The organism is Halobacterium sp. R2-5 (assembly GCF_011734195.1).
Taxonomy (GTDB): Archaea; Halobacteriota; Halobacteria; order Halobacteriales; family Halobacteriaceae; genus Halobacterium.
This window is the reverse complement of the sequence record NZ_JAANTH010000003.1, coordinates 173,014-269,981: the sequence shown is the minus strand read 5'-3', so window position 1 is coordinate 269,981 and position 96,968 is coordinate 173,014. Positions and strand designations below refer to the sequence as shown.

Sequence of the window (96,968 nt, the reverse complement as noted above, 5' to 3'; positions counted from 1 at the left end):
AGGGCGTCAGCGAACTCTCCGACGGCGACACTATCGACGCCGAAATCGAGGACGTCGGCCGCATGCTCGTCGACGTCACCGAACGCGACCTCCGCTTCGACGACGTCCACGTCACCAAGGGCGGCCAAGAATAGTCGTCTCACGAGCGAAACCGCCAGCTGACTGACTGATTCGTGCGCGCCCAATTCGCTTCCACGAACAGGGATGCTGAGAAGCAGCCGTTCGCGGAAGCGTAGTTCGACGGCCTATACTGGGGGGAGGTCGGGGAGCACACAAACCGGACAGCCTGGAAAAGTACTTCTGAACCGCTATGCGGAGCGCCTCTCGATTGGCCATGTCAGATGTACCACGACATCTTGTCGAGATAGGTTGCTGAAAGCGGTCGACAGCGACCGTACCCGCGACAGATACCCGGTCTTCGACGTTTCCCTGACTCAGATTAAGCCGATAGCGGCCGCACCGTGCGTTAAGACCGCGGCGATCGGTACGAGCAGAGCAGTTCGCATCACCAGCAGAACGAACAGGTCCCGGAACCGCATGGGGATGTCGTCGAACATGTCGACCATCATCGGTGCCGGAGCAGAGAAGAAGATAGCTTGCGCGCCAGTGACGATGACAACGAACACCTGCGTAGTGAGGCTTGCTTCGACGACGAACGTGGCTCCAATGAAGAACTCCGCGCCACCGAGGATGATCCCGACTGTCGCAGTTTGCGGATCAGGGATCCCGAGAAAGTCCATGATAGGGATGAATGGTGTGGCGATGTACTCGAAGACCGGCGTGTAATGTTCGACGAGGAGGACGATCATTGACATCGTGAGCACGGAACCGACGACCATCCCAGCTAGTTTGAGTCCGTCGACGAGCCCGACGATCGACGTGCGGAGGATCGAATCGCCTTCTCTCGCGGTCTTCACCCCTTCGCTGAAAGCGAAGTGGAGATATTCGCTGACAGTCCCGGTGAACTCTGGTTCCGGGTCCGGTTCCGCGATGTATTCCTCGGGAACTCTCGAAAGCGGTGGGACACGAACGAGGATTGCCGCGACGATGAGTGTTGCGACGAGGTACAGCGCGATGATGACGGGGAAGATGTGGAGAATATCGAGAAGTGCGGCGACAGCGCCGACGGTGCCGACGTTGGCTGTTGCAAAGCACGTACAGATGACGAAGACATCGCGCTTGTTGTACCCGCCACGGTCGAAGACGTTGCGAGTGAGATAGTAGCCGATACTGAACGATCCGAGCCACGATGCGGCGCTGTCGAGTGCCGAGCGGCCGGGCAGGTCGAATACGGGACGCATGATCGGTTGGGCGAGTGTCCCGATGAACTGGAGGCCCCCGAGCTCCGCAAGGAGATTGACGAAGATAGAGCCGATCGGAATGACGAGTGCAACTGTGATCACGAGTGCGCCCCATGCCGTATTGACGATGGGGTCGACGAGCATCCACGCTGGGCCCGCGTTGAGAAGGATCGATACGGCGAAGCCGATCGCGATGACTCTGAATGCCCAGAAGACTACGGAAGTCCGCCAGTAGTCGAGTTGGAGCAACTCCTCCGTTTGCTCGCTGACGGTGATGATGTTGCGGTAGTGTAGTTCGGAGATCGTAGTGAGAATCCCGCCAGCGGCAATCAGTCCAAGTGAAAACACGTCCACTGCCGTCATCGATGCGTTCTGGATGAGCGTCATGATGACGTCGAGTGGGATTGTCGTCTGTCCTTGCCATTGGATGGGGATGAGAAAGACGAATGCGCCGGTGGCGAACGCGATGACGAATTTGAGTGTTGAACGAACCGACGTGTCGGTGAGATTCACGTCTTCGATCGATTTTTCGTCAGGCTGTACTCCCTCGCCGGAGATATGGCTGTCATTCTGCCAGCGTTGGCTACCCGCCATAGTACGACACCTGCTGCCATACCTCATAAAGATACCGAACATATGTGGCTAGCACTACTAATACCCCATCTCGACCCCTGTAGGAGAGTACCAGCAGCAGTAGAACACAATCCCCCACGCACGGCACACTACGGGGCTGTGAAATGGGTTATCCAAGAAATGGCGACGAACCCGTGTGCGCCAAGAAACCCGGGCAGTACGCTACCCTAGCTAATTACTCGAGTGAGCTGAGCAATACCGTTCGCTCGGACTCGAGGATCACGTCCTGAGTGACACTCCCGAAAAGCACCTTACCCGCCGGAGAGCGCTTGCGACCAGCGAGACTAATCACGTCGGCTTCGATGTCCTCGGCCTTCTCAAGGATGTGCCGTGACGCGTCCCCATTTGATTGCTGAACGTCCACGCTGTATCCCGCCTCTTCGAGGTTTTCCGCGGCATAGGTGACCGATTTGAGCTTCTCGGCGTCAGCCTGCTCGTCTTTCCCTCGGAACACGTGGTACACGACGACGCGAATCTGGTCTTGCTCGAACGGCAGGTCAGTTACCGATTCGACTTGTCTGCGCGCCCGTTCCACATCCGTGTCGATACAGAACAGTATCGTTTTCATGGTTGTCGTCCCCCGAAGCAGCCACGAGTTGGCCAGTCGAGGTACCGTACTAACACCCGTGCCAGCCCAGCATTATATCATTTTGGCTGCTGTCGACGTACGCAGCGGCGAAATACACACGACGAACGGTCTACGCGTAGATCAGCGTTCTCTGGACCAGTAAACTAGAACGGAGGAACGCCCAACAGGGGCCTGATGGGAAGCGGTTAGATGCCGACGTACACGTCTCCGCCAGCCACTTCGACGTCGAATGTCCCGATGTGCTTTCCGGATGCCTCGTGTTCGCCGGTCTCGAGGTCCCACTCCCAGAGATGCCATGGGCAGCTTACGGTACAGGCGTCTTCGTTAACGCCGCCGCGCGTGTCCGTCCACGTGTCGTCGGCGTTAATTTTCTGTTCGCCGGCCTTGTCGAGCGGGGCACACTGATGGGCGCACACGTTACTAATCGCGTAGAACTCACCGCTGACGTTGAACACGGCGACTTCGATTCCGTTAACGTCGACGGCGATGCCGTCGCCTTGATCGATTTCGTCGGTTTCTGCGACTTTGGTGAAGCGGTCGTCGAGTGATGATTCCGTACTCATTGTTACGAGAACCGGAGGATCTCTTCAGCGTTCTTGTGGAGGATCGACTCCCGGGTGTTATCGTCGAATGCACGCGACGTGTAGAACCATGTCGGCGGGTCGAGCGTCTGATGAGGCCAATCACTGGAATAGATGAACATGTCTTCCGCAAGGCTGAGATTCAACATATCCTCCGCGTCACCCGCATTCCGCGGCAACGCGAACGGCTGTGTGCAGAGATAGAAGTTGTCCCGGAGATACTCACTGGGCGTTCTGTCGAGATACTGTTCGCCAGAGGTGTGCTTTCGGGGTGTGATTTTGATGTCCTCTGGGTGCATTTCGTAGAATTCGTCCATGCGATAGCGGACGAACGGCACCCACCAGTGCCCGGCTTCCTGGAGGACGACGTTTAGATCAGGGAATCGGTCGAAGACACCGCGCATAATCATGTTAACCACGTTGACCATCCCGTGTATCGGCCAGTCGAAACCCAGGACTTCGGTCCAGGTCAGCATTTCGTCCCCGACATAGGACTGCTGTGGCCAGTACGCGAGTGACCCGTGAAGCAATAGCGGAAGGTCGTTTTCGACCAATGCTTCGAAGACGGGATCGAACTGCTCGCTCCCCCACGGGACCTTCGGGTCGAACCAGGAGTACGCTGCGACGATATTGTCCTCGCTGCCGACCCGTTCGATCTCCTCGACAGTGTATTCGGGGTCCCACTTCGGGATCATCATTGACGTCGCCACTCCTTCGTCGGCGAAATGGTCCAGCATGTAATCGTTCGCCGCCTGCACGACGCCGTTTTTCAAGACGGGATTGTGCTGGAGGTTCAGGTTGTTAATCCCGGCGTTGACGACGGGCTCGTCGATTGCAAATTTCTCGCAGGCTTCACGGACGTCGTCGGCGTATTTGGCTCGGCCTTGCGTGAACAGTCCTTCCGTCCCTTCTTTGATCGCGAAGGCGGCGTCCCACTTGCCTTTGACCGGGGTGGCACCGTACTCGGTCGAGAGCTTGTCTCGAACGACGCCGTCGTCGACGTACGACAACAACTCTTCTTCCATCGGGTTAACGTGGAAGTCGAGGTCGATGATGTGGTCCTCGAATGCTTGCTCGGGGACCTCACGGTCCGGGTCTAACTGGTCGGTAGACGTTCCCATACACCAGCGATTGTGGAAGACGATTCATATAGTTTACTGTCGTTCGGTATCGAACCTCGCTGAACGCAGTCCGGAAGGTCGCGAAGACGCCGTCGAATAGAGACTTGCACCTCTCCCAAGGCTTATCGCGATAAGAAGAGAATCTCTAGCTGCGCTATGACAGACAACTTCCGGGTCGGGATGATCGTCCCGAGTTCGAACGTGACGATGGAAACAGAGATTCCAGCGATGTTAGAGACTCGCCCTGATCTCTACGAGGAACGCTTTACCTTCCATTCTAGCCGGATGCGGATGCAGAGTGTTACTGCAGAGGAGTTAGAGCGAATGGACGAACAATCGGAGGAATGTGCAACGCTCCTCTCGGACGCTCGTTGCGACGTGATCGCGTACGCGTGTCTGATTGGGATTATGGCACAGGGGCCAGGGTACCACGAAGAGAGCGAGGCGAAACTCCACCAGCGAACCGTCGAAAATGGCGGGGGCGCACCGGTTGTAACCAGCGCCGGTGCGCTTGTGCGGTCGCTTGACCGGTTGGCGGCCGAGAAGGTAGTGCTGATCGCCCCGTACATGGAGGAGCTCGTGAAGACGATGATCGAGTACTTCGAGGATACCGGTGTCGACGTCATCGATTATGAGGCACTGGAATGCCCGGACAACCTCGAGGTAGCGCAACTCGACCAGCGAAATCTGCTCTCGATTGCGGAAGACCTGGACACCGAGGACGCCGATGCACTCGTTCTCTCTTCCTGTGTCCAGATGCCATCACTAGCGTCGATTCAGGCCGCGGAGGACAAATTCGGTCTACCTGTGTTCTCTGCGGCCACTGCAACGACGTACGAGATACTGGATCACCTCGACCTTAGTACACAGGTTCCCGGCGCAGGCCGGGTTCTTGGTGGAAACAGCTTCGAGTGAGTTTCCGCTCGTACTAACTGCTATCTGTTGAAATCAGCGTAGAAACGGTCGGTTGGTAGCCGTAGCCACCCCTTGTGACGGTTCGATATTTCCAAACACTCCGGTCAATATAACTCAGGGGCCGCTATACAGACGTGAGAGCGAGTATTTCCGCTGACAGTGCACTTCGGCATTGTCGAAACGAACAGTCCGAGTTGATTTCGTAGTCCACATTACAGTTGTATTATCGTAATCCCCACTGGCTACAAGGCGCCAAATTTTATACTGCGACTGAGAGAGTGACTAACATGGAAAACACAGAAAAACAGAGTCGGCGGATCAAAACCGCGGAGCGAGTCTTTGGGCTCGTCGAGCTAATTCAAGACCTCGATGGAGCCACATTCACCGAGCTCTCGGATCACGTTGAGGTGTCAGACAGCACGCTGTACAATTATCTCGAAACGCTCTCGCACATCGGGTATCTATCGCAAGACGAAGGCGAGTACGAGCTGTCGCTCCAGTTTCTAGATCGTGGCGTGCACGCCCAGAATCGGTTTCCAGTATTATCGAAGTCGAGACCGAACCTCAAACAGCTAGCCGACGAAACGGACTCGGCAGTGTGGCTGCTCGTCGAAGAACACGGCAAAGCAGTGTACTTAGCACAAGAACTGGGAGAACGGTCGATCGAAACGCACGAGCGTCTCGGGAAGCACGAATATATGCACTGTCTGGCGTCCGGAAAAGCCATGCTGGCGTTCTCCCCAGAGGAGCACGTTCAATGGGTTGTAGACGAGCACGGGCTCCCGCAGAAGACCTCCGAGTCGATTTCGACAATAGAGGAGCTCGAAACGGAACTGGAAACGATTCGAGAACAGGGGTACGCGATCAATGAGCACGAGACCGCTCACGGCGTTTCTGCTATCGCTGCGCCGATTGTCGTCGACGGCGAAGCCCGTGGCGCCATTGCAATCGCGGAACCGACAGCACGAATCGAACAGAACTCGTACCGTCAGGAGCTCATCGACCTAGTCACGACAGCAACGAACGAAATCGAGCTCAAACTCGCCTACGAATAGAAATCCAGTTTTGGAGGGACTAGGAGATCCCGTTACCAGGGTTACTAGTTTGGACCTCGTTCAGACGCTACGATTTAGTTCATCGGGGTAACTGACCTCTGAATCGATCCGCGTAGGTGACCGCTCGTCTCTTCACGCTTCCCAGACCGCCTCATAGTACAGTCCAATCATTTGATTGGTCGACGAGTAAGGGCACCTCCGAGCGATCGTGTTTCTCGTAGGGTCCAGCTAAAACGAGACCGCCGATTAGTGCCGCACCAATCAGACAACGAGCTATAAAGCGTTGATTCATCTCGGGATGTTGTAGTTCACAGACAAAACCCACTTGGGACCGATTTTGCAACAGTTTTGTCAGCCGTGACCTGGTTCGGCTTCATATCGGTTAGACGTGCCTGTTGCCGACGGTTTAATGTAATCCGTTCCCAGTCAAATCAGTCACCGAATGCCCCACAAACCATTGTTGTGTATATTATAAATCCATTTCCGGCGTGGGTCTGAGCCGCCCTACGGATAGCTCATATTCTCGTCCTCAGACGGCCCCTCCGGGGACATACGAGCACGGTTCACGCAGTGAATAGTCGGCTGGGATTACACCGATATATTTGTAATGCCGCAGTGAGTAGCTGCGGGCATGAGTGAGTCTTCGTCACGGCCGAACAGCAAGGTCGCACGCGTCATCGAGAAGTACGAACTCGGCGGCATGGGCGAACAACTCGAAGTCGCCTGGACCGGCGAACACGGCGAGCGAACGAGCCTGCGAAACCTCGCCGACGAGTTCAACCGCGCGGTACTGGACGCGGCCATCCGGCGCTCTGACGGCTCCATCTCCGAAACCGACCTCCAGAACGTTTACCAGGTCCTCACCGACGACGACGTCTCTAGCGCCGACCGAATGCGCAAGCAACGCGAACTCGAATCGATGGGTGTCGACGTCGACGGCGTCCAGTCCGACTTCGTCACCCACCAGGCAGTCCACACGTACCTCACGGAGTACCGCGAGGCGGAGCTCCCCGACCAGTCTGGTGATCCCGACAAGAAAGCCGAGACGATCGAGCGCCTTCAGGGCCGAACCTCGGCCGTCACCGATTCGACCATCGAGGGCCTGGTGTCCAGTGGCGAGCTCAGCAAGCACGACTACGACGTTATCGTCGACGTGCGTGTGATTTGTGGCGACTGCGGCACCGACTACGCCGCCGGCGAACTGCTCCGACAGGGCGGCTGCAACTGTGACGAGGCGTGAGGCGGCTGATACGACAGGTGTGATAACTCTTAAGACGTTCCCCTTCTTGGACACAGGTAATGGCATCTCAGCAGTCTACCGAACGAGACGTACGCGTCCACGCCCGCAACATCGGTGGCATCGACGAAGCCGAGGTGACGCTACCGCCAGGCGTGACCGTGTTGACCGGTCGGAACGCAACCAACCGGACATCGTTCCTGCAGGCGATTATGGCCGGTCTTGGTAGCAAGCGCGCTTCGCTGAAAGGCGACGCTGACGAAGGCGAAGTCGAGCTACAGGTCGGCGACGAAACGTACACGCGAACACTCACGAAAAGCGGTGACACCGTCGTCTACGGTGGCGACCCCTACCTCGACGACTCAACTGTCGCCGACCAGTTCGCGTTCCTCCTCGAGAATACGGAAGTCCGCCGCGCCGTCGCCCGCGGCGACGACCTCCGTGAGATCATCATGGACCCCGTCGACACCGAGGAAATCGAATCCCAGATTCGAAACCTCGAGAACGAAAAGCGTGACCTAGACGACCAGATTCAAGAACTCGAACGAATCGAGGGGGAACTCCCCGAACTCGAAGCCGAAAAACAGGGGATCGAAGACGAGCTCGAAGAAGCGCGCGGGGAACTCGCGGATGTCGAAGCCGAAATCGAGGAAAAAGATGTGAGCCTCGAACAGAGCCGTTCCCAGAAGGAGGCCATCGAGGAGGCCTTCGAAGCGCTGCGGGACGCCCAGTCTGACCTCGAGGACCTCGAGTTCGACCTCGAAACCGAACAGCAGACTCTCGACGACCTCCGCGGCGAACGCGACCAGCTCGAAGCTGAACTCGAAGAGGCAGAGGGTCACGACGAGAACCCCGAGCACCTCGCCGGTCGCATCGACGAGCTCCGCGAGCGCAAGCGCGCACTCGACGACACGATTAGCCAACTCGGCAGCGTCATCAGCTTCAACGAGGAGATGCTCGACGGCGAAGGCCTCGACCTCGACGAGTTCGGCGAGGACACCGACGCCGACCCGACCCAGCAGCTCCTCGACGAGGCCGATGACGTCGTCTGCTGGACGTGTGGGTCGGAGGTCGAGCGCGACCGCATCGAGGGGACGGTCGACCAACTCCGTGACCTCCGCGCGGAGAAACTCGACGAACGTAGCGACCTGGAGGCACAGATCGACGAACTCTCGTCGACTCGCTCGGAGATTCAGCGACAGCAGCGCGAGCGCGAGCGCACCGAGCGCCGCCTCTCGGAGGTCGAGACCGAAATCGAGGCCACCGAGCAGCGCATCGACTCCCTGGAGGACTCTCTCGAAGAGCAGCGCGAGGAGGTCGAGCGCCTCGAGGCCGAGACCGAAGACGTTGGCACGGGCGGCGACTACGACGAAGTGCTGGAGCTCCACCGCAAGTCCAACGAAATCGAGATTCGCATCGAACGTCTGGAGAGCGACCTCGCGGACGTCGAAGCCGACATCGCGGACCACGAGGAGACGCTGGGCGAGCGCGACGAACTGGCGGCCCGCCGCGAGGAGGTCAACGAGGAGCTCACGGATCTCCGGACGAAAGTCGACCGTATCGAGGAAGAAGCCGTCGAAGAGTTCAACGACCACATGGAGTCAGTCCTCGCTGTGCTCGAGTACGACAACATCGAGCGCATTTGGGTGGAGCGTCGCGAGCAGGAGGTCCGCGAGGGGCGCCGTAAGGTCGAGAAGACCACCTTCGACCTCCACATCATCCGTGCGACCGATGACGGCACGTCCTATCGAGACACGATTGACCACCTTTCGGAGAGCGAGCGCGAGGTAACCGGACTCGTGTTCGCGCTCGCGGGCTACCTCGTCCACGAGGTGTACGAGGACGTTCCGTTCATGGTGTTGGACTCGCTGGAAGCCATCGACTCCGACCGCATCGCGCGCGTCGTGGAGTACTTTAGTGACTACGCCGACCACCTCACCGTCGCGTTGCTCCCGGAGGACGCCCAAGCCCTCGACGAGGAGTACACGTACGTCGAGAAAATCGACTAAGGAGAACCGTCACTCCCCGACCCGATCCGGTCTACTGTAGTTGATTATCGCGTACCACGCACTACGACAACCAGCAGAGTGTGGTGAGCAAGCCACCGGCATTACACCTGTACCCCTGTAATCCCAGCTAGGAGAACGATAAGTTCAGCTCGAATTCCTTGACGGTCCCTTTCAGATATTCCGGGAGGCCTTGCTCGAACCACTCGCCTTGCATCCGGTGTGTCGGACCAGCAACGAGGATACCGCCTGCAACTTGGTCTGACCGGTCGTGAACTGGGACACCGACTGCCCAAAGCCCCTCTGTATGGTCACCGCGTGCATACGCGTATCCGCGCTCGCGGATGGTTGCTAACTCCTCCTGGAAAACGTCTCTATCTGTGACTGTTTCGGATGTTTTGGCTGGGAGCCCGTGCTCGTCGATGATTTCTTCGACACGTTGTTCCGGGAGTGATCCAAGGATTGCTTTGCCGGCCGCGGATTGGTGGAGGTGGACGTGTCGGCCGATTCGGACATCGTTTTGCACGCCCTTGTTCCCCATCTCAGTATGCAGGTAGACCCCGAGCCCGTCCTCCTCGACGAGAAATCCGACGAACTCTCCCGTCTCTTCTGCAATATTTTTGAGGGTGGGTTTGATGTCCCCAAACACGGTGTGCTGCTCCCTGGCGTAGCCACCTAAGTCGAGAAACCGAAGGCCGAGATCGTAGGTCCCGTTCTGCTTCGTGACTAACCGGTGGTCGTGGAGTGTCGTGAGGTGTCTGTAGGCTGTACTTTTCGATACACCAACGATGTCTGCTATCTCGGAAGCTGTTGCACCGCCGTTGTCCTGAATTGCTTCCAGAATCGAAACGAGGGTGTCGTCGGCCTGCACTCGTTTGGTCTGATCGTCGTTCATACTCCCACGATGTGTGGTGGGTTCCATAGTGGTTTCCCCTCTCAGCTCGCGATTTCGACAAAAATCTCGTTATACGGGAAAATTTCCCGTCCTTTATGAGGAGGTTCCGACTGCTTCTGAGTGAGTTCCCGCTATGAGGAACCCAACTGTAACCCAGTCTTAGCTTGATAGTCGTTCTCATAATCGGGCCTAACACGAACAGGTTCGAAGTAATTCACCGAGACGCGGTTCGTTTGGGCGAACATATTCTGCATAAAACGTATCCATGGGGTAAGTCCCCATTCCTCATCAATATTCATCCACCCCCTCATGCACGGCTCTAATCGAAAGGCACAGACCAAATTAACTCAGACAGGACACCGATGATTTATGGGAGACGTCTGCTATTGTGGTATTGAAGCCCATGAGTGACGATCTCTCACCCGCATCCCTAGAGGGCTACGTCCCCTTCCCACAGGAACGAATCGACCGCTACCGCGACGCAGGTTACTGGCGCGACCTGACATTCCACGAGGTCCTCGACCAGCGCGCACGCGAAACACCAGATAAGGTCGCAGTCACCGGCCCCAACCGGGAGTTAACCTACGCAGAGCTCGCAAAACGCTCCCGAAATCTAGCAACCGCGCTCGACGAAAACGGCATCACCGCCGGCGAACGAATCGTCTTCCAATTGCCGAACTCAGTCGAGTTCCTCGAAGCGTTCTTCGGCTGCTCCCGAGTCGGTGCAATTCCCGTACAGGCGCTCCCTCGCCATCGAGAAGCCGAAGTCCGGCATCTCCTAGACCACTTCGACGCAACAGTCTACCTGACCGCTGGCGATCGATACGACATGGGATTCGACTTCGTATCGCTCGTCGACGATCTCCAGTCAGAGTACCCCCACCTCGAGACAGTTATCGGTGTGGCTGATGACAGAGACTCACTCCCGGACGGGTGGGAAGACTTTGACTCGTTGTGTGAAACCACACCGGACGACGAGCGACTCGACTCCCTGGAGGTCCCACCGACCGAACCCGGAGTGATGCTGCTTTCCGGTGGGACCACTGGAATGCCGAAGGGAATCCCGCGAACGCACAATGATTATCTCTATCAGTGGGAGCACATGGCTGACGTTGCCGGTGTTGACAGCGACTGGATCGCTTTCCCGAGTGTTCCAATCGGTCACAACGCCTCACTGAACTGTATCGTCGGCGCCGCTATTTGGGAGGGTGCGACTGTCGCAGTCGAGCCAACACTCAAACCCGAATCCCTGATGGAGCTCATCGAACGGGAAGGCGGGATGTACTCGCTGTTCATCCCCACCCAACTTATCGACATCCTCGAACACCCCGATCTAGACGAATACGACCTCTCCAGCCTCGAGGTCATCATCAGCGGCGGCCAGAAAGTCCCACCCCACGTTGTTCGCGATAGCGTAGACGCATGGGACGTCGGATTCTGCAACATCTTCGGCATGGCGGAAGGCCCACTCATCTGTACCCGCCCTCAAGACGACGTAGACGTCCAAGCTGAGACAGTCGGCCGTCCGATCTCCGGTGGCGCAGATGTCCATATCGTCGATTTCGACCGCGACGAGGCCGTCCCACAGGGGGAGACGGGCGAACTCTCCGTTCGGGGCCCGGGCTACTTCACCGGGTACTTCCGGAACGCCGAGGAGAACACTGAGAACTTCGACGACGACGGCTGGTTCTACACCGAAGACGTGCTCTCCCATCGAGAAGACGGAAACTACACCGTTTTCGGGCGAATCAAGAATACGATTATCCGTGGCGGGGAGAACATCTACGCACCAGGCGTGGAGGACGTCGTAGCTGAGCACCCTGACGTCGCGAACGTGGCAATTGTAGCGATGCCGGACGAACGCCTCGGCGAACGACCCTGTGCATTCGTCGAACTCACCGAATCCGCAACAAACCTCACCCTAGACGAGCTCTCCGAGTTCCTCGCGGAAAAGGGGGTTGCCGTCTTCAAACGCCCGGAACGCCTGGAAGTGATGACGGAGCTCCCGCGTACTGAAGTCGGGAAGATAGACATGAAACAACTGGAGGATTTGGCCGCAGAGAACGCGAACTAACGCGACTTATTCCGTTTCCAGGGCCGGGCCGTAGTACGTACAGAGGTCCGCTCGTCCAGTTGCAACAAGTGTGTCCACCTCGTCGCGAGTCGTGGCGTGAATCGTCGCGATCGTTGGTACGTCGAGTTCGTTCCGCAGGTGGTCACTGTAGTTTGCCAGGCCCTCGATCTGGTCCGGGTTCTCGTCGGCAACGACCCCACCTGCAACGGGCGCGAGGACATCAACACCGGCGTCAACTAGTTCTTCACCGACGTCGATCGCGTCGCTCAGCGTGAGACCGTCGTCTGTCCAATCATCTGCCTGAATTGCGACACCGAGTGTTCGATCTACCGGCCAGACCTCACGGACTGCTTCGACGACACGCAACGGGAACCGCAAGCGGTCCGTAAGCGTTCCTCCGAACTGGTCCTCCCGGGCGTTCGTCACCGAGGACAGATACGACCCGAGCAGGTAGCCGTTCCCGAGGTGAAGCTGGAGGTGATCAAATCCTGCAGTCGCCGCCCGCTCAGTCGCAGCTACGAAATCGTCGCGAACCCGCTCACGACGTTCCGCGTCCATCGACTCCGGAGCGAACGCCGCCGGCCGCGTCGGATACTGATCGGTCAACCGTGGTGCCCAGGCTTCGTTTCGTGACGTCGGCCGGTCCAAGGCGAACGCGCGTGGCTGTCCAGCGCCACGACTGCCCGCGTGCACGAGTTGGACCCCGACGGGCGTATCACTCTCCGAGACGATCTGTTCCCAAGTAGTACGGTGTTCCTCCGTGTAGAGGCCCGGGCTTCCCGCGGTTGGCCGGCCATCTTGAGAGACTGCGAGTGGCTCAGTGAGCGTGAGCCCATCGTGGGAGGAAGTGAGTTCACGGTACGCTGCCGTCTCGTGACTCGGAAGCTGGCCATCCGACGCAGACACAGTTGGTTCGTTCGCGCGAACCGTCCGCTGGTCGAGCTCAAGCCCGTCGAGGCTCAGTGGCTGCATACTCGGAGACGAGTGGTCTGCTTGTCCTGCTGTTTCAGCCTGGAACCACTCTTCGAACTCCGCGACTAGTTCCGGGTCGCGGCGCCGCATACTGTCGTAGGAGAGTCGCCCGGAGCGCGTCAGGTGATGGAGCGCGAACTGGACGCCCTCGAACCCATAGAATCGGCGGATGTGTTCGAAGTGCAGCCGGCTCCGTTCCGCGGCTCGCTGCAGCGATTCCGAGCTCGGCCGGCGGTTCGACTCGTACGTAGCGAGTGTTTCCTCGAGGTCCCCATCGTAGTTTTCGAAGGCGTTCGCGAGACTGATGGCGTCTTCGAGCGCCATCGTCGTCCCTGACCCGACGGAGTAGTGGGCAGTGTGGGCAGCGTCTCCGAGGAGGACGAGGTTGTCGTGGTGCCAGCGGTCGTTTTTGACCGTTGTGAACGTTCGCCACTTGTCCGTCTGTGAAAGCAATTCGTGGCCGTCGAGGTGCTCGGCGAACACGTCCTCCAGGTAGGCGAGGTATTCGGATTCGGACCGCTCGTCTAAACGCGCGTTCGCCCACGTTTCTGCGTCGCAGTCGACGATGAAGGTGCTGGTCGGCCCGGGGTACGTGTGCGCGCACCAGATTCCGTCTTCGTTCTCGACGAAGATGTGGCTGAGTGCGTCGAAGTCAGCGTTTGTACCGAACCAAGAGAACCGCGTCGACCCTGTAATGGTTTCCGCGCCTAGTTCGTCTGCGTACTCGCGCCGAGTGTTACTATGGATTCCGTCGGCGGCGATGACGAAGTCCGCCTCGTCTGCCACCTCGCGTGGGTTCTCGATCGGGTGATCGAACACGAGGTCGACGCCCAGTTCTTCACACCGCTCCTGAAGGAGGTCCAGAAGGTCAGTTCGCTGGAGACTCATGAATCCATGACCCTCCGATCGGTAGCGCTCGCCTTGATAGTAGAGGTCGAATGGGTCCCAGCGGGTCGCAGTCTCCTGAATCGTCTCATGGGAGGGGCCGTCGGTTTCCTCGAGTTTGGAGAGCGTCCGGTTCGGAAGGACAATCCCCCACCCGTAGGTGACTCCGCGCGGGTTCCGCTCGTAAACTGTGATGTTCCAGTCGGGGTTCGCTTCTTTCAGGAGGAGGCTGGCGTAGAGACCGCCAGGACCGCCGCCGATTGTCGTGACGTCCGTCATTCAGCCACCTCGTGGCGTGAGGGTGTGTTGTACTGGTAGCTACAGGCTGCTAGCACGATCTCTGCCATCACACCCCAAACTTATCCGCACTCCTAATAACGGTTACCCTCACTGCGACGCCATACGAACACTCACTGCTGCAGTCGTAGGGCACAGGGCTCGGGTATACCTGTCAACCCGAATGTGTACGGAACATTTATGATGGGAGACGCTAATCTGGCAGGTGGACATGTTCCGTGGTAGCATATGGTACCCGAACTCACTCCGGGGTATCACGTTCCTCGGGGTAATCGTACTCATGATCGTACTGCATCAAAGCCAATTCCTTGGCCTGATGGACTCCGCAACACTTGTCTTCGGCTGGCTCCCGGCGCAAATCGCGTACGATGCATTATTCAACGTCGTCGGGATCGCGATCCTCTACGTGCTGTACCGCGCGGCCCCAGAACCACCTGAAAGCTACGACGCCAACAAGGAGGGATAACGTATGGTATCAACGGCGAACCTCATCATCCTCGGAATCACGGGACTTTACCTCCTGATCGTCCTCGGTATCGGACAGTTCGCGTCACGAGTGACCGGGTCGGACCGGGAGGACTTCCTCATGGCGGATCGGTCGTTCAACACCATTGTTCTGCTCGCTGCTCTCTTCGCGACAAACATGACGGCAGTCGTCATGATCGGAGCGCCAGGACTCGCATACGGCGCCGGTGCTGGAGCGTACGGGTTCTTCGTGTCCCTGTTCGCGTTCCTCTTCCCGGTGTTTATCATGACGATCGGTTACCGGATCTGGCTCGTCGGGAAACGGTTCGAGCATATCACTCCCGCCCAAATTCTAAATCACCGCTGGAACGCGAAATACCTCGGGCTCGTCGTTCTGGCGCTATTCACTGTCTGGACGATCCCGTACGTCCTCGTCGGCGTTCAGGGGGCAGGCATCACGCTTGAAGCGATCACCAACGGCCTCGTCCCCTACTGGGCAGGCGCGCTAGTCACATTAGCCGTCGTCGCATTCTACGTGTACCAGGGGGGAATGCGTGGAACAGGCTGGACGAACACCTTCCAGGGTGCCGTCTTCATCCTGTTCTTACTCGCAATCTTCATTTGGATTCCCCTCAGACTCGGCGGGTTCGATGAAGCAACACAGGCCGTCGCTGAGATCAACAATAGCGTATTCCTGAGCCGGTCGGGAATCCCGCCCTTCGGGCCGAAAACGTGGTTCTCACAGGGACTCATCGTCGCCTTCGGTGCGTTCGTGTACCCCCACCTCTTCATCCGGTACATGACCGCAAACTCCGTCAAAACCCTGAAGAACACGTCAGTACTCTACCCGGTCGCCGTCCTTCTCGTCTGGACTCCAGCCGTTCTCATCGGCTTCTGGGGCATCGCACAGTTCCCCGACCTGGCTAACCCTGACTTCATCCTTCCCACAATGGTCGGCGAGCTGCTCCCGGTGTGGGCAATTGGCTTCGCGCTGGCCGGCATCCTCGCTGCACTGATGTCCAGTCTCGACGGTCAAGTACTCACACTCAGCACAATGTTCTCTGAAGACGTCGTGCGCGAGTTCTTCGATACGTCCGAACAGAGAGAAGTCTGGTTCACACGACTCTTCCTCATCCTCATCTTCGTCGCAGCGTACGTCGGCGCACTCCTGACGAAAGACTCCATCATCGACACGGCGACGTTCGCCTTCTCCGGGTACGCGTTGATGTTCTTCCCGATCGTCACCGCGTTCTACTGGCAGCGGTCCACCAAGTACACCGCATACGCGGGACTGATTTGGGGGTTCGTCGGTATCTGGGCGTTCGAACTGGGATACCTCCCTGGTAGCCTCACATTCGGCTTCCTCGCGTTCATCCCAGTGCTTGTCAGCCAGCTCGCCGTGATGGTCCTGGCTACGTACGCATCCTCTGTACCGGACGATGCCCCCGTCGAAGAGTACGAAGACTTATTCTCAGAGGTCTGGTAACTAATAATCTACTCGGCCCGTACTGTCTAGTTATACACCTTTTCAACCGGTGTCTTTCCATCGAGGGCTTGGTGCGGTCTGTGTCGGCTACAGTAATGCATAAATGGTGCAATTCTCACGTGTGCACTCACCCGACTTTCCACCCACGAGGTATGGAGAGTCCGATACGCATTTGAGGGCGTAAAACTACCTTTAGTGAGGTTTCAGTCGGTGTCGATGGCCCAACCACTCAAGCCTGAGCGAGTAAGAGCAGTCAGATAGAATAACTTCTAAACTAGAAACTCATACCCCGAGAGACTGTGTTTTTCAGACCTCTTCTACGGAAACACAGCTACCAGTTCGTCGTCATTCACTCAGAACAACTCAACATCGAGAATTAGCTTCGTGCCGGTGTCTATTGCAGTTTATAAACAATATCACCCGCTGTCAATCTTGACAGCAGTCTCGTCTACGGCGACCCTTGACGGCGGCTCCGTCGGCGGCATCTACATCGGCGCTGAACCAAGTCAGTTCTTCGATAGCTTCGGGACCAAGATTACCACCGCGGTCGCCGGCCGAACCAGTTTCCCGACGCCGACGAGGAGTTCGTCGAGGGAATGAAGCAGCCATGGAACTCAGAGGGGGAAACCGTCTCGCTGAGTCGGAACGCTATCGCGACGAACACAAACCACACGGTGGAGATCGATCCCTCGGACATCACCGCCGAGACGCTCCTGCTGTGGGGTGCCGACGACGGGTTCCAGCCAATCGAGTACGCCGAACGCCTGCGGGAAGACATCGACGACGCGACACTGGTCGGCCTCGACTTCGCCTCCGCGACCCGCTCGGTGTTGAACGCCTGGAGGTCCGAATTACTCCCACCGCCGCGGCCGACGATGATTCAGGAGAGTACGGTTACGCCTCCAGAGAGTCACAGCAGTCGTTGTGGTCAATCGAGAATCCTGGTTCCGAGCATTGTCACGGGCCAGACGTCTCAAATCGCCGTCGGAATTCACGCTCTATCTGTCCGAGGAGAAGGGGCAGGAGACTCATCCCGAACACGAGCAGCCACCCCTCGAACCCAATCGGGGTTGTGCTCAGCGCCAGGGAGATGCCGGGCAAGTAGACTGCGCCGAAGAGGATCACTGATGATAGGCCCAGTGCCCCCCACACGTACAGGTTCTCCGAGACTTCATTTCGGACGAGATCGGACGTGATATCCCGGACGTTAAACACGTGCCAGAGCTGGGCGAAGGCCAGCGTGAGAAACGAGATTGTGACGGCCTCATCGGTGGCCATACCGCCGGCGTACATCCCACCGCCGATTACGAATGCACCGATGACCGCGGCTGAAATCAGCACCCCGAACAGCCCCAGTTCGGTCCAGTTGGTTCGCGTCATAATCGGTTCCTCGGGGTCCCGAGGTGGGCGGTCCATGATGTCACTGCTGCCACCGCAGGCACCGAGCGCGAATGCCGGAAAGATGTCGGTCACGACGTTGAGGAAGAGAATCTGCAGGGGGAGCAACGGGAGTGGGAGGCCGAGGAGCGCGGCGATCAGAATGACGAGCAGTTCGCTGACGTTACACGACATGAGATACAGAACGAACTTCCGGATGTTACTGAAAATGATCCGTCCCTCTCTGACGGCGTGATAAATGCTCTCGAAGTTGTCGTCCTGCAGAACCATGTCCGACGCTTCCTGGGCAACTTGCGTCCCTCGCTGACCCATCGCTACGCCGATGTCGGCCCGCTTGAGCGCCGGCGCGTCGTTGACGCCGTCGCCAGTCATCGCAACGATAGAGCCCGCTGCCTGATGAACGTCGATCAAATCGAGCTTATTCGCGGGATTGACTCGCGCGAAGATGGATGCGTTCACGAACCGGTCCCGCTCTTCCTGGGTGAGGTTTTCGACGTCGTCGAGTTCACTGCCCTCGACGACCTCGGTGTCGTCCGCGTCCACCAGTCCGACGCTCCGGGCGATATTTTCGGCTGTTCCCGCGTGATCGCCGGTCACCATGACGACACGCATCCCCGCGTCCTGGCACCACTGGATAGTCGATTTGACTTCTTCGCGCGGCGGATCGATCAACCCTACGAGCCCGATCAGCGACAGCTCCTCGTACGGCGAGCCCTCTGTACGGTCCACGTTTTTCCGGGCGAGTCCGAGAACGCGCAGCCCGTCCTCGGCCATTCGTTCGCTCTTTTCGAGCCACTCGTCCTTCTCGGTCGTCGATAACTCCCGGGATTCCTCCCCCGTCACTACCCGGGAGGACGCGTCGATGACCTCCTCCGGAGCCCCCTTGACGGCTACCGTGTACCGTCCGTCGAAGTCGTGGTACGTTGCCATCATCTTGACCGCCGGGTCGAACGACACCTCCCGGGCTTCCGGCAGCGATTCGAGGAGGTCATCTCGGTCGAGCCCTCCCTTCGCCCCGGCGATCAGGAGGGCAACTTCCATCGGATCACCCGTCACGTTCACCTCGCCGTCCCCCTCGGTTACGGAGGCGTTGTTACAGAGGACGCCCACTTCGAGTGCCGCCTGCATCGCGGGGTCCTGTGGCTCGTCTCGCTCCTGGCCGCCGTGCTGAAACGTCCCGTCGGTGTCGAGTCCAGTGCCCGTGACCTCTACCGAGCCATTCGCCAGTTCGTAGGCGGCCACGGTCATCTCGTTCTCCGTCAACGTCCCCGTTTTGTCAGTACAGATGACGGTTGTGGAGCCGAGCGTCTCGACGGAGGCGAGGTTTCTGATGAGTGCGTTGCGGTCGGCCATCCGCCACATCCCCCTCGCTAACACGAGCGTGGCGACAATGGGGAGCCCTTCCGGCACTGTCGCAACCGCCAGCGCGATGGCCGTTTCGACCATCAGGAAGAGATCCTGCCCTCTGAGCCATCCAGACACGAGGACGATAGCCGCCACCACGAGAAGTAATGGAACGAGCTTCTGTCCCAGCTCGTCGAGCTTCTCCTGGAGTGGCGTCTTCTTCTCACCTGTCTCTTGGAGCGATGCCGATATCTGCCCCAGTTCCGTGTCTGGTCCCGTGGCGACAACGACTGCTTCTGCGGTCCCGCGAGTCAGGTACGTCCCCTTGTAGAGCATGTTCTCTCGCTCGGCGAGGGGCACGTCCTCATCGAGGGGGCCGCTCGTCTTGCCGACGGGGACCGATTCGCCAGTGAGAGCCGACTCGTCAACTTGGAGTCTGGACGGATCTATTACCCGCAGATCGGCCGGGACGATATCCCCAGCATCGAGGATGACGATATCTCCCGGAACCAGGTCTTCCGCCGGAATTTCTCGATCATCACCGGCTCGACGGACCCTGGTTTCGATCTCCGTCATCTCCTGCAGGCCTTCCATCGAGCGGATGGCTCGCATCTCGGTGACGAAGCCGATAGCGCCGTTGATGACCAGAACAGCGAGAACCGCGACTCCTTCGATAACGTCTCCCATCACGAACGCCGCCACGGCCGCGACTGCGAGCAGAAGGACGATGACACTCGTAAATTGGCTTATCAGAACCGCTAGCCAACGTCGCTGTTCGACTTCGTGCAGCTCGTTGGGACCGAACCGTTCTCGTCTGCGCTCGACTTCCGGTTCTGTCAGGCCCTCGTCTGTGGATACCCCGCGTTGCTCAAGAACGTCGCTCACCGACCGTGACCACGGCGACTGGCTCCCGCTTCTATCTTGTACCATTACTCAGTGAGCTCCCCCGATTTCACGTCACGGAACTACTTCGGGCTTGAATCATTGTGTAACTTGCGTGCAGGTGGGGGTTCGTGCCGCCGATTAGAACGCGATACAGGAGTTTGTCTCCCCACAGGACCGGCACTCGCCGTCGGCGCATCGGGGTAGCCACCAGTGCTCGTCGCGACGCTCACTATCACCGCCCTCGCACTTGTCATCGCCGCTGGTCCATCCTCGGTGTCGACCGTTCGGCTCGGTAACGTATTTGTCGGCGGGCGTACGACAACTCCCTGTATGGCGGCGTCGAACGCGACCGGTCCAATCGGTCGGATATCGAAGAAAATCGGACGGTACGTCAACCACGACGACGTCCTCGTCCGGTTCGTCTCGCTGTGGGTCGTCGTCGCGACGGTGTTCACGGCCGCGTGGATCCTGAGCTACTTTCTCCTCCCCCAGGGACTGTTGCGGGGCGGAAATCCCGCCGCACCGACGACGTACGCAGGGAGTACTCCGCGAGAATTCTTGATGCTGTTCGCGTGGAACGTCGGTATCTCGTTGATCGCCGTGGCCGCGAACACGCTCCGGTCGGTGAACACGCCGATGGGGTATGTCATCGAGGTCGTCCAGGCGCCCTATTACGGGGCAGTCTGGGGGACCGGGTCGCTCGCTATCGGGACGAGCGAGCGCATCGCGCCGTCGCTGGCAGTGCTCGTCGAACGGAGCGGCCCGATGGAGATCACGGCGATCGTCGCGATCGTGGTCGCGACGCGGGGTGTGATGCTCTGGCACCAGAAATCCAGGCCCCGGTGGAACGAAGAGTTCGAATGGGTACGATCCCCGAAGGACTGGTCGCTGACGCGTCGCGAGTGGGTACTTTTGATTGGTGGATACCTGCTGCTGGCAGTCGCATGCTACCGGGAAGCCGTCGCGATAGCACAGGTCGTCGGGTGATGTCAGCATGAGCGAGGGATTTCGGGTAAGGATGGCTTCGGTTAGCTGGCTGAGTTGAAAACCGTATCAAACGACAACGGGGGAGTGGTGAATAGAGAAAATCTCCGTCCCGCCTGGTGCGCTTTATTCTCAAGTACCAGTCGGACCTATCGCGGGTGTTGCTCTTTCAGCGCCCGGTATGACAGAAGACGTCTTTCCGACGCTCGCGGCGTGATAGGGCTGGTCGGGATCCGCAGGGTGATCCCCCGTCTGACCGAACGCCACATTCCAGTGAATATCCCGGCTTCCGGAGTGAACGAGTAGATGGACGTTGTGGATATCAGACCGGTCCACGACTGTTTCACGCACTCGCCCCTCGATGGTTGATCGGGCTCCCTCGTGTTTCATATGATGTGGTAACGTTTGTCGATATCTACCAAAACGATGCCGTTCGTTCTCACCGGTGAGGAATCCCAGAGAATTGCCAAGCCACGAAGGTGAAACCAGTTGCTTGCGAATTGGCCGAGCAACTCGTGATTTCACCGTTTGGGGTGGTCAGAATCGTGGCTGCCCTTATTGGCATTGCGGCGTGCGTACTCTTCAATTGTTGGTTAAGAGGTCCTGTGTCTGACGGCTGTACGAGCGCGGTTGAATCGAAGGTTGTCGTTACCAACGGTCGGCACGCTTTACTGACGCCATCTACAAGCTGAGGTAATGAGCAAAATCCGCCCGAGTGACCTGGATATCCAGCCCGAGGGCGAGCAGCCCTTCGTCCTCGATATTCGCCCACGCGAAGCCTACCAGGCCCAGCACATCGACGGGAGTCACAACCTCCCGGTGTACCACGACCTGCGTTCTGGCGACGAGAACGCGCTCCGACAGCGTCTCGACGAAGTCCCCAGAGACCAGGAGATCGTGACCGTCTGCAAGATGGGCATTGTCGCGAAGCGAGCGACCCGCATTCTCGCCGACGAGGGGTACGACGCGACTACTCTCGCCGGTGGCATGAGCGGCTGGCGCGGCTACCAGAGTGGGACGCTGGGTTACAAGATCCGATCGCTGATCTGGCGGCTGCACTGAACCGACAGTCCATAGATCCCAGACCGCTCGACTAAAGCGCGTTACTACTTGATGTCGACCCGGTTCCCGCCCAGCATGGGGCCGACGACACGATCGTCGACTTGTTTTTAAACGTGATCGGCGCGATCCCCGTCGCAATGTGGGCACGGTGTATCTCACTACAGTTTCAAAACGTCTCGCTGGCCGGTTTGAATAGCAGTGAAAAGCCGGCTGAGCCTAGTACCGTCCGGAACAGCGTGATTTCCGCCCCTTGCAGATGCTCAGTCCCTCGACAGACGTGTCCCGCGGGAGACGAATGGGAAAGATGGTCAACCGGCTTCGTTCTCGTCGAGACGAGACCAGTTCTCCGAACTAACACGGAGAGTGGCTTTGAGTGCGCCGAGAACGACGGGGCCAAAGAATAGTCCCATGACCCCGAATGCGTACCCCCCGCCGAGGATTCCGAGAAGGATAACGGCAGGGTTGAGTTTCGCGTACCTATTGACAGCGAACGGACGGAGATAGTCATCGGTAAGCCCAACGATGATCACGCTGTAAACGAACAATCCCACAGCGAAAGCCGGTTTGCCCGTGAGATATAGATAGCCAACCGCTCCTCCCCAGATCGGAATCGTTCCGACGAGGGGAACCATAGCGAGGACAATCATGACGGCCGTCCAAAATACCGCATTCGGAACACCAGCCACTGCGAACCCGATCCCGGCGACGACGCCTTGGACGAGGGCGACGAAGACGTGCCCGAAGAGGCCGCCCCACATCACGCCGTTGATTTCGGAGTGTAGGTCACGCTGAATGTCCGCGGGAAGCGGGACCATCTGGGTAATCCAGTCCAACAGGTCGTCGCCGTCTTTGAGAAGGTAGTAGAGGAGAAACAGGCCCAGCGCGGCTCCGATGAGGTGGAACGTGATCGTCTCGAAGGCGTCGATCGACATGTCGAACACGACCGTTCCGAGCTCCCGCCCGGAGCCGACGAGTTCTCCGAGGATATCGATCTCCTGCCCGGTGAGTTCCTCGACTCGGGATTCGATCCCTCCGAGCTGTATCCCGTTCGTCTCGAATTTCCGGAGAGTTCGCTCGGCACTGTCGGCGACCGCACCGATGACGACGACCAACGGTGCGACGAATCCGACGACTGCCAGTACGACGAGAGAGAACGCCGTCACCATCGAGGATGCGTGCTCTTCGAAACGGAGTTGGAGCGGGTAGAGCAGATAAGCGAGAAGTACGGCACCGAGAACGTATTGGAGAAACGGCTGGATCAGCACGCCGGACAAGGCGAAAAGGACGGCCACCAGCGTGAGAAGAAAGCCTTTCCGAGGATTCACGGACGCAAATCCGTCAACCAGCGATAAAAAGATTCGCGATCTTCTGACGGGTTGACTAAGGTTCTTTGTAAAACGCTCCTAGATGTCGGTATCTACCCGGTGTAGACGACGAAGTGCGTCAAGTCGTACATTCACTATCTGCTCTCGGTTACAGCGAAAACGTTGGGCAGGTACCTCACGTTTTCGGGTTTATTCGCTTGGTTGACAATCAGTTCGACACGTTCGCGAACGAGGCTCTGGTCGAACTCGAGGAGCGGTACGGAGTGACCACGCCGATCGAGGACCGCGTCCAAGAGCTGACGGACAGGTACTACCGGGGGCTCGAAGTCCTACGCCATCGCCGACCATTCCCACGAGTTTACCCTGGTCCTGGGGCTCCTGGACTTTCTTGTCCTTATCTTTGGGGAGGACCTCCGCGAACACGGTGTCGATACCCAGTTCGTCGGCGACGGCGTTAGCGACGTTCTGAGAGTCCCCGGTGAGCATCGCTACCTCGACGCCGAGGTCGTGCAGGGCGTCGACGACGCGGTAGCTCTCCTCGCGGATCACGTCTACCATCGCGAACGCGGCAATCAACTCCCCCTCGCGAACGAGGTACACCACGGTCTGGGCGTTCTGGCCGGCTTCGTCTGCGAAGCGCTGGAGATGATCGGGAACGTCCCTATCGAGTTGGGTAAGTAGATTCGGGTCGCCGACGTACACCTCGTCGCCGTCGACGTTCGCTCGGACGCCCCTGCCCTTGATCGCCTCGAAGCCGGTCGCGTCAGGCGCAGAGAGGTCGCGCTCTCCGGCGGCCTCGCGGATGGCTCGCGCAATCATGTGCTCGGAGTCGCTCTCGACGGCCGCCGCTAGCGCGAGCGCGTCGTCCTCGTCGACGCCGTCGACGGTCGCCATGTCGACGACGCCGTGTTCGCCTTCAGTGAGCGTCCCCGTCTTGTCGAAGATAATGGCGTCCAAGTTCCGCGCCTCCTCCATCGCGATACGGTCCCGGACCAGCATCCCGTTCCGAGCCGCCAACGACGTGTTGATTGCGACCACGAGGGGGATGGCGAGTCCGAGCGCGTGCGGGCAGGCGATGACGAGCACCGTGACCACACGCTCGATGACGGTCGCGTTGAACGAGACTGCGAGTGTCCACGCGATGGCTGTCAGGACTGCCGCTCCGAGAGCGACGTAGAACAGCCAGCCGGCCGCGCGGTCGGCTAATACTTGCGTCTGGGACTTGCTCTGCTGGGCTTCCTCGACGAGGCGCATAATCCCCTTGCTTTCGGGGTTGTTCAACGAGTAGACTACCGCTTGAGGAGCTCTGGTCCCCCATCGAACGCTGGGCCCTTTCGAGCGAAAGCACCCCAATAGCATTGACGATAGACAGTTCACTCATCATCTCACAGTGTGATGTACTGGTGTCGTGATAGTGCTGACCCGCTCCAGCGAGAGCGTGACAAAGTGCCATATTGGAGTTCTGATTGCATGGTGAGTTCATTCACGAGCTGTATTAGATTCAGTCGCCTCTGTTCGGTGAGGATGCTCGTGGTGGGTCACGGTACCGTCGACTGCTGTCGCACCCTGTGCATGGAAGATATCCTCCACTTCACCAACGCGATTATCGGGGACCATGACAGCGATTCTGGATTGATCTCGTTCAGAAACCTGTCGAGACGTGCCAATCACACCTCCAAGAAATCCACCGATTACGGCACCAAGCCCGAACCCAAGGAACACAAGCATGTACTGGCCAGCGGTCATAATTGGACTGACACGAGGAATCCAGAATATGTTCTGGTCCATCATGAATAGCAGTGCAGCGCCGATTATGCCGCCGAGCAGTCCACCCCAGAGGAGTCCCCGCCGTTCTGGCATCGTTGTCGCTGGGTCGAAGAACGGATTGTCGATCTCCGGTTCGTCGGGTTCTAAGCCCGCATCACGAAGCGCTTGCTTGGCCGCTGTTGTTTCTTCAGCGTCGTCGAATGTGGCGACGATTCGCCTCATTGGTCACCCTTTGGTTCCTGGAGCATTGCGTGGAGCTGGGCTTGGACTCGCTGACTAATCTGGTCCGTATCGCCGACGATCCAGCCATGGTTGTACTTCCGGTCGTAGGGTGCAGAGTCGTGTGGCCGGGTGAGATTCGTGAGATAGTTCTTGACGGCGTCCGGAACTGTATCCTGCTCGACGTGGAGCATCGGACCGTGTTTCCCGCGATGACTTTCGACAGACGCCGGAAGCGCCGTCTGCCAGTTGTCCGGGTTCGCGAAGATGAAGTTGTGACCGCTTTCAGCGATGCCCCAACCGATGTTACGGGGCCACTCGCCGAAGATCCACCCTTGATTCCGGCCGATATCCTTGTACCCAGCGAACCCGACGCTTAGTTCGTATGGGTCAGATCCTCTCGGTATCCGCTGTACGTGGCCGAACCGTGCGAGATTACGGGCTGCCTGTTCGCTAATCTTGCTTTCGTCGCCGAGGAGATACATGTACGCCTCGTTGAAGCGAGCTTCGAGTTGTTGCTGGGTCGCCTCTGGGATGCGGTCACCATCAATGTAGAGGAAGCCATCGCCACCGTGAGCATTCCAGGACTGCGCCGGGATGGCAGTCTGAAGGTCGTCAAGGTCGGCGATGAATGTGGTGTCCCGGTGATTTGCGTGAATCGTACTGAGGTACTGATCGGCGTTAGCCGCGACTTCAATCGGGGTCTCTCCCGCGATACGTCTGGTCTTCAGCCCCATCGCTTCGACAGTCTGCTGAACATCATTGCTGATGTATCGCTCACCACCGATAATGTACACCTGCATGTCTCCGTCGACGTGAACACCTTCCGGATGGAGGCGCTCGATCTCCTCACGCGTCACCGCGGGCAAGGAACCCTGTTCGGTCAGGAGAACCGCGCCGTCGATTGGGTGATGGATAAAAGCCACGCCGGGGAGTGCTGCAGCGAGATCGCTGTCGTTGATGAGAATCGCTGCACCCGGCCGAGTGTGATCGTTAATGGCGGTATAGACGTTCTGCGTGAACGCCGCCGCCGTCTCGTAGTCGTTACTCCCGGCGAGACGGGTTGTCATGCTCGTGACGGTCCCCTCGTCGAAGTCAGCCGACGAGGGCCCGCCCTGGGTTTGCTGACTGGATGACCGGACTTCTCGATACGTGAGTGCGGCGCCCCCGAGGGTCGCTCCCACTGGTAGCGCAGCGAGATCACGCAGGAACGTCCGTCGACTGCGGTCACTCATAGCGCACCACCCGGTTTGAGGTTTTTCCGAACGAGCAGTCCATTCACTGGCCAGGCGATGAGGAACCCGATCAGCGTCGCGAACACCATCACGCCAAACCAGAGGATGTTGTCGTCTCCTGGCATCATCGGTAGCTTGAGCATCATGATCACCCACATTCCACCCATCATCCCGACAGAAACGCTCGTCATGCTCACGGCGACGATCTTCGCACCTTTCTTCGCCGCCGGTCCGGTGTCAAGGCCTTGTGAGTCTTTCAACATTGGAATGTGGAAGACGAGCCACGACACGAGGAACGCGATGACGTACACGAGCACGATGAGAACCGTCATCGCATTCCCGAGCCAGAACAGTGGCCCGTCGAAGACGATCATCGGAATGCCCAGGTAGTTGAGGAGGAATCCCGTCGCGATCATCGTGCTTCCTGCGAATCCAACACCCATCGCAGTCGCTGTGGCTGCTCGAAGCCAATACGGACGAAGGACGCGTGGTCCCTGGTCAGTTGTAACGATCTGTCTTCCCCTGTAGGAAAGCCAGTAGAGGGCCAGCCCGAATGGGCCCAGAACAAGGGTGAGTAGTGGCCAGACCATCGTCGTCCAGTCGTTCATCTCAGGTAGTCGGTGACGTGCATGGGCGAACACGAACGACGCTCCGAGGATGCTGAACCCGGCCCAGACCGCAGCGAGCGATTCCAGCGGGCTGAGGCCAGCACCCTGATGGCGGTACTGGGTGATCTCAACTGCGTAGTCGAGGCGGCCCTGGGAAACCCAGGAGACCTGGTCCGTCGACCCCATTGCGAAGAGGTGGTTAAACGGCCCTTCTGCGGGGGTCGAGAACCAGGCCGGTTGAGACTGCCACGCGTAGTTTTCGGTCACAGCTGGTAGGCTCCCGTCATCGTTGACGAGTAGGATCGGACCGGCTTTCCCCCGCTGTAGATTCGCCGATGAGACCGCGTGTTCGGGCTCACTGGGGTTGACGAGCATGAAGTTGTAGTAACCGACTTTATCGCGTTCATGAATTCCCCAGCCGAAGTCCCGCGACTCGTCACGGAACTCTGCCACCTCGATGGCGTGGTCCTGTGGGGTGTCTCCTGCGACCCGTGTCCACTCGACGTCGAGGTCAGAGAGCGCTTCGCCACTCACGAGGCCGCCCGGTGCGAGGACATAGGCGTGTGAGGCGTTCAGTTCCGCAATTGCCTCTAGCGTGGCGTCCGGGACTCCATCTTCGTTCGCGTACAGAATCGGGTCACCAGAGTAGGCGCTCCAGGCGACAGCGGGCAGTGCCCACTGGGGCTCGTCAGAGTTCACAATGATGACGTTGTTCGGACTGATGTCGTCAGGTCCGTTCCCACGAGTGGCGATAGAAGCGGCTGCCTCGGCAGGATTCCCACCAGCGATGTTTACGGTAGAGACGTTGGACGTGTCGGTTCCATTGGCGCTATCGGGCGGCGTGGCGTCGCCATAGAAGAGCAGAGCATCTTCGCTTGCCCGTAGGCGAGATGCCGCCATAGCTGCCTGCCAGTCGTTCTCGGGAACGCGAACCACGGTTGAGTAGTCGAGCCCAGAGTTAGGTGGCGCCGCGGCCCGAGCAGTGAGTTCACTCTGACGCTGTGGGTCATCAACCGGAAATCTGCTCACGTCTTTGGTCTGCATTGTGGTGTACGATTCGCTCGGCGTCTCCCCGTAGTCGAACAATGTCAGCCCGGCGACGAAGACCGGTTGTGTAGCCACGAGAATCGCGACGATGGCAGCGACCACAACCGCTACTGATTTCCAGCTATCCATTGTACTAGCTCACCCCGCGCTGTTTTCGAACACCGTCAGTGTGGGCGAATAGTGTCTGAATGGTGTCTTGACTGTCAGTCGTGGCTAGGGATTCAGTATCATTGGTTGGCACATGAGTAACCGTCTGTTCTCCAGACGGAGCTACGTACACGTTGTATCCTGCAAACGCTGTCACAAACACGCCGACGACCACGTCATTCCAAAGAAGGCCTCCAGCCACTCCGGTGATAAACGGAGCAAGCAGAAGCCACCCGCCGAACAGCACAAGTATTCCAGAGATGCCCTTGCCGGGTCCACCCTGTATTCGCTCACGGGAGTAGTTATACCCCGCTAAGGTAGCGATAGTTCCACCGACGACGACGTCGTTCCACGTGTCAAGGGATGGTGGTTTCACTATGAACGGGAACGTCGTGAGCCAGACTCCCAGGGTCCCCGTGAGGACGGTAATCGATTTCGTTGGCGTATCCATGGGAACTGGTCTAGCAAAAAGTGAAGTTACGGAACTCTGCGTTTACGAAGCCGTCTCTCAGTAGGTCTCCACACAGTCGTGGAGCGCCTGAGATCGGTGCCATCTCGACAGAGACGGGCACACTCTTCCACGTCTTCGTCACCGAGACACTCATCAGTGCACCACTCGCATGCTCGGGCCGCTGCGAGACAGTTATAGACATTCGGCCATTTGTTGGTTCTCGCCTACGTGGTCGAGCTGGGTCAGAGCCATTACACTACCCATCTAACGCGACCACACTTTGTTATCAACACCCAAGCCCTGACTAGGACTAGTGAGAGGAGCACGGGCTGTGTAACCCGGATTTCCACAGTAAGTGAGACGGAGAGTAACATCGGGTTTCCCCCACCCTGTGGACAGCGATATAGAGAGGAACGGACGCTACATATCCGGTCTGCCTATTAATACTGTATTATAGATCTCTATCTGACATTCCAAAGGGGAAGTGACCGGCAATCTCGGGATTCTGGAACTGGACTAAAGGTCGTGGGGCCGTAGCACGACTATGGCCGACTCCACGGTTCATACACTCAGTGTGATTTTCGCAAATAATACCCACTACGAATCTACACTATCGAAAACGAGGTCAGTCCGAACAGTATGGCGTCGAAGCGGGCAGGCGCGTAGAGGCCGCTTTTCGACTGGGCGTCCCGAATACTCAGGGAGTCGGGGCATACAGGGCGTAGAGGACAGACAGCACCCCAGCTGCCGTAACAACTGCTGCGACGAATCCTGTTTCGGAGATCGACACCAGCGTCTCAACGAGGGCGTATAGCGCTGACGACAGTTTAGAATCGAAAGTAAACGCCGTTGATTACCCCCAATATCTAAGTAGAAACTCACCTAACGGAGTAGCCCCTATAGTATGACGATGAAGACACGCACCGCACATCTCGACATCACAGGGATGACATGTGCCAACTGCTCGGGGACAGTTGGCGACGCCCTGGAGTCACTCGACGGCGTCGTCGAGGCGAACGCCAATTTCGCCACAGACGAGGGCTCCGTCGAGTACGACCCTGACGAGGTATCGCTTGCAGAAATCTACGAAGCGATCGAGGAGGCCGGGTACGGTGCGGTGTCTGACACGGTGACCATCGGCATCTCCGATATGACCTGTGCCAACTGTGTGCAGACGAACGAGACCGCACTCGAGAACACGCCGGGTGTCATCGCGGCCGAGGCGAACTTCGCCACCGACGAAGCGCAGGTCAGGTACAACCCCGCGGACACGTCCCTCGACGCGCTCTACGACGCTATCGAGGACGCTGGGTACTCACCGGTCCGTGAAGACAGCGACAGCGGTGAATCGGGCGAAGACGCTCGGGACGCTGCACGACAGGGTGAGATTCGAAAACAGCTCCGTCTGACACTGTTCGGAGCCGCACTCTCAGCCCCGATGCTGTTTTTCCTCGCAGAGAAGTTTCTGCTCGGCGGAGGAATTCTCCCGGAGACGGTCTTCGGCGTCGAATTCGGGTGGGTCGAGTTCCTGCTGGCGACACCCGTTCAGGCCGTGCTCGGCTGGCCGTTCTACAAGAACTCCTACAACGCGCTGGTCAACAACAGGCGCGCCAACATGGACGTGCTCATCGCATTGGGTTCGTCCACTGCGTATTTCTACTCAGTCGCGGTACTTGCCGGACTGATCGCGGGGAGCTTGTACTTCGACACTGCCGCGTTGATCCTCGTGTTCATCACGCTTGGCAACTACCTCGAAGCCCGCTCGAAAGGGCAGGCGGGCGACGCCCTCCGGAAGCTCCTCGAAATGGAGGCCGAGACGGCCACCCTCGTCGACGAGGACGGTTCCGAAGAGGAAGTGCCACTCGAAGATGTCACCGTCGGCGACCGCATGAAGGTCCGGCCTGGTGAACAGATCCCGACCGACGGCGTCGTCGTCGACGGACAGAGTGCTGTCGACGAGTCGATGGTCACCGGCGAGTCGGTCCCCGTCGAGAAAGGCGAGGGCGACGAAGTCGTCGGCTCGACGATCAACGAGAACGGCGTCCTCGTCGTCGAGGCGACGAAGGTCGGTGCAGACACGGCGCTCCAGCAGATCGTTCAGACGGTCAAGGAAGCCCAGTCCCGCCAGCCAGACATCCAGAACCTCGCCGACCGCATCTCGGCATACTTCGTCCCGGCGGTCATCGCGAACGCGTTACTGTGGGGCACCGTGTGGTTCCTCTTCCCCCAAGCACTCGCCGGATTCGTCGAGTGGCTCCCGCTCTGGGGAGCGGTCGCTGGCGGACCAGCCGTGGCTGGTGGCACCGTCTCAGTCTTCGAGTTCGCGCTCGTCGTCTTCGCGTCGTCCGTGTTGATTGCCTGTCCCTGTGCGCTTGGGTTAGCGACGCCTGCTGCAACGATGGTCGGGACGACGATCGGTGCCCAGAACGGCGTCCTGTTCAAGGGCGGTGACATCCTCGAACGCGCAAAAGACGTCGACACGGTCGTCTTCGACAAGACCGGGACGCTCACCAAAGGTGAAATGGAGCTGACTGACGTCGTCGTCTTCGACGGTGACGGCCGACCCGCCGCAGACGGTGGAGAACCGACAGCCGACGGCGGAGCGCTAACTGCACGCGATCGTCTCAGCGAGGACGACGTGTTGCGGCTCGCTGCCACGGCCGAAAGTGGAAGCGAGCACCCGCTCGCCCGTGCCATCGTCGACGGAGCTAGAGAGCGCGGCATCGACGTGAGCGACCCCGACGACTTCGAGAACGTCCCCGGCCACGGTATCCGCGCAACTGTTGACGACAGCGAGGTGCTGGTCGGAAACCGAAAGCTCCTCCGTGACAACGGAATCGACCCCTCGCCCGCTCAGGAGACAATGGAGCGCCTCGAGAACGAGGGGAAGACGGCGATGCTCGTCGCCCGCGTGCCCGCTGGCACGGACGAGGGCGAACTCGTCGGTGTGGTCGCTGACGCCGACACGATCAAAGAAAGTGCGACGGAGGCCGTGAACCAACTGCAAGAGCGCGGCGTCGACGTGATGATGATCACCGGCGACAACGAGCGGACTGCTCGTGCCGTCGCCGAGCAGGTCGGCATCGACCCCGAGAACGTCCACGCGGAGGTGCTCCCCGAGGACAAATCCAATGCCGTCGAGGCCATCCAGGACGAAGGTCGCAAGGCGATGATGGTGGGCGACGGCGTCAACGACGCGCCCGCGCTCGCGGTCGCCCACGTTGGGACCGCCATCGGGAGCGGGACGGACGTCGCCATCGAAGCGGCGGACGTGACGCTAATGCGCGACGACCCGCTCGACGTGGTGAAGGCCATCCGCATCTCGGACGCGACACTCCAGAAGATCAAACAGAACCTCGTGTGGGCGCTCGGTTACAACACGGCGATGATCCCGCTGGCCTCGTTGGGCCTCCTCCAGCCCGTGCTGGCTGCCGGGGCGATGGCGTTCTCGTCGGTGTCAGTGCTGTCGAACAGCCTTCTGTTCCGCCGGTACACCCCCGATCACGACTACAAACTACTCGGGAGGCTCCGATAATCCACGCCACATCGATACTATAATCCTAAAGGGTATTTCCACGAACTGGTAGAAGAGAAGGCGCCACGTCACCGATACCGAGACTAAAACGCAGCGGCAACAGACCACAGCAGACCCCCAGGGATTGAGATGTCGCGCAATACGACACGCGCAGACGGTCTCTATGCTCGACTCACGTCCCGCGATATCTTCGTCGGTGGTTGGATGCTCGTCACCATCGTCGCCTACTACCACAACTTCCTCTTTGTCCAGTCGACAGCCCTCTCGTACGTGTACGCGTTCGCTTCCTACGGAATCGGCGCCGTCTACGCTCGCTATGACACGACGGTGAAGCATCTCCTCGCTATCGGAACGATAGGTGGGTTCCTCGAGTTGCTCGGAGACTACTTTCTTGTTGCTGTCGCCGGGACGCTCGTCTACCCTTCGGGGTACCCGTTCCTGCTTCGCTCCCCAGCGTACATGCCATTCGCGTGGGCGATCCTCATCGCGTTCATGGGATACGTAGGGCTGCGCTTATCCGACGAGTATGGAACGTCGGCGGCGTATCTCGGACCGGCGATATTCGCGTTCGTCGCGGAGAGTGGCTACGAGTCACTCGCAAGCCAGGGCGGTGGTTGGACGTATCTGACAGCCCCACTGGGCTGGATCGGGCACGCACCCCTGTTCATCGTCGTCGCAGAGGCGGTTATGTTCGCCTCGAGTTATTACTGGGTACGGAAGAACGCGCTCGTCGGCGGCATCGGCATCGGCTGTACGATCAACGCCAGCTACGTCGGGGTCTACTACCTCTTCGTGATCATCGGTTCGCTGCTGTAACGCTGACTCGACAAAGACCAGTGGCGTAGGTGGTTACGCCAGGGTAGCCGCCGCGTTGGCGATCAGCACGGGGCTCGTCATCCCCATCGCCGGGGCACCCAACTACACTTCTACCGCAACATCATCGCGTTCGCCCTCTCTGGCTTCCTCCTCTACGTGTATCGCCGTGGCCTCGGCTCCCCCAGCCAGTACCGCGGCCAGACAGCACCGGATATTGCGTTTGTCAACCACAACCGGTACAGTGATGTCTCACAAACGCTCATGCATGAGCAAGTACCTCGGCGAATCCAGGTGGGATAGATGAATCGACGGCAAGCCGATACAGTAGTCGGTGGCTTGGTCGCTGCCGTCCTCATCGTCGGCGGGGTGCTCAGCTGGCAAGCGTACCAGCAACAGCAGGCCTTCAACCAGATGGGATCGATGATGGGCACGTCGATGGGAACGGTTCATGGAACGAATCCGCTCTGGTATGTCCTCGGCACCCTCCTCGTCTCGGCCGTCATCGGTGGGGGGTATCTCGTGGTGCGGGACGAACTCAGTAGCACAGACGTACCCGATCGCTCACAGATGGAGATGGCGAATCCGACCGATTCTGAGAGTGCCGAATCACCGGATGGGGACACCCAACTAGCGGGGGATATCAATCCAGAGGCTCAGCCACAGGCTCGCGTATTAGACCTCTTGCCGGAGGATGAACGCCGTATCCTCGAACCAGTTCTCTCCTCGCCCGGCGTCACACAGATCGAACTCAGGGACCGCTCGGACTTCTCGAAGAGCAAGGTCAGTCAGACGGTGAGCGCTCTCGAGAAGCGTGGCCTGCTGTACCGGGAGCGCCAAGGGCGGACGTATCGCATCTATCCGAGCGACGACCTACAACGAGAACAGGCGAACTAGCGGACCGCTCCCACGAGTCCAGCCCCGTCCAAACCGTTGTTCCACTATCACAATCTGCACAATCTCGATACGGGGATAGCGCTTGTCGTAGAATACGTCGAATGACCTGGTTTCGGGTCGGTCACGCTGCCGTTCGTGTGGTCGTGGTTTTGTCCCGGGGGAGGATTGCGTGCCAATCCGGCGAATTCGGCCCGGACGAACGGTCCTATCTCTGAAAAACGGTTAGAACGTCCTATACATGTTCTCGAACGTTCTCCTGCGTGGGTTCACACCCACATCGATAACTCCCGAGCAGTCCTACGAATAACCGAGGGGAAAAACAATGACCAACGTCACACTCGGCCGCTGGCTGCTCGTGGCCCTCGCGATCGTCGGACTCGCGTTCGCCGCGCCCGTGGTCAGCGCCCACGGCAACGACACGACCGCTGACGACGCGCCCACGGACAATGCCACCGCAGATGACTGGGCCACGTGGATGGAGGCACAGATGACCGAACACATGGGTCCAGGTGCTGTCGAGTGGATGGAGTCGCACATGGGTGTGACCGTCGACGAGATGGCCCAGGACATGGCTGACGAGGAATACCACGACGGGGCTAACGACGAACACCCCGGTGGGACGAACGGGCAGGGCCACTGCTGACGGCCCCGCGCCCGTTTCGATCGGTCCAATCGAACACCACACCTCACCAACGCAAGATGATGACGGAACTCACCACTCACATCGGACGCACTGCTCGGCGACTCGCGATCCTCGCCGTCCCGCTACTGGTCGCGGCGACTGGAACGGCTGCTGCCCACGGGAGCGGGAGCTACGACGGCGGCATGATGGGGGGCGGCTGGGGCCTCTTCGGCGGAGCGATGGGGCTCTGGGGACTCCTCTGGATGGGGCTCCTCATCGCCGTTCCGACCTATCTCGTCTACGCGCTCCTCAACCGAGAATCCGGTGAGAACGATGAGCAGTCGCTGTCGGTTCTCCGCGAGCGCTACGCCCGCGGGGAGCTCTCGGACGATGAATTTGATCGACGGCGAAAACAGCTCGAACGCACCAGATGACCGGAACAGCTGCTGTTCTAACCGGTGCACCACACCCCCAACGCCCGCCGTTGCGGCACCCAACAGTTAACCCCGTGGACGGGGTATGATATTCCATGGAATACACAATACAGACTTCAGTCACCGGTGAGTTCGACGACGTCGTCGACGCGACAATCGCGGCGCTCGAAGACGAAGGATTCGGCGTCCTCTGTGACATCGACATCCAGGCGACGCTCGAGGAGAAACTCGGCGAAGAATTCCGCCAGTATCGCATTCTCGGTGCATGCAATCCCCCGCTGGCGTACGAGGGGCTGACCGAAGAAATCGAACTCGGCGCACTCCTCCCGTGTAACGTCATCGTCTACGAAACCGACGACGGCGAGATCGTCGTGAGTGCCGTCGACCCGAAGCAATTGGTCGGTATCGCGGACAACGATGCGCTCGACTCGATCGCGAACGAGGTCGACGAGCGTTTCGAGCGTGTTCTCTCGGCCGTTACCGACGAACAAAAGTCCGCGTCGGAGGCCTGATCTTCGATGGCTTCGTCGAACCAGCTCGACACCACGACCATCGTTCTCCTGGTACTCGGAGCGATCATCTTGCTCCCGTTGCTCACGATGGGGATGGGATTCGGCGGGATGATGGGTTATGGCGGGATGATGGGGCAGTATGGCGGTACTGGTGGGTGGTGGCCGCTCGTCGGGATGCTCGTCCCGCTCATCTTCCTCCTCATCCTCCTCGGCGGTGGCTACCTCGTCTTCCGACGCGCGAACGAAAGCCAGACATCTCAAGACCCCGCGATGGAGGAACTCCGCACGGCGTACGCTCGCGGCGACCTCACTGACGAAGAGTTCGAATCCCGCCGCGAGCGACTCGAACGGTCGGAGTGAGCCAACGAGTATTCACCACGATGCGGATACTCCAAGCCTGTGTACTCGATTTCGTTCGTCAGGCTATTCCCAATCACCACTGTGTGAGCGTGCCTTCGAATCGAATAGATGTGGGCTCTCTCAGCTTACGATTCTGAATAGTAATACCGCGGTGGCTGTGGATAGTTATTGAGTTTCATCTCGGTGAGCACGAACGAACGCCCGTCGCAGGATAGTCAAAAGCACGTACGTCTCATATTTTTGTGTCCGACAGTGCTCGCAGGGTTGCATGTCCGCGACGATCTCCTCGATCGTGTCGTCGTACTCGTCGGTGAGCGTGGCGAGCGCGTCCGTTATCTGGGGCTGGACGGCGTCGATCATCTCTTCGACGGCGGCGTCGGTCGAGTCCGGCAAGGAGTACGAGAGGACGATCGTGTTCGCGTGATAGTACTTCGTGGTCCCACCGCGTCCCTCCTCGAAGCGGACGACGTCGACGAGGTCCGCGTCTCGGAGCTCGTTGATGTGGTGGCGGACCGTGTTCTCCGTCCGGTCGACGCCGCGATTTTCGAGGCGTTCGTGGACCTCGGTCGCAGTCAGGGCCTCCTCGGACAGAATGTCGAGGATCATCGCCCGCATCGGTTCATCAATGGCGTCCGAAATCCGGGTATCACGAACCGCGATGTCGTCGAGACGGTGGTCGGTACCGAAACTACTCATACAGGAACTGAGAGTAAGCAGGAGGGAAAAGGTAGCGGGATGCGGGCGAAGAGGCGTCCACCGAAGAACGAGTCTCGGACGGAACCACGAGGGCGAAAGCCCTAGACGACCCGTTTGACTGTTCCAATGACCCGCCCCAGTATCCAAACATATCATCTAAAAAATACTTATTGGGGTGCGGGCACTACCTCAAGCTGTAATGAGCGACACAACCCAGTTCCGCGTCCTCGACTTCGACTGCCCGACCTGTGCGAGCACCGTCGAGCGTGCCCTCTCGAACGTCGACGGCGTCCAGCACGTCGAAGTCCACTACGCGACCGGTCGCGTCGAGATCGAGTACGACGACAGCGTCGCTGACCCCGACGGCTTCGCAGAGACCATCGAAAACCAGGGGTACACGCCCCAGCCCGCCTAGCACCATGAACAAACAGTCGATCACGCAGTACTACCGGAAACACCGGAAAGCCATCGTCACGGCGACGAGCGGACTCCTCTATGGCGGTGGCTGGAGTCTGGGCTACGTCACGAGTTTCGATATGGCAAGCGCCGCCATCCTCGTCCTCGCGACGATCGTGGGTGGCTACGACATCGCCAAGACCGCCTACCACGAGGTTACTAACCGGACGCTCGGCATCAAGACGCTGGTGACGCTGGCCGCTATCGGTGCCATCGTCATCGGCGAGTACTGGGAGGCCGCGGCCGTCGTCTTCCTGTTCAGCCTCGGCAGTTACCTCGAGGGACGGACGATGCGGAAGACCCGGACAGCCCTCCAGGAGCTGCTGGAGATGACGCCCGACACGGCGACCGTCCGTCGCGACGGGGAACTCCAGGAGGTCCCCGCCCGCGAGGTCGAAGAAGGCGAAGCCGTCGTCGTAAAGCCGGGCGGGAAGATTCCAGTCGACGGTACCGTCGTCGACGGCGAGAGCGCCGTCAACCAAGCACCAGTCACCGGCGAGAGCGCGCCCGTCCACAAGGCCGACGGCGACGAGGTTTACGCCGGGACGGTCAATCAAGAAGGGGCACTGGAGATCCGGACGACAGGTGCGGGCTCGGATACGACGCTCGAACGGATCATCCGTCGCGTCGAGGAGGCCCAGGAGGCTCAGTCGCCCACGGAGAGTCTCATCGACCGGTTCGCGAAGTACTACACGCCGGCCGTCATCGTGCTCGCTATCGGTGCGTACGCCGTCACGCAGAACGCGATCCTGTCGCTGACCCTGTTGGTCATCGGCTGTCCCGGGGCGCTCGTCATCGGGCCGCCGGTCAGCATCGTCTCGGCCATTGGCAACGCCGCTCGGTCTGGCGTGCTGATGAAGGGCGGTGAACACCTCGAACGCGCCGGCAAGATCGACCTTGTCGCCTTCGACAAGACGGGAACGCTCACGAAGGGCGAGACCACCGTCGCCGACGTCGAGGGGTTCGGCGTTGCTGATGAGGAGGTCCTCTCACTCGCGGCGACCGCCGAGAAGAAGAGCGAACACCACCTCGCTGACGCCATCGTCGACGCGGCCCGCGAGGGCCCGACCGCCGCGACGGACGGCGGAACGACGGTCGCCCAGGCGGACGATACGGACGCGGGGCGCCAGTCGGTCCCCGATCCGGATGACTTCGACGTAGTCGCTGGCAAGGGCGTCATCGCCCACGCCGATGGCCAGGAAGTTGTTGTCGGCAACCGCGCACTGCTGGCCGACCGCGACATTGACGTCCCCAGCCGGGTCGCCGACTACGTCCGCGAGCGTGAGGGGTGCGGCGAGACAGTCGTCCACGTCGTTCGGGACGGGGACATCATCGGCGCGATTGCGATGCGGGACGAGCTCCGGGAGGCCGCTCCTGGGGTCGTCGCGGCGCTCCAAGACGCTGGCATCGAGACGGTGATGCTCACCGGCGACAACGAGCGGACGGCCGCTGCCGTTGCCGAGGAGGTCGGTATCGACGAGTACCGTGCCGAACTCCTCCCCGAGGACAAGCAGTCCGTCATCGAGGGCTACCAGGCCGACGGCCACGTCGTCGCGATGGTCGGCGACGGCATCAACGACGCGCCGTCGCTGGCCACTGCCGACGTCGGCATCGCGATGGGTGCTGCGGGAACGGACACCGCCATCGAGACGGCAGATATGGCGTTGATGGCCGACGACCTCGAACGGATCCCGTACGCGGTCAAACTCAGCAAGGCGACGCGCTGGAACGTCCTCGAGAACGTCGGGCTCGCGGTGCTGACCGTGACCGTCCTCCTCGCGGGCGTGCTCACCAGCTACGTCACGCTCGCCGCCGGGATGCTCGTTCACGAGGCCAGCGTCCTCCTCGTCATCCTCAACGGGATGCGACTGCTCCGCTACTGACCACGAGACACGAATACAACCACCACCAACACTACTCATGACATCGAATTCCACTACGGCTGACGCGACCCAGACGAGAACCAACTGGCAGGTCGACTACGACGTCGATCCGATCGAGATCCGCGACCCCGTCGCGGAGGCCCTCGGTGTCCTCGAACCGGGCGAGCCGTTCGTCATCACCTATAGAGACGCGGTGAAAGAGGCGGGACACTCCTGTCCGACTGCCTCGGGCGCCTACCGGATCGTCCAGTTCGGACTCGACGCCCTGTATCCCGACGACTATCCAGTCCGGAGCGATATCGAGGTCCAGGCGGCCGGCCCGCGGGACGATGCTGCGTACGGCGTGATGAGCCGTATCATCTCGTACGTGACTGGCGCGACCGGCGATGACGGATTCAGCGGGCTCGCCGGCGGCTATGGCGGCCGCCGCGACCTCCTGCACTTCGACGCGTTCGACCCGGACACGGCGGACCCGACGTTCCGGTTCCGGCGAACCGACACGGACGAGACCGTCGAAGTAGCCTACCACGTCAGCGACGTTCCTGGCGGTGGACCCGCGATCGGGAACCTCCAGGGGATTCTCAACGGATCGGCAAGCGACCAGCAACGGGAGGCCTTTGCTGACGCCTGGCACCGCCGGGTACAGGTCGTCCTCAGCGACGACTCGCTGTTCACCGTCGACGCGGTGTGAACGCGACGGTCTACCCCTCACACTCGAAATATGTTACTACGGTATACTATCGATCTCCTCGAGCGCCTCAGTAGCGACATCACCGAGTTCTCCGGCCTCGATATGTGAATACCGCTCTCTCACCATCTCCTCTGAATTGTCGAGATACCGGGCGGCAACCGTGTATCCGAATGCTCGAACGAGAACTTCACCCATTCCACGCCGGCCGCCGTGTGGAGCAAGGTAATCGTGTTTCGGATGGTCGATGTCTATCTCTGCGGCCTCTGAGAGTCGCTGGAGAATCGAGCGTGCGCCGTCCGTCGTAATCGAGGGCGGCCGAATATCCTCATCGAGCGCCAGGAGGAGGTCGCGAGCGTACTCCTCACGGCGTTCGGCGATTGCCTCCGTATGTTCCCCTCGGTCGGCGAGCCCATCCTGGACGAGCCCTGCGAGCGTCCGCTGGTCGAACGTGGGAAACACCGGCCAGCGCTCCGTCGGTGGGTCCATCAACTGGCGGTAGCTCCGTAGCGGCGAGATCACCGGGTCAGGGAGACTCGCGGCATCCCACTGCTGTTTCTTCCGGTAGACGTCCATACTCCCCTCGTCGAGCGAGAGGTCCTCCCAGCGGACGCCACGTCGACGCGGATCGTTCGGATCCCGGAGAAGTTCCCCGACGCGGACAGCGGTGTACGCGAGAATGAACACCAGCGCCCGGTCACGAGCCGCCTTCAGCGCCGCGTAGCGTGCTCGCTGCTTGTCGAGGGGCTTGGTATCCTCCGGGAGTGTCGTGTACGCTTCGACGGCGTCGCGGGCCCGTTCGTCGACGTAGCGGGTGAGAGCGTGGCGCTGTTCGGACGTCCAGGCCTGCTGGTCACCGGGCTTTCGGCCGTCGTCCTCCGGCAACGGCGCCATCGCACTCGCCCGCTGCGCATAATGCGCGTCGAGATAGCCCTCGTTGACACACCAGCCACACCACGCAGAGATATAGCGATAATAGGTTTGTACCGTGTTCTGCTTGAGTCCCCGATCTCCACCGAGATGCCGAGCGTACTCCCGGAAGACGCGTTCGTCGAGATCGTCGAAGGTCGGTTTCCGGTCGACGTCGTCGGGGACGATCCCGGTCCAGTCATCGTCGCCGCGGTCGCCCGCGGCCCACTCGGCGAACCGCTCGAGCTCGCGTGCAGCGTTACGTCGGTAGTTCCCCCCATCGCCCCCACGGCCTTTCCCCTTGTCTTGGAGGTAGCGCTCGAAGCTGTCGTTGAGAGAGCTTTTGGAACGGGAAGAAGACCGATCGTCGCTCATCGGGCCTCACCTCGGCGCTGCGTTATCGAAATTTGTCGGCTGTGATCGTCTCGAGATACTCGACACTGACGTACCGGAATTCGATCCGGTCGCTGAAGCCGTGTTGCGGCAGGAGCGTCTCGGCCGCCCGTCCCGCCGGTTTGTCGGTCGTGAGGAGAACAACGTGGTCTACCTCTCCAGTATCGAGTACCTGAGCAGCAAGCCCCACGAGTGCCGTGTCCGCTTTCTCGGTGATATCTTCGTCGCGGTCGGTCTCGTTGGCGATGAACCTTCGTGCTTCGTCCATCACCGTCGAGACGAGCGGATTGGCGTAGTCGAGGTCGTCGGCGACGATGATCCACCCCTCCTCGAAGCCATCTGGATAGGGAATGTTCCCGGAGGGATACTCTTCCGCTGCCGGATCGCCCCCGAGCTCTTCGTAGACGCGCTGGGGGACATACAACGAGACACCTGCCTGTCGGAGTGCCCGACGGAGCCGTTGAAATTTGTCCTTGTCCGGGCCACCACACCGGACGAAGACGCCGGTATCGGCGATATAGACCGTCGTCATGCAACCGCGTCGGCGTACTCGGTGGCAACCGGTTCCAGTGCCTGGAGAATGATCTCGGCTTCAAGCGGTGAGAGGTCGAGTTCCCGGGCCGCAATCCGATGGTTGACCGTGCCATCGACGTACTCGTAGGCGTACTCAAGCGCGACGGCGAGGCCGTCAAGACCGTGACGCTCGATGTAGATGTCGATGTCCTCGTCCTCGTCGCGGCGGGCAACGGCAGCGATGAGTGCTGGCGTGATCGTTTGGGTTTCGCCGTCCGTCGAGAGGGTGAGTGCAATCGACTCGGCGTCGTATTTGTACGGGCGTTGATCACGGGTCTTCCCCACTAAGCCAGCCGTTTCGAGGTTCTGCACATAGTCGTAGGCGGTCCCCTGGGGGATGTCGAGCTCGTCGACAAGTTCGGACACGGTGACCGGACCGTGTTGTAAGATATGGGCGTATAGCCGAGCGAGTGCCGGCGTGTCGAGAAGGTCGGCCACCGTCTGGAGCTGCTGAATTGGTGGTCGGCCTGACCGGGGAGGTGATTGCGCCATCTCGATTACGAATTATCGATAATTCGTGATAAGGCTTCCGGCGACAGAGCGGAACTCGCAACCGACCCGACACTCGCGGTGGATCAGCCGCTCGCAGTGGCTCTACCCTGGGGGAAGCGTCTTTCTGAGCCGATTGCAGCATTTGTGCTTCACCGACGGCGGCGGGGTACTTCAATCTGGTCGTGATTACTATCCGGCAGTCACTGACGTTTGTATCAGGCGTTTGGCGGCTGGTCAGAACGGATGCCACGTACGGGATGCAGCGGGGAACCCTTTGACGCGGAGTTGCCGTTCGCCGTCGTCAGTTTCGCGGAGTTCGATTACCCCCCTCGAACTCGCTCGTGATGGTGCTGAGCGTCTGCGGGTCGTGCGCCGCATTGTCGACAGTGAAGATACCGATCCCACCGGTGTCAGCAATACGCGCGGTGTAGATGTGGAGGAACTTGAACACCGTATCCGGGTCGAGATACTGGATGAGGGTCGACACCGAGACGAGGCCGTGGCGAACGGCGGAGACGTCCTTGGTGGAAAACTGTTGCAGGAGTTTTGCGGTCCCGATACTGATCCCGGTCAGATCCCCGGCCTCGGGTACTCGATCTGCGACGACCGGGGCTACCTCGTCGACGTGCTACAGCCGATTATCGACGCTCGCGACGAGATCAAGGCGGCCATCCGTCGCGAGAAGGAACGGGACGACCCCGACGAGGACCGCCTGGCTGAACTCGAGGGGCGGTCGGGAGCGCTGAAGTGGATTCTCGTCACCTGCTTCGGGTATCAGGGGTTCAGCAACGCGAAGTTCGGCCGCATCGAGTGCCACGAGGCGATTAACGCGTTCGTTCGCGAGATTCTGTTGACGGTGAAACAGCGGCTGGAAGCCGGCGGCTGGCGGGTCGTCCACGGCATCGTTGACTCTATCTGGGTGACCCCGGACCCCGACGTCGACGACGAGATCCGCGAGGATCTCGAGACGCTCACGACGGAGATCACCGACTGCGTCGAGATTCGGCTTGAACACGGGGCCCACTACGACTGGGTGGCGTTCGTCCCGCAGCGCGAGAGCGACGCCGGCGCGCTGACGAAGTACTTCGGGAAGGTCGCCGGCGACGACGACTTCAAGATCAGAGGCATCGAAGCCCGGCAGCGCTCGACCCCGCCGTTCATCGAGGACGTCCAGCGGGACTGTCTCGACCGGCTCGATCCCACGCGGTCACCGGACGCGGTGCTCGGGCGTCTCGAACGAGCAATCGACGAACTGTAGGCGGGCAACATAGCAGTAGAGCGGCTCGTCGAGCGGAACCGTGTCTCCAAGCCGCTGGAAGGCTACTCACAGAATACCCAGAACGTGGCCGCCTTGAAGCGAGCCCGCGAGCAGGAACTGGCAGTCCATCCGGGTCAGGATATCGAGTACGTGGTCGTCGACGATGAGAAATCCTCGCGAGACCGGGTCGCCCTCGCCCACGAGGGGATCGAACCTACGACGCCTCGTACTACGAGACGCAGCTGGTTAGAGCGGTCGAGAGCGTGCTTTCACCGCTCGGGTGGGACCAGTCCAACATTCGCCGAGAGCTCTTCGGTGAGAGGGACGCCGTTTTGAGCTCGTACGGGGCTACCAACGAACTGTCGTAGTGGACCCCACCCCTGGTTTCCGTCGTTTCGATCCAACCCCACGTTTCCGACGTAATTTTCGGCCCCCTCGTTTCCGTCGTTTCCTCACGCCCCACCCCGGATTTCCGTCGTCCGCACCCACTCAGTAGTAGGAGGTCACTACTCGCGAGTCCAGTCCTGCATCCGGCTGTCCTCGAGGATCGTTTCGCGGACGACCTGGGGATCTTCGATGAGTCGGTTCTGGAGGTGGATGCCGCCCGCACTCCCCTTGTTGATCTTCTCGATTTCGACAACCCCGAGGAAGGCTTGCTCTTTCAGGATGTCGCGGAATCGACGGACGGAGAGGATATCCATATCGAGATGGTTGCAGATGCGTTCGTACTGGTCGTACACCTGACTCGTGAGGAACGCATCGTCATTGCTGTTGACACTCAGATCCGTGAGCGCCAGCAACGCCGCCTTCGCCTGCGTGGGTGCGCCGTTCACGAGTTCTCTGAACCGGTCCTTTTCGGCGTGCTGCTGTGCCTGGCGGACGTGTTCCTCCGTCACCTGCTCTGCCTCGGCCTCGTAGGCGACCTCGCCGGCGTGGCGAAGAATGTCGATCGCCTTCCGAGCATCGCCGTGTTCTTGCGCGGCGAAGGCCGCCGAGAGCGGAATCACGTCCTCGGAAAGGACGCCGTCCTGGAAGGCGTCCTCACGGTTGAACATGATCTCCCGGAGCTGGTTGGCGTCGTATGGCTTGAAGAACAGCTCCTTGTGCTGGAAGCTGCTTTTCACGCGCTCGTTCACGTTGTCGACGTACTGGATCTTGTTGCTGATCGCGATGACGCCGACGTTACAGTCGATTTTCCCCGCCTCCTCAGCGCGCGAGAGCTTCATCAGCACGCTGTCGTCGTTCATCAGATCGATCTCGTCGAGGATGATGATCACAGAATCGAATTGAGCGTCGAGCGTCTTCCAGAGGAGTTTGTAGTATTTCGACGTACTGAGGCCGGTATGAGGGACGGAGATTCCAGTCGAAGATTCATCGTTCAGCTTCGCGGCAAGTGAGGAGATTGCTTGGGTCTCGGTATTGTCTTCAGCACAGTCGATATATGCTGTTCCAATCTCGACGCCATCCTGAGCGGCATTTTGAGCTCGTTGACAGACGTGTTTTGAAACGAGAGATTTGCCGGTCCCAGTTTTCCCGTAGATCATCACGTTTTCCGGGGAGTACCCGTGGACAGCACCGTTGAGACGTTTCGCGAGCTTTGAGATTTCCTCGTCGCGACCGACGATCCGGTCAGCCTCCGGCACGTGGCCGATTTTCAGGAGATCCTTGTTCGCGAAGATGCGATGCCCGGATTCAAAGAGTGGATCGTCGACAGAACTGGGTGAAGAGTCGGGCGTCATTGAATATCACACGGTGTGAGCGGGGGGGGAGTATAAATCTAGTGGAGAACGCCACCCCACGTTTCCGACGTTCCTTGTCCGATATCAGCCGGAAAATGCCGTAATTCGGCGGAATTGGATTGCTTACAATATAGCCGCGTTTCCGACGTGAGATAGGAAACCCGTAGACGGAAGCGTCGTCTCGATGTCGAATCCCAAACCCACACACCCCACGTTTCCGTCGTAATCACCGAACAGGTGGGGAGGGGACTCGAAGAAGACATCCACGACGAGTTACCAAAGACGAAAGCGGCTTATCCATCCAATACTGGCCGTCTACAGAAGCAGCTGGAAAGGATCGTTTCATCTGAGGGGGCGAAGTACTTCGCCCCCTCGCTGGTCGAAGTACACTTAATAAGCATTTCTCAGCCATACTACTTTAATCTATGTGTCCGAGAAGTTAGTTCATGTCTAGATTGGTTCTAGGTCAACAGAATTAGTAGCTGCATAGCACTATCGTAGCCTCTCCCTACGCCGTCGTGGAGAAACGACGGAAATGCGGGGGGTGGTCCCTTCCGAATCAGCGTCACCACCTCCACTTACACCCAGTTACGACGGAAACGTGGGGTGGGTGTCCTCCCTCATCGAGTTTTACTCGTCGGGGTTGACCGGGCCCTTGTACTGAGAGCGTATCTTCTCTCCTTCTCGCCACTGCCAGTAGTAGTAGCGGTTGTCGTTGATCTCCTTGATCGTGATCGTCGCTTTGGCAGGGACGTCGTCCGGGAGATCGTCTGGTCGCTCTTCGACCTCTTCTTGATCTGCCGACTCTTCGAGACGGGCCTCTCGTTCCTTGTGCTCGGCGAGTGCCTCAGCGTACGTTGCAACGTCTCGGAGCTGCTCCGGGTCCGACTCGTTGAGCGTGGTGACGATCTCCGTCGGAAGGTTCGCCGGTGGGGTCGGGGGTTCGTAGGACATCGGCTACTCTCGTGTTAACCAACACAACCCACGAATTCATAGTTTTGTTGGTTAAGACGATGGAGGCAGTTCTCGCGACCGCTGGCTGTAACACTACTCGAAACTTATTTATATACAAGTTTCGTACTATGTTACACCGTGCTCCGGCGAATCGAACTCGAGGTCCTCGCCACGGTCGACCGCGGCGACACGATCTCCGAGCTCGCGACGAAGCTCAACCACAGCGAGAGTTACCTCTCTCGTGCTGTCGCCGAACTCGTCGAGAAGGGGCTCGTCTACACGGAACGCGACGGGCGGCGAAAACGGGTCGTCCCGTCGGATGCTCGTGCCGTCGAACGCTACCAGGATCTTGTCCGCCAGCACTCCCATATCACCTTCCCCGAGCTACTGACCGGCAAGGCACTCGAGGTGCTGTACTACCTCGACCAGCCGCGAACCGTCTCCGAGATCGCCGACCGGAGCGACAACTACCGCAACACGGTCAACCGCGTCCTCAAGCGGTTTCGTGACCGTGGTCTCGTCGGGACGGACGACGGCCACTACGAGTTCAACGCTGATTTCGACCGCCTCCACGAATTCGCCCGTGAACTCGCACACCATCTGCATCGTCAACGCCTCGAAGCCGTCGCCCCGAAGGGGACGATTCTCTGGGAGGACTACGACGAATTCCTCGCGCAGGCCGAGAAGGAGATCGACGCAGAGGGGTTCCACGAAACCGGCCTCGCTCGATTCGCGGCCTTCGACCTCCAGTTCCTGCTCACCGGCCACCGCTACTACGTCTACTCCGAAGACCTCGACGCAGTCTCGCCGGCGGAGCTCTGCTGTCACACGCTGCTGATTGACGACGGCAGCCGCCACCGCTCGTACTGTCTCCTCCTGCTCAGCCACGTCGACGTCGACGAGGCGGACCTCCGAGAGCAGGCGGCGAAGTATGGCCTCGAAGACGAAATCGACGCCTTGCTCCGCTACCTCGAGACGCACGGCGAGGTCGACGACGACCGGCTCCCGGAGTGGAACGAATTCCAGGAGCTGGCGGCTGACTACGAGGTGCCACTACCACAATGAGACCAACATTCGGCCGCGAGTACATCGAGAACGAATCTCTCGCGCGTCAATCATTGGTGGGGGCTCCCAGATGACCGACCAGAGAACGGGTAGGATTTCGTCTCGCTGCACTGTATCCACCGTCTCGCCGATTCTGTTCCAAAGATAGTTGGGGACGACGAGTAGTTGCCGACGGCGTGCTGTACCCACTTAACAGATTTGACTAGTCCTTTTCCGGGCATCTCGGATACTCTGATGTGCAGATGCCGCCCACAATCACCAACCTCGAAGCAGGCGACCACGTCTGGGTCGCCTGGATTGATTCGAACGAGTACTGTAGAGCAGAACAACTCCGTGTGCAGGATTCCTATCAGGCCGCTTGGGGAACGTACGTCGTCACCGTTTCCAACAGCGACACCGATACCTGGTTCCAGCTGGTTCAGGCCAAACCGGTCGACGACGTGTACTCTCTGGTCGCTATCCCTGGTCTCCACGACAGGCCGAACGACCAGATTGGCATCTACGACGCCGCCGACTACACGTGCTATCCCGTATTCGGTATCGCGAGGTCTCCTGGCTCGCTTCTCTGGCAGATTCTGGTGCGGATGCTTGAGATGGGATTCTCAGCAGAAGACGGGATGGACATAGTTGCGCTGGAGATGGATCTCTACCCGGCCGAAGAGTATACTGAAATACGCCGGAAGCCAAAATCCTCCCTCCGCGCCGACGTGTATGGGACGATCTCAATGCTGATTAAAGACACCAACAAGTACCACGACCAGGACTTGTAGGCCTCTTCTCGCAATCCTACAGTAACTCGCCACAGAATGGTCACGGTGCGGATGAACAGCGTCTCAGGCCCGCGTCGAGAAGGCGTTGATGAACCTGAGACGCCTCATCCCGACCACCAGCAACGTTTCCGATCGCCCAAGCATCGACCTGGAGACCGACGAAGTATATCGCATCCTTTCCGCTCGCCGCCGGCGGCTCGTCCTCCTCCAACTCGCCAACCTGGAGGCCGAGAAAGTCACTCTCGAAGAACTGGCGCGCGCGGTCGCCGCCAAGGAAACCGGCGCCGCCGCCTTCGACATCCCGTCAGACGCCTACAAGGCAGCGTACGTCAGTCTGCACCAGTCCCACGCGCCAGTGCTGGACGAGCACGACATCGTTGAGTGGGACAGCGACCACGGCGTCCTCCGCTTGACCCCGACGACGTCGGCGCTCGCGGAGGTGATTCGCGACGTCTGCGAGCGGACACAGTAACCGCACGACGGTGGCGCGCCCGCTCCCCTCAGCCTTTGGCGAGTCCTTAAGTAGCTCTCTTGGATAATTAGTGTCGCCTATGTCAGTTCCACTAAACAAGTGTTCGCCGGGAGAGCCCATTTACGTCTCCTGGATTGACTCCGACCAAACGTGTCAGGCAGAAAATCTCATCGTGCAGGACGTCTACACCGCCGAACCGGGGGTATACGTCGCTGACCTCGCCGGCGACGACCATCGCATCCAGGTCGTCCAGAAACCGTTCGACACGGACGCGATGGGAGAGGGCGTTGTGATGGATTTGTTGGACGAATCGGGTGAATTGCAGAGAATCCGCGGCCAGGATACCGTCCCGGGACGCCCCGTATTCGCCATCATGCCGACCTCTGGCCTCCTTCTCTGGCGGACGCTCCTCTCGCTCCTCGAATCGGGGTTCACCCCAGCCGAGGTGATGGATCTGGTCGCGTTGGGCTTCGAGATCTACGCGGACGTGGACTACGCGCTGAGCCGTGGGGTGCCGGAGGAAGAGCTCCGCGCGAACGTCGAGGAAACGATCGACGAGATGCTCGCGAGCGCCGCACCCTGATTCCACGCGACTCTTAGTTGGCTCCGTCGACATCCGGTCGGACGACTCTCAGTAGCCACCGCCAACTGAGAAGATTCGGCTACGTATCAGATTCTAAGAGTAGTTGCGGCGCCGTCCACCGTCTTCCCCACCCGAAACCAACTGCGGAACGCCCCGAGCCACCGGATTTGAGTAGGTGCGGGCACCCGCCGAGCATCCAGTATAATATGTGTACTGTAGTGGAGTTAGGGAAGAAACAGCGGTGAGTCCGGAACGGAGAGTTACCAATTTAGGGACATGAGTTTGCGGGCGGGCGGTGCCCGTCCCTCGCCAAAGACGAGCTTCCAGAGCTGGGAGATGGTGAGTAGTTCCTGAACGGACCAGTCGCGGGCTGGGTCGGCGGCGGCCTCCGCGAACTTCGAGCGCGTCCAGTCGACGTTCAGTTCGCTCTCGAAGGGCGCGCCGGGGACGTCGCCGCATCTGTCGTGCCAGTGGTTCAGGACGCGGCGAGCGGTCGAACGCGTGTCGAAGACGAGGACGGCAGACGCCTGGAGGTCGGCCAGCTTCCGGAAGGTGCTCCGGTAGAGCCGGTTGTTGTGGTGATGGGTGAGCACCTCGCCAACGACGCGATCACCAGTGGCCTCGTATTCGAGGAGATCGACGGTGTAGTCGTCGACCTGTTTGTACGTCTTGACGCTGCGGTTCTCGCAGAAGGCGGCGCGGGCAGCCTCGACACCGACGCCGAAGCGGTGCGTCAAGCCTTCGTGGGGGTCGCCCCGGAGGTTCGGGAGATCGTCGCGCCCGTTGATGAGTGTGCGCGCTCGCTCCTCAATGTCGTAGTCAGCGCGCGACCGCGCGATATACGTGGGCTTAAACCAGCCCGAAACGGTGTTCTCGGGCTCGAACCATCCGAATTTGCCGAATGCGTTTACAAGCTCGTCGTCGTGGCGGTGCACCGTCGGGCGGAGCGCGTCGAGCTGGCGCTGGTCGAGGTCGCCGACGACGTCGTTCCAGGAGGGCGCTTTGTCGGCGAGGAGGTGGACGTCGCGAGGGCCGACGTACTCGCCGTTCCACAGCTGGGCGACGCGACGGAACGCCTCCATGCGCGTCTTCGAGAGTGTCAGTCGGCGCCGGTCGTTGATGTCCTCAAGGGCGTCGTCGGCGACGATTTCGGCGGGGTTGTTCGAGTGGTAGCCGAACTCGTATTTGAACTGCTTGGGAGTGAGCCAGCGGACGTGTGGCTCCGGATAGCTGTTGTAGATCGGGACGAGGTCGTCGGGGTCACCGGAGAATGTCTTCGCACCTTTGTCGGTCGCGAGCGGCCAGATGTCGAGGTCGGGTTCGTTGGGCGTCGGGTCGAAGTCAGCTAGGGCGGCGCCGTCGTGATGCATTGCTGGAGGGACTTCGCGGAGGTCGTGGTCGTCTGCGGAGATGGGGGAGGGCATTACGAAGGGGTTTAGCTGTCGGTCGGGTAAGACGCTTTGGCGTTTCTCGGAGCTGTCTGCGACGTGGGAACAGAAGAACAACCTCTATCGCATATAGGATGTCAGTAGCATTGGTGGATCACCGCTGGAAGAAATGTCCGACGAAGACTTATTGGAAATCAACAATTCGTAGCAAATACCGTGAAGCAGACCTCCACGGAGCGCCCTCCAGTAGTACAGCCAACTGTTAGCCCAGCAGGTGACACCCAATGACGCGTCCATCTCACGAGGAACTAATCGAACGGTTCCGTGGGCGTCTCTACAACGGCGAGCCACGTATCTTCCAAGGAGACGTTTATCCAATTGACGACTACGTCCTCCTCCTCAACAATCTGGGCTATGACGCCACCTACGAAAATCTCTATGATGAGTACGGGTTTCTCGCCCAGGTCACAATCAACGAAGTGACGCATGCGATCTGGCAAGGTGGGTTCCTCAGGACGGAGCAGAGTGTCCTTGCAGTCCAACGGTCACTAACGTCATTTGAGAGGCGCAACGACTCGGACATGTGACCGACCGCGCCACCGCCGACCCGTAATCCGGCATTTTGGAAGTTTCGGCGTCTCGACGCCGCTGGTTCTCTTGGTGTGTCTCGCAGACGCTAGTCTGTGAAAGAGGAGGCGAGGACGGCTAGGGTTTGGCGTTGGCAATCATCCGCGAGATCGTTTCATCGAGGTCAGCATGGAGGCTTTCTTCGGGGGCAGAACGCCACAGCACGTACTCGTCTACGGAGTAGAGTTCAAAGCCAAGCGCAACGAGGTTGATGGCGTCAAGAGGCCTGCAGCCGTATTCGAGAGCGGAGCACAGGACGTCCAATACAAGCGGCGGAGACCGCCGTTCAATACCAAAGACAGGGCCGCCCCGATATTCGGTGTCGTCGTCGATGACGTGCTCTTCGAGTGAATCTGGAGCTTTGTTTACCGCAATAGGCGGATGGTGGTCAGACTCGATGAGGTGTATTTCGTGATCGGAGCTGGACGCATACACGACATGACGACCGTTGTCGGTCTCGTAGTGCTCTTGGATGCGAAGCCGGTCAACTTGGCACGACGATTCGTCTGGATCGATCCAGGCGATGTACATTTGCGCGCCTGGGGCGAGGTCTACGATTGTGGGGACCATCGGTACTCATCCATATCCATAACAGCCTCTTAAGGGGTTGCCAAATCGTTGATATACCTACAGCACACTGCCGACAGACACCAGTCGGAGGGAGGGGTGCCAACTTCGATACTAGGTTGATCGCGGATATCAGGAGACTGAGGTGGTCTTGACCCCGCATGTGGTGCTGCGTAGGCTCCGGTAGGAGGAACGTGATGAGCCTACTCAGCACGCTCAGAGAAGCTGTCACCCAGAATCAAGATACCAAGCCCGAACCGGAAATCGATCCCGGAATTGCGTATGAGGTACTCCGGAACCAGCGGCGGCGCTGGATCCTCCAGTTCGTGGCGGACGAAGACGATGAGGTGGTCCCGGTTCGGGACATCGCTGATCACCTTTCGACGGAGCACGGTCAAGATCGGACCGCTGCGAACGTGTCAATTCTCCAATCACATCTGCCAATGATGGCTGATGTTCGTGTTTTAGCGTACAATCAGCAGCGGAAGACGGTCTCGTTGACGACGCGTGGACATAGGGTCCTTGAGCTACATCAGGCCGCACCAAAACTGCTCTCGGCGGATAACGCCTCCGAATCGTCTCAATTGTCCTAGTAAACGGGCCGCACGCCTTTTTTGCGAGGGAAAACTCCTGTTCGGGTCGCAGGGAGTTTTGATCTTGCTTTGGCAAACCCTTATCAGTGACACGTGGGCGTATATAGTTGGACATGCTACAGAAGCCCTCCACGAACGCGGTAGCAGCGTCGAATATTGTGCTTCGCGACCATCTCGACGACCTAGTTGGTCTCGGCCCGACGAAACTCGAGCAGCTGGAAGCAAAGTATGCTCAGGTAGGTTCGAATACCGGCCCGCTCACGTTGGCCGAGGTGCTTCGAGAGCGCAGGGACGGCTTGCTCGCGTTGGGTCCACCGGCGCGCAAGCTGATCTCGAACCCGTATGTCGATCGGTTCCTTGACGATGCGCTTGAGCTCCTGGATATTGACCTGGGCTATGCCGGGTATTATCATCCAGATTTTAATTTACGCGCTCGTGTACATGGAGGCACATGTAAGATTGAGACAGTGAACCCGTTGCGGTGTTATTCCCTTCCGTTCCGGGATGCAATGGCTGATTTGAGGGGCCACAGTGTTGTGACGAATATTGGGCAATCTGGCTGTCATTCCTGTGGTGGGCCCGCCATCGAGAATTTGGTTGAAGAGCTTGAAGATGCGGGAACCGAGGTTCTCGGAGCTGTAAGCTTTTCAGCACAGAATGACCCCGATAGTCCATCAATCGGGTACGAGTCCTTCGATACGATGACCATGTCGGACGAGGATATTGGTCATCTTATCGCGGAAATGTTGGAGCGGCAGCAAATCTCGTATGACTGGAGCGGAGATGAGTCTCAAGCGATCCAGGCGAAGATCGTTTCCACGTGAGTTGAGATCTGACAAAGAGTTAAACATGACTATCAATAAATCTGACCTGTAATGGAATACAACTATATCCCTCGGCTGCAGGCTGTCTCTTCGACAGTGGTCTCCCTCAAACCTGTCGAGACAGACAGTCAGCGGCTTGCACAACCGTATCACACGAACAGTCACCACCTCGAAACGACCGGCCACGCCATCCAATTCGCCGATACTGGTTCCCCAAGTCCTGCGCAGGACAGTGATCGGGCAGGCCAACTGGCCCAACGTATCCACAGCGAGAGTCTCTCTCAGCAATTGAGTCGGGAAACGGTCCATCATGATGAGGTGGAAGGATGAGTGGCGAAGCCAAACGCGTGCATTACGAAGTCACCCCGACTGGTATCGAGGTGGCCGTCTATTCTGACGGCGATATCGTACTGCGGACCCCAGACAGAAGCAGCGTAGTCCTCGAACCCGCACAGCTCAGGCAACTCAGCCAGGTACTTTCCCAACTTCCAGATAGCGCGCCACAACGCGTTTCGTTGGGCGAGAACAGGCTCGAGGAGGAAGCACGGATTCACTGGGACGGCTCAAGCGCAGAGGTTACCGACGGAACGTCCACGAATATCTCATTGACAATCGACGGCGTTACCGACGTCGAGACGGCGCTCGGAAGACTCGGATATTAAGCGGGCTACTCCATCGTTTTCGCACTACCTCAATTCCCTGGCAATGACGGCGAGTCGTCGCGGACAGGGGAAGTCCCGTTACCAAGGGGAGTCAACTGATTGGTACTGAGCGGCTCAGCGAACACGACGTGCTTCGGCATACAGCTTCGCCGAAAGTTGAGTGAACTTCATCCCTCCCAACGACGATCCAGAGCTTCGTCTTCTTGATGAATTCTTGGTAGCGCTTCCTGGATTGGCGCAGGACTCTGTTCTCGATCTTTATACTACTAACGTAACTCAGCGACGTTTGGTTTCTCTTTCTGTTAGGCGGCGTACTCTACGTCGCTGGCGATGAGTTCCCACGGTGGGGTTCGATCAACAGCATGGTCTGTTCGTTCTCGAACTCCTGCTCACGCACCAGCAGAAGGCGAACGAATCCTTCTACTCCCTTCCGATCTCGTATGTCTCAACGGGTTACGGTTTTCGACACGGTCATCACTACGTCACAGACCTCGGATTCAAAAATTGTAATAGTCTGCAGTATGGTAACTAATATCTTATAAGATAGCAGTGATACCGGGTGACGGTATCGGAACCGAAGTTGTAGATTACTCAATGCCGGTCGTTGAGGCGGCAGCCAACAAGTGCGGCGTATCGTTCGATACTATCCAGTACGATTGGGGTTCCGAGAGATATCTCCACAAAGGGGCGATGATGCCGAACAATGGACTTGACGAGCTCCGTGATTACGATGCCATCTTTCTCGGTGCGGTCGGGCATCCCGATGTCCCCGACCACGTGACCCTGCGTGGACTCAGATTGGTAATCACGAAGGGATTCAACCAGCAGATCTGTAAACGACCCATCTACCTATTTGAGGGCGTTACCAGTCCACTACAAGGCTACGCCAACGGAGATATCGACTTTGTCGTTTATAGACAGAACACGGAGGGAGAGTATGCTGACATTGGCGGCAGAGAATATCAGGGGTACAAGAACGAGGTCGCTGTCCAGAGTGCTCTTTACACTCGCGACGGAACGGAGACAATCGTCCGTGCGGCGTTCGAGGCTGCAACTGAACGCGACCACAAGCTCACGAGTATCACAAAATCCAACGCACAGGTCCATGGAATGGTCTTCTGACGATATTGTAAGTGAAGTCCATCAAGACTATCCCGAGGTCGATGTCGAACGTCTGCTCGTCGATGCGGCTAGCATGGACCTCGTCAGGCGACCAGAGGAGTTCGACGTTATCGTCGCCTCGAACCTCTTTGGCGACATTCTCACCGACCTTGGCGCGGGTATCTCCGGAAGCATGGGTCTTGCTCCGTCGACGAACATCAACCCGACGGGAGAATACCCGTCGATGTTCGAGCCGGTTCACGGAAGTGCCTTCGATATCATGGGTAAGGAGATCGCGAATCCGATTGGAGCAGTGCTCTCATGGGAACTTCTCTGGGACTACCTCGATGAACAGGCGGTTGCACGAACGTTGAGGACCGCCGTAGCGAAACAATTGGCCGACACGGATGCCCCACGAACCCCCGATATCGGTGGTGACTCAGGGACGGAACAGGTAACGGACGACCTCCGTGTGCGTATTACTAAATGGTGTTCACAAAGCAATTAACAGAGGAGAGATAAAGAGGACTGCAAGATATACGCCCTATACCTTCCTCGGAGTAGTTTGGCGCGAGCGGACTCGTATGTGAACCCAGTATTCTCGGCAAAGTGTACCTGTCAGCTCTCATCTACTCCTCAGTAAGATAGCCGACGAGTGTGGGAAGACATACCCCAGAGGCTGATGAGCCACAGCGAATCGACCGTCGACATGAGGCCCGCACCGTCCATTTCTGCTACAACGGCGGTCCTAGGCACAATCACAAGCCACCCCGAAAACTCGTAGAGCCCAACACGCAGGCCGAGAAGAAACGCGATGGACGTGAGGCCCAAGAGACCAACAACAGAGCCAATGACCGCCGAACGGGTGTAGCGGCCACCGAAGAGATGTCTCTCAACTTACCCACTGTCGAGACGTTCCACATCTGGCGTTCCGATGCCACACTGTTAGTTTGGCAAGTACACGAACGACAGGCGAACCCAATCGCTTTCATCGGACCGTCCATAGGTGCGGTTAGTATGAAACTCGGTATCTTCGGTGCTGGCGGCGTCGGTAGGTACCTTGGTGCTCACCTGGCGGACGCGACCCACAAGTCTATCTCATCGTTCGCTTGGGAACACTCGCGTCTCATCCCGCTTCTGTACTGACTAGCTCTGGGAAACAATCATTCTCGACAAATGATCTCCCAATCGTCCTATAACCTTATGTGGGCAGGCGAACACAGCCTGTGTATGGCAACGATAGCAGTAGTTCTGGATAGCGCCGAGGCCAACGAACAGCTACTCGAAACCGCGAAGCGACATGTTACTGGGACGGATCTGGAGATTGTCCTCTGTCGGATTGTCGACCGCGACGAGTACGAGGGAGACGTCCGTCGACAGGCTGAATCAAGTGAACGTGTTGACAGCATCGAAGAGGTCGAGCGAGAGGCAAAAGCCGAGGCTGAAGCCGTTGGTGAGAAGTTCTTCGGCGATGACGTCTCGTTCACCGCGGTCGGTGCAATCGGAACGATCCCCGAAGATGTCATCAAAATCGCTGACGAGTGGGACACCAACCACGTCTTCATCGCGGGGAAAAAGCGCTCTCCCGCAGGGAAGATGCTTTTTGGTGATGAGGCCCAGAAACTCATCCTTGACTTCTATGGGCCGGTCACGGTTGTCACCGAAAACAGCAGTTAGGAACCCCTCCCACTGACGTCCTATTCCGAGTCGTATCAGGCCCAGACAACGACCGTTATATCTCTTCAAGCGATCGCAACTCCGCCGTGTCGTTTACACCTCACGCCAATCAAACCCGATGTCACTCCGGACAACCCACCTGTCTTCGAGATTCAGAAGACGAAGGTTATCGTTCTTTGGTGGAGGTTTGACCTAGTACCTGTGTCGCTGACGACTCGTCAAAAAATAGTAGTGCCGTAGCAGATTTATCCTGCGCGGACCCGGGAGAGGCCGTCGTAAATCTCCCGGAAGTACGGCGAGAAGAACGTCACAACTGAGAGGACAAGTAGGATTGCGACGATGGGCTTGGTGACCACCGGACCAACTGCGCCGCCACTGATGGCGAGGGCCCGGCGAATACCCAACTCAATGATCGGTGCGAGCACGATGGCAAGCACGATTGGACCAACTGGGAAGTCGAACTTCTTCAGGACGTACCCGAGGACTCCCATAGCGAACATCAGCCATGCCTGCCGGAGCGTGTTCTCGAGTGCGAACGTTCCCACGATGGTCAACACCGCGATGACCGAGAACAGGATCGCACGGGGTGTCTCCAACACTCGAACGAACACCGGCAGGAGCATGAAGGCGATCACGACGAAGAAGATGTTCGCCAAGATGAACCCACCGAACCACATCCAGAGTAGCTCTGACTGCTCGGTGAAGAGCTGTGGTCCGGGACTGATATTCAGGATATTTAGGGCACCGAGCATGACTGCCGTGGTGCCACTACCTGGAATACCGAGGGTGAGAAGCGGGATCATCGCCCCACCAGTCGCAGCGTTGTTCGCGGACTCGGAAGCAGCGACGCCCTCGATGACGCCTGTACCGAATTCCTTCCCGCGGTGGGCGATCCGCTGAGCGATGCCGTAGTGAATAAATGACCCCAGCGTGGACCCGGACCCGGGAAGCGTTCCGATAAACGAGCCGACGAACATACCGCTCACGATGACGCGAGCGGACTCCTTGATGTCAGCCATCGACGGGAATGTGGATTCGACCCGCTGGCCAAATCCTTTGACTGAGTCATGGATCGTTTCGACGTTCAGCAGCACTTCCGAGACGGCGAACAGCCCAATGAGCGCTGCGATGAAGTTAATCCCGTCGGTTAGGAGCAGCGAGTCAAGGGTGAATCGGCTGTACCCCGAGACGGGGTCCCGACCGATCGTCGCGATGAAGATCCCCAGCGCCGTCCCGACAAGCCCTTTTGCTAGGCTGTCGCCAGAGACGGCGGAGACGAGGCTTAACCCGAAGATCGAAATCGCGGCGATTTCGGCGGGACCGAAGTTGAGCGCGAACTCAGCGAACGGCGGCCCGATGGTGATGAGTACGACGACGCTGAATAATCCCCCAAGGCCGGAAGCGAGCGCTGCGATTCCCAGTGCGCGACCGGACTCCCCCTTCTTCGACATCGGGTAGCCGTCAAAGGTCGTTGCGGCCGCTGCTGTGGTCCCGGGTGTGTTGATGAGGATCGCTGCTACCGATCCACCGTATTGCGCCCCGGAGTAGATCCCGAAGAAGAAGATCATCGCCGGGATTGGATCCATCCCGAACGCTACCGGGAGAAGGATCGCAACCGTTACGGACGCGTTGAGTCCAGGGATCATCCCGGCTGACACGCCGATAATAACGGATGCGATGATTATCCCGATCAGATAGGGATCGGTGAATATCTCAAGCATCACGCCGACCTGTAACGGGCTAAATTGTTCAATCATTACTATTTATAGCACCCCTGTGATCAGATCACGCAGCAGTGGTGATGGGAGCGGGAGCCCGAGTCCGGTCGTGAACACGAGGTAGATAGCCACGGTGAACCCGATGGCGAGTACCGCCGCAAGCAGATATCGCCGAAACCCGTTTGTCATAAACAACAGGAACAGCAGTGCGGTTGTTGACACTCCGAAACCGATGTTTTCGAACACGAGCATGTATCCTGCGCAAAGCAGGATGAACGTGAGCACGCGCAGTCCATCGCGGACTTGCATCTCGACGATCTTGTCATCCAGCTCCTTCCTCCGCCGCCGCCAAAGGCGGATCGACAACAGGTACACGCTCATTAATACCATCGTCACACCCGCAAGCTGCGGGAATAGTCGTGGTCCAACACCCGCACCAAACGGGTTCTCGAGTGGCAGGTTCAGCTGACTGTAGATGGCAGCGAACGCTCCGAGCACTCCCAACAGTACCAGTATTGCAATCTCACCTGTACTCTTGCGCAGGTGGATTGTCTCGTCAAGCCGCTCTCGGACTGTGTTCGCCTTGAATTCCATCAGTTATCCGAATAGATACCGAGGTTGTTCTCTTTGAAGACCTCCGTGAACCGTTCGTTGACCCCCTCGACGTAGTTGTAGAACTCCTCGCCCCGGAGGAACGCGGGATTCACGTTGTTGTTGCTGGCGTACTCCTCGAACTCATCGGTGTTGTAGATCTCCTCATACAGGTCTCGGAGGTACTCGACGCGGGATTGCGGCGTATCGCCGTGAACGACAGTGCCACGGAACTGCTCGACGACAATCTCCGTATCGAACGCTTGGTTGACGTATGGGACGTCAGGGTAGAGCTCGAGCTCCTGTCCCGAGAAGTGCAGGAGATACTGCACCTCTCCGGATTCACGCTGGTCACTAACCTCGCTTGGCGCGGTGACCGCAGCGTCGACGTCGCCCGCCAGCAGCGCCGAAACCTGCTCGCCGCCACCCGAGAAGGGGACAATCTCTGCGTTCATGTCCGTCCGCCTACTCAGGAGGAATGCTGCCGTGTGGTCCTGTGTCCCGACGTCGAACGAGGCAATGGACACACGGTTCTCTGCGGCGTAGTCACGGAACTCTTGGATGCTGTTGAACCTGTCGTCGTCACCGCGAATGACCAGCAGGATTGGCTCGACGCCCATCCGGGCAATCGGGGTGAAGTCCTCGTACGTGATCCCGATGTCGCGTGAGAGTGGCGTCACGACCAGGTTCGTGGTCACGTTAAGGACGGTGTGGCCGTCAGGGTCCTGGTCAAGCGTGTACCGCATTCCGGCTTCGCCACCGCCGCCGGTTTGGTTAATCGCCCGAGCATCGACTGGCAGCAAGTCATTCTGTCGAATCGGTCGGAGGTACCCCTGCCGGACGATCGTGTCGCTGCCGCCACCGCGGCTGGCCCACGCGACGAACGTCATCCGCTGGGAGGGGTAGTCGTCGCCCCCGCCTCCGTTGGAATCTGTGTTTCCGTTGGAATCTGTGTTTCCGTTGGAATCCGTGTTTCCGTCGCCCGAGCCGTCTCCGTCGCCACCTCCGTCACCGCCGGCACATCCGGCGAGACCAGCAAGTCCCGCAGCGCCAGTCAGTCGCAGGTACTCCCGTCGAGTCGGTAGTTTGTCCTTCATAGTTGGTCTCCTCCACGAGCATTGCGTAGCGCGTACACCACGCATCCTCGTGGGGTGATGGCATGTCTCTACGACAACCTAATAAAACTTTCGTGGGGGATAGGGCAGAAGTCGAGTTCGCTCCCCACAGAGGGGTAACAACCACATGTCGGAGCTACAGCAGGGACGTGTACAGCTCGCAGAAACGGCGGTAACGGATTCGAATCCCAGTGAGGGTATTGAATGCGTCGCCGATACGCCTGACGCCATGAAGATATTGGCCCGGGCTTGAGATCCCGAGTTTGCGGGTCGCTATCAGGCTCGTGTTAGTCGATCCGGTACTCCTCGAAGACCTCGTCGTCGATGGTGACACCGAGTCCAGGTTCAGACGGCGGGTCGATGCGCCCACCGTCTTGGACGTAGATGGCGTCCTGGTTTTCGACGTACTTGCCGGCGATATACTCGCCGGGATCGTCGATGTCGTCGTCGAGGACGGCGAACTCGATGAGCGAGCACTTGCGGCTCGCCGCCGCCACGTGGAGGCTGGCGGCATAGTTAATCGCTGGTCCGAGCGCGTGCGGAACGAGCTCTTTGTTGTACGTCTCAACTAGGTTGGCGACGCGCATTGCCCCCGTGATGCCGCCGACGTAGTCGACGGAGGGCTGATAAATATCGAGTGCGCCCGCTTCGAGGTGCTTCTTTGCTGGGTAATGAGGGGTGTGTGTCTGGTATCCCGAAATCGGGACTTCGACGTCTTGGTTGAGCTGGGCCTGCCCCTGTATATCCGTGTGGGCGATAGGTTCTTCGAACCATTCGACCTCGTACTCACCGGCCGTCTTTGCGACGCGGCGGGCATCAGTGTATTCGTACGACGTGTTCGCGTCGATGGCCAGCCCAAAGCCCTCCGGACTGCCTTCGGTGATGGTCCGGATGCGGTGGCGGTCTTCCTCGACGCCAAAGCCGGCACCTACCTTCATCGCCTCGAAGCCCTTTTCGTCGAGCCAGTTTGCATATTCAACCAGCTCGTCCGCTTCCTTATCGACCGGGAACGTCGCGTACGCGTTAACGGTGCCGGTCTGACCGCCGAGTAGCTCGTACACCGGTAGTCCGGCGTTCTTGCCGACGATGTCCCAAAGTGCCTCATCGATCGCGCTCAGAGCACCGTATGCACCCGCACGCTTCACGTGGAGGTACAGCTCGTGCCAGATGTCCTTAACGTCACGTGGATCTTTGCCGATGACGTGGCGGCCGATCGACTCGATGGACTGGGCTAGGAACCGATTGTTCTCCTCGGAGCGGTAGAACGACTCTCCGAGTCCGGTGATCCCTTCGTCCGTATGTACCTTCACGACAACCGAACTAATGTCGAGTTCTCGGGCGCCAACCTGCGCCGGTAGGGACGCGGCATCGACAGCGCTCCCGAGAACTGCAGTTTCGATATCGGTTACTTCCATTGCAGTTCGCTCATGCACACCATCTCATAAAAATTAATGGGGTGCCAGAGCGATTGACCGGCTCATCCCGAGCCGCCGCAAGTGGGTTGGCTTGGTATGGCCAGCTGGCTTACAGCACGTGGCGACTCCAACCACCGTCGACGCTCACTACCTCGCCCGTCATGTAGCTAGAGCGTGGCGACGCGAAGAACGCGACGGCGTCGGCAAACTCGGACGGCTTGCCCGGTCGATCCATCGACACCTCATCGACGCGGCTCTGGAGTGCTTCATCCCACGAAATGTCACGTTGTTCTGCCCGCCGTTCCACTTTGTACTCGATCCGGTCCGTCATTATGAAGCGAGGAGTCACGGCGTTAGCACGGACGGCGGGTGCAAACTCCCGAGAGATCGTTTTCGTGAGCCCGTAGAGGCCGAGCCGGTACACATTCGAAATCGCATGCCCCAGTGGGGGTTCTCTGGCCGAGGCGCTCGTGACGGTGATTAGCGACCCAAGATCACTGTCCTCAAGGTGGGGTAGCGTCGCCTCCGCCAACCACCGATTGCTTGAGATGACCAACTCGTGGCTGTCGGCCCACTGCTCCTCGGTCGCCTCCTCGAATGTGACCGCCGGAGGGCCGCCGTGGTTGTTCACTTGCACGTCAACCCCCCCAAACGTATCGACCGTTCGCGAAACAAGCTGGTCGATCTGATCTCGCTCAGTGATATCGCACTCCACAGGAAGAATCCGATTGGCATCGACGCCAGCTTCTTCCCGCAGTTGAGTAGCAGCGTCTTCGATGCTTTCCTGCGACCGCGAACAGATTGTCACATTCGCGCCCTCCTCGAGGAAGCGTTTTGCGACTGCGTAACCGATCCCTTTGCTTGAAGCCGCGACGATAGCGGTTCGATCGGCAAGTCGTAAGTCCATCGTCCTCTTGCTTTGGGTAAGTATACTTAAGTCCTTGCGCCAGTCACTGCTTTCCACGCACGCCGGCTCCCACACAATCTATGAACGTCTCTTGGAGAAGTCTGTACTCAACGGTCCGCACGTATGATCTTGTAGTCCTCGTCTCGCTACTGTGGTTCATGGTCCAGTTTCTCCGGTTCGTGTTTCCCCCCTTATTCGAGACGTTTCAGGCGATCTACAACGTGTCGAATACACAGACTGGCATCCTCTTCACCGCGATGATGCTGGCATACTCGACCGTTCAGTTCCCGGCTGGAATGCTCGGCGACCGGATTGGGCGATCGTTCGTCATCCTCCTCGGTGCCACAGTGTTCGCGTTTGCAGCACTCCTCGCGGCCGCAAGCCCCAGTTTCGCCGTCGTTCTTATCGCGGCGATCATGATTGGGCTTGGAACAGGACCACACAAGGCGGTCGCGATTCCACTGTTGTCGAGTCAGTACCCGGATCGAACCGGTCGGGCGCTCGGAGTCATGGATACAATCGGCCAGCTAGGCGGGATGACCGCCCCGCTTGCAGTCGCCGGCATTCTCGCCATCACTGTCTGGCAGGGCGTCTTTGTTCTCGGGGCTACCGTCACTGCCATCCTAATCCTCCTGTTTTTGCTCCGCGTGCGGAACGACGACGAGTTGATGGCACGCGGTAGCGCAGGTGCCGTCGAGGGTGCTGCCGATGGGGAGGACGTGAGCTATCTTGCGGTGTTCAGAAATCGGAGTCTGTTGCTGTTCATGGTCGTCACGATGTTGTTTACGTTTGCTTGGAACGGACTCTCCTCATTCTTTCCACTATTCTTGGCGACCGAAAAGGGACTAGATGGGGAAGTCTCTGGGATTCTGTATAGTCTCTTGTTCGCCGCGAGTGTGTCTCAGACTGTCACCGGTGATCTCAGCGATCGCATGGGCCGCCTACGAGTTAGCAGCCTGCTGTTCGCCGCAATGTTCCTTGGCATCACGACGTTAGTCGTAGCAGAGAGTCTTCCCGTTCTTGTAGTCACGACGGTGGTTGTCGGAGCCGGCTTCCATGGATTCCGGCCTGTCCGTGACTCCTACCTGATGGACGTTATCCCTGAGAGCATTGGTGGTGGCACGCTCGGTGTTATCCGGACTGGTATGACTGGAGTCGGTGCCTTGGCACCCGCATTTGTTGGGTACATCTCCGATGTTGTTGGGTTCGTTACTGCGTTCGCGGTTATCGCGGGCGTATCGGCGGTCGCTGGACTCATCGTAGTGCTGTTGCGGTAGTTTGGCGTCGTGATTGGCGAAATTGAATCGGACCTGCGTTGATTTCGGGTCGTAGTGGCGTTAATCCGCCGCAGGATTGAAGGGAATGCACACAAGTTGTTCGTCATGGACGAACTCTCTCGGTCGGTCCAATCGGTCGAAACGATGTTCAATATCGTAGAGTTACTAGTCGAACGCGACGGAGCTGGCGTAACAGAGATCTCCCAGGAACTTAATCTTGCGAAGAGCACGGTCCATCAACAGCTCTCCACGCTGCGTTCGCTCGGATATGCCGTCATGGAAGAGGACAAGTACTACCCTGGACTCCGGTTTCTCTCTATTGGGGAGTACACACGGAACAGACGCGAAGTGACGCAAAAGGCTGGCCCAATGGTTGAACAGCTTGCTAAAGAGACGGAGGAGCGCGCACAGTTCTTCGTCGAGGAACACAAACAAGGTGTCTATCTACACATCAGCGAGGGTGAACGGGCCGTTCAAGCGGATCGCCACCCTGGCAAGCTTCGGTACCTCCACTCTAGCGCCGGTGGAAAAGCGATCCTCGCGTTCATGGACCGTGACCGAGTTCAGGAGGTGATCGACCGGTGGGGGCTTCCGGCTGAGACCGAGCACACGATTACGGACGAGGACGAATTATATGCGGAGCTTGACCGGATAACCGAGCGTGGATACGCGACAAACAAGGAAGAGTCGATTGACGGTCTATGGTCGCTTGGCGTCCCCGTTATTGCAAATGGGCAAGTCGTTGGGTCCTTCAGCGTGTCCGGTCCGCGCCACCGACTGGATACAGAGTGGTTCAGGGAGGAACTGCCCAATCTACTTCGAGGAACCGCGAACGAACTTGAGTTGAAGCTCGAGTATTCGTAGCTAATCCGGGGATTTTGTGCGGTATACCACTAATCTAACTGCTGTCGGACGAGTATTAGATTAGCAATCATCCTACTTCCGGTCAAGGACAGGGAGGCTACTCAAATCGTCGAATTGGGTGGGTTGCTCCTGCGACTATTCATTGGTGAAGTTCATCCGGGAGTTCTCAACCGCAAAATGATCGAACAGAGTGGAGGCTTTGTGAGCGTAAGATGGTAGACAAAGAGTGGGTGATAGTGATACAGGAGCAGACGATTTCGTCTTCTCGGTTGCTTGCCCGACTCGCAAACCCGATCGACGACGACACCGAATTTGTCGACATTAGTTATCTCGTCGTTGGCGGATGAATGAGAACGCCACTCGAGAAAGTGCTATTCGGGGTGTATCGCAGTTAGTGCTGGTCCTGATGGAGCCGCCGGTTAGTGCTCTCTGACGGCAAGGAAGCACTACGTTCGCCACCAACGAACAGTACTTTCTCAGGATGTTGGCGCAGTCTATTACGAATATTCGCACAATGAATCAAACTATCATTACATTCAGTGGAATGAGATTGACGCATCAATGAGGAAGTGGGGAAGAATCCAAAAAACTTCCAATTGGCTGAGTTTACAATAGTAGTATTGTAATTCCATTTTTACTGATACGAGTGGGGCGGCTGATAGCGACATCAGCCTAAATATCGTTCGTTACACACGAACGAACCTTCGGTCACAAGCACCCCAAATCGCAGGACTGCAGGTCGAAACACTAATGGTGATATGTCGAAACCACTACCCCATGGGTGAAACAGCCATGCTCGCAGAGTTTGTAGCGTCAACCTCACTCGACGACATCCCTGAGGATGCAACCAGTCACGCAAAGGCCGCAATCCGGGACTACGTGGGAGTTGCATTGTTTGGCTCCCACCATGAGGTCGGGAACAAGGTCTACGACTATCTTGACGCGTACGGCGGTGACGGTGACGCAACCGTTTTCCAGCGTGGGACACGTTCCCCGCCATCCGCAGCTCTTGCCAACGGTGCCTTCGGTCACGCAATTGACTATGATGACACGTTCGAAACTATCGTCATTCACCCGACATCACCGGTGTTTGCAGCCTCACTCGCAGCAGCGGATGATGTCAACGCCACAAGTGAGGATGTCCTCACTGGCTACATCGTCGGCTGCGAAGCTGCATTCCGCGTCGGCCACAGCACCTACCCCGAACACTACCAGAACGGATGGCACAGTACGGGGACCGCAGGATCTTTCGGTGCCGCAGCAGCCGCTGCCCACGTTCTCGGTTTAGATTCCGAAGCAATCGCTCGTGCATTCGGGATTGTCGCGTCCTCCTCGTCGTCCCTTAAGAAGAACTTCGGCTCGATGACGAAACCGCTCCATGCAGGCCACGCTGCCCAGATGGGCGTCCGCGCCGCGCTACTCGCGCGTGATGGGTTTACAGCTGACCCGGAGATCTTCGAGGGTGACATCGGCTACAATCGGGTCATGACCATTGACGATGCGTACGACCCTGACGAAATTACTGAGGGGCTCTCCGAGGAGTGGGCCGTTCTCGACATTGGCTTCAAGCCGTACCCATCTGGCGTTATCACGCACGCAGCAATGGATGGTATGCGCGACCTCGTTACGGAACATGATCTGACTCCCGAATCCGTTGAGGAAATCGTTGTGACACTCGACGACGCTGCCTCGGAGATGCTAATCCACGCCAAACCGGAGGACGCGCTCCAGGCGAAGTTCTCGATTGAGTTCTGTCTCGCCGCGATTCTACGCGAGGGCGATGCTGGCATTCATGAATTCACCGACGAGTACGTTGCTCAGCCTGAAACGAAGGAGGCGATTGAGAAGGTGTCACGAGCGTTTGAAGAGAATCTCTTTGGCGACCAGTACGCCGGGTACGGCGCGATCGTTCGCGTAACAACAACTGACGGCGAGAAGTATCGTGAAGAGATTCGCTACGCACCCGGGAGCCCGAATAACCCAGTTAGCGAAGAGCGGCTCCGTTCAAAGTTCATGACGTGTGCCGAGACCCGACTCAATGATACGGACGTCGACGTTCTCTCCGATGCGATCGAGGAGTTTGAAAACGTTGACCTCGACAAGTTCCGAAACCTCGTCGCGTAACGATTGACCTGGCTTTCGATAAATCTGATTTTCCAACGGGGGTACTGTGGACTGAGCTCAGATCACTAGGAGAGGTGACGTACGTCTTGTTCCCCCTGTACCCATGCACACTTCGAATAATTTCGTGCAGCCTCTGAACATCCGATTCTGAAAGACGCTTCATCAGACTAGGTCGCGTTGGGCCCCAGTAGACTTTAGTTGTTTGTTAACGTACCCCCAGATTATGTCCGAAGCGACGCGAAGTCAAGACTCTCAGTACTTTATCTCCTCGCAGCAGCAGTACATTTTCGCACCTCTTTCCACAGCGACTCGTTTAATTGGCCGAGAGCAGGAAGAGTTAGCAGACGAACGGTCTGCATTCGAGGCCTTCGAAGCCCGTTTGCAATCAATTCTGCCTATAGAGTCAACATATTCCCAACATCCAGCAGCAGGTCTCAGCCGTCAAAGTACGGATGCTGGGAGAGTTACCCAACTCCGCAATGCGTACCGGCAAACAGTAATGGACGTCCCACATTACGAGCGAGTATATGATGAGACACTTGTGGAACACTTCAAGAATGAATTCGGACCAAAGTACGTTGGCATATTTGAAGATGCAACGTCGGCAGCCTTTACCCCACAGTACAAGTCCGCACTCCAGCTGAAGGTAAGAGAGACGGTTAAGAGACGAGAGGAAGTCCTCAGAATGCTTGACGTAGAGGAGAAGTCAGTAAGAGACGCATGGACTTCACTAGAAGAGATTTGCTCACCGCTTCAAACGACAGTAATTCCGGACTGGTATACTGATTCCTTCACAACGCGACTTGACGCAATTGCAGCTGCGCGACAGGAACGGCTCCAAGAACGAGACGACCTTGACCACACTCAGGGTCTCTCGTTATGTGCGTATGCCTACGATGACCAGCCATGGACATACCCTGTTCTAACGTCAGTCGCCCGAGTACGTGAGACAGTGACCTTTGAGAGGTGATTCTTCGTCTTTAGGGGTGGTGTACAAAACTGAACGGCATCCAATGGCCGAACAAGGACTAGCAGACTCAGTTCTCAATCTCACTAAGCGCTTCTGTGGCAACATCGCCTAGTTCGCCAGCCTCGATGTGCGAGTAGTGTTCCCGGACCATTTCTTCGGAGTTGTCCAGATATCGGGCAGCAACCGTGTACCCAAACGCTCGGACGAGGACCTCACCCATCCCACGTCGTCCACCATGGGGGGCGAGATAATCGTGTTTGGAGTCATCGATGTCGATTTCAGCGGCTTCGGAGAGCCGTTGGAGGATTGATCGTGCACCATCCGTCGTAATCGACGACGGCCGAATATCCTCGTCGAGGGCCAGTAAGAAGTCACGAGCGTAGGCAGCACGTCGCTCGTCGATTGCATCCGGTTGAAATCCGCGATCGGCCAGCCCGTCTTGGACGAGGGTTGCGAGCGTTCGCTGGTCGAACGTCGGAAACACAGGCCACCGCTCCGACGGAGGATCCATCAACTGACGATAGCTCCGCAGCGGCGAAATTACCGGATCAGGAAGGCTCGCCGCATCCCACTGCTGTTTCTTTCGGTAGACATCCATACTCCCATCCTCAAGCGAGATCTCCTCCCACCGAACCCCACGCCGGCGTGGGTCGTTGGGGTCCCGAAGGACCTCGCCAACTCGGACAGCGGTGTACGCAAGGACAAACACGAGAGCGCGGTCACGAGCCGCCTTCAACGCCACGTAGCGCGCTCGCTGCCGCTCAAGAGGGGGAACATCCTCCGGGAGAGTCGTGTAGGTCTCGATGGTGTCACGGGCCTGCTCGTCGACGTACCGAGTGAGTGCGTGGCGCTGTTCGGACGTCCAGGCCTGCTGGTCACCGGGCTTGCGGCCGTCGTCTTCAGGCAGCGGCGCCATCGCGCTCGCCCGCTGCGCGTAGTGCGCCTCGAGGTAGCCCTCGTTGACGCACCAGCCACACCACGCAGAGATATAGCGATAATAGGTTTGTACAGTATTCTGTTTGAGGCCCCGGTCACCAGCGAGATGGCGCGCGTATTCACGGAAGACACGTTCGTCAAGGTCCTCGAAGGTAGGTTCTCGGTCAACGTCATCGGGGACGATCCCAGTCCAGCTGTCACCACCGCGGTCGCCGGCAGCCCACTCCACGAACCGCCTTAGTTCGCGTGCTGCATTACGTCGATAGTTCCCGCCGTCGCCACCGCGGCCTTTCCCCTTGTCCTGGAGGTACCGCTCGAAGCTGTCGTCGAGCGGCGTCGAGAGTGTCCGGTCAGACAATGACCGAACCCGCACGGTTCTCCGAACCTGTTCTCAGTGGCTCTACTTCGGGGAAAGCGTCGTCGTGAGCCGATTGCAGCATTCGTGCTTACCCCACAGCGTCGGGGTACTTCAATGTGGTCATGATTATTGGGGTAATCACGACCAGTATTCCTATCGAGGGAATTCGTCGATTTCCAGAGTTCCAGAGCTCCTACCAGCCGAATCAGGGAGATACAACCCTGAATAAATCCTATGATACTATATCAAATGTCGGAAGGTCGGGATCGTCACAAATAGCGCTGAGCTGGAACTCTCGAAAGCTACGTCCCAGGTGTGTGAGCAAATCATGGATTTCGGCCGTGGCGTGACAGTCGAGCAATACGACCGAAGGGACCGACGCCTCAGAAGACGACCCGGTCGAAGGAGTCGGTTTCGTGTCGTCCGATGTCAGGGAGTTAACGCGCCTCCAGAACCAGGGATACGCGGATATCAAACCCTAACGCGCTAGAAAAGCTTCGGGACCGTGTTTCGGAAAATGTTGACCGAGATGACGAACAGCAGGGTGATAACGAACCAGTTGAACTTCTGGTCGTCGACCTCGAGTCGGCGTAGATAGGTTCCGAGGAGAAGCCCCACAATCGTGATAACCGCAATAATGGACCCGAGCCAGAGCCGGTACGTGGTCATGAGATTCGTGAAAAGCGCCATCTGAAGAATGCGGACTGTGAAGATGATTCCGAGAACCATAGAGAGCCCGCCGATATAGCGCTCGGTATCACGCTCGAACGTATGGAAATACGCCGGGAGTAGCGGCCCGAGGTTAGATACTGCGAGCAGGAATCCTTCGAGAAAGCCAGCGGTACTGAGTGCGATTGGGTGGTGTGCTTCTTCGATCGTCACAAAATTCTGAACGACCTGAAAAACGACGTACGCGAAGATAATCACCCCGATGAGAAACGGTACAATCGGTCCGGCGCTGTACTGGGCAAGGAAGTAGACGCCGGTAATTGACCCAACGATTGCCAGTAGGATGAGAAGCCATTCCTCCCGGACGAACGACAGACCAGTCTTGGTCTCCCCGATCTGGAACATATTGATCATCCAGGGTGGGATAGCGAGAACGACAACCGCAATTGTCGGGTCTATAACAGAGGCAAAGATGGGGGTCGTAATCAGTGCGTATCCAAAGCCTATCATCCCCTTCACGACGCCTGCGACAACAGCGACGACAGCAAAGAGCAGGAGTAATTCGGTCGAGACGTTCGACTGGACGCCCTTCGAAACGTTATCCCATCCAGGGAAGAAGACGATCGAGCACGTAAGAACCGCGAGCGTCGCGAACAGCATCGTTACTTCTCGATACCGGAATTGAAGCAGGTTCTTAACGAACTGGCGAGGATCGACTCTGGCGTTACGTGTACTCATACTGTGGAGTGTTTGCTGATAACCCACAATAGCCGAACGTGTAATCCAGTATCTCCGTCGGTAACATCCTCATGCAGGTATGACGGACCGAAACCCGCAATCCTCACTGTTCTCTCGATAGGTGAGCGCCACGCACGGAGTTTATAGAAACAAGAGGCGTCACATATACCGGAAGATATTGCTGCGAGGTATCTCAGTGTTAGCTGGCTCAGTCAGCACCAACGACCCAATAAGCGAGGTCTCCCAAATCGCTATGCATCGACAGCATTGGTCTCGACTCTTGGACCGGTGCTCCAGATGAGGGTGCTCCGGTGGGCGACCAAATTTCCTTTAGTTAGACCGCCGTACAGCCGGTAATGACGGAGATCCCTGATTCGCTACGTCTACTCTACGAAACGACACTCGAAAAGCGCGGTGACCAGTACACGGTTTCGGTCCCAAAGGGACTCGTCGACGAAAGTGCACCCACAAGGGGTGGTGTCTTCTGAGTAGCGCGATTCTACTCAGTAAACAGAGCGCAAGAAGAACACCGACACTGAATCTGCACCAAACGGCGGTCGCGTCCAGAGTCGGAACCAGTATGAAACCGCGCCGGTAGAGGAGGGAGAGGTACGGTCAGTGACGGTCGATACTTGGGAGACCGGGGGACGGGGTCACGAAGGTCGAGCGAGGGTTCGTCGTCTTCGTTCCCGGAGCTCAGTCCGGCGACGAGGTTGACGTTGAAATCACGGACGTCCAGAAGCGGTCGCGTTCGCCGGGCCAGTGACCGAGGCAGAAGCCCGATAGCGCAGCTAACCCGACGCCCTCCCCGAATTCTATAGTTACTCTAACCAAATACATTCATTGTACTACAACAGTGTATACAATCATTGAACACATTCATTAGTTGTGTTCACTGTCAGTGTTCACTAGTTGTGTTCATTAATTAAATCACCCACAGAACATAGCGAACTACATCAATGAATGAACGTACAGAACTTTCAAGATGGGTGGTGTCCATGGCGTGAGTATGTTAGCGTACTCGACGTACAGCGAGGCAGGCGGGGTCGGCAAGACGACGACAGCCGCGAACCTAGCGGTCGCGCACGCACGAGCTGGTTTGAAACCGCTCGTCGTACCACTCGACCCCCAAGATGGCGACCTCTCCCGGCTCTTCGGTGTCGACACAGATCGTACTGAATCCGTCGACAATCTCGTCCGGCACATGATTCGCCGTCCGAGTGGCGAGTTCGACGACCTCATCCGGACCGTGGAAGGCGTCGACATCATCCCGGAACACAACATGCTCTCGGACCTCGCCGAGTACCTCCAGCGTGAGAAAGACCAGGCAGAAGCGATGGGCGAAGCGTTCGGGATGCACGCACAGCTGCTTCGCGTCCTTCGCGAAGCCGGCGTGCCAGACGAGTACGACGTGCTCATCTGTGACCCACCGGCGACCGAGGGGCCACATCTCTACAACGCGATTCACGCGACGCGCTCGCTCGTCATCCCTGTCGAGCCGAGCGCAAAGGGACGAGCTGCCGTCGAGGGCCTCGAGTCGCTCGTCGCCGGGCTCGAAGACCAGCTTGACGTCGAGGTTGGCGTGCTTGCTGCAGTGCCGGTCGGATTCAAGGATACGCGGGACCAGCGGACGGTTCTCGACGAAATTGAGTATCCGATCCCGGAGATCATTGGCGAGCGTGCGTCGCTGATGGAGGGCTGTTGGATGCAGCAGTGCTCAGCGTTCGAGTACGTCCGGGAACACCGGGATCGTCGGCGGGACTACGAAATCGAGACGCTCGCCCAATTCGACCGGATTGCACGCCGCCTGGAGCAGGAAGTTGGGATTGAAGCGCCGAACCCGCCGAAGCCCGGTGACCTCGACCACGAGGTGCTATCCGCATGACGGGCATGAAAGAGGGCGCTGGCGAGGACCCGTTCGCATCGAGTAGTGAGAGTACAGACGTGGAGGAGTCGACGACCGAGAGGTCCACGACCGAGGCCGAACCGACGGAGACGGAGTCAACGCAGTCGTCGCGGCAGCAGCGGGCGATGCAGATCCCGTACAAATTCCGGCGAGATGGCGTGCAGGATGGCCGTGAGCGCGTTCCGCTGTTCCTGCAGAGCGAAACCAAGAGCAATGAACGCGACGCCCAGCGAGAGCTCGAAGACCGCTTCGACGACGATGTCTCGCTTACCGACCTTCGGGAAGCTCTGATGAAAGCTGGTTTAGACCATCTCGACGAGGTCGAAGAGCATCTCGAAGAGTGGGGCTACGGGATGACCTTCGAAGAGTAGCCGCCGATAGCGAGTGATTCTTACGGAGAGCGCTTGGCTCAGTTTAGCAATTCCTGGAGAAACGACCGGAAGGAGGATTGACGGGAACGGCGGTGAAGAACAGCTCTCGTCAGTGGACGGGGCCGTGAGCACTATAGTCGAATGATATTAACCAACAACCTGGTGCAGATTCTCCCAGAGTGTTGGTTAATGCAATTTCTCGGGTGTCCAACCCTGGATTACTCGCGGGTCGCCTGTCGTGTGAACAGCAGGTCCCCAGACCTCAATTCCTAAATCCGGGGTGGCAGCACATCTCCGTGTGAATTCTGGGATATCTTGTTCATACGGAGATCGTAGTCTCGTGTGTGTATGCCGGAGTCAGCCTCCTATGATGTGAACCTGGTGGGGCTCGTAGAGAGTTACTGTTAAGCACAATAAGTGTAAATAAATATATAATAACTCAACCACATCTATTTGGCTGTGGAGAATTAGACCAACTATGCCTGAGAAATTTCCTCGGAGGGAGTTCGTTCGACTGTCGAGCACCGCGCTAGCAGGAAGTTTGGCCGGCTGTGGAGCGTTACAATCCTCGGATTCGGTTGAGACGCAGACTACAACACCTGCGGAGTCGGAGCCACCGCCCACTGAAACACAGCCAGTTTCGGAACCGATTGAGGGTCGAGTATTCAGTCTCTCTGGCGAACCACTTACTGGGGCTCGCGTGAGCGCGACCGCTCGTAACGTTGGGACTGTAGCTGAAACCACCACGAACGAACACGGCCGGTTCAGGCTCGAATCAACCGCTGCTCCCGTATGGGTCCGGGTGAGCGCGTCCAACTATATCGGGCGGACAGTCGCTGCCACACCAGATACTCCGCTTCGTGTTGAACTGACGCCGCGAGAGGGGGCTGTTTCGATGAGCTTCGGCGGCGACGTGATGTTCGGACGCCGATTCTATCAAAGCGAGGAAGACACACTCAGTTCGCACTTCCGGATTCGTCCCGGCGAGCGACGCGCTGACCATCGGGAAATCCTGAGTTACATCCGACCACTGTTACAGGAAGCAGACGTTACCTCCGTCAATCTCGAAACGCCGCTAACGACGAGTGACTGGCGACACGCCGAAAAACAGTATCTGTTCGTCTCACACCCAGTAGCGGCGTCTTCGCTCTCCGATGCAGGTGTGGACTACACGGCTCTCGGGAACAACCACGTGTTCGACGCACTTACGCCCGGACTCAGGGAGACACGGGAAGCGCTCGACGAGGCTGGTATCGCGTACTCCGGGGCCGGAGAGAGCAGCGAACAGGCGTGGGAACCAGCGTATCTCGAACGAGAGGGGCTGACCATCGGTCTAATCTCGTGTACGACAATCACTGGTAGCCAGTACGACATCGACTGGTCGGCGGACGAAGACCCTGAATCGTACCCGGTAACCCGCGACGCAGATGGAGACGGGCAGACCGAGGAGTTGCGCTTCTCCGGGACGGCTGGGGCCGCTGACGCGAACGAGGAGCGACTGGAGAGACGCGTCAGTGAGGCTGCGGAGAACGCCGACGTCACGGTCGTTCAGATTCACGGCGGGACGGAGTATCAGCGCATACCGACAGCAGAAATCGAGCGCCTGACCGAAACCGCGAGTACCGCAGGTGCAGATCTGGTAATCAACCATCACCCGCACGTGACCGGTGGGCTCGAGTTCCGGGGTTCAACACTCGTTGCGTGGTCGCTGGGGAATCTCGTCTTCGACCAAGAGTTCTGGGAGACGTATCCGTCGTATCTGCTCACAGTGCACGCCACGGAGAACGGTGTTCGGCGGGCGTATTTCGACCCACTCCTGCTCGAGGGCTACGTTCCCAAGGGTATCGTTGCGGAGCCGGCGCTGTCACAGTCACGGCGCACCGCTGGCCTCTCCTCCGAGCAGTTCACGCTCCATCAATCGAGAGTTCAGTATCTTCGGGATACGCGCAGCGACCTCAGAACGGAACAGCAGCAGTTTGAGGGTGAAGGCACGGTATTCGCCCGCGAATCAGGCTGGGTACGATCAATCGTGGACGGGGTCGAGTCGGTCGAGCTCGGGACTGACCGCCTCCCGACCGGGAGTTTCGAAAATCCGGACGTTGACGACGACGAGTTCGAGGCTTCGCTGTGGCGTTTCGGACGCCATGATGATGCCATGGGTGAAGGGATCGGTCGAGACGACTCGGGCGGCATTCGACTGATTCGGGACGAAGCCAACAGCCAGCGTGCAATTCTTTCGCCGCTCGACCGTATACCGGTACAGGGCCCGATCACGCTGACGGGGTTGTATCAACACGATTCGGACGCGAGGTTGGAGGTGCTGTGGCGACGGTACTCGTCCACCAGCGGGGAGATGCTCGAAGAGCGGACGTACGAACTCGGTAGAACAGGGACCAGACTCAACAGATTCCGGGAGAACTTTCAGCGTCGTGATAGCGCCGAGTACGTCGATTTCTATCTCCGGCTCTACCCACCGGAAGAGGGTGAGAGTGCTGCACGATTTGACGAACTGAGACTCATAGAATGGAGCGATGCCCGGGAAGGACGGGAGTACGACCACCTCCGGGTGAGCGGTTCAGCCACTGCCGAACTAGCACAGGTGGCCGGTCGAACCAGCCCGGACGTCAACTGGGTTCGATTGGGAGAAACAGACTGAAAACGGCAATGAGCGTGCGTTTGGCTTGCCGGGTGGCCACTTTGAGGTACACGTGGAGGGTATGGCTGCCACAACTGAGGTTCGGCCCGCGATTCTTTACTCCCGGAAGGTCGATTTCGGCACCGGCGTGAGTGTTGTTTACATGTTGGTATTTTAGAAGCGCTGGTTGGACCAGCTATTACCGAGCCTAGAATCCTGCAGGGAAACTCTAGATTGTTGGCCAGAAGCACTTAATGTAAACAATAATTCAATTTCTATGGTATATAGAACCCTCTTAGATGCCGAACTTGGTGGTTTGAGGTGCAAGCCACAGTAATTGTAGGTATTTCCACATAACAAAACCACATTTTATATTGTGGTTACAAGTTCTCGAATATATAGGACTTCCACGGCGCTTACTTAGCGGTCGTTTTCCCCCGACCTCAGCTACCCCCTCAATAACAAAATTCCAACAAGTAGATGTTAGTTTTGGTATGGTGAGCAGATACCAAACAGACTGGTGTAGCGTGGCAGCGGGAGGGTTACGATGATCGTCGCGGCGATCATCGTCGTAGTGGGACTGTCGATGAGCCTCGCTGCGGTGCAGCTGGCAGACCTCCGCCTCTCGGGCGTTCTCGTCATTCCGCTAGTCGCATTGTACACGCTGTACAGCTTCGAGACATTACCCCTCTTCATCGCAAGTACCGCGCTCGCCTACGCCGCAATCAGCGTCGTCAAGAGACGGACACTGCTGTTTCGACGGAAACTGCTACTCACTGGGATGGTCGCCGGCGCGGCCGCATCAGTGAGTCTCGCATCAGTGCTCACGCTCTTCGACAATCCGCTCCAACACGGCTACGGTGTGGTCTTCGTCGGTAGTATCCTACCCGGAATCGCGGCGTACAACTACCACCGACTCGATGGCTCCAAAGTCGTCGAAGACATCGCATTCAGCGGCGCTGCCTTGGTGGGGCTGCTGGGCTTAGGTTTCGGGCTCGTGACGCCAACGACGGCCGCCACCCTCGGCCAGCTGACGCCAACAGTCCTGTTTAGCCCCGTCTCCGATGTCGCTGTCATCAGCGACGCGGTCGTGTTCCACGCAGTCGAAGGCACAGTGTTCCCGCGCGGGGTGGCGCTGTTGGTAATCCTGCTCGGGTTCACCGTCGCCGAGGCGGTTCATCACCGCTGGAACGTTCGCCTGAGCGGGACGGTAACGCTGCCGCTGTTGGCTCTTTTCAGCGTCGACTTCCCGATGATGGTGTTGTTCTTCGCGGCGAGCTTCGCAGCGGTGTTCGGCGCTGTCGCCCTGGTTAACTGGAGTACTCTCCTCTACGGTCGTGTATTACTGACGGTGGCGGTACTACTCGGGACGGTACTCGCGGTTCCGGTCGGCTTCATCGTGTCCACGCCTGGATTCATCGTCCTCTTCACGGGCATGTTCGGCGGAATCGCAGCGTACAACCTCCACCGTGTCGCGCCGATCGAGCGCCTCACGGCCATACAGCTGTCGTCGGGACTGTTCGCCAGCCTGTTTGTCGTATCGTGGCTCGCTCTGACGCCGAATTCGCTCGCAGCAATCAGCCGGACCGACTTCAGCATCGTTGCCGTGTGGGTCGGTGCTGTGTTGCTCGCCATCTTGGCTGTCGTCCAGCTCGAACGACCGTCTCATCCGGAGGAGGTGAGCACACTATGATGAACCGCCTCCCGTCCATCCTCACGCGAGGGATTACGCATCAGCAACGGCTGGACGACATCGATACGCGGATCGTCGTCTCCGGTTCCCGGGGGAAGTCGAAGACGGTAGAGCGTCTGTACGAGATTTTCGCTGCCCGGAATACCGACGTGTACGCCAAGGTCACCGGTGACAAGCCACAGTCCCTGTACGCTGGCGAGACGAACAAAATCGAGCGCAGTGATCGAGTCGTTCTCTACGAGAACGAACGCGAGATTCGGAGATACGCTCCCGAAGACGTGCTCATCGTTGAAAACCAGGGCATCAGCGAGTACACTACGCGGCTCGTGAACCAGCAGTTCGCTCGAGCAGACGTGGTGATGGTGACGAATATTCGCCAAGACCACCGGGATACGCTCGGCAGGACGCGGGGAGAAATCGCCCGCTCGTTTGCACGTTCGATTCCCGCCGGAACCCACCTGGTGAACTGCGAACAGGAACCGGAGCTACGGCGGCGATTAGCGGTCGAACTGCGGGGGCGGGACGTCTCGCTCTCACACGTATCCGTCCCCGAGGAGTACGCCGACGTGCCAGCCGCGGAATCGATTTTCGGACTGAATGAGGTCCTCCAATCAGTCGGTTCCGAGCCGGTTTCGGACGGTGTACTGCACCGCTTCCTCGACGAGATGCGCGTCGAGTGGGTACGACTTCCCGCTGGGAAAGTGTTCAACGCTGCAGACGTTAACGACGTTGAGAGCACCGAGATTATTCGCCGAGACCTCTGTACGGGGCCAATAGAATCGATCGTTCCGCTGATTTACTTGCGGGACGACCGACGCGCACGGACCGCGTCGTTCCTGACGTACCTCGACGAGTTACACGACAGTGGTGTCGTTGACACCGTCCACGCGGTCGGTACTCCTGCACCGCTTTTCGCTCGAAAAGCGTCGTTCCCCGTCACGGTCCATACGGATGCTCCACCTGAGGACGTGTTAGATGCGACACTCGAAGAGGGCCCACCAGTGCTCCTGATGGGTAACACCGTCGCGGAGTTCATGCGCGGGCTCGACGACGAAATCTCCGCACGAAGAGTTGGTGCGGACACCGTTCACAGCAATTACGTTCACGGTGAGGAGGTCGGACAGACTAACAGACAACTCACGACCGCAGATGATTGAAAACAATGACTGACAAACACTACACACGACGACAACTACTGGTGGCCGGCATGGTTTCCCCAGCAGCGCTCGGGATCGGCATCAAAGCAATCGACAACGCGACGGCAACGCAAGGAGGGGATTCAACCCCCGAATCGGAGCGGACAGTGCAAGTTACCGGGTTCGGCGACGCCGACGACGGAGTGGCGTCACCAACACTCGTTATTCCCGACGACTCGACTCTCGACTCGCTCGACGCGTCGAGCGGCCAGCAGATCCGACTGGAATACCAGGACGAGTACGCACTCTACACGCTCGGTCCAGAGACGACAACTGGCGAAAACGCGCTGTACGCGAGTGGGCAAGCCCGGTGTCGAATCGACGCGGATAGCTACCGGGAAGACGAAGAGACGGAGTGTCCGACGTACGGTAGCAGCTGTGATCTCGCGACGGAGCCCTTCGAGGCGACGGCCAAGACACGGATTACGGTCGACCAGTCGCCGGAGGAAGCCAGAGAGAATGGCGAGCTCATCGAACAGGCGAGCGACGGGGATACCGACCTCCTCGTACTCGCGCCACACGGCGGCATGATTGAGCCGCACACGGACGAACAGGTCGTGCAGTTCCGCGACGCGGCCAGTGAGACACCCGCGACGTGGCGGTGTCGGGGCTGGCGGCCTGGTGGTGGCGCGTTCCGCCGCTGGCACGTCCCGAGTACGGAACTCGACCTGGAGTCGTTCGCGGAACTCCCATCGCTCGCTGCGGATGCCTCTTGGGCTGTTTCGTTCCACGGGAACTGTCCAGCCGGCGTGCGAATCGGTGGCGGAGCCCCGGAGAGCGTCCGGCGTGCAGTTAGAGATGCGATCGCGGAAGAACTGCCATCAGAGAGCGTAGAACTCGCCGACGGCCGATACCGCAACGCCGGCGAGAACGTGTTGGTGAACCAGGTTGCTGACGATGGTGCTGGCATCTGGATCGGTCAATCGAGACCCATCAGAGAACAGTCCGCGGACGCCATCGCAACCGCCACGGCCTCAGAACTACTCGAATAGACTAGGGCGGATAAGCCGCCCCGCTCACACGACTTTTCTCGATTCGTCCGTGCTTTCTCGAAGAGATGCGTCAGCATCCACCCGAGCCACGGAGGCTCAATCCGTTTGGACTGTTACCAACTATCGAATACCTCAGCGACCGCGTCAGCAACTTCTAGATGCTTCTCGTCTCTCACAGACCACGGCTGCTCGATTTGTACGCCACCACTCCCGGACTCCGTCATCCAGTTTACGATATTCTCGGGTGAGTCTCCGTCGCGCCCGCCGTCAGAAGCGAGTCGAACATCCGAATCGACGACGGGTGCAATAGCGTCTCGAACCGCTTCGCGAAGCTCCGCCGGCGCTGCACCGCCGACCCCAACGTGGGATTCCGACCAGCCGTGAAAGCTCACTGCGTACTCGAAGCCTCGGTTGGATATCTCGTCTAGTGCCGGGAACGATGCGGGATGGATATCTGTGGAGGTGATATGCCATCGACGGTACGCGCCACCGCCCGGCCACCATCCTGCACCGTACCACGAAACGGAGTCGAGTTGTTCAGAGATACGTTTTGCCTGTGAATCGGTCCCCCACTCAATATACCCCCCATGTGGCGCGAGCGCGACTAGTTCCGCTGTCCCCGGATCGGTCAGTCGCTCAAGGAACCCACCATCTTCTGCAGCAGTCCCCACATCTAGTGTTGGATTGACAACATTCGAGTCAGTATCAACACAGAAACTACCGCCACTCGCTCCTAAACGGTCACGCCCACCAGAATTGACGTAGCCGAACTTGTCATCCGAGACAGACGCCGTAAACACGGCGGACGCACCATCGTATACAAGCCTAATTTGATGGCCTGGCTCGACCCCCACGGCGTCCATTGTTGATCGGGGGAGACGGCAGCGCTCTATATCTGAGACATCATCAGTGGTTTTTATACGTACACCTGAGCCGTTCTTATCTCGTCCACGACCGGGTTTTCCGTTTGCAGCACCTACTCCTGTCCCGAGAGCGATACTAGCAACCCCGGACAGCACTGTTCTTCTACTGAATTCGTGCATCCCTCGAGAAAGCAACTCCTAACGAATATATGTCTTGTCCTAATCGTCAGTACGCGTTTCATAGCTTGTATCTGTCGAATTAGGGTTTGATATCACAGGCTAACTTCTCATTAGCAACATCCTACCAAGCGTTCGTGGCCGGCGTGGCGATTGTAGTTACTACCCCCGGACTCGCGCTCGTGGATTACAACACAATCAGTCGGTTCGACAGAACAATCGCTATCCTGGATCTCGCTGTGTATGCATTGGAAATTCGCAGCCCTACTTCGCGCCTATTTTACTGGGGCTACTGACGGGCTTGTGTGTCGAGAGTGAGTTTCGGCTGCACTCTGGGGTAGGAAGTGGTTTGGGTTGGTGGCCTCAGCCACGCCAGCGGGCGCGGTCTCGTGTGGATAATCGGTCGAGCCTCGGACCCCCGAATAATGAAGCCCCTCTGTCTTGATTAGCAAGCATGGGTTGGGAATCGGCAATTGTGGACGGCCTGCACGACGCAGGCATTGATTTCGTGACACAGCTCCCGGATGGCGCGATGGGCGCCGTCCTGGACGCACTCCAAGACTCGGACGTCGACACACTCCGTGTCGAACGTGAAGAAAGCGCCATCGCCGCCGCCTCTGGCGCGTGGGTGACCGGCGAACGGGCCGCCGTAATGTGTCAGTCCAGCGGCCTCGCAAACGCGATTAACGCGATTGGTTCCCTGTCGACACCCGCTCGGTTGCCGTTTCTCGCACTGGTCACGCGTCGAGGCGACCTCGGCGAATTCAACATCGCGCAAGTACCGACAGGCTACGCACTCCCCGAGATGATGGACGAGATGGGCGTTCGAAACACAGTCGTCTCGGACGCCCAATCGCTCCAGCAGACGGTCCGGATGGCTGCCGAGACTGCATTCTCGACGCGGACGCCATACGTGGTGTTTCTCGATGCGACCGTGACTGGCTACGGCCAGGAGGCCAACTGATGCCTGCTGACCAAGCCACCTGTACGGCGACCGTCGTGGAGCGAACACCCGACGCGGTCGTGGTCTCGAATCTCGGCGTCGCTTCCTACGTACTGGCGGGTGTCGCAGACCGCGACCGCAACTTCTACCTCTGGGGGAGCATGGGCTCGACAACTGCGACCGGCGTCGGCGTCGCGCATGGAACCAGCGAGCAGGTGACCGTACTCGCCGGTGATGGATCGCTGACGATGTCCTTGGGCGTGCTCTCGACCGTCGCGACCGCGGACCAGCCTAACCTCACTGTCGTGTGCTTCGATAACGGTATCTACGGGACCACCGGTGGACAGCCGACCCCTGAAATCGACTTCACAGCTGCCGCTGAAGCGCAAGGGTTGCCGGCGACGAGCGTCGAGACGAACGAGGCATTTGCTGACGCGTACGACGACGCTGTCGCACGTGACGGCCCCTCCTTGATCGAGTGTAGCGTTGAGCCAACCGGTCCTGACTCGCGGCCCACGTTCGACTACCCACAGATTCCGCGACGGGTCCGCGACTCGCTAACCGAATAGCGGGCAAAAGTGATAGCTCACATCACCCCGTAGACGCTCCTGACAAGCTGCTTTGCCGAGTTCCTATCTGGTCTTCTTTGGTGGCTTCAGCAGCTCGCCTTCCCGGTAGCGGTGGCTGTGGCGGTAAGCGGCGCGCGTTTGCGCGCCGTGCATTTGGCCTGCCCCCTTAGAGGGACGATTCGCATTCTTGCTCAGGGGATCTAGCTCGGATTTTCCTTAACCAACAAATTTGTGCTGCCTCTCCGTGGTTGTTGGTTAGACACTGGAGCTAATGAGCGGCCGCTCATCAAGTTCGTTACCTGCCGGGTCAGCCTCCGAAAATCAGCAGCCCCATTTGCGTCATTCTGCGAGGAAGGATTCGACGACTTCGCAGTTGGCGTCGGGTTCCTCCCAGAACGGCATGTGGCTGCTCTCCTCGAAAACGTGGATCTCCGAGTTCGGGATGCGGCCGGTGATGTCGCGTGCAATCGACGGCTTGATTTCGTCGTACTCGGTGGAGAGGACGAGTGTCGGCGCGTCAATATCGCAAATCTGGTCGCGGACGTCCCATCGCGGAGACGCGCCGTGTCCAGGAGAATGTACTCGTTGTCGCACGGTGCTGGTTCATCGGAGTGGCCGACGCCGAACTGGTCGGAGAGGTAGACGGTGAAGTCCTCGCCGGCGTGTCGAACGAGCGGGGCTAGGTAGTCATGGGGCACTCCCGGACCGACATGGAGTGCGACGAAAACCACTAGAATAGAAACCCCGGTCGTTCACCGTTTTGAAACGAGGTTAAAGACATTCGTACATTACTCAGGTCGGATAGCGAGGAAGAATAACAATTATACAATTCAGAGACGCGATAAGGGATATGTACGACCTTACAGGATTCCAGCGTGACCTCCTCTACGCCGTCGCTGGCTTAGAGGAACCACACGGTCTCGCAATCAAAGACGAGCTCGAGGAGTACTACGAATCCGAGATTCACCACGGGCGCCTCTATCCGAATCTCGATACTCTCGTCGACAAAGGCCTCGTCGACAAAGGCGAACTCGACGAGCGAACAAACTTCTACACAGTAACACGACGAGGGAAACGGGAACTTTCGGCCCGCCGTGAATGGGAGAGTCAATACGTCGACCTTGAAGAGTAACCAACAGAGAGGACAGGTCTGAGGAGGAACTGGTTGCAGCTGCTCTGTGTCTAAGACTGATCGAACTCCTCGAAATTCCCGGTTTGGTCGTTCTGGCACGTAGCCCGTAGTTTAGTCGCGACTTGAGATGAGCAAACGGTCTCTCGACAAGCTGTAGAATCCACCGTGTTCGTCCCGTCATTTAGCTGAGGGTTGTAACGGAGCGGATCGGAGTGATCTCCTGGGATTAGGACCAAGAAGACGCAAGAAGCCTCGATAGACGGAACCTGTGGGTAGATCGGACAACACGCTGTCAGAGTGGAGTGTTAACCAACAAGCCGACGACATTGCAAGATTTGTTGGTTAAGGTTTGCAGAGTCTGCTACCCCCACTGGAGTAGAGAGTGAGTAGGAGAGACCCCTCTATCGATGTGTTCGGGAGAGCGGTCCAAGTCAGCAGAGAATGTCGCGAGTGACGAGACTCGATGCGTAGGAGGGAGTATAGACAGACACCCCTCTATCGATGTGTTCAATCCAAGGAAGGGCTGAGGAGAAGAACGCACGAGAAGGGAGAACAGACGGAGAAACAGATGATTTGGAGGACGTCATCTGGGACATGGAGCCGTTCGTGACGAGTCAGCGGATACGAGACCGTACGAGATTGTGTTCGAGGAGAGGGAACAGATATTGACGCCACCTGAACACTTCGAACACATCGATAGAGGTGTGTGTGTGTTTGTTCTAGAAAGCTAGAAGAGAAGAAGAGAATAGACAGTCTTCTTGCGATGACAGAAACACGTTGAATAGCAGTATTCCATGCTGTATTCCGTGAAACTAGGCTGTACACGCTGTCTTGATAGTGGCTGGATCCTCGATGCTAGGTTCAGATTCACCCTCACAGCAGATTCGTCGAACACATCGATAGAGGGGTGTGTGTCTCCAGTCGTTTCGTCAAGAATCGTTCTGAACACTTCGTTAGGCGCATCAGGAAACTAGCAGAGAAACGAACTGTATTGGCACTATCGAGGTGAATGCGCGCCTCACTACATGATTTACACTTCGATAGGGGTGGGGAACATTTTTACTTCTGCCTTGTATGGGCTTCAACATGGACGCTGACGACTCCGAGGACACCCCTCCCGATCCGGAGTCATTAGAGACTGACGCCACCCAGCGGAACTCTTCCACGGAATCTTCCGAGTCTCAACACGCTCCCAGCGCAGCTTCTGGCGAGGATAGCGGGACGCCATCCCAATCAATCGAAGATATGCTGTTGGAATTCGACGAACAAGACGGTCTCATCCGCGACCGCTCGTTGCTCGATCCCAACCACGTCGTCGAAGAAGACCGCATCGTCGGGCGTGACGAACAGCTCCAGGAAGTCACCAAGATGCTGCGCGTCGCACTCGGTGACAACCGGCCACCGAACCTCTTTCTCTACGGGCCGTCCGGGACGGGGAAATCTCTCATCACGAAAGCCGTCTGCAAGAACATCAGCCGCATCTGTGACTCGCGAGACATCCAGTTCGGCACCATCGAGGTCAACTGCCAGGACCTCGATACTCTCGGCGTCGCAGTCTACGAACTCGCCCAGCAGGCCGCCGACGAAGCCGGCGTCGACGTCGAGGTCCCGAAACACGGCGTCGCGACCAAGGAGAAATGGGACGAACTCTACCGCATCGTCAACGAGAACTTCGATTCAGTCGTCTTCGTCCTCGACGAACTCGACATGCTCGTCGGCCGACGCGACAAGCAAGACCCGGCTTTCTCGCGGCTCCTGTACCAGCTCTCGCGGGCCGGTGCTAGCGACGACCTCCAGGCGTACATCTCCGTCGTCGCAATCTCAAACGACACGAAGATGATGGAGTCCGTCGGTAGCCGCGCTCTGAGCTCGTTCACGCCGGAAGACGTCCACTTCGATGACTACGACGCGAACCAGCTCCAGTCGATTCTCCGGCGCCGGCAAGACGCCTTCCACGATGGCGTGGTGAACGACGAAGTCATCCCGTTGGCGGCTGCCTTCGCGGCCCAAACCCACGGTGACGCGCGGAAAGCTATCGATTTGATGCGCGTTGCTGGGGAACTCGCCGAACGCGAGGGCGATCAAGAAATTCGCGAGAAGCACGTCCGGATGGCCCAGGACAAAGTCGAGAAGAACCGCGTCCTTGAGGTTGTCCGTGGGATCAGCACCCAGAAGAAACTCTGCTTGTACGCTACGGCATCGGTGGCAGCCCAAACGGACGGCGGAACGGCACGGAGTACCACTGGATACCAGGTGTATCAGTACCTGACAGAGTCGATCGATGCGGACCAGTACCACCAGGAGACCTACGTCAACAAGATGAAGGAGCTGACGACGTACTCGCTGGTGGACTTCGAGCGTCGGAGCCACGGTCCTAGTTCGGGGATGTTCCTCGAATTCCAGTTCGGCGAACGCCCGGAGACGATTCTGGAAACGCTGCGTGAGGACTCTCGTATCGAGATGGTCTCGACTGATGAGGTCGAGTCAGTCGTGAAAGCACAGGTTCGCAACGAAACCTGAGCGACTTCTATCGTCGCCGAACTGTCCCGTCTTTCGAATTCGTCTCAGGATTGTCTCCCGGAAGGAGACACCCCTCTATCGATGTGTACTGCCGTGTTGACCCATATCACGCTCAAACCGCTCGATCCACAATCACCCACTCTTCTCCTTAGCCGCGTATCCTATCTTCACACCACACACCTCTATCGAAGTGTGATCTGGGCGCTAAAATCCTCTATCTCCGGATATAGCTGGAACCCCCTCCAATCCCTCACCTAGTGTTCTGGCGTGGTTTTTCTGTGCCGATAATTAAAATACTCAAGATATCGGCCTACTAAGCCGTCGTCCGTAGTCACCCCTCTATCGATGTGTTCGATGGACCCCTTCCAGTCGAGACACACCTCTATCGATGTGTTGTCCTCAGCTTTCGAGGTAGTGTTACCCACGACACCGCGTCTCGTAATCTCTCGTAACAAAGTCGAACGTGGACGGTTGCTATCACTCGTCTGAATTCACTGGCTCCTTGTACTGGGATTTGATTTCATCGCCATCCCGCCACTGCCAGTAGTAGTAGCGGTTGTCGTTAATCTCCTTGATCGTGACTGTGGCCTTCGCTGGGACGTCGTCCGGCAGATCGTCGGGGCGTTCTTCGATCTCGTTTTCATCTGAGTCCTCTTCGAGACGTGCCTCGCGAGCTTTGTGCTCAGCTAGCTCTTCAGCGTAGCGGGCAACGTGCTGTAGCTGCTCAGAAGAGTACTCGCTGAGCGTATTGACGAGGTTTGTCGGGAGCTCCGCCGGCGGCGTCGGTGGCTCGTAGGACATCCACGGTCGCCTCGTGTTAACCAACAAAGGCGTATCGACATAGATTTGTTGGTTAACCAGATATCGTCTTGTCATCCTCTGAAGAGTACGAATAGCAAACTATTCGGAAATAGAACGTCCCGTTAGACGTCGTCGGGAAGGGGGCGCGTTCTCGTACTTGATCATCTTCCCGGGCTTATCAGCGATGGTGTCGTAGATCTGCTGGAGCGTCTCCTCCGCGGCGAGCAGGTTGTGTTCTTTCGGGAACTCTTGACCTCCTCCGTGAGCCCATAGAACTTCCAAGGGTAGACCTGGCGGCGCTGGTCACCGTCCAGGGCGACCTCCTCGTGGAGGCCGTCGTAGAAATCTACCGAGACGTTGTAGTCCGCCAGTGCATCTTTCACAGCTGCTTTGACGATTAGGTCAGACGTCTCATCGAGGAGTTCGCTTGGCCACCATATAACGGTTCGAAGCTTCTTACGTTGGATTTCGGGATTGAGGCGTAGCGTGAGAGAGGAAAACCAGTTTTAGGAAACGGGGGTGGTGACTACAAACCGACACTCGTCGAATTACACAGATCTACCGATTGTTTCCCACCAACCAGACTCAATTAAAAGAACGCTTCCGAAGCGATTATGGAGAAATTCAATCTGCAGGTTGCGCGTCAGTAGAGGCGGTTTCTCCAGGAAGCTCGGGAAGAGACAGATCAACGCGCCGAAGCAGTTGAGCGTTAACGGCGACGATGACCGTACTCAGCGACATCAGGAGCGCGCCCACAGCAGGCGACAGCAGAATTCCGATCGGTGCCAACACGCCGGCTGCAAGGGGGAGCGCGAAGACGTTGTACCCAGCCGCCCAGACGATATTCTCCTGCATCTTCCGGTAACTCGCCTTGCTCAGCTTCACGAGGCGAACCACATCCACCGGGTTATTCTGAACGAGGATGACATCGGCCGACTGGACCGCGACATCCGTCCCACTCCCGATAGCGATGCCAACATCTGCCCGCGTCAACGCCGGCGCGTCATTTACGCCATCGCCGACCATGCCGACGAGTTTGCCCTGGCCTTGGAGTTCCTGAACTTTCTCGTCCTTGTCCTCAGGGAGGACTTCTGCGAACACTGTGTCAATGTCTAGCTCGTCGGCGACAGCGTTAGCAACGTCCCGGGAGTCTCCAGTCAGCATCGCCACCTCGATGCCGAGGTCGTGTAGAGCATCGACGACGCGGTAGCTCTCCTCACGAACGACGTCGGCCATCGCAAAGGCAGCAATCAACTCGCCGTCCCGGACGAGATACACTACAGTCTGTGCGTTCTCCCCAGCTGCATCAGCGAAGCGCTGGAGGTGACTGGGTACCTGGCTGTCCAGCTGGTCCAGTAGATTCGGGCCGCCGACGTATACCTCGTCGCCGTCGACGTTCGCTCGGACGCCCCGGCCTTTGATCGCCTCGAAGCCGGACGCGTCAGGCGCAGAGAGGTCGCGCTCTCCGGCGGCCTCGCGGATGGCTCGCGCAATCATGTGCTCGGAGTCGCTCTCGACGGCTGCTGCCAGCGCGAGCGCGTCGTCCTCGTCGACGCCGTCGACGGTCGCCATGTCGACGACACCGTGCTCGCCCTCTGTGAGCGTCCCCGTCTTGTCGAAGATAATGGCGTCTAGGTTCCGCGCCTCCTCCATCGCGATACGGTCCCGGACCAGCATCCCGTTCCGAGCCGCCAACGACGTGTTGATTGCGACCACGAGGGGGATGGCGAGTCCGAGCGCGTGCGGGCAGGCGATGACGAGCACCGTGACCACACGCTCGATGACGGTCGCGTTGAACGAGACTGCGAGTGTCCACGCGATGGCTGTCAGGACTGCCGCTCCGAGAGCGACGTAGAACAGCCAGCCGGCCGCGCGGTCGGCTAATACTTGCGTCTGGGACTTGCTCTGCTGGGCTTCCTCGACGAGTCGCATAATCCCCGCGAGCGTCGTCTCCTCACCCGTGGCACCGACCCGAACGCGGAGGCTCCCGTCTCCATTGATTGCTCCACCAATGACTTCGTCGCCAGGGTCTTTCGAAACCGGCTTGGATTCACCCGTAATCATGGATTCGTTGACGTTCGAGTCGCCCTCTTCGACAACCCCATCGGCGGGAACACTCGCGCCCGGGCGGACGAGTACGAGGTCGCCCTCGGAGAGCTCACTCACCGGGACCTCCTCGGTCTCCCCGTCGTCGGTGATTCGTTCGGCGGTGTCGGGCATCAGCTTCGCCAGTTCGTCGACCGCGCTCGAGGCCCGGCGTACGGACCGCATCTCGATCCAGTGCCCCAGCAACATAATGTCGATCAGGGTGACGAGCTCCCAGAAGAACGCCGACTGTGTGGGAAAGACAACGCTCGCGAGACTGTAGACGAACGCGACGGTGATCGCCATCGAGATCAGCGTCATCATCCCCGGCGCCCGGTCTTTCAGCTCCGGTGCCGCCATCCGGAGGAATGGCACCCCACCGTACGCGAAGACGATGACCGCGAAGACGGGGTTGATCCACTCGCTCCCCGGGAACGCCGGGACAGAGAACCCAAGCCACTCCTGCAGCGTCTCGCTGTACAGGAGGACGGGAATGGAGAGGAGCGTCGAGACGAAAAAACGCCGGCGGAACATCTGCTCGTGGCCCTCGTGCATCCCTCCGTGGCCATCATGCTCCCCGTGTTGATCATGTGTGCTGTGTTCCTTCTCAGGATGGGGTTCAGCCTCCTCTTCAAGGAGTGCCTGCTCAGTGGCCTCCTCATCGTGGTCCGTGTGGGCTGTCTCGTCGTTCGCTGGCCGATTCTGATCGTCCATTATTGGTTGTGTCGCCCGCCAGATGCTTCAACGTAGGTGGGAACGTGGGGAAATAGTCACCAATATGGTATTTTAATCGCAGAAAGGAGCAGGCGCGAAGGGCACCAGTAATACCCTGTGACGAAACCCAGATATTCGCCGTCTGAGCAGCAAGAGCAGTAGGGTAGGAATTGCTAGGTCCAGACCATCTACCGAGGAAGCGCCTTGGACTTCTCTGGCGGTCAATTGGAGGAAAGGACTACGCAATACAGGGATGACTGTGGAATCGCCGTGTCACTCCGTGCTGTGTTCCTTTGACCAGTAATATATCAGGGGTGTTCCCACGATTGTCGGCCATAACCACGCCAGAATACCCAACACGGGGGTGAGATTAACTGCGGACACAGCGCTGATCGTCGCAATAAACGCAGCAATCATCCGTTGAAGATGACTAACTAGCCACTCATCAGATGCATCTCTCTGGAAGGCTCGAATATCAATCGTTCCGAATGTTACTCCAATTCCGCCGAAGACGAGCATCACGAGCCCGAATGAGTTACCGGTAACGACCCAAACAATCCCCCAGACACCCAATCCGAGACATGCCAGAACCACGCTCCCGGTTGCGATCCAATCCAGACGCTGAGGGGTGGCAGCCGGTCGCTTCCGGGAAAGCACGCGATATCCGGAGAAGGCAAGATACCCACTGAAGACGGCGACCAACGTGAGAATGATCCGAAATGAGGTCGGATTGAGAGCGAGGAGCACGAACACTGTCCCGACAACGACGCCCATTGAGACGAGAAAGAGTTTGCCAGCCTGTCGGTGTCGCTGTCCCCCTTTCTCCGTCACGATCGCACCTGTCCCGGCGAGGACGGCCACCACGCCTGCCGCAATATGCACCCACAGTGACCACCCCTCAATGGTTGGCATATCCCGTCATCATATGTATCCATAATAAACATTTCTCGCCTCTCGGAAGGTCTTAAGTTCCAACTCTCAATTTCCCCGTACAAAATTCGCACACCCATTGAGAGGGTATTTTCACTCCGAATCAGCTGGTGAGAACTCGCTTCGGTGTGGTGAGTAGCTTCGGTAAGTACAGGCAATCTATTTCCCAGAGAGGCGTCACGAATTGCATAATGGGCCCTGATTGGTCAAATCGAATCCCTCTTCCATCACTCAGAGCATTCCTCGGAGTTGTACTCGGGAGTACTGTCGTTGGTGCAGGAATGGCCCGATATGCACAACTAATGGATGGGAGTGGGCCGATACTGGACGTGGTGTTTGTCGCCGGATTGTGGAGTGCGGGCGGAGTACTGGTCGTTCTCGCCGCACTGCCTGTCGCGTTGGACTACGACGTGGCGTACGCGTACGCGATTTCGTTTGGTGTGCTATTTGGAGCGGTCTCCGTGATTGGCGTCGCGTATACTGGGCAGCCCCCGTCGCAAGTAGCGAAGTTCGGGTACGCTCTGCTACTTGGGAGTGGGTCAGCGCTTGTCCCCGGCACACTGGCGGTACTTGTTGGTCTGCTCTGGAAGCGACTCACCGCACAGCGAATCCCATAGCCCCGGAATCTCCACTATCTGTGCTGCCCTGCTGACAGGCCATTCTGGTAGTAAAACCGCCGAATAATCCGGTATTCTCTGAGAGGAGGAAATCACTGAAAAGAGGGGTAGATTGTACACTTGCACTTTCAGCGCACGGCAGGATTTGGCTTATCCGCTAACCCAGCGAGTTCTGGTGTATGGGGAAGACTCGAGCAACCTACCGCGACCGATTGCAGGGCTTCGAAAACGACTGGAAGGTGTTCCGCCACGGCCTCATCCGCGAATACCAACCACACTGGGACGAGATACTCGTCCAAGCTCACCAGCACGCTCACGCTGCCGGCCAGCAAAATCCCGTTGAGCCGAACTGGGGGATCGTCTTCTCCATGCTGGTCTCCCAGGAGAAACGCATCGCCGAACTGGAAACCAAACTGGAGGAAGACAATGGCGACGACTGACGACGACGACCAACTCTATCCAGAGTTCGTCGAGGACTTCGAGGAAAACTGGCATCCGTTCCGCGGACTCCTCCCTCCGGCCGAACAAGAGAATTGGGACGTTCTTATCGAGCGCGCCAAGCAGCGTTCGTACGCCGGTCACGCACAGCTCGCCAGCGCTGAGAGTATGAAGTGGCCGCTCGTCTTCACAATGCTCGTCTCCCAGCAGGCCGAAATCGGTCAGCTTCGAGAGCAACTCCACGACTTCCAATCCCAGCAGGCGGAACAGTAAGTTTAGAGGATACACCTGGGTACTCCGAGTGAGTTATTTCTCCAAGGAGTAACGGAGATCGCCAACACTCTGCCTGTGCGTTGGCTTCCGCAGATACACCCCTCTGCTCACTCTCCCCGTCGGTACTCCCATGCCCCTCAGTGGAGTGCGCCGCGTCGCCGCTTCGCTCAGTCATCGTTGACTTCCTTCGAAAGGAGGGGTTCGTCGTGGTTGGTGAGTTGGGAAAGCAGGTCGGCTGCCGCCTCGAACTCCGGGCCTTTGGTTACCCGATTGGTGTCTTCGTCCCAGTTGATGAGACCGTACTCGACTAATTTCGGCAGGTGAATGTGGTACATCGCGAGGTTGGTGTCGGCGTCAACGATGACGTAGGCTGGATCATCGGGTGGCGAGTCAGTGAGTAGTGATTCCAGTAGCTGGCGTCGCTGGACGTTGCTGAGGGCTGCGAGCAGGTCGTCTATGGAGAGGTCAGATTTCGTCTGCGTCATATCATTGATAGGCCGCCGGCACGGATAACCACCATTCACTTTGAACGCTGCGGATTTTTGAATAAGTGAGCTACAAAAAACGGCTCGGCATTAAGTGGTCGTCTCTCTTATGAGATAGCTAGCTGATGTCTGAATCTCCGTCAGAGCGAATTATCGATACCATCGCAGCGAAACGCGACATAGACGCAATAGAGCTACCACTACTGTACGATGTAATCGACCCCGACAGTCTCAACCGCCTCATCGGAAGCATGGACGATGGAGCGGTCTCGTTCACGTACGCGGGCTACGAGATTGTCGTCACCAGCGATGGCGCGATCACACTCGCTGAACCGACCGTAAGTAACTCTCCCAGTTGCGAAGCCAACTGCGACGACTGAACCCGTGAATGCGCCATTCGCAGCCCTTGCTAGCGGATGTTTCTCAGGAGAAAGAATTTAACATTAGATTCGAACTGTCGTATCATTGTGGGAGAAAATGAGCAACCGACGCTAAGCCGTCGGCGTCTATTGGCTGGAATCGGTGTCGCCGGCAGCAGTGCCTTGGCTGGCTGTGGGGGTTCTTCAAATGCGGAAGTGGGCGAATCTTCAGACAAAGATGTCCCTGCGCCAGAAGTCGATGCTGTCGACCGATGGACGCTCAAAACGCCGAATTCAGAACCTCGATTGTTACTGGAGGGAAGTGCAGCATTCGTTGTGGATTACACTGCCCATGGCCATACTGTTCGTTACGAGGACACCCATCTTCGTGAGCGGATTAAAGAAGATACCTTCGGCGAAATCGACCGTCCATTCGCTGTGGCATTTGCGTCACGGGTGGACGTATTCCCCTCACATCTCTCGATAGCCACCAGGCTGAAAAACGGGGAAATCAGGAAATCGATCCGAGATCATCTTACTTCGGCAATGCGTGAGTTTGGCGTCCAGAACATTCAGACCGACGGTACAATGGACGCGTCAAATACATCTGCGGGAGAATTCCCGGTAGTGCGCGGCGAGTATCCGCTTGAAGAAGTGACGATAAGTGGCGTCGATATCCCGCACAGTGACCAGGACGAACTGACGTTCGGTGGCGGGACACTCCCGATCAAAGGTATTGCTGGTCGGTGGAAATCCAACGGCTCGATTCTTGCTGGTGGTGGAGTCTATCCTGCGGATGACTTTGAGGATTCTCAAAACGTTTCGATGTCAGATGCTATTGAACTGAGCGTGAGTGTGGATCTGGATATGGGTTGGCAGCAGCGTGAGCAAGATGTTCTTGACTTCGTGCAATCTATTTCACGCTAAAACGGTTCTCTGTCCCCCAGAAATTCAGGGAGGTACAGCTCTTACTCGCTGATTCTCTGTCATCGAAGATTCTTCTACACACCATATTGGTGGGCTAAGTACAAAGTACAGGCGAACGTTACAGCGTTCGAGAGAATTCTCCAGTCCACGAGAGAACGTCTATGCAGTGTTTATCATCCAACAATTCTGCGAGATAACCGTCCCACCGGCAATCCCACGACGTTCACGAACTAGCCGATGCTCCGAAACCAGATACTGCACCCTGTACTCACGGGCGTCCACCGGCTGCTCTGTCTGCGTCTCCTCGCCGGTTGTCCGTTGTGTCGTCGATACCATCTCGCCGAGTAGTTCGACCGTGTAGTCCCCTGACTCCTCGGAGACACGCTCAACGATGAGCGAAACCAGTTCTTCGTCCTCGTCAATGGCGGCGGCCACATACGCCTGTTCGAACTCCCTCACGTACGCCGTGACACCGTCCTTTGAGAGTGTCTGCGGGCGAGCAGGCAACCCGTCAATATCTGGAAGCGGCTGGCAGTCCTCAGGCAGACGGTCTGTCGTCTGCGTCGAGGTCGTGTGCAATCCTTCTGTGGTCGTCGTCTCTGCCGGGGTGGTTCCCGTCTCGTCTCCAAGGTTATCGTCCATGCCGAGACACCCAGCTACGGCCCCGAGTCCAGCCACGGACGAGATCGTCGTAAGTACTGCCCGGCGTTTCATACGAAGTCACTACCGGGGCCTCTGTAAAGGGTTTCAGGGGACTCAACAAACGACTGTACCATCACTCGCCAGGAAAGGGCCGACGAGAAGATATACCGGGAAAATCACTGGAGGGTACGCTATTTCCGACGGGGGCTGAAACATTAAGAGCTGAATCGGCCAGTACAGACAAGACATTTACATGTTCGGGAGATTGTGTCCGTATGGCTACGACAGCGGCTAAATCACTTATTATTCTGGGACTTATTGGTAGTCTTCTTACCATCGTTGGTCTTTGGCCTGAATATGGGCCGTTAAATGCTGACCTTCCGGAATTAGCAACCATCCTTCTCCTTCTGATTAATCTCGGATTTGTAGCAACTGGTTGGTTCTGGTTCCGAGAGTCTACACCCAGTCAAATTCGATACGAGCAGATTCCAGCGCTCGTAATTAGTCTGGTCGGTATCACGGGTATCGTCGGGAGTCTTGCCGTGTTTCAGCCGTGGCAGTACACTGGGATGGCCGCCGGCCTATTTTCCATTTCTACCGGTCTGTTCGTTATTCCCGGTATCGGGCTGAGTCTGAGTGGTTATCTCTGGTTCCGTCAGCGGGAGATGCGGTATCCACTTGCCTTGATGGCTGGTCTACTGGCTGTCGGTCTCTTATACATCATCCGTCAGCAATCAGATGCTATCATTGGAATTCCGCTCTCTGTGGTTGTCGTCGCAATTATCTTCCTTCTGCCAGTTGTCGTCACTCTCCGCGTTATCACACCCGAGTCGTTAGCAAGGTAACTACGTATACCTCTGACCGGGTGTTTCACTCCAAATCAGCTGGGGAGAACCCATCTCGGTGGTTTGGCGTTTCGCTAAGCACAGGGGAAGAGCGGACTGATGAGCGGTACTTCTGACAACCGACACGCCCTCTAAGACAAAATAACGTACATGTGTCATTGTAGGAAGTAGTATGAAACACCGTCGTGTCCTCCTCGGCGCTCCCGCTGCTCTCTCGTTGACCTCGGGGTGCCAGTCAATACCGTTTTACCCGCTACGCCGTTAGATCATTCCATGACGGCCTCGAAACGACGTGCGGCGCTCGCCGTCGGCGTCGCCCTCCTCCTCGTTACCGCCGGCTGTAGCGGCGGGACGACCCCCTCCAGCACCACCGAGAATACTGACACACCTACGACCACGACTACGGCTACCCCTACCACGACAGCTAGTTCGACGACCACGGCTGGTACGTGGTCGCCGAACGTTAGTGTCGAGCAGTATCCTCCAGGCGTCGCGGACAACGGCACGCTCACAAATCATTCCGAATTGATCAATGCGCACTTCGACGCGACGGCAAACAAGTCAATGGAACTCACGTACAGAGAGTCCCCTTCGAGCCAAGAAGACGTCTATCGCTACGCGCACGGGTCGAACAAAACACCGTTCCTCACCTTTTCTAATCGCTCAGACGAGACCGTTCAAATGGTAGAGGAGAGATACCAGACGGATACCCACGGCTACGAGAGGATGACAGGTAACAACGGACACCACTACTTTGTCACCCAGAACGAAATCAGAGATGGATTTCTCTGGGTAACCGAGCCTGAGCAGACCGCACGGTACGAACTCACTGGTTTCTTCTACGCCGGAAACTACACTGTCAACGGCACTGTCGAGCGTGATGGCCGGACGTTCGTCGAACTCACAGCCAACGAATCAACATTCGACAATGTTTCATCGTACGACGGGCGTGCACTCATCGCCCCCGAGGGAGTTATCCACAGCGCCGAGCTGTCCCTTCCCGACCCCGAAACGGAGGGCGAATATTACAACTACTCGGCTTCCCTCGATACCGACGTGAACTGGTCTGGGGCTCCGTCGTGGGTCGCAGACCTCCCTCATCTCTCAGTTTCGATGGTCGAGGACGGACACGCGCTCGAACTCCGCAACACCGGCGGAGCAACCCTTCCAGCGAACGCGTCCTTCGAGGTCTACGTGAAGAACATGAGCACTGGAAACCAGACGGACATCCACCGCTCGAACGCTGACGCGACCGGGAACATCACCACGGGTGCACCGCTCGAACCCGGTGATGCCGTCTACGTGACCGGACACACAGAAGAGAATTCGACGTCGTTCACGCTCCACGACGAACGTGTTCGCGGGGAATACCGCTTCCCGACAGCCAAAATCGTCGGTAAACACGAGAACATCCAGTTCGAATTGGTAACGGGCCTGGTTGAGGACAACGCCACGGTTTAGAGGAGTTCCGTATCACGTTCGACCGTTAGTGGTTCACTGAGAATACGATTCGCTTTTGAGCGACGCCCAATATCGAGGCAACTCTTCGAGGGCCCTTCTTCGGGCGCTCACTGCGCTCACGAACTTCGAGGGTAATGCAGAACAGGATCAATTGTAATAAATTGTCCAGAGTACCTCCACAGAGAGGAGCAATCACCATCAACGAAACAGAATCAGTAGACCGATTCTCGTGACGTATCGGCCCAGGTGCGTTCGTCACACCGGATGACGAAACCCATACACGGACTAGTCCATCAAGCACGCAGATCCCGCCGTTGTCCGGCGATTCGTGGCCAGAAGCAGTTAGCGGGCGCGAAGGGCACCAGTAATACGCTGTGACGAAACCCGGATATTCCTCCACTGAGAGGGAAGGGAAGTGAGGTCGGGATTTAGATATAGTAGACTACAAATCGAACTCGCCGATTTGCAGGAGTACCTAGTTAGGAAACCTGTCGAAAGATACTCTCATCAGGCTACTAGCCGATAGACCGCCTCGATTCGATCTAGTTGATTCTTCAGTCGGAGGTCAGCAACCGCTTCTCGACCATTGGACCGTTCCCCGGATCGAAGCGCTTCTACGAGAGCGTCTGCGAGCACTTCGTCGTCGTTGGCAGCCGTCGAGTGGCTCACACCCGCAACCCGCTGAGCGGTATCCCCGACATCAGTCGTAATCACTGGGAGATTACACGCGAGTGCTTCTTTGACCGTGTTCGGCGCCCCTTCTCGCGTCGAGGTGAGTAGCATCGCTCCGCGGCGTTCATATACCAGAACACGCGATCATGCGGGACTCCCGACATCGTCTGAAGTTTCACCGGGTCGTCGAGCCGGGAGCGGGCCACGTCCACGATGCGCTCCGCCTGTGGGAAGTTCTTCTCCTCGCGCGAAGGCCCGTAAGGGAACAGCACCCGGTGCCCCTCAGAATCCCAGCCGACTTCCTTATGGTCTCGCTGAGCACTGAATTGCTGCGGCAGACTAGGTACTAATCGTTACCTGCCCGTCGTTATCGATGCCAATTGTTGTCGCCGAATCATCACTAGGGAAGGTGTATGTCCTCACGGTCGTATTCCCATCGACGGTCACTGCGACCTGGTACTCGCCGTTTTCGCCAAAGGATTCCAACTGAGTCCCTGATTCAGCATCGAGCGT

Annotated in this window: 83 protein-coding genes and 6 pseudogenes (1 of these 89 running past the window's edge); 52 read left to right on the top strand and 37 right to left on the bottom strand. The window is 58.2% G+C overall.

The features are described from left to right. A pseudogene (locus G9C83_RS16325) lies at positions 1–134 on the top strand (FAA hydrolase family protein); the annotation flags it as partial. 300 nt (positions 135–434) lie between these two features. Here G9C83_RS16325 and G9C83_RS15815 read toward each other — a convergent pair. The 4 genes from G9C83_RS15815 to G9C83_RS15800 all read right to left on the bottom strand — a co-directional run bounded on the left by G9C83_RS15815 (position 435) and on the right by G9C83_RS15800 (position 4,225). Beyond that, on the bottom strand, positions 435–1,895 hold the full coding sequence (locus tag G9C83_RS15815) for a nucleoside recognition domain-containing protein (RefSeq protein WP_167247703.1): 1,461 nt from the start codon (positions 1,893–1,895) through the stop codon (positions 435–437). Positions 1,896–2,109: 214 nt separating this feature from the next. Continuing rightward, the gene (locus G9C83_RS15810; protein WP_167247701.1) at positions 2,110–2,502 is read right to left on the bottom strand and encodes a universal stress protein; all 393 of its coding nucleotides are present in this window, start codon (positions 2,500–2,502) and stop codon (positions 2,110–2,112) included. A 206-nt stretch (positions 2,503–2,708) separates the two neighbouring features. After that, on the bottom strand, positions 2,709–3,086 hold the full coding sequence (locus G9C83_RS15805; protein WP_167247699.1) for a Rieske 2Fe-2S domain-containing protein: 378 nt from the start codon (positions 3,084–3,086) through the stop codon (positions 2,709–2,711). Between the two features lie 2 nt (positions 3,087–3,088). Then, positions 3,089–4,225 (bottom strand): amidohydrolase family protein, encoded by a 1,137-nt coding sequence (locus tag G9C83_RS15800; RefSeq protein WP_167247697.1) that lies wholly within the window; start codon positions 4,223–4,225, stop codon positions 3,089–3,091. 156 nt (positions 4,226–4,381) lie between these two features. Between G9C83_RS15800 and G9C83_RS15795 the strand changes: the two genes are divergently transcribed. The 4 genes from G9C83_RS15795 (at position 4,382) to G9C83_RS15780 (ending at position 9,441) form a co-directional block, all read left to right on the top strand. After that, a complete protein-coding gene (locus G9C83_RS15795) occupies positions 4,382–5,140 on the top strand; it encodes an Asp/Glu racemase (protein ID WP_243838098.1) in 759 nt (252 codons plus the stop codon). A gap of 287 nt (positions 5,141–5,427) precedes the next feature. Next, the gene (locus G9C83_RS15790) at positions 5,428–6,195 is read left to right on the top strand and encodes an IclR family transcriptional regulator (RefSeq protein WP_167247695.1); all 768 of its coding nucleotides are present in this window, start codon (positions 5,428–5,430) and stop codon (positions 6,193–6,195) included. Between the two features lie 631 nt (positions 6,196–6,826). Beyond that, positions 6,827–7,435: a rod-determining factor RdfA gene (rdfA, locus tag G9C83_RS15785; RefSeq protein ID WP_167247693.1), complete on the top strand. Its 609-nt coding sequence runs from the start codon at positions 6,827–6,829 to the stop codon at positions 7,433–7,435. Positions 7,436–7,494: 59 nt separating this feature from the next. After that, on the top strand, positions 7,495–9,441 hold the full coding sequence (locus tag G9C83_RS15780) for an archaea-specific SMC-related protein (RefSeq protein WP_167247691.1): 1,947 nt from the start codon (positions 7,495–7,497) through the stop codon (positions 9,439–9,441). 127 nt (positions 9,442–9,568) lie between these two features. Here G9C83_RS15780 and G9C83_RS15775 read toward each other — a convergent pair whose 3' ends face one another. Further along, complete coding sequence (locus G9C83_RS15775) at positions 9,569–10,333, bottom strand: IclR family transcriptional regulator (protein ID WP_167247689.1); 765 nt, start codon at positions 10,331–10,333, stop codon at positions 9,569–9,571. 403 nt (positions 10,334–10,736) lie between these two features. On the opposite strand from G9C83_RS15775, the gene G9C83_RS15770 reads away from it, so the two are divergent. Beyond that, positions 10,737–12,407 (top strand): AMP-binding protein, encoded by a 1,671-nt coding sequence (locus G9C83_RS15770; protein WP_167247687.1) that lies wholly within the window; start codon positions 10,737–10,739, stop codon positions 12,405–12,407. A 6-nt stretch (positions 12,408–12,413) separates the two neighbouring features. On the opposite strand, the gene G9C83_RS15765 is transcribed toward G9C83_RS15770, so the two are convergent. Then, entirely contained in the window at positions 12,414–14,543 is a 2,130-nt protein-coding gene (locus G9C83_RS15765; protein ID WP_167247685.1) for an FAD-dependent monooxygenase, read from the bottom strand. 229 nt (positions 14,544–14,772) lie between these two features. On the opposite strand from G9C83_RS15765, the gene G9C83_RS15760 reads away from it, so the two are divergent. From G9C83_RS15760 to G9C83_RS16320, 3 genes and pseudogenes are all read left to right on the top strand, one after another. Beyond that, entirely contained in the window at positions 14,773–15,027 is a 255-nt protein-coding gene (locus G9C83_RS15760) for a hypothetical protein (protein ID WP_167247683.1), read from the top strand. Positions 15,028–15,030: 3 nt separating this feature from the next. Beyond that, on the top strand, positions 15,031–16,512 hold the full coding sequence (locus G9C83_RS15755) for a sodium:solute symporter family protein (protein ID WP_167247681.1): 1,482 nt from the start codon (positions 15,031–15,033) through the stop codon (positions 16,510–16,512). Positions 16,513–17,081: 569 nt separating this feature from the next. Then, positions 17,082–17,324: pseudogene (locus tag G9C83_RS16320) on the top strand (alpha/beta hydrolase); the annotation flags it as partial. 145 nt (positions 17,325–17,469) lie between these two features. Here the strand turns inward: G9C83_RS16320 and G9C83_RS15745 are convergent. Then, positions 17,470–20,139, bottom strand: coding sequence for an HAD-IC family P-type ATPase (locus tag G9C83_RS15745; RefSeq protein ID WP_208288933.1), 2,670 nt, complete (start codon positions 20,137–20,139; stop codon positions 17,470–17,472). Positions 20,140–20,349: 210 nt separating this feature from the next. Between G9C83_RS15745 and G9C83_RS15740 the strand changes: the two genes are divergently transcribed. After that, positions 20,350–21,126: a hypothetical protein gene (locus G9C83_RS15740; protein ID WP_208288930.1), complete on the top strand. Its 777-nt coding sequence runs from the start codon at positions 20,350–20,352 to the stop codon at positions 21,124–21,126. A 693-nt stretch (positions 21,127–21,819) separates the two neighbouring features. Then, positions 21,820–22,185, top strand: a complete 366-nt coding sequence (locus G9C83_RS15735) for a rhodanese-like domain-containing protein (RefSeq protein ID WP_167247677.1) — start codon at positions 21,820–21,822, stop codon at positions 22,183–22,185. 308 nt (positions 22,186–22,493) lie between these two features. Here the strand turns inward: G9C83_RS15735 and G9C83_RS15730 are convergent, their stop codons facing one another. From G9C83_RS15730 to G9C83_RS15705, 6 genes and pseudogenes are all read right to left on the bottom strand, one after another. Further along, entirely contained in the window at positions 22,494–23,510 is a 1,017-nt protein-coding gene (locus G9C83_RS15730; RefSeq protein WP_167247675.1) for an AI-2E family transporter, read from the bottom strand. 330 nt (positions 23,511–23,840) lie between these two features. Next, positions 23,841–24,869: pseudogene (locus G9C83_RS15725) on the bottom strand (HAD-IC family P-type ATPase); the annotation flags it as partial. 120 nt (positions 24,870–24,989) lie between these two features. Beyond that, a complete protein-coding gene (locus tag G9C83_RS15720; protein WP_167247673.1) occupies positions 24,990–25,499 on the bottom strand; it encodes a hypothetical protein in 510 nt (169 codons plus the stop codon). After that, a complete protein-coding gene (locus G9C83_RS15715; protein WP_167247671.1) occupies positions 25,496–26,731 on the bottom strand; it encodes a cell wall-binding repeat-containing protein in 1,236 nt (411 codons plus the stop codon). The genes G9C83_RS15720 and G9C83_RS15715 overlap by 4 nt, the downstream gene beginning before the upstream one ends. Next, complete coding sequence (locus tag G9C83_RS15710) at positions 26,728–28,515, bottom strand: DUF4396 domain-containing protein (protein ID WP_167247669.1); 1,788 nt, start codon at positions 28,513–28,515, stop codon at positions 26,728–26,730. The genes G9C83_RS15715 and G9C83_RS15710 overlap by 4 nt, the downstream gene beginning before the upstream one ends. Before the next feature lie 4 nt (positions 28,516–28,519). Further along, positions 28,520–28,984, bottom strand: coding sequence for an SPW repeat protein (locus tag G9C83_RS15705; protein WP_167247667.1), 465 nt, complete (start codon positions 28,982–28,984; stop codon positions 28,520–28,522). A gap of 910 nt (positions 28,985–29,894) precedes the next feature. Between G9C83_RS15705 and G9C83_RS15700 the strand changes: the two genes are divergently transcribed. From G9C83_RS15700 to G9C83_RS15670, 7 genes are all read left to right on the top strand, one after another. Next, positions 29,895–32,519: a copper-translocating P-type ATPase gene (locus G9C83_RS15700; protein WP_167247737.1), complete on the top strand. Its 2,625-nt coding sequence runs from the start codon at positions 29,895–29,897 to the stop codon at positions 32,517–32,519. Between the two features lie 204 nt (positions 32,520–32,723). Further along, a complete protein-coding gene (locus tag G9C83_RS15695) occupies positions 32,724–33,335 on the top strand; it encodes a hypothetical protein (protein WP_167247665.1) in 612 nt (203 codons plus the stop codon). A 300-nt stretch (positions 33,336–33,635) separates the two neighbouring features. Further along, positions 33,636–34,229, top strand: a complete 594-nt coding sequence (locus tag G9C83_RS15690) for a MarR family transcriptional regulator (RefSeq protein ID WP_167247663.1) — start codon at positions 33,636–33,638, stop codon at positions 34,227–34,229. 322 nt (positions 34,230–34,551) lie between these two features. Further along, positions 34,552–34,872: a hypothetical protein gene (locus G9C83_RS15685; protein ID WP_167247661.1), complete on the top strand. Its 321-nt coding sequence runs from the start codon at positions 34,552–34,554 to the stop codon at positions 34,870–34,872. A 59-nt stretch (positions 34,873–34,931) separates the two neighbouring features. After that, complete coding sequence (locus tag G9C83_RS15680; RefSeq protein ID WP_167247735.1) at positions 34,932–35,285, top strand: SHOCT domain-containing protein; 354 nt, start codon at positions 34,932–34,934, stop codon at positions 35,283–35,285. A 95-nt stretch (positions 35,286–35,380) separates the two neighbouring features. Continuing rightward, on the top strand, positions 35,381–35,797 hold the full coding sequence (locus tag G9C83_RS15675) for a DUF302 domain-containing protein (RefSeq protein WP_167247659.1): 417 nt from the start codon (positions 35,381–35,383) through the stop codon (positions 35,795–35,797). A 6-nt stretch (positions 35,798–35,803) separates the two neighbouring features. Continuing rightward, positions 35,804–36,157, top strand: a complete 354-nt coding sequence (locus G9C83_RS15670) for an SHOCT domain-containing protein (RefSeq protein ID WP_167247657.1) — start codon at positions 35,804–35,806, stop codon at positions 36,155–36,157. Positions 36,158–36,322: 165 nt separating this feature from the next. Here the strand turns inward: G9C83_RS15670 and G9C83_RS15665 are convergent, their stop codons facing one another. Then, a complete protein-coding gene (locus G9C83_RS15665; RefSeq protein ID WP_167247655.1) occupies positions 36,323–36,853 on the bottom strand; it encodes a helix-turn-helix domain-containing protein in 531 nt (176 codons plus the stop codon). 199 nt (positions 36,854–37,052) lie between these two features. Here G9C83_RS15665 and G9C83_RS15660 point away from each other — a divergent pair, with 199 nt between their 5' ends. From G9C83_RS15660 to G9C83_RS15650, 3 genes are read left to right on the top strand one after another with little or no spacing between them, the layout of a single operon-like run. Continuing rightward, positions 37,053–37,268 (top strand): heavy metal-associated domain-containing protein, encoded by a 216-nt coding sequence (locus G9C83_RS15660; RefSeq protein WP_167247653.1) that lies wholly within the window; start codon positions 37,053–37,055, stop codon positions 37,266–37,268. Between the two features lie 4 nt (positions 37,269–37,272). Further along, positions 37,273–39,192, top strand: a complete 1,920-nt coding sequence (locus G9C83_RS15655) for a cation-translocating P-type ATPase (protein WP_167247651.1) — start codon at positions 37,273–37,275, stop codon at positions 39,190–39,192. A 37-nt stretch (positions 39,193–39,229) separates the two neighbouring features. Beyond that, on the top strand, positions 39,230–39,883 hold the full coding sequence (locus tag G9C83_RS15650; protein ID WP_167247649.1) for a hypothetical protein: 654 nt from the start codon (positions 39,230–39,232) through the stop codon (positions 39,881–39,883). Positions 39,884–39,919: 36 nt separating this feature from the next. Here G9C83_RS15650 and G9C83_RS15645 read toward each other — a convergent pair whose 3' ends face one another. Genes G9C83_RS15645 through G9C83_RS15635 form a run of 3 tightly spaced genes read right to left on the bottom strand, consistent with a single transcriptional unit; the run spans position 39,920 to position 42,247 of the window. Then, a complete protein-coding gene (locus tag G9C83_RS15645) occupies positions 39,920–41,164 on the bottom strand; it encodes a phage integrase SAM-like domain-containing protein (protein WP_167247647.1) in 1,245 nt (414 codons plus the stop codon). Positions 41,165–41,186: 22 nt separating this feature from the next. Then, positions 41,187–41,714 carry a hypothetical protein gene (locus G9C83_RS15640; RefSeq protein ID WP_167247645.1) on the bottom strand — a complete coding sequence of 176 codons (528 nt, stop codon included), beginning with the start codon at positions 41,712–41,714 and terminating at the stop codon, positions 41,187–41,189. After that, the gene (locus G9C83_RS15635; protein ID WP_167247643.1) at positions 41,711–42,247 is read right to left on the bottom strand and encodes a helix-turn-helix domain-containing protein; all 537 of its coding nucleotides are present in this window, start codon (positions 42,245–42,247) and stop codon (positions 41,711–41,713) included. The genes G9C83_RS15640 and G9C83_RS15635 overlap by 4 nt, the downstream gene beginning before the upstream one ends. Positions 42,248–42,821: 574 nt before the next feature. Here G9C83_RS15635 and G9C83_RS15630 point away from each other — a divergent pair. Beyond that, positions 42,822–43,873 (top strand): annotated as a pseudogene (locus G9C83_RS15630) (DNA polymerase domain-containing protein); the annotation flags it as partial. Positions 43,874–44,011: 138 nt separating this feature from the next. On the opposite strand, the gene orc4 reads toward G9C83_RS15630, so the two are convergent. Together orc4 and G9C83_RS15620 are read right to left on the bottom strand one after the other, a co-directional pair. Further along, positions 44,012–45,244, bottom strand: a complete 1,233-nt coding sequence (orc4, locus tag G9C83_RS15625; protein WP_167247641.1) for a DNA replication protein Orc4 — start codon at positions 45,242–45,244, stop codon at positions 44,012–44,014. Between the two features lie 630 nt (positions 45,245–45,874). Next, positions 45,875–46,198 (bottom strand): hypothetical protein, encoded by a 324-nt coding sequence (locus G9C83_RS15620; RefSeq protein ID WP_167247639.1) that lies wholly within the window; start codon positions 46,196–46,198, stop codon positions 45,875–45,877. Between the two features lie 138 nt (positions 46,199–46,336). Here G9C83_RS15620 and G9C83_RS15615 point away from each other — a divergent pair, with 138 nt between their 5' ends. The 4 genes from G9C83_RS15615 (at position 46,337) to G9C83_RS15600 (ending at position 49,088) form a co-directional block, all read left to right on the top strand. Continuing rightward, the gene (locus G9C83_RS15615) at positions 46,337–47,263 is read left to right on the top strand and encodes a MarR family transcriptional regulator (protein WP_167247637.1); all 927 of its coding nucleotides are present in this window, start codon (positions 46,337–46,339) and stop codon (positions 47,261–47,263) included. A gap of 242 nt (positions 47,264–47,505) precedes the next feature. Further along, positions 47,506–48,033: a hypothetical protein gene (locus tag G9C83_RS15610; RefSeq protein WP_167247635.1), complete on the top strand. Its 528-nt coding sequence runs from the start codon at positions 47,506–47,508 to the stop codon at positions 48,031–48,033. Positions 48,034–48,121: 88 nt separating this feature from the next. Next, positions 48,122–48,505, top strand: a complete 384-nt coding sequence (locus G9C83_RS15605; RefSeq protein ID WP_167247633.1) for a hypothetical protein — start codon at positions 48,122–48,124, stop codon at positions 48,503–48,505. Between the two features lie 172 nt (positions 48,506–48,677). After that, positions 48,678–49,088, top strand: coding sequence for a hypothetical protein (locus G9C83_RS15600; RefSeq protein WP_167247630.1), 411 nt, complete (start codon positions 48,678–48,680; stop codon positions 49,086–49,088). A 260-nt stretch (positions 49,089–49,348) separates the two neighbouring features. Here G9C83_RS15600 and G9C83_RS15595 read toward each other — a convergent pair whose 3' ends face one another. Next, on the bottom strand, positions 49,349–50,593 hold the full coding sequence (locus G9C83_RS15595; RefSeq protein ID WP_167247628.1) for a hypothetical protein: 1,245 nt from the start codon (positions 50,591–50,593) through the stop codon (positions 49,349–49,351). Positions 50,594–50,760: 167 nt separating this feature from the next. Here G9C83_RS15595 and G9C83_RS15590 point away from each other — a divergent pair, with 167 nt between their 5' ends. Beyond that, complete coding sequence (locus tag G9C83_RS15590; RefSeq protein ID WP_167247626.1) at positions 50,761–51,063, top strand: hypothetical protein; 303 nt, start codon at positions 50,761–50,763, stop codon at positions 51,061–51,063. A gap of 118 nt (positions 51,064–51,181) precedes the next feature. Here G9C83_RS15590 and G9C83_RS15585 read toward each other — a convergent pair whose 3' ends face one another. Next, positions 51,182–51,673 (bottom strand): hypothetical protein, encoded by a 492-nt coding sequence (locus tag G9C83_RS15585; protein WP_167247624.1) that lies wholly within the window; start codon positions 51,671–51,673, stop codon positions 51,182–51,184. A 194-nt stretch (positions 51,674–51,867) separates the two neighbouring features. On the opposite strand from G9C83_RS15585, the gene G9C83_RS15580 reads away from it, so the two are divergent. The 5 genes and pseudogenes from G9C83_RS15580 (at position 51,868) to G9C83_RS15560 (ending at position 56,527) form a co-directional block, all read left to right on the top strand. Next, complete coding sequence (locus tag G9C83_RS15580; RefSeq protein WP_167247622.1) at positions 51,868–52,263, top strand: hypothetical protein; 396 nt, start codon at positions 51,868–51,870, stop codon at positions 52,261–52,263. Positions 52,264–52,376: 113 nt separating this feature from the next. Continuing rightward, positions 52,377–53,087: a hypothetical protein gene (locus G9C83_RS15575; protein WP_167247620.1), complete on the top strand. Its 711-nt coding sequence runs from the start codon at positions 52,377–52,379 to the stop codon at positions 53,085–53,087. A gap of 326 nt (positions 53,088–53,413) precedes the next feature. After that, positions 53,414–53,749, top strand: coding sequence for a hypothetical protein (locus G9C83_RS15570; RefSeq protein WP_167247618.1), 336 nt, complete (start codon positions 53,414–53,416; stop codon positions 53,747–53,749). A gap of 531 nt (positions 53,750–54,280) precedes the next feature. Next, positions 54,281–55,358, top strand: a pseudogene (locus tag G9C83_RS16315) (isocitrate/isopropylmalate family dehydrogenase). A gap of 722 nt (positions 55,359–56,080) precedes the next feature. Next, on the top strand, positions 56,081–56,527 hold the full coding sequence (locus G9C83_RS15560; protein WP_167247616.1) for a universal stress protein: 447 nt from the start codon (positions 56,081–56,083) through the stop codon (positions 56,525–56,527). Between the two features lie 245 nt (positions 56,528–56,772). Here G9C83_RS15560 and G9C83_RS15555 read toward each other — a convergent pair whose 3' ends face one another. From G9C83_RS15555 to G9C83_RS15535, 5 genes are all read right to left on the bottom strand, one after another. Next, positions 56,773–58,248 carry a tripartite tricarboxylate transporter permease gene (locus tag G9C83_RS15555; RefSeq protein ID WP_167247614.1) on the bottom strand — a complete coding sequence of 492 codons (1,476 nt, stop codon included), beginning with the start codon at positions 58,246–58,248 and terminating at the stop codon, positions 56,773–56,775. Positions 58,249–58,290: 42 nt separating this feature from the next. Next, positions 58,291–58,839 (bottom strand): tripartite tricarboxylate transporter TctB family protein, encoded by a 549-nt coding sequence (locus G9C83_RS15550; RefSeq protein WP_167247612.1) that lies wholly within the window; start codon positions 58,837–58,839, stop codon positions 58,291–58,293. Then, entirely contained in the window at positions 58,839–59,933 is a 1,095-nt protein-coding gene (locus G9C83_RS15545) for a tripartite tricarboxylate transporter substrate binding protein (protein ID WP_167247610.1), read from the bottom strand. The genes G9C83_RS15550 and G9C83_RS15545 overlap by 1 nt, the downstream gene beginning before the upstream one ends. Before the next feature lie 305 nt (positions 59,934–60,238). Next, positions 60,239–61,366, bottom strand: coding sequence for a mandelate racemase/muconate lactonizing enzyme family protein (locus tag G9C83_RS15540; protein WP_167247608.1), 1,128 nt, complete (start codon positions 61,364–61,366; stop codon positions 60,239–60,241). A gap of 109 nt (positions 61,367–61,475) precedes the next feature. Further along, positions 61,476–62,273: an SDR family oxidoreductase gene (locus G9C83_RS15535; RefSeq protein WP_167247606.1), complete on the bottom strand. Its 798-nt coding sequence runs from the start codon at positions 62,271–62,273 to the stop codon at positions 61,476–61,478. 80 nt (positions 62,274–62,353) lie between these two features. Here G9C83_RS15535 and G9C83_RS15530 point away from each other — a divergent pair, with 80 nt between their 5' ends. From G9C83_RS15530 to G9C83_RS15515, 4 genes are all read left to right on the top strand, one after another. Continuing rightward, entirely contained in the window at positions 62,354–63,550 is a 1,197-nt protein-coding gene (locus G9C83_RS15530) for an MFS transporter (protein ID WP_167247604.1), read from the top strand. 105 nt (positions 63,551–63,655) lie between these two features. Next, complete coding sequence (locus G9C83_RS15525) at positions 63,656–64,414, top strand: IclR family transcriptional regulator (RefSeq protein WP_167247602.1); 759 nt, start codon at positions 63,656–63,658, stop codon at positions 64,412–64,414. A 777-nt stretch (positions 64,415–65,191) separates the two neighbouring features. After that, positions 65,192–66,538 (top strand): MmgE/PrpD family protein, encoded by a 1,347-nt coding sequence (locus G9C83_RS15520; protein WP_167247600.1) that lies wholly within the window; start codon positions 65,192–65,194, stop codon positions 66,536–66,538. A 499-nt stretch (positions 66,539–67,037) separates the two neighbouring features. Beyond that, complete coding sequence (locus G9C83_RS15515; RefSeq protein WP_167247597.1) at positions 67,038–67,508, top strand: hypothetical protein; 471 nt, start codon at positions 67,038–67,040, stop codon at positions 67,506–67,508. A 67-nt stretch (positions 67,509–67,575) separates the two neighbouring features. On the opposite strand, the gene G9C83_RS15510 is transcribed toward G9C83_RS15515, so the two are convergent. Beyond that, positions 67,576–68,802 (bottom strand): phage integrase SAM-like domain-containing protein, encoded by a 1,227-nt coding sequence (locus G9C83_RS15510; RefSeq protein ID WP_167247595.1) that lies wholly within the window; start codon positions 68,800–68,802, stop codon positions 67,576–67,578. Positions 68,803–69,288: 486 nt separating this feature from the next. Beyond that, positions 69,289–70,209, bottom strand: a complete 921-nt coding sequence (locus G9C83_RS15505) for a sulfite exporter TauE/SafE family protein (protein ID WP_167247593.1) — start codon at positions 70,207–70,209, stop codon at positions 69,289–69,291. A 1,009-nt stretch (positions 70,210–71,218) separates the two neighbouring features. Between G9C83_RS15505 and G9C83_RS15495 the strand changes: the two genes are divergently transcribed. From G9C83_RS15495 to G9C83_RS15470, 6 genes are all read left to right on the top strand, one after another. Next, on the top strand, positions 71,219–72,094 hold the full coding sequence (locus tag G9C83_RS15495) for a ParA family protein (RefSeq protein WP_167247591.1): 876 nt from the start codon (positions 71,219–71,221) through the stop codon (positions 72,092–72,094). Continuing rightward, positions 72,091–72,486 carry a hypothetical protein gene (locus tag G9C83_RS15490; RefSeq protein WP_167247589.1) on the top strand — a complete coding sequence of 132 codons (396 nt, stop codon included), beginning with the start codon at positions 72,091–72,093 and terminating at the stop codon, positions 72,484–72,486. Before G9C83_RS15495 ends, G9C83_RS15490 begins: the two co-directional genes overlap by 4 nt. Positions 72,487–72,964: 478 nt before the next feature. Beyond that, the gene (locus tag G9C83_RS15485) at positions 72,965–75,142 is read left to right on the top strand and encodes a CapA family protein (protein WP_167247587.1); all 2,178 of its coding nucleotides are present in this window, start codon (positions 72,965–72,967) and stop codon (positions 75,140–75,142) included. A 526-nt stretch (positions 75,143–75,668) separates the two neighbouring features. Beyond that, positions 75,669–76,814, top strand: coding sequence for a poly-gamma-glutamate biosynthesis protein PgsC/CapC (locus G9C83_RS15480; protein ID WP_167247585.1), 1,146 nt, complete (start codon positions 75,669–75,671; stop codon positions 76,812–76,814). After that, entirely contained in the window at positions 76,811–77,971 is a 1,161-nt protein-coding gene (locus tag G9C83_RS15475) for a Mur ligase (protein ID WP_167247582.1), read from the top strand. Before G9C83_RS15480 ends, G9C83_RS15475 begins: the two co-directional genes overlap by 4 nt. Before the next feature lie 5 nt (positions 77,972–77,976). After that, a complete protein-coding gene (locus G9C83_RS15470) occupies positions 77,977–79,002 on the top strand; it encodes a poly-gamma-glutamate hydrolase family protein (protein ID WP_167247580.1) in 1,026 nt (341 codons plus the stop codon). Positions 79,003–79,115: 113 nt separating this feature from the next. On the opposite strand, the gene G9C83_RS15465 is transcribed toward G9C83_RS15470, so the two are convergent. Next, complete coding sequence (locus G9C83_RS15465) at positions 79,116–80,045, bottom strand: poly-gamma-glutamate hydrolase family protein (protein ID WP_167247578.1); 930 nt, start codon at positions 80,043–80,045, stop codon at positions 79,116–79,118. A gap of 451 nt (positions 80,046–80,496) precedes the next feature. Here G9C83_RS15465 and G9C83_RS15460 point away from each other — a divergent pair, with 451 nt between their 5' ends. Both G9C83_RS15460 and G9C83_RS15455 read left to right on the top strand, forming a co-directional pair. After that, positions 80,497–81,006, top strand: a complete 510-nt coding sequence (locus G9C83_RS15460) for a thiamine pyrophosphate-binding protein (protein WP_167247562.1) — start codon at positions 80,497–80,499, stop codon at positions 81,004–81,006. Then, complete coding sequence (locus tag G9C83_RS15455; RefSeq protein ID WP_167247559.1) at positions 81,006–81,554, top strand: thiamine pyrophosphate-dependent enzyme; 549 nt, start codon at positions 81,006–81,008, stop codon at positions 81,552–81,554. The genes G9C83_RS15460 and G9C83_RS15455 overlap by 1 nt, the downstream gene beginning before the upstream one ends. Before the next feature lie 339 nt (positions 81,555–81,893). Here the strand turns inward: G9C83_RS15455 and G9C83_RS15450 are convergent, their stop codons facing one another. After that, the gene (locus tag G9C83_RS15450; protein ID WP_167247557.1) at positions 81,894–82,148 is read right to left on the bottom strand and encodes a hypothetical protein; all 255 of its coding nucleotides are present in this window, start codon (positions 82,146–82,148) and stop codon (positions 81,894–81,896) included. Positions 82,149–82,404: 256 nt separating this feature from the next. Between G9C83_RS15450 and G9C83_RS15445 the strand changes: the two genes are divergently transcribed. Both G9C83_RS15445 and G9C83_RS15440 read left to right on the top strand, forming a co-directional pair. Next, complete coding sequence (locus tag G9C83_RS15445; RefSeq protein WP_167247555.1) at positions 82,405–82,686, top strand: PadR family transcriptional regulator; 282 nt, start codon at positions 82,405–82,407, stop codon at positions 82,684–82,686. Between the two features lie 1,086 nt (positions 82,687–83,772). Further along, positions 83,773–85,206 (top strand): orc1/cdc6 family replication initiation protein, encoded by a 1,434-nt coding sequence (locus G9C83_RS15440; RefSeq protein ID WP_167247553.1) that lies wholly within the window; start codon positions 83,773–83,775, stop codon positions 85,204–85,206. Positions 85,207–85,683: 477 nt separating this feature from the next. On the opposite strand, the gene G9C83_RS15435 is transcribed toward G9C83_RS15440, so the two are convergent. The 4 genes and pseudogenes from G9C83_RS15435 to G9C83_RS15420 all read right to left on the bottom strand — a co-directional run bounded on the left by G9C83_RS15435 (position 85,684) and on the right by G9C83_RS15420 (position 89,718). Continuing rightward, positions 85,684–86,007 (bottom strand): hypothetical protein, encoded by a 324-nt coding sequence (locus G9C83_RS15435; protein WP_167247551.1) that lies wholly within the window; start codon positions 86,005–86,007, stop codon positions 85,684–85,686. Positions 86,008–86,106: 99 nt separating this feature from the next. Then, positions 86,107–86,342: pseudogene (locus tag G9C83_RS15430) on the bottom strand (hypothetical protein); the annotation flags it as partial. Between the two features lie 289 nt (positions 86,343–86,631). Further along, positions 86,632–88,647 carry a heavy metal translocating P-type ATPase gene (locus G9C83_RS15425; RefSeq protein WP_167247733.1) on the bottom strand — a complete coding sequence of 672 codons (2,016 nt, stop codon included), beginning with the start codon at positions 88,645–88,647 and terminating at the stop codon, positions 86,632–86,634. Between the two features lie 432 nt (positions 88,648–89,079). After that, the gene (locus G9C83_RS15420) at positions 89,080–89,718 is read right to left on the bottom strand and encodes a hypothetical protein (RefSeq protein ID WP_167247549.1); all 639 of its coding nucleotides are present in this window, start codon (positions 89,716–89,718) and stop codon (positions 89,080–89,082) included. Positions 89,719–90,532: 814 nt separating this feature from the next. Between G9C83_RS15420 and G9C83_RS15415 the strand changes: the two genes are divergently transcribed. Continuing rightward, a complete protein-coding gene (locus G9C83_RS15415; protein WP_167247547.1) occupies positions 90,533–90,793 on the top strand; it encodes a hypothetical protein in 261 nt (86 codons plus the stop codon). Continuing rightward, positions 90,780–91,064, top strand: a complete 285-nt coding sequence (locus G9C83_RS15410; RefSeq protein WP_167247545.1) for a hypothetical protein — start codon at positions 90,780–90,782, stop codon at positions 91,062–91,064. The genes G9C83_RS15415 and G9C83_RS15410 overlap by 14 nt, the downstream gene beginning before the upstream one ends. Before the next feature lie 167 nt (positions 91,065–91,231). Here G9C83_RS15410 and G9C83_RS15405 read toward each other — a convergent pair whose 3' ends face one another. Next, positions 91,232–91,549 carry a transcriptional regulator gene (locus tag G9C83_RS15405; protein ID WP_167247543.1) on the bottom strand — a complete coding sequence of 106 codons (318 nt, stop codon included), beginning with the start codon at positions 91,547–91,549 and terminating at the stop codon, positions 91,232–91,234. Between the two features lie 125 nt (positions 91,550–91,674). Between G9C83_RS15405 and G9C83_RS15400 the strand changes: the two genes are divergently transcribed. Continuing rightward, complete coding sequence (locus G9C83_RS15400) at positions 91,675–91,929, top strand: HalOD1 output domain-containing protein (protein WP_167247541.1); 255 nt, start codon at positions 91,675–91,677, stop codon at positions 91,927–91,929. Positions 91,930–92,016: 87 nt separating this feature from the next. Continuing rightward, entirely contained in the window at positions 92,017–92,835 is an 819-nt protein-coding gene (locus tag G9C83_RS15395; RefSeq protein ID WP_167247539.1) for a hypothetical protein, read from the top strand. Positions 92,836–92,994: 159 nt separating this feature from the next. On the opposite strand, the gene G9C83_RS15390 is transcribed toward G9C83_RS15395, so the two are convergent. After that, positions 92,995–93,549 (bottom strand): hypothetical protein, encoded by a 555-nt coding sequence (locus tag G9C83_RS15390; protein WP_167247537.1) that lies wholly within the window; start codon positions 93,547–93,549, stop codon positions 92,995–92,997. A gap of 203 nt (positions 93,550–93,752) precedes the next feature. Between G9C83_RS15390 and G9C83_RS15385 the strand changes: the two genes are divergently transcribed. Both G9C83_RS15385 and G9C83_RS15380 read left to right on the top strand, forming a co-directional pair. Beyond that, positions 93,753–94,322, top strand: coding sequence for a hypothetical protein (locus tag G9C83_RS15385; protein ID WP_243838095.1), 570 nt, complete (start codon positions 93,753–93,755; stop codon positions 94,320–94,322). Between the two features lie 273 nt (positions 94,323–94,595). Further along, positions 94,596–95,783 (top strand): hypothetical protein, encoded by a 1,188-nt coding sequence (locus G9C83_RS15380; RefSeq protein WP_167247535.1) that lies wholly within the window; start codon positions 94,596–94,598, stop codon positions 95,781–95,783. Between the two features lie 1,011 nt (positions 95,784–96,794). Here G9C83_RS15380 and G9C83_RS15370 read toward each other — a convergent pair. Continuing rightward, positions 96,795–96,968 carry the 3' portion of a hypothetical protein gene (locus G9C83_RS15370; protein WP_167247530.1) on the bottom strand. Its footprint extends 192 nt past the window's final position, so the window shows 174 of its 366 coding nt (coding positions 193–366); the start codon falls outside the window, past its right edge; the stop codon is at positions 96,795–96,797.

Coding starts and splice junctions, on each gene's coding strand:
- G9C83_RS15815 (WP_167247703.1), bottom strand. CDS start 1,895: ATGGCGGGTAGCCAACGCTGGCAGAATGACAGCCATATCTCCGGCGAG.
- G9C83_RS15810 (WP_167247701.1), bottom strand. CDS start 2,502: ATGAAAACGATACTGTTCTGTATCGACACGGATGTGGAACGGGCGCGC.
- G9C83_RS15805 (WP_167247699.1), bottom strand. CDS start 3,086: ATGAGTACGGAATCATCACTCGACGACCGCTTCACCAAAGTCGCAGAA.
- G9C83_RS15800 (WP_167247697.1), bottom strand. CDS start 4,225: ATGGGAACGTCTACCGACCAGTTAGACCCGGACCGTGAGGTCCCCGAG.
- G9C83_RS15795 (WP_243838098.1), top strand. CDS start 4,382: ATGACAGACAACTTCCGGGTCGGGATGATCGTCCCGAGTTCGAACGTG.
- G9C83_RS15790 (WP_167247695.1), top strand. CDS start 5,428: ATGGAAAACACAGAAAAACAGAGTCGGCGGATCAAAACCGCGGAGCGA.
- rdfA (WP_167247693.1), top strand. CDS start 6,827: ATGAGTGAGTCTTCGTCACGGCCGAACAGCAAGGTCGCACGCGTCATC.
- G9C83_RS15780 (WP_167247691.1), top strand. CDS start 7,495: ATGGCATCTCAGCAGTCTACCGAACGAGACGTACGCGTCCACGCCCGC.
- G9C83_RS15775 (WP_167247689.1), bottom strand. CDS start 10,333: ATGAACGACGATCAGACCAAACGAGTGCAGGCCGACGACACCCTCGTT.
- G9C83_RS15770 (WP_167247687.1), top strand. CDS start 10,737: ATGAGTGACGATCTCTCACCCGCATCCCTAGAGGGCTACGTCCCCTTC.
- G9C83_RS15765 (WP_167247685.1), bottom strand. CDS start 14,543: ATGACGGACGTCACGACAATCGGCGGCGGTCCTGGCGGTCTCTACGCC.
- G9C83_RS15760 (WP_167247683.1), top strand. CDS start 14,773: ATGTTCCGTGGTAGCATATGGTACCCGAACTCACTCCGGGGTATCACG.
- G9C83_RS15755 (WP_167247681.1), top strand. CDS start 15,031: ATGGTATCAACGGCGAACCTCATCATCCTCGGAATCACGGGACTTTAC.
- G9C83_RS15735 (WP_167247677.1), top strand. CDS start 21,820: ATGAGCAAAATCCGCCCGAGTGACCTGGATATCCAGCCCGAGGGCGAG.
- G9C83_RS15720 (WP_167247673.1), bottom strand. CDS start 25,499: ATGAGGCGAATCGTCGCCACATTCGACGACGCTGAAGAAACAACAGCG.
- G9C83_RS15715 (WP_167247671.1), bottom strand. CDS start 26,731: ATGAGTGACCGCAGTCGACGGACGTTCCTGCGTGATCTCGCTGCGCTA.
- G9C83_RS15710 (WP_167247669.1), bottom strand. CDS start 28,515: ATGGATAGCTGGAAATCAGTAGCGGTTGTGGTCGCTGCCATCGTCGCG.
- G9C83_RS15705 (WP_167247667.1), bottom strand. CDS start 28,984: ATGGATACGCCAACGAAATCGATTACCGTCCTCACGGGGACCCTGGGA.
- G9C83_RS15700 (WP_167247737.1), top strand. CDS start 29,895: ATGAAGACACGCACCGCACATCTCGACATCACAGGGATGACATGTGCC.
- G9C83_RS15695 (WP_167247665.1), top strand. CDS start 32,724: ATGCTCGTCACCATCGTCGCCTACTACCACAACTTCCTCTTTGTCCAG.
- G9C83_RS15690 (WP_167247663.1), top strand. CDS start 33,636: ATGAATCGACGGCAAGCCGATACAGTAGTCGGTGGCTTGGTCGCTGCC.
- G9C83_RS15685 (WP_167247661.1), top strand. CDS start 34,552: ATGACCAACGTCACACTCGGCCGCTGGCTGCTCGTGGCCCTCGCGATC.
- G9C83_RS15680 (WP_167247735.1), top strand. CDS start 34,932: ATGACGGAACTCACCACTCACATCGGACGCACTGCTCGGCGACTCGCG.
- G9C83_RS15675 (WP_167247659.1), top strand. CDS start 35,381: ATGGAATACACAATACAGACTTCAGTCACCGGTGAGTTCGACGACGTC.
- G9C83_RS15670 (WP_167247657.1), top strand. CDS start 35,804: ATGGCTTCGTCGAACCAGCTCGACACCACGACCATCGTTCTCCTGGTA.
- G9C83_RS15665 (WP_167247655.1), bottom strand. CDS start 36,853: ATGAGTAGTTTCGGTACCGACCACCGTCTCGACGACATCGCGGTTCGT.
- G9C83_RS15660 (WP_167247653.1), top strand. CDS start 37,053: ATGAGCGACACAACCCAGTTCCGCGTCCTCGACTTCGACTGCCCGACC.
- G9C83_RS15655 (WP_167247651.1), top strand. CDS start 37,273: ATGAACAAACAGTCGATCACGCAGTACTACCGGAAACACCGGAAAGCC.
- G9C83_RS15650 (WP_167247649.1), top strand. CDS start 39,230: ATGACATCGAATTCCACTACGGCTGACGCGACCCAGACGAGAACCAAC.
- G9C83_RS15645 (WP_167247647.1), bottom strand. CDS start 41,164: ATGAGCGACGATCGGTCTTCTTCCCGTTCCAAAAGCTCTCTCAACGAC.
- G9C83_RS15640 (WP_167247645.1), bottom strand. CDS start 41,714: ATGACGACGGTCTATATCGCCGATACCGGCGTCTTCGTCCGGTGTGGT.
- G9C83_RS15635 (WP_167247643.1), bottom strand. CDS start 42,247: ATGGCGCAATCACCTCCCCGGTCAGGCCGACCACCAATTCAGCAGCTC.
- orc4 (WP_167247641.1), bottom strand. CDS start 45,244: ATGACGCCCGACTCTTCACCCAGTTCTGTCGACGATCCACTCTTTGAA.
- G9C83_RS15620 (WP_167247639.1), bottom strand. CDS start 46,198: ATGTCCTACGAACCCCCGACCCCACCGGCGAACCTTCCGACGGAGATC.
- G9C83_RS15610 (WP_167247635.1), top strand. CDS start 47,506: ATGCCGCCCACAATCACCAACCTCGAAGCAGGCGACCACGTCTGGGTC.
- G9C83_RS15605 (WP_167247633.1), top strand. CDS start 48,122: ATGAACCTGAGACGCCTCATCCCGACCACCAGCAACGTTTCCGATCGC.
- G9C83_RS15590 (WP_167247626.1), top strand. CDS start 50,761: ATGACGCGTCCATCTCACGAGGAACTAATCGAACGGTTCCGTGGGCGT.
- G9C83_RS15585 (WP_167247624.1), bottom strand. CDS start 51,673: ATGGTCCCCACAATCGTAGACCTCGCCCCAGGCGCGCAAATGTACATC.
- G9C83_RS15580 (WP_167247622.1), top strand. CDS start 51,868: ATGAGCCTACTCAGCACGCTCAGAGAAGCTGTCACCCAGAATCAAGAT.
- G9C83_RS15575 (WP_167247620.1), top strand. CDS start 52,377: ATGCTACAGAAGCCCTCCACGAACGCGGTAGCAGCGTCGAATATTGTG.
- G9C83_RS15570 (WP_167247618.1), top strand. CDS start 53,414: ATGAGTGGCGAAGCCAAACGCGTGCATTACGAAGTCACCCCGACTGGT.
- G9C83_RS15560 (WP_167247616.1), top strand. CDS start 56,081: ATGGCAACGATAGCAGTAGTTCTGGATAGCGCCGAGGCCAACGAACAG.
- G9C83_RS15555 (WP_167247614.1), bottom strand. CDS start 58,248: ATGCTTGAGATATTCACCGATCCCTATCTGATCGGGATAATCATCGCA.
- G9C83_RS15550 (WP_167247612.1), bottom strand. CDS start 58,839: ATGGAATTCAAGGCGAACACAGTCCGAGAGCGGCTTGACGAGACAATC.
- G9C83_RS15545 (WP_167247610.1), bottom strand. CDS start 59,933: ATGAAGGACAAACTACCGACTCGACGGGAGTACCTGCGACTGACTGGC.
- G9C83_RS15540 (WP_167247608.1), bottom strand. CDS start 61,366: ATGGAAGTAACCGATATCGAAACTGCAGTTCTCGGGAGCGCTGTCGAT.
- G9C83_RS15535 (WP_167247606.1), bottom strand. CDS start 62,273: ATGGACTTACGACTTGCCGATCGAACCGCTATCGTCGCGGCTTCAAGC.
- G9C83_RS15530 (WP_167247604.1), top strand. CDS start 62,354: ATGAACGTCTCTTGGAGAAGTCTGTACTCAACGGTCCGCACGTATGAT.
- G9C83_RS15525 (WP_167247602.1), top strand. CDS start 63,656: ATGGACGAACTCTCTCGGTCGGTCCAATCGGTCGAAACGATGTTCAAT.
- G9C83_RS15520 (WP_167247600.1), top strand. CDS start 65,192: ATGGGTGAAACAGCCATGCTCGCAGAGTTTGTAGCGTCAACCTCACTC.
- G9C83_RS15515 (WP_167247597.1), top strand. CDS start 67,038: ATGGACGTCCCACATTACGAGCGAGTATATGATGAGACACTTGTGGAA.
- G9C83_RS15505 (WP_167247593.1), bottom strand. CDS start 70,209: ATGAGTACACGTAACGCCAGAGTCGATCCTCGCCAGTTCGTTAAGAAC.
- G9C83_RS15495 (WP_167247591.1), top strand. CDS start 71,219: ATGTTAGCGTACTCGACGTACAGCGAGGCAGGCGGGGTCGGCAAGACG.
- G9C83_RS15490 (WP_167247589.1), top strand. CDS start 72,091: ATGACGGGCATGAAAGAGGGCGCTGGCGAGGACCCGTTCGCATCGAGT.
- G9C83_RS15485 (WP_167247587.1), top strand. CDS start 72,965: ATGCCTGAGAAATTTCCTCGGAGGGAGTTCGTTCGACTGTCGAGCACC.
- G9C83_RS15480 (WP_167247585.1), top strand. CDS start 75,669: ATGATCGTCGCGGCGATCATCGTCGTAGTGGGACTGTCGATGAGCCTC.
- G9C83_RS15475 (WP_167247582.1), top strand. CDS start 76,811: ATGATGAACCGCCTCCCGTCCATCCTCACGCGAGGGATTACGCATCAG.
- G9C83_RS15470 (WP_167247580.1), top strand. CDS start 77,977: ATGACTGACAAACACTACACACGACGACAACTACTGGTGGCCGGCATG.
- G9C83_RS15465 (WP_167247578.1), bottom strand. CDS start 80,045: ATGCACGAATTCAGTAGAAGAACAGTGCTGTCCGGGGTTGCTAGTATC.
- G9C83_RS15460 (WP_167247562.1), top strand. CDS start 80,497: ATGGGTTGGGAATCGGCAATTGTGGACGGCCTGCACGACGCAGGCATT.
- G9C83_RS15455 (WP_167247559.1), top strand. CDS start 81,006: ATGCCTGCTGACCAAGCCACCTGTACGGCGACCGTCGTGGAGCGAACA.
- G9C83_RS15445 (WP_167247555.1), top strand. CDS start 82,405: ATGTACGACCTTACAGGATTCCAGCGTGACCTCCTCTACGCCGTCGCT.
- G9C83_RS15440 (WP_167247553.1), top strand. CDS start 83,773: ATGGACGCTGACGACTCCGAGGACACCCCTCCCGATCCGGAGTCATTA.
- G9C83_RS15435 (WP_167247551.1), bottom strand. CDS start 86,007: ATGTCCTACGAGCCACCGACGCCGCCGGCGGAGCTCCCGACAAACCTC.
- G9C83_RS15425 (WP_167247733.1), bottom strand. CDS start 88,647: ATGCACGAGGGCCACGAGCAGATGTTCCGCCGGCGTTTTTTCGTCTCG.
- G9C83_RS15420 (WP_167247549.1), bottom strand. CDS start 89,718: ATGCCAACCATTGAGGGGTGGTCACTGTGGGTGCATATTGCGGCAGGC.
- G9C83_RS15415 (WP_167247547.1), top strand. CDS start 90,533: ATGGGGAAGACTCGAGCAACCTACCGCGACCGATTGCAGGGCTTCGAA.
- G9C83_RS15410 (WP_167247545.1), top strand. CDS start 90,780: ATGGCGACGACTGACGACGACGACCAACTCTATCCAGAGTTCGTCGAG.
- G9C83_RS15405 (WP_167247543.1), bottom strand. CDS start 91,549: ATGACGCAGACGAAATCTGACCTCTCCATAGACGACCTGCTCGCAGCC.
- G9C83_RS15400 (WP_167247541.1), top strand. CDS start 91,675: ATGTCTGAATCTCCGTCAGAGCGAATTATCGATACCATCGCAGCGAAA.
- G9C83_RS15390 (WP_167247537.1), bottom strand. CDS start 93,549: ATGAAACGCCGGGCAGTACTTACGACGATCTCGTCCGTGGCTGGACTC.
- G9C83_RS15385 (WP_243838095.1), top strand. CDS start 93,753: ATGGCTACGACAGCGGCTAAATCACTTATTATTCTGGGACTTATTGGT.
- G9C83_RS15380 (WP_167247535.1), top strand. CDS start 94,596: ATGACGGCCTCGAAACGACGTGCGGCGCTCGCCGTCGGCGTCGCCCTC.